The organism is Vibrio sp. VGrn 2 (assembly GCF_009361695.1).
GTDB lineage: Bacteria > Pseudomonadota > Gammaproteobacteria > Enterobacterales > Vibrionaceae > Vibrio > Vibrio diabolicus.
This window is the reverse complement of sequence record NZ_RBWD01000001.1, coordinates 346030-461372: the sequence shown is the minus strand read 5'-3', so window position 1 is coordinate 461372 and position 115343 is coordinate 346030. Positions and strand designations below refer to the sequence as shown.

The window sequence follows — 115343 nt, the reverse complement described above, 5'->3', positions numbered from 1 at the left end:
GTTATAAGCTCTCATTTTAACTTGGGGAGCGAGTGCTAAGAATGAAAAGAGCTTAAGGTAATCTAGGGCTGTATTGCAAAAAGATAATTAGTAACCGAACACAAAAAAAGAGGCTTATCGCCTCTTTTTATCGCTTTAAAACCTTTAGCGTCGACGACGTCCACGCGTCGGGTATTCTGCATCATCTGATGGCTGACCGCTTAGTGGTGGAATTTTCTCTTTTCCCGCCAGTTTTTTCTGTAGTGAAAGCATCAATTCCGCTTCAGCTTTTGGCAGTTCACACTCTTCAATGAGCTCATTGATATCTGCACCAAGCTGTACCATTTTAGAAGCTCGACTGTACAAGCGACCATCAGTATCAGCGTGCTCGAGTTCACGAATTCTCTCGTTTAGGTGCTGAATAATGTCTTGTTGTTCCGTTACTTTTTGTCCAAGACCAACGACAACCGAACGCACTTCGAGTAACTGCTTACTCAACTTTTGTACTTCTTTATCTACATGTCGAGACTGTGCTCGTTGCTGGTCTACTTGCTTTTGCAACCCCGAGCGAATGCGCAGTTGCAAAACAACCAACACCAACACGATAAAAGCGACGCCACCCGCAAGGAATGGAACAGATAAAAGAGTCTCTTCAGCCATCATTATTCAGCCCATTATAGGTGAGCCATCTCGTCCCATTCGTCATCCGTTAGGAGCTTGTTCAAATCCACGAGGATAAGAAGTTTGCCGTCACGGTTGCTCACACCTTGGATGAACTTCGCGCTTTCATCAGTACCGACAGAAGGCGTCGTGTCAATTTCAGAAGAACGTAGGTAAACCACTTCTGCCACACTATCTACCAAAATACCAATCACTTGACGCTCTGACTCGATCACAATAATACGAGTATTATCTGTAACTTCGCCTTCCATCAGGCCGAAACGTGAACGCGTGTCGATAACAGTAACCACGTTACCACGCAGGTTGATGATACCCAGAACATAATCTGGCGCACCTGGAACGGGTGCAATTTCAGTATAACGAAGTACTTCACGAACTTGCATTACGTTGATGCCGTACGTTTCTTCTTCTAGCTGGAACGTCACCCACTGAAGAACTTCGTCATTCGATGCATCTTTCTTCACTTCTACTTCAAAAGCTTGAGACATAGTTAATCCTCGTTAATGTCGTTCCCGACTTAAATCTAATTCAGTGATTTGACATCTAAACCGGCGTTTAGCATGTCAATGAGCGCCTGGACATGAATTAAGGCGCACATTTTTTCTTTTACCATGCCCGCTAGCCAAGGGCGTTTACCCGCCTGTTCACGCCAGCGAACCTTGTCGATATTGAGCGTTTCCGTCCCCATTAGTTGGTTACTGGCCAGCCCCCACATGCTCTCTCCAAGCATGACAACATATTGGTAATTATCTTTGTAACTGTCATCGCGAAGCTTATCTGCCATCACCCATTTCGCGGTATCGACGACATCAAACTGTTGTTCACGATTTGTTTGTAGCCCCAAATACCAGGCGGGCTTTCCTATCAAATGGTTAAGCTCGCTGATGCGATGAATACCACCTAACTCATCAAGCGGTACGGCAAACGTGACATCATTCACATCAAAGTAAAGCACTTGAAAATCTTCACTTCGCTTCGTGCTTTCCCAGTCAGTTGGTATTTCGGAACCTGTTTGTGCCTCGAGCTCGGTATCAACGTTCGATTCTATATTGACATCATGCTCAATCACCGATTGAGGTTCAACCAGTTCTGGCTGAGTTTCCTCAAAAACTGGCGCATCAATCACCCAGTCTTGTATCTCTTCAACTGTTTGTAACTCGGGCGCCTCACTAACGGTTTGTACGTCTGGCTCAGCCGCTTTTATTTCTGCTGCAATATCAATCGTATTTTGTTCAAGAATACTATCAATATCTAACTCGGCTACAGGGTTGCTTGCTTCAAGCTGACTTAATAACCTTTGCACATCTTCCAGATTTGGGGCTTCCAATTCTGGCGGGTACGCTTCTTGAAACTGGTAAGTTTCCGGCTCCGAGTATTGAAACTGCAATTCTGGCTCTGGCTCTGGCTCTGGCTCTGGCTCTGGCTCTGGCTCTGGCTCTGGCTCTGGCTCTGGCTCTGGCTCTGGCTCTGCAGATGATATTTCTTGAGCCAGCAAGTCAAGCTCTTCCTCAAGAGTCGTTGCTTCAGCCTCATCACCCAATAGCGCATTAAAGTAGTCATCAAGCGCTTGTTCACTGGAAAGCACGTCGTTACTGCTCATCGAACGCTAACCTCTCCAGGTAAATCAGTAACTGTTTATACGCAAACACACCACGACTACCAGATGCAAAATGTGATGCTGGCAAATGCTTTAAACTAGCATCACGGAACTTGGTATCAATCGGCACCGCAGAGGTCCATACTTGATTTGGGTAATCTTTCTTCAGTTGCATCAATGTCTGCAAAGACGCTTTGGTGCGCTTGTCATACATCGTTGGAACGATAGTCACTTTGAAACCACCCGGACGAGACTTTTGCATAATGGTTAACGTGCGCATCATGCGTTCCAAGCCTTTCATCGCCAAAAACTCGGTTTGAACGGGAATCAAAATTCGGTCACTGGCGGCCAGTGCGTTGACCATCATCACACCAAGAATTGGCGGGCAGTCAATCAACACATAATCATAGTCTTGTGAGACCGCTTGTAGAGCTCGTTTTAAGATCAGCCCCATCCCACTGCGATTCCCCATGACACGATCAAGCGTCGCAAGGGACATATGCGCGGGAATGATATCCATCCCTTCCAGTTTTGTCTCTAGGATTAACGGCCTCACCGTTTCACGAGAGAATGTCTTCAACTGGAATAAATCAAACAGGCTCGAAGTTACTGCGTCAGGATCATAACCAAGATAGGTAGTCAGTGATGCGTGAGGGTCAGTATCGACCATCAGTACGCGATGGCCTTTTTGACTCAGCAAACCCGCTAATGTCACTGTTGAGGTGGTTTTACCCACGCCACCTTTCTGGTTAGCTACACTCCAAACAATCATGATGAATCCTACGCTAGGCCAACTTCCACCAACATGCGTTCTGCAATGCGGTCAAGCGGTAAATCTTCTGAAGAAATGCCTGCTTTAGCAACAGCTTGGGGCATACCATAAACAACACAACTTTCTTCATCTTGAGCCCAAATAGTTGAGCCTGCAGACTTCAACATACGAGCGCCTTCACGACCGTCTGCACCCATGCCAGTCAGCACTAAAGAGAGTACTTTGTCACCGTATACTTTGGCTGCAGAACCAAAAGTCACATCCACACATGGTTTGTAGTTCATGCGGTCGCCGCCATCAATGATACGAAGACGAGCAGCCCCCGCTCGACCATCCACCATCATTTGCTTACCACCTGGAGCAAGGTATGCCACACCAGGCTGTAAGACATCACCGTCTTGGGCTTCTTTCACTTGAATCTTACACAAGGTATTCAAACGGCTAGCAAATGCAGCAGTAAAGGTTGCTGGCATATGTTGGATCAACACGATCGGATGCGGGTAGTTCATCGGTAAACGCGTCAGAATTTTTTGCAAAGCAACCGGACCACCAGTCGACGTGCCAATTGCGGTCAGTTGATACTTCTTACCAGAGGCTCGGAACTTTGCCGCAGCCGGTCGAGCAGGAGCTGGAGTCGCTGGCGAAGCCGTTCTTGAACCTAGTGGACGAGCTGCCGCATTGGTACTCGCAGCAGCGCGAGTGATTGGTCGACGCATAAAAGCGCGCTTCGAAGCAATCTGAATAACTCGTTGCTGAAGCAGTGACACCGCTTCTTCGCGGTTACGTGCGATGTCTTCAAACTTTTTCGGTAAGAAATCCAATGCGCCCGCATCAAGCGCATCAAGCGTGGCTTTCGCCCCGTCATGAGTCAGGGACGAAAACATTAGGATTGGCGTTGGAGCCGCTGCCATGATTTCACGCACAGCGGTAATGCCATCCATCACTGGCATTTCAATATCCATCGTGATGACGTCCGGTTTAAGAGATTTGGCTTTCTCAACCGCCTCTCTGCCATTTACCGCAACGTCAATCACTTCTAGGCGCGATTCTGAGTTGATGATTTCGCTCACGCGACGTCGAAAAAAACTCGAATCATCAACGACTAGTACTTTAATCGCCATCTTATTCCTTTTAATAACGTCAGCTTTGCTTAAAGGCGTGAAGCCGCAGCATATCGCTTAAGTAAATCAGGCACATCTAGAATTAATGCAATATGGCCATCGCTAGTGATTGTTGCACCAGCCATGCCCGGAGTGCCTTGCAATAGATTATCGAGTGGCTTAATAACCACTTCTTCTTGACCAATCAGCGTATCCACAACAAAACCAACGCGCTGGTTACCGAGCTGTACAATAACCACATGACCGTGACCAGTGCGCTCTTCGACGTTTTGTGATTTGGATGCTAACCAGTTCTGTAAATAAAATAGCGGGATAGATTTTTCACGCACAATGATCGTCAACTGACCATCTACCACGTTTGTGCGACTCAGATCCAAGTGGAAAATTTCGCTCACTGATGCCAGTGGCAGCGCAAACGGATGACCGCCAACACCAACCATTAGTGTTGGTAGGATCGCAAGCGTCAGTGGTACTTTGATGGTGATCTTAGTGCCCTTACCTAGCTCAGAATCGATATCGATTGAACCATTTAAGGTATTGATCGCCGTCTTAACCACATCCATGCCAACGCCACGGCCAGAGATGTCAGAAATTTTATCTTTACTTGAGAAACCTGGCGCAAAGATAAGGTTGAAGCACTCTTTGTCTGTTAAACGGGCCGCCGCATCTTCGTCCATCATGCCGCGCTTAACCGCGATACCACGCAGTTTGTTCGGGTCCATACCGCCGCCATCATCTACGATGGATAGCTCAATGTGATCCCCTTCTTGCGATGCAGACAAAATCACTTTACCTGTGCGTGATTTACCTGCTTTCACGCGATCGTCTGGCATTTCAACACCGTGGTCAACCGAGTTACGAACCAAGTGAATCAATGGATCGGCCAATGCTTCTACAAGGTTTTTATCGAGGTCGGTTTCTTCACCACGCATTTCCAGCACGATGTCTTTATTTAGGTTGCGCGCCAAGTCACGGACAACACGTGGAAAACGGCCAAATACTTTCTTGATTGGCTGCATACGCGTTTTCATTACCGCGCCTTGCAGATCCGCCGTTACGACATCAAGGTTGGCGACTGCTTTGGACATTTCTTCATTGTCGCTGTTCAAACCAAGACTTAATAGGCGATTTCGGACCAATACAAGCTCACCAACCATGTTCATGATGGTATCAAGCGTCGAGGTATCGACACGAACGGTTGCCTCAGCCTGAGGCTTTTTAACCGCTGGCGCTTTCGCCTCTTCTTTCACCGCGACAGGTTTAGATTCTGGTTTTGGTGCTGGAGCGGGAGTTGGCGCTGCTGGTGCTGGTGCTGGTGCTGGCTTAACCTCAGGCTCAGGTTTCGCAGGGCTTTCCTCTGCGTTTGCTGATGCCGGCTTCGTTGCCATATCCAGTTCTTCCAGCGTGGGACCTTTGCCCGCACCATGTAGCTCATCGAGTAACTTTTCGAACTCTTCGTCCGTCATTAAGTCACTGTCTTGATTTGATGAAGATGCCACTGGAGCGGAAGGCTCTGCCGCTTTAGGTGGCTCTACTGGTACGGATGCAGATGCTGCAGCCTCTGCCGCTGATGGACTTTTGCCAACACCGTGAAGTTCGTCAAGTAGACGTTCAAATTCATCATCAGTGATATCGCCACTTTCAACTGATGTCGCACTTGATTGAGGGGGCTCTGATGGCGTTGTTGGTGTCGCAGGTTCTGAAGCGCCTGGAGCTGAGCCTTTACCATGAAGCTCATCCAGCAGCTTTTCGAATTCGTCTTGGGTAATTTCATCAACAGAGCCGACACTTGACGCTGGCGCGGCAGGTTCTTCAATAACAGGCTCAGGAATGACAGGTTCAGGAGTAACCACTGGTTCTTCAACCACGGTTGCAGCGACTTCATCTTCTGATTCAGGTTTACATAGACGATGAAGTTCTTCAAGAAGGGCAGGATCCGCAGCTTCCAATGGCTCACGATCTTGAACAGCTTGGAACTGGGTATTGACCGTATCCAACGCTTTTAGCATCGTATCCATTAAGTTTTGCGTGACCGTGCGTTGGCCGTTTCGTAAAACGTCGAACACATTCTCCGCACCATGACAAGTATCGACTAGCTCTGCCAAAGACAGGAAGCCAGCACCGCCTTTTACGGTGTGAAACCCGCGGAAAATTGCATTAAGTAAGTCTTTGTCTTCTGGGTTATTTTCCAATTCAACCAACTGCTCAGAAAGCAGTTCGATAATTTCCCCAGCCTCAATGAGAAAGTCCTGAAGAATATCTTCGTCTAAATCGTAGCTCATACGTTACCTTTAAAATCCAAGACTGGACAACAAGTCATCGACTTCGTCCTGCGATGAAACCGCATCTTCTCTCAGTTCTGGATGAAGAATAGGGCCTTCAGCTTCGCTTGTTTGTGTATTCTTTTTATCTGCCGGTTCTGACAAAACTTGAATGTGTTCTTCAGGTTTATTTCCAGAGAATACGGTTAGGATTTCCACTAAGCGGCCTTCTACTTCACTTACCAACGTAATTACGCGGCGAATAATTTGGCCAGTTAGGTCTTGGAAGTCTTGCGCCATGAGAATTTCGGTCAATTGACCACGCAACTCAGTGCTGTCGCCTTCGACTTGAACTAATAGCTCGTCGATTCGGTGACAAAGTGCTTTGAATTCGCTTAATTCGATGCGCCCGTGCATGAGTTCATTCCATTGAGGACGAACTTTCTGAAGGCAATCATGCAGGTTGTCAGCGATAGGAAGGCAGCAGTCGACTGCATCCATCGTTTTGTTGGCTGCTAGCTCTGTCTTCTCGATCACATAATTAAGACGATCCCTTGCGTTAGGGATTTCGTCTTTCGCAATTTCGGTCATGCGCTGATCGAGACTGAACTGCTTGAGTGATTCGTGAAGGTCTCGAGTTAAGGCTCCAATTTCTTGCAGCATTGGATTCTCGGCACCTTCGTAGATCGAGGCAACAAGCATATTGGCTTGGTCTTGTTCCCCGTTTTCTAGCATTTGAACGAGTGACTTCGCCTGCTCTAGTGAGATCATTCTGAATAGACCCTTTTACGTTTAGTTCTTCTTATCACTTTAAAAACGCTAAACGAGTCATTTAATAGGTATTTAATAATTGGTATGAATGACTCGAATAACAAAGAGAAAAAGAGAGAGTTATAAACGCTCGAAAATTTTATCTAATTTTTCTTTTAATGTTGCAGCAGTAAATGGCTTAACAATGTAGCCGTTTACGCCTGCTTGAGCAGCTTCAATGATCTGCTCACGCTTCGCTTCAGCCGTGATCATTAGAACTGGCAAATGCTTAAGTTCTGCATCCGCGCGGATGTGTTTAAGCAAATCGATGCCTTGCATACCTGGCATGTTCCAGTCAGTTACAACAAAATCGAAGTCACCTTTTTTCAGCATTGGTAATGCGGTTAAACCATCGTCCGCTTCTTGAGTGTTATTGAAACCCAAGTCACGAAGCAGGTTTTTAACAATACGGCGCATTGTTGAGAAATCATCAACAATAAGGATCTTCATGTTTTTATTCAAAATTGCCTCCACTGAATCGTAAAATCAGTGTTTTTAGTCATTTTGTGTCCACGCACTGAGCTTGGTGCGCAAACGTTGCATCGCTTGACTCAGTATTTGACTTACGCGAGATTCGCTTACGCCTAACACATCGCCAATTTCTTTCAAATTGAGTTCTTCATCATAATAAAGCGAAAGTACCAAAGCTTCACGCTCTGGAATCTGTTTTATTGATTCAACCAGTGCTTTTCGAAATGATTCATCGGCAACCCCTTTGAATGGGTTACTGTCATCAGTTTCATCTGCAGGTGAAATCACATCATCAGAAACGCCTAAATCTTCAATACCGACTAATTTTGAGCAGTTGATATCGGTCAGAGCACTATGATATTGATCCAGTGTCATACCGAGATGCGTGGCTACTTCAGAATCAGTAGGATCTCTATTTAATTCGCCTTCCAGTTCCGCAATCGCTTGGTTAATCTCTCGATTATTTTTATGAACAGAACGCGGTACCCAATCGCCTTTGCGCATGTCATCTAACATTGCACCGCGAATACGGATACCTGCATAAGTTTCAAAGCTCGCACCTTTAGAACCATCATAATTCTGCTGAGCTTCGATAAGACCGATCATGCCGGCCTGAATTAAATCCTCTACCTGAACACTCGGCGGTAAACGGCCTAATAGGTGGTGAGCAATGCGCTTAACCAACACTGAGTAGCGCTCTATAAACGCTTGCTGGCTATTAAACTTGCCATGTTGGTCATAGGTTATCGCTTTATTCACCAAAAGGGTCCTCTGCGAATTCGGTACGATTTAGCAACCTTTCCACAAAAAATTCCAAGTGTCCACTTGGTGTTTTCGGTAGTGGCCACGTTAACGCTTTGTTTGCTAGTGAGCTGATAGCTAAAGCGGCAGGTGAGCGAGGGAACGCATCAACGACAATTTTTTGTCTTTTTACAGCCTGTCGTACTTTATCATCTAATGGAATACATGCTACGAGTTCAAGGCTGACATTCAAGAATCGCTCTGTGACTAGCGTCAACTTTGCAAACAATTCTCGCCCTTCACGGTAGCTTCTGACCATATTTGCTACAACTTTAAAGCGTTGGACCTGGTGTTCTTTACTTAACAGCTTAATTAACGCATATGCATCTGTGATTGAAGTTGGTTCATCACACACAACCACAACGACGTCTTGAGCTGCTCGCGAAAAACTGATTACCATGTCAGAAATGCCTGCGGCGGTATCTATCAGCAGGACGTCCATTTCGTCTTCAAGACTACCAAATGCTCGAATGAGTCCAGCATGTTGAGCGTGAGAAAGCTCAGTCATGCTCTGTGTGCCAGAAGTTGCAGGGATTATCTTTATACCATAAGGCCCTTCGACAATCGCATCTTTTAGCTCACATTCACCCGCTAAGACATGTCCTAGATTACGTTTTGCACGAATTCCGAGCATCACGTCCACATTGGCCAGACCTAAATCAGCGTCGAGAACCATCACCTTCTTGCCTTGGCGAGCCATACAAATCGCCAGACCCAGTGTTACGTTTGATTTCCCCACACCACCTTTGCCGCCAGTAACAGCAATCACTTTGGTCAACGATGGTTGTGTTAAGCGACGGAGGCCGCTTGCTTGATCGTGTATCATATTCTCAGTCATAGTAGTCCGCCGCCTTAGAGTCCTTCACTGTCACTGTTCCAAAAGTGAGGTTCGTTCTCTGTCGACTTCTCTAACAGTTCATTTGCTTTCGCAAGCATATATTTTGGTTGCGCTATCACAATGTCTTCTGGCACGCGCTGACCATTAGCTATGTAAGCCACTGGCATTGCGTTTTGAATCACTACACTGATGAATTCGCCTAGACTTAATGACTCATCAAGCTTCGTCATAATACAACCCGAAAGTGGTATGCGTCGGAAGTGATCCAGCGTTTCTTGTAGAACGCGACGTTGTGCGGTAGCTGGCAAAACAAGGTAGCTGTGAATCACTTCTCCGCTCTCTTGCATTAGAGTATCGAGCTGCTCAGAAAGCCTGACATCTCGTTGCCCCATCCCTGCCGTATCGACCAAAATCAGTCTTCTGTTTCTTAGCTGATATATAACATCGGCTAACTCGTTAGAATCTTTAGCAACTCTTACGGGACAACCCATGATTCTTCCGTAAATTGAGAGCTGCTCATGTGCACCTATGCGATATGTATCTGTTGTCACAAGGGCCACATTGTCGGCACCGTATTCCATGGCGGCACGTGCTGCGAGCTTCGCAACGGTGGTTGTTTTTCCCACCCCCGTCGGACCTAACAGTGCAACCACACCACCACGTTTTAAAATGTCCTGTTTAGGAATATTGATTTGATCCGCCACAAGCGACAACAACGCTTTCCACGCTCGCGCTGGTTTTGTATCTTCCGGGATATAGCACGCCATTTGGTCTGCTAACTCCGGAGAAACGCCCATACGCTCTAAACGCTTAATCAGCATTGCTCTGAGCGGCTCTCGACGTTCCACTTCCTGCCACATCAGGCCAGATACTTGATGCTCTAAAAGACGACGAATTGACGTCATCTCTTCGCGCATACTCTCCAGCTCATCTGCAGACTCTTCTCGCTCATCACTTGGACGGCGGCGATCATAGCGTGTCGGATCCAACTTCGGCGTTGGACGCTCAAATCGATTATCTTGTGCGATTAACTTCGCCAAAGGTGAATCTGGTTGATATGGCGCTGGCTTTTCTTGGTTGTAGCCGTCGCGATGCTTATTCTGGCGTTGCAATAAAGCAGAGAGCGAATCTTCATTTTCCGCCACATGATCGTCAGCATCTGCTGCACCACCACTATATTGCTTAAGCATGTTAGCGAATCGCTGCGTCATCGAGCCTGTTTTTTCGTTGTTACTGTTATTACTGTTCAGGCTAATTTTATCTTCATCTAAATGACGATCTTGATAACGATCTGCAGAAGACGATGACATTTGACGATGTTCGTTGTAGCGATTCGATTGAGAAGCACCGCGATTTTGTTGTGACGCTGCGCTTGCTTGAGACGGGTTAGATTCACTATCTATCGCCGCAACAATCGCCACCCCACCAGCCACTTTCTTGTTTGACATGATCACCGCTTCCGCGCCTAACTCCTCTTTCACTTGGAGCAGCGCCGTTCTCATGTCTTTGGCAAAAAATCGCTTTATTTTCAAACTATGAATCCATTAATGATGCGTGAGATCAGTTACCCACGGCTTGCACAATTCTGATCTGTTTTTCATCCGGGATTTCTTGGTAAGACAGTACCCGGAGATTAGGTATTGTGTTCTTCACAAATTTCGCCAACGTCGAGCGTAATACACCGGAAGTAAGCAGAACGGCTGGCTCGCCTTTCAATTCTTGTTCCTGTGTCGCTTGGCTTAGTGAAGACTGCAATCGTTCAGCGAGCCCCGGTTCAATCCCCGCGGATTCGCCTCCTGATGCTTGCATAGTTTGATGCAATATTTGTTCCAGTTCAGGTATCAAAGTAATCACTGGCAGCTCAGGCTCTATACCATTGATTTCTTGAACAATTAGGCGTTTAAGACTAATTCGAACTGCTGCCGTCAATATGTCAGCTTCTTGACTCTTACTTGAGTACTCAGCCAAAGTTTGAACAATCGTGCGAATATCGCGGATTGGAATGGCCTCGTTTAACAAGTTTTGTAGGACTTTCACCACCACACCTAATGGTAATTGGTCAGGAACAAAGTTCTCAACCAACTTAGGCGCGCTGCGTCCTAACATTTCTAATAAATTCTCTACTTCTTCATGACCAATCAACTGCGATGCGTTATTAGTCAATAACTGGCTCAGGTGCGTCGCTAATACTGTCGATGAGTCAACAACCGTATAACCTAACGCCTGAGCATGCTCACGCTGATCTTCGCGAATCCATACGGCTTCCAATCCAAATGCAGGGTCAATGGTTGGCTCGCCATCAATCATGCCATACACCTGACCTGGGTTAATCGCTAGCTCTTGATCCGGACGAATCTCAGCTTCGCCCACCGCAACCCCCATTAATGTGATTCGATAGCTGTTTGGCGTCAGTTCAAGGTTGTCACGTATGTGAACCGCAGGGATTAAGAACCCAAAATCTTGCGATAGCTTTTTACGCACACCTTTTACGCGCTCTAACAGTTCTCCGCCTTGGTCTCGGTCCACTAGCGGAATCAAGCGGTAACCCACTTCTAGGCCAATAATATCGACTGGCTGGACGTCGTCCCAAGAAAGCTCGCGTTGCGATGAAGGCTCTGCACCTTCGTCGGCTTTCGCTGGTAAAGCCGGTTCTTTCGCTTTCTGCTTTTGGCGTTTATCGATGAAATACGCCGCCGCGCCAGCCGCGACCGCCAGACTCAAAAACGCAAAGTGTGGCATGCCCGGTACGATGCCCATCACACCGAGAATAGCTGCGGTAATCATCAGTGCTTTTGGGTTGTCGAACATCTGGAAGACCAGCTGTTCACCCATGTCTTCATCGGTGTTTTGACGCGTCACCATCATCGCCGCTGCAATCGACAGCAATAGCGATGGAATCTGTGCAACTAGGCCGTCACCAATCGTCAGCAAAGTATAGATTTCAATTGCCTCACCGAAACCCAATCCATACTGCGCCATACCGATCGACAGACCGCCGATGATGTTGATAAACAGAATCAAAATACCGGCAATCGCGTCACCTTTTACGAACTTCGAGGCACCATCCATCGAGCCGTAGAAATCCGCTTCTTTGGTCACTTCAAAACGACGAACTCTTGCCTGTTCTTGGTCTATCAATCCAGCATTTAAGTCCGCATCAATCGCCATCTGCTTACCTGGCAACGCATCAAGGGTGAAGCGAGCACTTACCTCAGAGATACGACCCGCACCTTTGGTCACCACCATAAAGTTGATGATCATTAAGATAAGGAAAACCACTAAGCCGACCGCGTAGTTACCACCAATAACGACATTACCAAACGCTTCAATTACGTTACCTGCCGCGTTGCCGCCTTCGTGACCATGCAGTAAGACGACACGTGTCGAGGCAACGTTCAGCGCCAAACGCAACAAGGTCGCGATCAGCAGTACCGTCGGAAAAGCGGCGAAGTCCAACGGACGACGTGTGTAAACGGTCACTAACAACACCACCATCGACAACGCGATGTTAAAGGTGAAGAACATATCCAGCAAAAAGGCTGGAATAGGCAGCACCACCATCGCTAAGGTGGCCAAAACCATCACCGGCGCGCCAATAGCTGGCATTTCACGCTGAGGGATTCGTGGCAATTTATCTGCAAATGGCAGGCTTAACTTCATACTACGAGAGATCTCAATCGATTGAAGCGTCACGTTAGCTCTTACTATTAATACGCGACCGCTTTGGCCTAAAAGTTTAGGTATGGTTGATAATTAAGGCGTTTTAAGCAAGCTATGTACCATAATTAACGCCAAAATAATGACTAAACACTCAAGTAGAGCTTAATATCTGATTAAATTAGCCTTTTTAGAATTAGGCTTCTTTTAGCATTAGTGCCGGTGTTCTGGCGGGATTGGCAAATCGTAATCCTGAATTTTGGGGCGCTGACCACCTCGCTTTCGGTATTGCTTCAACTGGAATACAAATGCCAAAACCTGAGCCACCGCAGTAAACAATCCATCGGGGATCTCTTGTTCTAGCTCGGTAGTATGGTACAGCGCACGAGCAAGTGGCGGAGCAGGTACAATTGTGATGTCATGCTCTCGGGCGACTTCTCGAATCTTCATTGCCATGTGATCGGTGCCTTTAGCGATCACTACCGGCGCACGGTCTGTCTTCTGTTTATAACGAAGCGCAACCGAAAAGTGCTCTGGGTTGGTAACAATAACATCAGCCTGAGGAACATCTGCCATCATACGACGTTGAGCCGCTTCTCTTTGCAGCATACGAATACGTCCTTTGACCTCTGGCTTACCCTCGGTTTCTTTATATTCGTCTTTGACTTCTTGCTTGGTCATTTTTAACTGATCAGCGTGCTGCCAGATTTGAAATGGAATATCGATGGCAACCACGATCAACAGCGAACAGCTGATCAACAAAATAAAGTTCAGCAGAATATCTAAAGCATGGAAGATGTTTTGCGGATACACATCCATACTTAATTGAATCAGATCCGCCTGCGATGCTTGGATCAAATAGATCGCAACACCAGTAACCAAAACCACTTTGAGTATTGATTTGATCAACTCCACCCAGCTTTGCATTCCGACCATCCGCTTTAAACCGCTAAGCGGATTCATTTTCGACAGCTTTGGCATAGCGGCTTGAGCAGAAAAACTGATTCCTCCAACACCCGCAGCACCAATCATGGCGGCAGTAAACAACGTAGCTAGCACCAAAAATAGAGGGAACAACAAATCGGTCATCGCCCCTAAGGCAATGTCAAATAGCTTTGCCGTATCAAAAATCTCTTCTCGTTGAAGATCAAATAAACGGCTCATGATGGAAAACAATGAACGTGCTAACGCCTCGCCAAACCACATCAATGAAATGGCGCCAACGATCAGCACAGATGCTGATGCAAGCTCTTTAGATCGAGCGACCTGCCCCTTTTCTCTGGCTTGTTGTAACCGTCGGGGCGTGGCTTCTTCGGTGCGTTCCTGACCGTCTGATTCTGCCAATTCTTAGCACTCCAAGCGAATGAGTCGACAAATCTGCGCCTCACCCACCGTCCAGAACATTTCATAATGACTGTAAAGGCCAGCCAGTATGTACCAACACAGTAATAGACCCACCATCAACGCAAATGCAAAACCAAGCGAAAAGATATTTAACTGTGGTGCAGCACGGGTCATTACACCAAACGACAAGTTAATGGTAAGTAGTGCAATAATGCCAGATAGAGACATACTCAGTGCCGTTTGGAACATAATACCAAGCCAGCCTGCCATTTCACGGAAATCAACCGCGTTGAGCGAGCCGGAACCAATCGGCAAGGTTTTAAAGCTGAACACGACCAGTTGCAGCATTTTCAAGTGCCCATCGGTGGCAAGGAAAAACATTGTCGTCAAAAACATGAATAGCTGACCAAGCAATGGCGTGTTCTGACCATTTGCGGGATCAACCATAGAAGCGAAACCCAAACTTGACTGCATACCCAATATTTGTCCCAACAAGACAAAGGTTTGAATCATAAATTGAGTGACCATGCCCATCGCAATACCGATGATCATTTGCTCGGCAATGGTCATAAAACCCCGAAACGAGAGCAACTCAATGTCTTGAGGCACTGCAGGGATCGCCGGCATGACGGCAAAAGTGATGGCTAACCCGAGGTAAAGGCGGATTCGTGGTGAGACAAATCGAGCCCCAGTTACCGTCATCACCATCAGCATGGAAGAGATACGAACGTAGGGCCAGAAATAGTTTGCGATCCAATCTAAGACAACGCTAGTGGGGTACTCCATAGGCGCCTCTAATAAAGCACCTGAGGTAAGCGCTCAATCAAGCCATAGAAATATTCCATCAACATTTGCGTCATCCAGTGACCAAATAGCATTAGAGCCAAAAGCGTGACAATCAAACGCGGCAAGAAGCTCAATGTTTGTTCGTTGATGGAAGTCGCAGCTTGGAAAATCGCAACAATAAGGCCGATAAGCAAACTTGGGATGATAATGGCGCAGACCATGATAAGCACCATCCAAAGTGCTTCACGGAAAAGCTCGACAAACATTTCTGGTGTCATGTCTTATCCTCTATCTGCGCTTATCTAAAGGGCAAAACTGCCCGCGAGTGTCGAAAGTATCAAGTTCCAGCCATCGACCAATACAAACAGCATCAACTTGAACGGCAACGAAACAATCATTGGTGACAACATCATCATACCCATTGCCATCAGTACCGACGCTACCACGAGGTCAATAATCAAAAACGGCAAGAAGAGCATAAAACCAATTTGGAATGCAGTTTTTAACTCCGAGGTGATGAAAGCCGGAATCAACACCGCCATCGACACATCTTCTGGGTTCTCAACTTGCTCTCCTGACATGGTTACGAACGTCTCCAAATCTTTGATTCGGGTCTGTTTAAGCATGAACGCTTTCATTGGTGCTTGTGCAGCATCAAACGCTTCTCTTGCAGTGACTTGCTCATTCAAATAAGGCTGAACGGCTTTATCGTTGATTTCGTTCAGGACAGGAGACATAACAAAAAAGGTCAAAAAAAGCGCTATACCAATGATGACCTGATTAGACGGCGTTTGTTGCAAACCCATTGCCTGACGCAATATCGACATCACCACCACAATTCGAGTAAACGACGTCATTAGAATCACCATGGCAGGCAAGAAGCCAAGCATGGTCATTAACGCTAAAATTTGTAGCGTAACCGAGTAATCTTCACTGCCATCTGGGTTTGTGGTCATGGTAAACGCAGGGATTCCACCACCACTAGAAACGGACATAGCACGACTGGCGCCAGTATCACTTTGCATCGCCTGAACAGTGACGCTACCTCCATCGGCCAAGTTGTCAGGCAGAGCAGACTCCTCTGCCTCAGCAAACGAAAATGAAGAAAACAGCACGCCGACGAAAAGCAACAACGTGCTCAGGAGCAAACGAATCGGGTTACCCTTTGTCATGTTTTTTGATCAGTTGGCTAAATTGAGTCGCAAAAGCATTGGTCGCCAACTCTTCCTCTTTCAGTGGCTTATCTAACTTGGCTAACGTTTGGATTGATTGGCTGGTAATTCCAACCAAAAACTGCTCTTCACCCACTTGAACTACGGCGATTCTTTCTTTGGTGCCCACTGGCAACTGACTCACAATACGCAAGCCTTTTTGTTGTCCCATCGCCGGCACTTGCATACGTTTAAGTAGCCAAGCCAACAAAAGAATCACGCCGATCACAAGCACAAGCGAGCCCAGTGTCGTCGCAAGATCCAGATTATTTGGTGCGGCAGCAAATGCATAAGGAGCACTCAGCATTAAGCTCAGTGCTCCGGTGATTTGCTTCAATCGCGTTTTGATTGAGCAGCTCATCTTAACGTAGCTTCTTAATTCGTTCAGTTTGGCTGATCACATCCGTCAAACGGATACCAAACTTATCGTTCACGACCACGACTTCGCCATGCGCAATCAGTGTACCGTTGACTAATACGTCCAATGACTCGCCCGCTAGACGATCCAACTCAACAACCGAACCTTGGTTCAACTGCAATAAGTTCCGAATGCTGATTTGTGAACGACCGACTTCCATCGAAATCGTCACCGGAATATCCATGATGGTGTCGAGTTTACGGCGCTCATCTTCGGTAATTGGGCTTGAAGTGTCTTTTAGCTCTTCCAGTGGCGCGGCCAATACTTCATCTACGTCAACAGAAGGTGCAGACGGGTCTTCGCCAAGAGCGGCTGCCCATTCATCTGCTAGCTTTTGATCGTCACTTGGTTCCATTTTTCTATCCTGTGTTAAGCCTTATTTAATGCCAAAGCATGTCTGTTCAATAAGGTATCTTAATCGTCTATATCGTCTTCATTCTCAAGCTCAGACATGATGTCTTTACCTAAGAAAGCTAAATCTGTTTTGACTACATGTGGGCGCTCAATTTCCTCAGAAATTTGCACCGCTAATTTGTCTTCCGAACGGCCCATTTTTACGCGATAGGTCGGCAGGTCTTCCACAAACATTGTCGCATGTTCTGGCATTTCAATCGGGATGATGTCACCCGGTTGCAATTCCATGAGGTCACGCAAAGAGATGTCTTTTTCAAGCAAGTTAACGCGGAAGTTAACCGGACAATCCATAATCTCTTCACGTAATGCTGAGCTCCAACGGACGTCTGTCTCCATCTTGTCGGACTGAACACCTGCATCCAACAGTTCACGGATCGGCTCAACCATGGAGTAAGGCATAACGACATGAAAATCGCCGCCACCGCCGTCAACTTCTATATGGAATGAACTCACAACAATCACTTCTGTCGGGCTGACAATGTTAGCCATACTTGGGTTAACTTCAGAGTCGAGATATTCGAACTCCACCCCCATCACTGGCGACCACGCTTCTTTGTAGTCTTCAAATACAATCTTCAGCAGCAGCTGAATGATGCGGCGTTCCGTTGGGGTAAATTCGCGCCCTTCGATTTTGGCATGGAATCGACCATCCCCACCAAAGAAGTTTTCTACCAGAATAAAGACTAAGCGAGCCTCCATGGTGATCAACGCTGTACCTTTTAACGGACGAAAACGCACCATGTTCAAACTGGTTGGCACGTACAATGTGTTTTGGTATTCGCCAAACTTCATCATCTGCACGCCATTGATCGACACTTCTGCCGTTTTACGCAGCATATTAAACAGACTAATACGCATGTGTCGTGCAAAGCGCTCGTTGATAAGTTCGAGCGTCGGCATTCGACCACGTACAATCCTGTCTTGCGACGAGAAATCAAAATTGACGGCACCTTCGTTGTCGTTTTCTATCGGTTCATCGACGTCATCAACATCGTCAACCCCGTGCAATAGCGCATCAATTTCGTCTTGGCTTAATAGATCGGTCACGTTTTACCTATTGAATAACAAAATCTGTAAACAGTACTTTTTCAATCACTGGCTTACCGACCGCAGCGTTTAGCGCTGCTTTGATATCTTCGGAAGCACGATCGCGCAATTCCACTCGTCCCGTTGGAGAACGCAACTGATCAACCGTCGCCGAAGCAAACGTTGATAACAAAGAGCTCTCAATTAGTGGCGAATGGTACCGCGCCAACTCTTCATTCTCTGCGCCGCGAACCATTAACTGCGCTTTAATTTGTACCAGTCTGTCGCGACGGTCCCCAGTAACGTTAAATACAAATGCCTGAGGAAGATTCACGTAGGCAATGGGCGAGGCATCTGATGCCTTCGCTTGAACCTGTTGAGACGCTTCAGCCTGAGCTGGTTCATCAGAGCCCATGAGAAAGAACGCTGCTGCACCACCGCCAAGTAGCAATACCACAACAGCGATTATGATGATAAGTAACTTACCTTTTCCTTTCGGCGCATCGGCCCCTTGTAACTGTTCTTCTGCCATTGTTGTCTCTTATTGTTCTTTTAGGTTACCGAGATGCTTAAGGAAGTCGTTTGGTAACCTTGTATTATTGCCTTTAAACGGCCTGTTATGCGTAAAAACTAATTCCATCACGCTTTGAAGCCACATTCAAATCCAGATTGACGTCAGCATCAAAGCTCTCTTCTGATTGTCCAGAAAAACCGCTGCCTTGAGCACTTTGACCATGTTGCTCAGCAGTATACCTACCTTGCTGCTGCCCGCTGTTTTGTTGCTGAACAGAAGAATCAGCCAGTTGCATGCCCTGCTGCGCCAACATCTCTCTCAAGCGAGGAAGCGTCTGTTCAATGATGTCACGCGCTTGCGGGTTGTTCACCGTAAAATGCACATTAGCCACATCGTTGTTCATCGTCATACGAATTTGCATACGACCTAATTCTGGTGGATCAAGACGAATATCGAGGTTTTTTAGGTTCTTCGACATCATCATTTGCACTTTTTCCGCCACTTGCTCATTGGCCAACTCTTTGGTCAGTTGCAACGGAAGCTGAGCTTGCTGCGCGGCATCAATACGCGCTTGTTGCTGCACGTTTGTTCCTTGTTGACCCGCCATCGCCTGAAGCTGCCCCGCTAAACCATGTTGAAGTTCTGGTTTATCTTGCTTATCCGCTGTCGCTTTAAGTGCACCAGCAGTCAATGCGGCATTCACAACTTTCTGGTTAACCTCTCCGTCCTTTACGCCTTGAAGCGCTGTCGGCACATGAGTTGCGGCCAACGCTTCTGGCATCGGAGATACTGCGACTTTATCTGCACTCTGAACAGCTTGCGGCTGAGCTGATTGAGTCGCCAAATGAAGGGCTTGCTGAGACATCCCCATAGGTGTAGCCTGACGAGCCAAATGATGTTGTACTTGCTGCTCGGCAAGAACCTGTTTAACGTCAGTAGGAAGCGCAACAAACTGGGCAAGATCTTGCTCAGGAATATCGGCAATGACCGTCCCTTTTTTCAACCCTTCTATGATCTCTGTTTCTTGCTGAGTCAGTGGTTTTCCCTGCGCCAGTTTGGTATCTATGAGTTCGAGTTCATCCAAAGAAACACGCTGAAGCGCATCAATTTTAGAGCCATCCAAACCCACCTCCAGTGGCGATAGTTCATTGGCAACGTCACCACTGACCATGCCCTTCTCGGTTGGGTGACTGACTTGTTTAGCCAGACCTTGCCAAGTAGCAAACTCAGACGAGAGCTTATCGACATCGATAGGTTGACCATGCTTATCTAAAATTGGCTCTAAGCCTTGCCCGGCCATTGCCTGCACTTGTTCAAGCGATTGAGCTGATGGCATGTCATTCAAAGCAAGTTCATCAATGTCTGTTGTTTGCCCGTTGAACGAGTGTTCTAAACCCGCTCGTTGAGGCAAAACTTTGCCACTATCGATGGATGCATTATTCGCTTTCAAGGTTTGATTCGCTTGTTCAATACGACCAAGCAGCTGTTGTCCTTCACCCATCGCGCTTTTTGCGCCATTAGCAGCTGGAGGTATGTTAGAGAGTGAACCTACTTTCTCAGTGACATCAGCATCATTTTGCGAGTACGCGCCTTGTTTGGCTTCCAGTAGGCTTGCTTCATCACTTTGAATGGTGTTCGCATGCTCTGTCAGAGTGTCGCCAGAGCGGCTTTGCTCTTGATGGCTTTCTTGCGCCAACAACTCTTCGGCGTCGTTACTGCTCGCTTGAGCCACGTCTGTGACCACTTCTTGACTATCAGCTTTGCCAGACGAAAGCTTGTTAATCTCGGCACTATTTTGGTCTTCACCGTTTAGTGATTTCGTTGCTACTTTTTCTGATTTTTGTGAACCTGAAAACGCATCCGTCAAGGTTTCTAAAAATCCCTTGTTCTCCGCATTTTCTGTAGGTGCTTGTGCGGCAGAGTCAGACACTGAGGTCTTGCTCGTCGCAGACACATTGGACAAATTCACATTCATATAGAAATTCTCATTATCAGCAGCTTCGAGCGCTAGGCCGCTGCTAAATTGCACACGGTGGCAAATTTAGGTTATTGGGATGATCATCTACAAAGATATCTGCAAAAATTACGCCAATAACAAGCTCATTGCTGCAATGACAAAACGAGTGTTATAAGTGGAAGCAACATCAACTTTTAAACATTAAAAAGGCTTCGCTCGACGGCTGTAAAGCAACGTTGAAAACTCGTCCATTTGCTTTTGTTCCCGTTTGGCTTCCGCAAGCTGTTTCTCTTTCTCACGCTTTTCGATCATCCACTCATAGGATTTACGTTCTTTGCGTACTGTTAACCAGTATTCTTGACAGTTTTCTACCTGTTCTTTGAAATGACTTTCCGCTTGTTTCTGCTTAGATAACGTTTCGTCTAGCTGAGTGAGAAAGCGATTTAAATGCCCATATTCGCTTGCCGTTAAGCCTGCCTGCCCACGGTCGATAAGCTGTTGGCAATAATCAAGGCGATACTTTTCGATTTGCTCAACCTGACGGTAATAATCTTCAAGTTCAGAACGCGCTTTGTTCAGCGCAAGTACGGCCTGATCTTCACGCTCTTTAGTCTGCTCAAGTAGGAACTCCATCGCATTGTTCATGCGCTATCACCCGCCCAAAATGTTTCTAAGCATGTTGACGCACATATCGTATGGCACCGATTCTTTCATGCTCTGCTGTAAGTATTCGTCTAACTTTGGCTTCAATGTAAACGCGCCATCGATAGCAGGATCGGTGCCCGGCTTGTACGCCCCAATCGAGACCAAATCTTGGTTCTTGCGGCAAATCGACAAGACCTGACGTACCGCTTTCGACATCAGAACATGTTCTTCAGTGGTGATTTGCGGCATAACACGGCTAACCGACTTTTCGACGTCAATCGCAGGATAATGACCTGCATCCGCCATTTCACGGGACAGCACAATGTGACCATCAAGAATTGCCCGCGATGCATCCGCAATCGGGTCTTGTAAATCATCGCCCTCGGTCAACACGGTAAAGAACGCCGTAATTGAGCCTTGTTCGGCGCTTCCGTTACCCGCACGCTCAACCAAAGCAGGTAGCTTGGCGAACACAGAAGGCGGATAGCCTTTTGTCGCTGGCGGCTCACCAACAGAAAGGGCGATTTCACGCTGTGCTTGCGCAAAACGCGTCAAGGAATCCATCAATAACAGAACGTCCAAACCTTGATCGCGAAAGTACTCGGCAATGGTTAAGGCGGTTTGACAGCCTTTCAAACGCATCAATGGTGAAGCATCGGCAGGCGCAGCCACCACGACAGAGCGACGTCGTCCATCCTCACCTAAAATCTCTTCGATAAACTCTTTAACTTCGCGTCCACGCTCACCTATCAGACCGACCACAACAACTTGTGCGGTTGTACCTCGCGTCATCATGCCAAGCGTGACCGATTTACCCACACCAGAGCCGGCAAACAGACCGATACGCTGACCTTTACCTACCGTCAATAATCCGTTAATCGCTTTCAAGCCCACATCAAGTGGCTCTGAAATTGGCTTTCGAGCCAGCGGGTTGATTGGCTCAGCATTAAAAGAGGCGCGATGATCGGTATACAACGGGCCAAGTCCATCAAGCGGATTACCAACCCCGTCAATCACTCGACCAAGCAACTCCATGCCAACAGGCAAGCCAGCGTCACTGGTTAATGGCGTCACTCTAGCGCCAGGCAAAATGCCCGTAATTTGCTCGCTTGGCATCAAAAATAGGTTATCACCTGAAAAACCGACGACCTCGGCTTCCATCTGACCGGACATGGTTTCCACTAAGCATAAACTGCCAATTGGCGCGCGACAGCCTGTCGCTTCCAACGTTAACCCAACCACTCGAACCAGTTTGCCAGAGGCAACTGGGCGCGTCGTTAAGCCTTCAACTTTGTAGTTTCTTAAACGGTCAGCCAATGCTTGCATGGATTATTCACCCTCTTGATGACGGTTTGCACCACAAAAACTGTGCAACACGCTTTTGACGCGCTCTTCCATACGGTAGTTAATGCTTGACTCACCCGCTTCAATTTGGACGTCGCCTCGATTGAGTGATGGCTCAGCAACCAACGTCCAGTTGCGGCAATCAAGGTCTTCTTCGCCGTAGGCTGAACGAATAATCGCAACGTCTTCTGTATTCAGGTGCAAGGTAATAGGGTGACCTGATATTGGCAGCGCTTCAACCGACTGCTTAACCGTGTCTAAAATAATTTGAGGGTTGGTTTGTACTTCGACATGCACGACTTCTTTAACTAAACAGAGCACCATGTCCACCAGCTGCTTTTCAACCTGAGCATTCATTAGCTCTAACGGCTGAGCAAACTGGTTCGCTAAGTTCATAAAGGTTTCAACTTGCTGCTGAATATATTCTTGACCTGCGGTCACGCCTTCGGCTTTTCCAAGCTCCAGCCCTTCAGCATGGCCCGCTTGCAGGCCTTCTTCTTTGCCTTTGTCGTAACCTTGCTTAAAGCCGGCTTCTTGACCTTGATACAAACCTTCCTGATAAGCGCCTTGCTTGATCAGCTCTATCTGCTCTTCGGTTAGCTCAAGTGCTTGCTCTTCTTCTGGTTCTTCAAGATTCGGTACCCAACCCGGGTCATAGTTAAACGCGGTTTGTTTTGCTTGCTTGGCTTTGGGCTCACCGTAATCAGGCAACCCCCAACGTTGTGGTTCGATCATCGAACCATCTTCATCAGGACGGATAAATCCACGTTTTCTTTCGCCAGCCATGGGTTACCTATTATGTATTCGATTAAGAAGTGAGGGTGCTCCGCAATAGGATAATCGCGGAGCAATAGAGATTATAAGAACTCGTCCGCACCGCCAGACAACATGAGTTCGCCTGCATCGGCCATGCGACGAGCGATCGCCAGGATTTCTTTCTGTGCCGCTTCGACATCCGCCACGCGAACTGGCGGCATCGCTTCGATGTCATCACGCATCATCTCAGCCGCTCGTTTCGACATGTTCTTAAATACCTTCTCACGCAGAGAATCGTCGGCACCTTTAAGTGCTTTTTGCAACACGTCTTGTGGCACATCACGCAGCAATTTCTGAATACCTTGATCGTCCACTTCGACTAAGTTTTCGAAGACAAACATCAAGTCTTGAATTTGCGTCGCCATGTCTTCGTCTTGATCGCGAATCTGTTCCATCAACAAACCTTCAACGTTGTTGTCTAGATAGTTCATGATCTCCGCTGCCGCTTTCAGGCCGCCAATCTTGGCTGCTTGAGCGCCAGCTTGACCCGCGAACTGTTTCTCCATGATTTCGTTCAGCTCTGCCAGTGCCGATGGCTGAACTTCTTCAAGGTTGGCAATACGCATCATCAAATCCAAACGCACGCGCTCAGGGAACTGAGACAAAATCTCCGCGGATTGGTCTGCTTCTAAATAAGACAAGACGATGGTTTGGATCTGCGGGTGTTCGTTGACAATGATGCTCGCCACTTGTCGTGGGTCCATCCATTTCAGCGAATCCAAGCCTTTTGAACCCGTACCAAGTAGGATCTGGTCAACCAAGTTGTTGGCTTTGTCTTCACCAAGAGCCGCCACCAGCGCATTACGCATGAAGTCTTCGCTGCCCATGCCGATGTTGGTGTATTTCTGGATGTCCTCCAAAAACGCACGGTGAACGGCTGACACCTTGTCTTGGCTGAGATCTTTCGCCTTAGCCATCGCACTACCCACACGCTGGACCTGTTTTGGCTCTAGGTGACGAATAATGCCAGCGGCATCTTGTTCATTGAGGCTCAGTAGCAAAATTGCTGCTTTTTCTTCGCCAGTAATGGTTGAGACATCCAGCTCAACTGGCATTCCCGCGGCGTTGTCATCTTGAGGTACGATATCGTTAGCCATTGTCATTCATCCAGTTTTTCACTACTTGAGCAGCAAGTTCAGGTTCATTCGCAACCAGAGCGCGAACCGCTTTCAATACATCTTCATCTTTATGAAGGTTTGGCAAATCAATACTTGAACCAAACTCAAACAGTTCGCTGCTTTCAATGTCGCTGCCAATCAGGCTAGTTTCACCATCCGCGCCAATCGGCAAGCCGTCTGGTCCGTACATTTCGTCTTCGTCATCACTGGTAGGGTTAAGCAATTTCTTCATTGCTGGGCGAACCAGAACCAACACAACAACGATGATCACCAATGCACTTGCGAACCAACGAACCCAGTCACTGAAGTTAGGGTGCTCCCAAATTGGTGGTTCTTCCAGCTGTTCAGCCTCAGGCTCTGCAAACTTCACACTCAGTACATTCAACAAATCACCACGGCCTTGGTCAAAACCGACCGTACCAATTAAGACTTGGCGAATGGCATTGATTTCCGATTCGGACATAGGGGTATAGGTCACTTCTCCCGTATCTGGGTTGACCTGACGACGGTCCTTAATCGCAACAGAAACTGTCTGACGAGCAACCGTCCCTGTCTGCTTACGCTCATGGCTGATGGTGGTATCAAGCTCAAAGTTACGCGTGGATTCTTTACGCACCGAACCCTGTCCCATGACAGAACCGTCTTTCATCTGAGCCACATCTTGCGGAATAGAGGCATCCGCTGGAGGCTGATTACTTAACGCCCCCGGAATACCCGCTACCATATTGCCGTTATTGTAATCTTCTAATGCGTACTCACTGCGGGTTGCAGGGGTATTGGGATCAAAGCGTTTGCGAGTTTGTTCAACCGCGCTGAAATCCATTTGGATATCGACCTGCGCCGTGTAGTTGCCATAACCTAAAATAGGTAATAGCACTGAATCAATTTTTTCACGCAGCGCTTGTTCCTGGCTACGCTCTAATTCTTGCTCTTTGCGTCGCGCAGCAGAAGCAGGGTCTTGAGAGCCTGAACTGAGCAAACGACCATGCTGATCTGTGACGGTAATGCGGGAAGTTTTCATTCCCGGAACGGCACTCGCCACCATGTCGACGATAGAATCAACTTCTTGCTGTTTGAGGTTCGTACCAGTCGACAGTGTCAAAAATACGGACGCTGATGCTTCTTGGTTATGACGCACAAAAACACTGTGCTTTGGTAGCGCCAATAAGACTCGCGCTTTACGAACTTGCTTCATTTCCTCAATCGCTTGAGCCAACTGACGTTCTCGACTGAGTTTAAGGCGCTCTTGCTCTAAACGTTGTGATACGCCAAAGCCCATATCTTGCAGCAAAATATCATCGCCCGCCTCTGTGGCTTGGTTTACGCCCGAGCGAACCATGCCAAGTTTGATCGAGTTGTATTCGCTCGATTCAACAGAAATGGTATTACCATCAAGCTTGTAATTGATTTTTTGCTGGTCCAGATAATCCAAAACGGGGATCAACTCTTCGGTCTCATACGCTCCAAGCGGGCGCATCTCCGGCTCTTTGACCCAAAAGAACAGCATCACGATCAATGCAACACAGATGGAGATTGACAGCACAAGTACAACTTGACGAAGTAAATCAAGGTCACCCACTGCCATATCAAATTTTGACGCACTGCGCTCCTCTAGATCTGGATTTTGACTCTCCACATCTACGTCGGAACTTGCTACCAGTGCACCATCTGAGCCGCCTTCAGTGACGGTTAAATCTGTAGACTTGTCTGCCACACTTATTACCTAAATTACACTGGCATGTTCATGAGGTCTTTATACGCCTCAACGAGTTTATTGCGAATTTGAACCGTCGCATCAAAAGCGACACTAGACTTGTTACGAGCAATCATAACGTCAGAAAGGGAAACATCGGCATCACCACGATCAAAACGGGTTTGTAAGTCACCGGATGCTTTTTGAAGTGTGTTCACGTTATTGATGGCTTTAGTTAGGAGATCATTAAAATCTGCTCCAACTTTCGCCCCACTTGCAGTAGGAGCAGTATTGGTTGCTTCTACCATCATGGCGCGCATTTCTGCCTGAATACCATCAACTTTCATTAGCACCTCTAAGCCAAAAGATTGACTATTAACAAAACTGATTATTAACACAGCAATTAACGTGCCATAAGACATTAGTTAGCGGTTTGCTTACACTTTTTGTCTTATGGCGATTGCACATATTAATTTGGGATATCTATACCAGCATCACGCATTTTGGCAAGTTTGTAGCGCAAGGTTCGTGGGCTTATGCCCAGTTTCTCCGCCATTTCTTTGCGTCGGCCGTTACACTCCACCAAGGTTTCCAAAATAATGGCGTATTCTTGGTCACGCAGCTCGCTGCCCAAGCCCTCCCCGCCAGATACCGGACGGTTCACACTCTCAGGTTGAGCGACTGGCTTAACATTAGGTACAACCATCTCTGCATTTTGAACCACATGCTGCAAGCTGTTGGCATCTTGCCAATCCACCCCTTCTAGTAAGATGTGCTCAGCGTCGATATCACCATTCTCACTTAAGATAAGAGCTCGTTGCACCACGTTATCCAGCTCACGAACGTTACCTGGCCAAGGGTATTGCAGCAGTTTTTCTACCGCAACGGCTGAAAATTGAGGCACTGGCATCCCCATCTTGCTGCAATGACGCTCAGCAAGATGCTTGGCAAGTGGCGCAATATCGCCTTTGCGTTCGTTCAGTGCTGGCCACGCAATTGGGAACACATTCAGGCGGTAGTATAAATCTTCACGGAAGTTGCCTTCTGAGACGTACTGCTTGAGATCACGGTTACTGGTCGCCAGCACGCGTACATCCAGCTTGATGCTCTTACGACTGCCAAGGCGCTCCACTTCACGCTCTTGCAAAACACGTAATAGTTTCGCTTGCAGGTTTAAGTCCATTTCGCTGATTTCATCCAGCAAGATTGTGCCGCCTTGCGCTTGTTCAAACTTACCCGGACACGCTTGAACAGCGCCAGTGAACGCGCCTTTCTCATAACCAAATAGTGTCGCTTCCAGCATGTTATCTGGAATTGCCGCACAGTTGATCGCAACGAATGGACCATCTTTACGGTTTGATGCGTTGTGAATATAACGCGACATCACTTCTTTACCTGAGCCACTCGGACCTAGCACCATAACATTCGCATCTGTTCGTGCCACTTTATCGGCCAAAGCAAGTAGACGCAGACTTTTTTCATCTGCCACGACCGCGTCACCATTGTCATCGCTTTTGATCGGTGCATATCGACTGACCATATTTAGCAACACTTCTGGTGCAAATGGTTTCGCCATGTAGTCAATCGCGCCGTCTTTCATTGCCGACACGGCATCTTCAATGTTGGCGTACGCCGTCATTAACAGTACTGGTAAGTTAGGCCAATTCTGCTTGATATTTTTGAGCAGAGCCAACCCACCCATACCTGCCATTTGCACGTCAGAAACGACGATATCGACAGTATTCGATTTGAGTTTTAGTAGTGCGTCTTCCGCACAGTCAGCTTCTAACCACTCATACCCTGCCAGAGCCAGAGTATCCACTAGGGCTTCACGAAGACCTTCATCGTCTTCTACGATCAGCACTTTGCTTTGCGCCATTCTGATTCTCCAGTAATTGTTATTACCAGAAGCTGCTTACTGCGCTTCTGGTTGCACTCGCTCTAGCGGAATGCACATGGTAAAGCAGGCTCCATCACCCTGCTCTGAAATAAGTTCCAATCGACCGTCATGGGCACGGCAAACCATCTGAACAACAGCCAGCCCTAACCCGGTTCCTTGAGAACGCGTGGTAAAAAATGGCTCCATAATTTTGGCTTGTAGTTCTTCAGGTACACCCGGTCCGCTGTCTTGCACTGAAATGCGCAACTCGCCATTTACCGGGCGGAAAAAAATATCGACTTGCGACTCTTTACCAGACATCTGAATCGCATTCATGACAAGGTTGCTCAACGCGGATGCAATCGCATTCGCATTGCCTAGCAACTCAGTTTGTTCTTCTTCCACTTCTAGGCAGTAATCAATACCGTTATTTTTTAGCGCGGTTTCGACCATCGGCTGATATTCCGCCACCAACTGAGCAATCGTAAATGGCTTAATGACTTTATTATCACCACCTTTAGCAAAAAGCAGCATATCATTAACCTGCTTTTCCAAATCGTGCAGTCGATCCATTAATTTGGTTTGAAAGCGATCCCTTGTCGCTGGTGGAAGGTTTGGCGCTCCCAAATTGGATGCATATAGCATGGCGCTCGATAGCGGCGTTCTTACTTGATGAGCAAGTGACGCTACCATACGCCCTAACGACGACAAGCGTTGTAAATCACTCACACGAGCTTGAAGTAAGCGAGTTTCGGTTAAATCGGTAATCAGGATCAATTGACCTGTCGTAGAAGCCGAAATGGCTAATCGAACTTTACGACCATTCCGCAGGGAAACTTCGTGACCATCATCCTCACGAGGATCAAACACCGCCTGAATAATGTTGAACCATTTTTCATTAACCAGTGGAATCTCAAGAATTCGGTGCGCCTCTGGGTTTGCTTCACGCACTATGCCGAACGTGTCGAGCAGAATCACTCCGGCAGGCATCACATCAAGCACCTGCTTATAGCGCTCAACCTGATTTTCTACGGAATCTAAATGGGATTGGTTGGTGTTGTTATCCATTACTGCCTGTCGAAATATCGCCGCTAAAACTAAAATAGCTTGGTAAGCAATTAGCGTACCAAGCTATTTTTTATATTTATCATGACGTTAAGTCATCGACAATAAGTTGACACCCTCAGATAACGGTTTTTGGTGTCAGAAAAACGATGCTAAATAGCCCAAATGATTTAGATATCGTCTTAAATCTCAACGTTGCCTAGCGTTGTAAGTTGTACTTACGCATTTTTTCCACCAACGTTGTGCGTCGCATACCCAACATATCAGCGGCTCGTGCCACGACTCCACCTTGTGCTTCTAACGCTTGGCTGATCATATTAACTTCTAAATCAGCCAACAGCTCTTTCAGATTTACACCTTCAGGCGGCAGCGCTTGCGGAGCGTTCATGCTGTGGTCAAGATCGTCTTGATCATCAAAGCTAAAGTCTTCTGAGAAGATGTCTTGGAACACATCACGCTCTTGTTCTTCAACCGAAATAAACGGATTACTTTCTGGTTGGAACTCCGGGATATCACTGTAGCGATATTTGGTTGGTAAGTGGTTTACATCGACCAAGCTATTTGGGTACAGAATGATCATTCGCTCAACAAGGTTGGCTAACTCACGCACGTTCCCCGGCCAATTGTGCTCCATCAGTGAATTGATCGCACGAGGGGTAAAACAGATAGGCTGACCACCCTCCGCTTCCAGACGCGTCATCAATTCTTGCAGCAGCAATGGAATATCTTGTTTGCGCTCTTTCAGCGCAGGCATCTCGATTGGAAACACGTTCAAACGATAGAACAAGTCTTCTCGGAACGTGCCTTCTTCAATCATACTTTCTAGATTACGGTGTGTTGCCGCGACAACTCGAACATTGACCTTGATGGTGCTATTGCCACCCACGCGTTCGAAGCAGCGCTCTTGCAATACGCGAAGTAACTTCACTTGCATCGACATCGGCATATCGCCAATCTCATCAAGAAAGATCGTGCCACCGTCTGCGAGCTCAAATCGACCTTTACGCGCCGTTAACGCACCAGTAAACGCGCCTTTTTCGTGGCCAAACAATTCACTTTCTAGAAGCTCAGGCGGTATTGCACCACAGTTAATGGGCACAAAGGCACCACTGCTGTAGGACGAATGATAGTGAATGTTACGCGCAACGACTTCTTTACCAGTACCAGATTCACCCAAGATCAACACGTTTGCCTCAGTGTCTGAGACTTGCTCGATCAGGTGACGAACTTCTTGAATACCTCTGCTTTGACCAACTAAGCTGCGAAAAAGCGTGTTTTTTCGTGCACTGGCAACGACATTGACCCCTTTTCGACCCAGAAAATCTTTGCAGTGGCGTAACGCCTCACTAAGCTGTGGGTAATTAAGAGGTAGTTCTAGCTCACCTACAAAATTTGGAAGATCATCCACGGGCAACGGAAATCGGCCCATGACTAAAAGTGGGATGTGGTAGGCGCTGTTTAAATGAGAGATAACCGTATTCGCCGCTTGACCTGCTGGAATGTTACCAACAATACAGCACGACCATACGCTAGACCAATCAACATCGCTGAGCTGATCAGAACTGACCGCTTCGCAATTTTCTCCAACAAATTCCAATATATTGCTTAAATTTAAACGACTTGATGCGTCATCATCAATTACAAGCAGCTTTGCCAAACCTTGCATAAGTAAGAATGATTGCCTTTATTTTAGGTGCGTTGCGGCCAAACCTTGATTTGCGCAATTGGGTGCTAAAAGAAGGCAGAACCACCACACTCAATTTACGATAGACAAAATAGGAAAATCAGCAACAAAAAAAGCCATTAGGGCTACTAATGGCTTCTATTTTATTTGAATATAAAAATAAGGCAACCAAGCAATAAAGAGGTGTGAGCTTGATAGAAACTTTGCTACACAACTCGTTGCGCAATTGACAAATATATTCCTCTAATATCTTAACGCGTTGTTTTGGTTATTAAATACCGACTTCAGCTGCTGTAAGATTATGAAACTCTGTAGGGATTTGGTCCCAAGCGGATTTGATCTCACGGATAATGTCGATAACGTCGTCGATCAGTTGAGGATCATTTTGATGGTTAGCAGCTGAAATTTGCGTGATCATAAACTCATAGAGTGAATCTAAGTTTGAAGCAATATCACCACCGTCATCCATCGATAGACAGCTACGTAGCGCAATAATGATGTCTAGCGCTTTACCTAAACGCTCACCTTTTGCTGGAATGTTGCCTGCTTGCATGGCCGCTTTACCTTGAATAAGGCGCTCAATCGCACCAGCCATAAGCATTTGAATGACTTTGTGCGGAGAAGCCGCGCTTAGCTGGCTGTCGACTGATACCTTTTTGTATGCTTGCAAAGAACCGCGCATAGTAATCCTCTTTTAAATAAATTTTTTGTACTGCTGAAGCGAACGCTGGCCATAACGAAACTTATGAAGTTCTTTTCCGACCTTTGACGTTTCCGATTGCATCAGCTCGACAATTCTTTTGGTACGAGTAAGCAACGCTTGCCACTCTGCATCCTGCTTAACCAAAGGATTTTGATGAATAATTGGTAACAGGTTCTGCAATAACCGTTCCCTGATATCGACCAAGCGAAGAATTTCTTCAGTATTAAAGTCGACTTTTTCCAATTCTTGCGTAATTAGTTGATCTATATCACTAATATCTATGAGTTCCTTTTGCATTTATTAACCCAACGCACTCATTAAGGCACCTAACTGACCTTGCATTTTGCCAGTCGCATCTTGCATGGCGGTAAACTTCGCGTGAGTGCGCTTTTCTAGGCTTTCCATGCGGCGATCTAATGCCGCTTGATCATCACTCAAACGATAATTTTGTTCTGTAAGACTTTTTTCTCGAGTACGAATGCTGCCTGTAATGCCTGTAATACCATGAATCGCGTCTTCGACTCGTTTAGCAAAACCTGTGTTGCCACCGAAGAACTTTTCTAGCTCGTTGAAGTTGTTGTTCAACTGACGATCCAACATGTCATAGTTGATTTCTAAGGTACCTTGACGCGTGGTAGTAATGCCAAATTCAGTTAATGACTTTAGGTTTTCAGGCGCTTTATCAATTTGAGTGGAAAATACCGATTTTAATCGTGAGTCTGCGCTGCGTACGGTACTGTCACCCGACAACGGTCCTTTTTGACCAGTGACCGGATCCACACTCGCCAACGCTTGAGACGTTTGATAAAACGAGTTATACGCAGCCACAAAGTTTTCGATGTCGTTACGCACACTCTGACGATCGTATTCGACGCCAATTTCAGCAGGTGGCTTGTTCGGTTCTGATTTGCCTTTAAGTGTTAAATCAACACCTTCTATGGCATCTTCAATCACATTGTTGTGACTAGATAGCTTTGCTACTCCATCAAGCAGAACTTCTGAATCTTGCCCTGCTTGTACCTCTGTCATACCAAGGTATTCTTCAAAAGCAGATTGCGCTTTTGCGATTTTCGCTTCTGCTTCATCAATTTTTTCTAAACGTTCACGCTCTTGAGGATCCAGCTTAGCGCGATGAATTTGTTTCGCTTGCTCTTCGGTCAATTCACCACGTTCAACTTTTGCGTCTAGCGCTTGTTTTTCACTCGCAATTTTTTGCTCAATTTCAGCTTTTTCTTGCTCAAGAAGCTGCTTGGCCTCTTTCGTCGTAACGTAAGAGTCGGTTAATGTGCCTGATGCCGCATTACTCCAACCCGGTACATCTGGTGCCTTCTCTATTGCTTTCTCGTCGAGTTCGAGCTCTGGCTCTTCATAAGAATCCAGCAAAGTGCCTGACGCAGTTTCTGTCCACCCTGGAATTCGGTCTTCAGGGCGCAAACTTGCGCGTCGGTTGGCTTCATCAATCGCTTCCTGCCCAGCTTTAGCGGCTTCTGCACCCGCAGCAGAGATTGGCTCTTGGGAGCCATCATCTTGTCCATTTTCTGCCGCTTTTTGCTCTTCTGGAGGTAGAGGATTGCCGTTTGCATCCAGTTCTACTGGTTGCTCTGGGAATTGAAGAGGACCTAACACTTCTTCCGCCGCTGAACGAGCTTCTTCAAGCGCATTAACACGGTCTTCAAGTGTTTGATATTCGAAATACTTTAGAGGGTTGCCTTTGTCGGCCTCCACACTGACTCTGATTTGATGATCCTTACCAGAGAGATTTGAGGCAAGGATAAGGCGTGGTCCTTCAACGTCGTTAATGAGAGATGCTCGAACACCGGGGTTGTCTTTTGAGCCATTGATGCCGCGTACGACATCTGCGAGCTTGGAGCTCGAACGAACGTTCACGTTGAAGGTGTCATCACCAAGCGAAATCTGCAGCTTACCAGGGCCAAACTTTGCGTCTTCTGGCAGTACGTCAGAAGCGACTTTGTGGCTCTGGGCAAGCTGCAACACATCGATAGCATATTTGCCAGCGATAGCATCTGTAGTTGCAGTAGCAGATACGATATTGTCGTCTGTCGTTTCAACAGTACGAACGGCAAACGCTTTCTCTTGACGAAAGTTCGCCATGAGATTTTTCATCGTATCCAGTGATTCTCTGAGTCGCCCGTAGGCACTGATACTGGCATTAATTGTCGTGCGCTCGTTGTCAATGCGTTGCTGCTTTGGTACGCGTTCGGCATCCACAATTTTGCTGACCATGGAATTGATATCCATGCCGCCAGACATCCCCAAAGGGCCTAAACTCATCAAATCACCTCTAAAAACGACTTACACTTTTTCAGTCAACAACCCGCTGTTGGCTGTGTGCTCAGCTAGGCGACGCAATACCACTAGCATTTCTTCATCAGGAATTTGACGAATCACGTCGCCCGTTTTGGCTTCGTAAATCGTCACCACATCTCTCCCGGATTCCTCATCCACTCGAAACGCGACTCCTTTGTTTATGGACATCACAAACTCATTCATTTGCGCGACCAATTTTTCACGTTCTTCTTTGTTCAGCTCTTGACGGCTTTCTGCCATCTCGATCGCTGCTTGAACAGAGAAGTCGTATTCGGTGTCTTTCGCTTTTTGCTGCGAAACCTCACCATTTGAATTTGCTGGGCTAGACGTGCCTATATCATTGCCATTTTTATTTGCAAACTTTGTGCCACTTGGCGTGCCGTAAGGCTGGATGTTCGATGCGTAGGAGGATATATCCATTACAATCTCCCTTCCACCTTATGGGCTAACGATAGAACCTATCGCTTTGGTGCCCCAGCACTAAGGTGTTTACCTCAGGCTGGGTCAACCACTTAGCCCAACAAGCTTAGCGCTGCAGATGGAGACTGCTTCGCTTGAGCCAGGATTGAAGTACTTGCTTGCTGAAGAATTTGCGACTTAGTCATCGCAGTGGTTTCTTTCGCGTAATCAGTATCTTTAATACGGCTGTTAGACGCATTAACGTTCTCGTTAATGTTGTCTAGGTTGCTGATTGCGTGGTTGAAGCGGTTTTGGAAAGCACCAAGTGACGCACGTTGGCTGTCTACTGACTTCAGGGCACCGTCGATAACAGCCACAGCTTCTTGAGAGCCTGCTACTGTTGTTACGTCGATGTCTTTCACTGTTACGTCTTTCGGACCGCCAAAGCCGATCTCGTCCGCTAGGTTGCCAGAGAACTCAACATCACCTTGAACTTTTTGAGAAGAAGCAAATACTTGTAGCTTGCCATCTTCACCAACAGACGCTTTTACATCATCGTTTTGACCGTTGATGTACGTTGCTAGCTGCTCAATGTCGTCGCCTTGTTTTGCGCTGATCGATAGCTCTTTCTCTTCACCTTGTTTGTTGGTGTAGCTCATTTTGAACTCAGTTTTCTCACCAACAGTCCAAGATGCATCTTTACCCTCTTCTGCTGCGTAGCTCTTGCCACCCATTGCAGAAGTGTCTGAGCGCAAGCTACCCATAGACAGCATCACTGCTTCACCTGAGTCTGCACCGATTTGGAAAGATTGCGTACCGTATGTACCGTTCAGCAACTTGTTACCACCGAAAGAGGTAGTTTCAGCAATACGGTTTAGCTCGTCATTTAGCGCTGTTACTTCTTCTTGGATCGCAACACGTTCTGCTTTTGAGTTAGAACCGTTCGCAGATTGAAGCGATAGGTCACGCATACGTTGTAGGATGTTGGTAGATTCATTCATTGCACCTTCAGCAACCTGTGCAATAGAAATACCGTCGTTTGCGTTTTTCACCGCCATGTCTAGGCCACGGCTTTGTGCATTCAAGCGGTTTGAAATCTGTAGACCTGCAGCATCGTCTTTCGCGCTATTGATTTTATAACCCGAAGACAAACGCTCCATTGATTTTTGTTGACCGTCAGCTGCCTGGTTTAGGTAACGCTGTGCAGTCATCGCAGAAACGTTAGTATTAACGTTAATCGCCATAATTGATCTCCTTAAGGCTTTAGTGAATGTACCGTCGTGTCTCTCACCTCACTTAGGTACATCTCATTTCTCTCAGTCCCTTTAACGGCGACCGATGAATATCCTTTAGAAGAAATTTTCAATTTTTTGCGATTATTTTCTTTGGCTTACTGAAATGTGATGAAGCTCTAATGTCGTGATTCGCAGAAATCCTGAGTCTCCAAAAGACAGAAAAAAACCCAGCCGAAGCTGGGTTTACTCGCTCATCTCTCACCACGAGCCAATGAGGTTCTCGTCTTAGGTTTGAAATTAACCTAGCAGACTTAGCGCTGAGTTTGGCGCTTGTTTCGCTTGCGCAAGGATTGAGCTTGACGCTTGCGATAGAATTTGTGACTTGGTCATTTGAGTCGTTTCTTTCGCGAAGTCAGTATCTTTGATACGGCTCTTCGACGCGTTCACATTCTCGTTAATGTTGTCCAAGTTGCTGATTGCATGGTTGAAACGGTTCTGGAATGCACCCAGTTCTGCGCGGTGGCTGTCTACGTATTTCAGTGCCGCATCGATGATAGCCACAGATTCCTGTGCGCCACCAACTGAGGTTACGTCGATAGTATCTACCGTCACTTTTTTACCTTCGCCCAAACCTAGCTCGCCAGATAGGCCGCCTGAAAACTCGACTTCGCCTTCGACTTTGTTGTTGCCAGCAAAGATTTGCAGTTTACCGTCTTGGTCTACTGATGCTTTCACTAGGTCAGTTTGACCGTTAATGTAAGTCGCAAGCTCTTCGATATCGTCACCTGCTTTTGCGCTGATGTTGATTTCTTGCTCTTGACCGTAGCTGTCCGTTAGGTTGATTTTTAGGTCGTTCTTACCTTCAGCAACGTTCCAGTCTTTACCTTTACCACTTTCAGCTTGGTAGCTCACACCGCCCATCATTTTGTTGTCTGAACGCATGTCTTTTAGCTCAAGCATCACGGCTTCACCGTTATCCGCACCGATTTGGAACGATTTCGCCCCGTGTGTGCCGTTTAGTAGCTTGTTACCACCGAAAGACGTGGTTTCTGCGATACGGTTTAGTTCGTCGTTTAGCGCGGTCACTTCTTCTTGAATCGCCACACGCTCTGATTTCGAGTTTGAGCCGTTTGCTGATTGTAGAGACAAGTCACGCATACGTTGAAGAATGTTAGTGGTCTCATTCATTGCACCTTCAGCGGTTTGTGCAATTGAGATACCGTCGTTCGCGTTGCGAACCGCCACATCCAAACCACGGCTTTGTACGTTCAAACGGTTCGAAATTTGTAGACCCGCAGCGTCATCTTTTGCGCTGTTGATTTTGAAACCCGAAGACAAACGCTCCATAGAAGTTTGTTGAGCTGAGTTTGCGTTGTTTAGGTAACGCTGAGCGGTCATCGCTGATACGTTAGTGTTTACATTCACTGCCATGGTGATTTCTCCAATTGATTTTCCGGTATAGCGGTTTCCGACGTCTCGGAAAACCAAGTAGTTCTCTCAAAGTTACTTTTATTAACGGCGCTCAAACTGATTTCTTTAGGGAATTTTTTGGATTTTTTTGGAAAAAGTTCATTTGGAGAAGGAATCGTGATGAAGCAGATAAAAAAGCAAAAAAACGTCAAATTTTCGCTAAAGCTTCTTTTCGAGTTGTCGATACAGGCAGGTTTTGCGTTAAATTCGAGCGAGGTCGATCATTAGCCAAGTAAGGTTAATGCTAGGTTTGGCGCTTGTTTTGCTTGTGCAAGAATAGAAGTACTGACCTGCTGCAAGATCTGCTGCTTCACCATTTGCGTGGTTTCTTTCGCGTAGTCAGTGTCTTGGATACGACTGTTGGAAGCGGCTAAATTTTCGTGGATGTTATCGAGATTATTGATCGCGTGATTAAAGCGGTTTTGATACGCGCCTAACTCAGCACGATGGCTATCAACGTACTTCATCGCAGTATCTAGGACGGCCACGGCTTGTTGCGCACCACCGACAGACGTAATGTCGATGTTATCAACCGCATCGTAACCTTTTAGCTGTAACCCCAGCTCACTCGCTAAGTCACCTGAAAACGATAAAGTGCCTGAAGTTTCTTCTCCAGCCATAAATAGCTGTAACTGACCTTCTTCATTCACCGATGCCGTGACTTTGTCAGTTTGACCATTGATATAAGTCGCAAGCTCTTCGATATCATCGCCAGCTTTGGCATTAATTTGAATGGTTTCCGTCTCACCAAAACGATTCGTAAATGACATACTAAGATCATTCGCACCGTCTTTTACTTTCCAATCAGAGCTTGCACGTCCGTTTGCAATGTAACTAAAGCCGCCCATATCAATGCCATCACTGCGCATCGACTTTAATTCAACTTGCACAGCTTCACCTGACGCTGCACCGATTTGAAATGCCGACTTACCAAAGCTGCCATTGAGCAGTTTACGCCCACCAAAGGAGGTCGTTTCGGCAATGCGGTTTAGCTCATCGTTAAGTGCCGTCACTTCTTCTTGCAGTGCAGTGCGTTCCGCTTTGCTGTTTGAACCATTGGCTGACTGTAGCGACAAATCACGCATACGTTGCATGATGTTAGTCACTTCATTCATCGCCCCTTCAGCGGTTTGCATTATAGAAATGCCGTCGTTCGCGTTACGTACCGCGACATCCAAACCGCGCATTTGCGATTGCAGACGGTTGGAGATTTGCAGACCTGCCGCGTCATCTTTTGCGCTGTTAATACGCTTCCCTGAAGACAAACGCTCCATGGATTGGTTCAGCATGTCAGTTGCACTGGTCAAATGACGTTGTGCGACAAGTGCTGCAACATTGGTATTAACGGTGATCGCCACGAATAAAGAGTCCTAAAATTAAGGCTTTGAGTACTTATCGACCAAGTAACAGAAAAGTTTAGTGTTTTTTGAAAAGAGATTGGAATAGAAATAGAAAACAAAAGCCCTCCAATTGGAGGGCTTAAGAAATAAAGTCTGAGAACTTACTTGATGGCTAGCTCTGCGAGCATTTCTTGTGAAGGAGCGAAGAAGTACGCACCAGTTACCGCTTTTGTGAAACGAAGCATTTGGTCTGTTTTACCATCTGTCACGCCGTACATACTTTCTAGCATCACTTTAATGTTATGAAGTGTATTACAGTAAGAGATAAACAGCAGGCCATGAGGCCCTGTTACCGTCCCGTATGGCAAGCTATGACGAACAATCTTGAGACCTTTTCCTTCTTCTTTAATATCAACGCGACCAACGTGTGATGCAGCAGGAACGTCTTCTAGCTCGATAGAATCTGGTTTGGTACGACCAATCACTTTTTCTTGCGCTTTGACATTCAAGCGATTCCAAGCGGCAAGGTTATGTTCGAAGCGTTGAGCCATGACATAACTACCTCCAGCAAATGGGCCCGCTTTTACTAGAGCCACATCAGCGCGAGCCTCCCCTTTCGGGTTTTCTGTCCCATCAATAAAGTCTGTCATATCACGAGCATCAAGGTAACGGTACCCATACGTTTCGTCCACAATGGTGACATCTTCTGCCGTCTCTTCTAGAAACTTACGCAGAACATAAAAGTGCAAGTCGTGACGAGTAGAGTGACAGTGAATCAGCACATCAACATCCGTTGCAGGCGCTGCGATGTCCCCTTCGCCAAGTTGAGTAAAATCAATAAGCTCTTCTGGCGCGTCTACATTGAGGTGTTGCCAAAACGATTTTGTGAATGCGATAGAAAGGGTCAGCGCCGCGCCTGGCTGGGTAATATTTAACTCTTCCACTAACTTTGGTAGTGCTTTCAGCTTATCCAATACGTTTTCACGGTTTTGGTTCACTTTAAGTTGAGTGTACAGTGCAAATGGCCCTGCTTCTGGCACGATCGCCGTTTGAGCTTGTGACATTGAGGTTTCCTCTATACTTTGCCCCGGTGTGGGAAGTTATTGTTTTTAATTCTTCGAAGGCTGCTCTTCATTGCGCTCCAATTGTGGCACATGAAAACAGTCTTTTACCCATCTTCCATTTAGAAGATAGATCATAAACCAAGCTAATAAGGTAATGGTAAGGGCGTTTGCCCAGTTGAATACACCATGTTCCAGATACACATGATACATGGTCTGAGCCAGTTGGATACCGCACAAGATCAAAGTGATCTCTCGACCATAGCGAGTAATTCTGTTTACCCATCCTCTATCGGGGTGACGGAGCCCCATCAACCACATGAGAAGCAGGCTTGGAATGCCCATAGCCAAACCCAAATACAGCGTACTTGAGTCTGGATAAACAATAGCGAGTAGCTTACTGCCACTATCACGACTTACGCCTGCCATCGCAAACACAACCCATGAACGTACAAGAAACATCCATCCAAACCATAAAATAATCGGCGCTTTTAAAAATCCATGGGCGTCATATTGGTCAAACGAGTAGCGCACAACATCTTCTTCTTAATGTGATAAAACGCCACTTTAACCTATCATTTCAGAGTTGCAAGCCAGCAAAGATGAGAACTAAAGTTCATTTCATCATCTTACACAGGTAAACTAAACAAAGATTTACAATGACGTTGATGAGAAACATGAAAAAAAGAACTCCAGCTACCCCAGCGCCTTCTCAAGAAACTCAAGCCGAAGCGATGAGAATTGCCAAATCCACACAGAAACCGGGGCAAACCAAAGAGCAAACCAAGCTGATCGCTCAAGGTATCGAAAAAGGCATCGCTCAATATAAGAAGCAGCAAAAAGAGCGCAATCGTCAAGCCGATAAAGCAAAGAAAAAACAGCAACGTGAAAAGCAACGTCAGCATGAAGAAGCTATCGAACAAGACAACATCACCAACGATGCGCCAAACTATGCATCAAGCAAACTGCCTTGGATACTGCTCGCTCTGAGCTGGATTGGCTTTGCTGCTTACATAGTATTGGGGAAATAGCTGATGAGACGCCTGTTACTTGGACTTTTTGTCGTACTTCTCTCTGGTTGCACGATGCCTTCTCACCTTACTCATGCTCAAAGCCAAGATGTTCATATTCGCATTGACGCTCAGTTCAACCCTGATCGATGCGAATACAAAGGCGAAGTCACCGGAAGCGAGGGTCATTGGTATAACTACATTTTTATGACTAATGACGCGATGATGCAAGGCGCGATGAATGATTTAAAAAACAATGCAGCGGCTATCGATGCGGATACCGTTTTTATGGTCTCCCCACAAGATTTTATCACCTCATTTAGCGTGCTGGGCTCCGCTTACCGCTGCAATGGATGACGCCTGAATATGAAAAAAGCCAGCAATTGCTGGCTTATGCACGAAATCCAAGACTGCTAGCGATATCTCTCTCCCGCTCTAGAACCCATTGGCTATCAAAAGGCCCCCAATCTGAAAGTTGATAATAGCCGTCATTATGACGTCGGCCATCTTGAACGAATATGAGTTCAATGCCGATCCCAGGTAACGCCTTGAGTACATCTTGAATTGTACGACGAGGCCACCCCGTTTTTTCGATCAACTTTGGCACATTCGGCCTTTCTAGGTTTTCCACCAACAAGGCCAAATATAGCCGCCTTGCAAAAACAGGACTCAATTCCATTGACACCTCCTAAAATTGTGCTGATTCATTATTTCGTTTTTGCTCAGCGAGATGTTGCGTTTGATCAATAACTCGACTTTTCCATTTGATTTAGACGATTTTTTATTCGATTTATAGTGCATTCATCGTAAATAAGTTACGTAACATCAGTTATCTCAATCTATCTGAAAATATTTTCCACCGCATTTTGTCAGTTTGATTGCTTCTTGATAGGATGCTATAGCAGCCCAAATCACTTAAGTGCGTCTTAACCGCGCCAGTGAAAAATAGAACAAAGAAAAAAGGAAACACTATGTCGATTACCATGTTTGGTATTCCCAACTGCGATACGATCAAAAAAGCCAAAAAATGGTTAGAAGCTGAGGATATTACTTACGACTTCCATGACTACCGTAAGCAAGGCGTTGATGTAGCTATGGTAAGCGAATTTTGTCGCGCTTTAGGTTGGGAACAGGTGCTCAACAAACGTGGCACGACCTACCGCCAACTGACACAAGAACAGAAAGACACGCTTAACGAAGAAAACGCGATCGCTCTTTTGGTAGAAAATCCGGCGATGATCAAGCGCCCAATTTTAAAAGTGAATGATCAACTTCATATCGGTTTTAAAGCTGATCAATACGCTACCATTTTCAACTCTTAAATAAAGGAATACTCAAGGATGACAGACAGTCCAGTATTGGCACTTGCTAAAGATCTGATCAGTAGACAATCTGTAACGCCGGAAGACGCAGGTTGTCAGGATTTGATGATCGAGCGCTTAAAAGCACTCGGGTTTGAAATTGAAGTGATGGTATTTGAAGACACCACGAACTTCTGGGCTCGCCGTGGTTCAGAAGCGCCACTATTTGCGTTCGCTGGCCACACCGATGTGGTACCTGCTGGCAAACTGGAGCACTGGGATACACATCCGTTTGAACCAACTATTATTGATGGTTACCTACACGGTCGCGGTGCAGCGGACATGAAAGGGTCGCTAGCTGCTATGGTCGTTGCTGTCGAACGCTTCATTGCAGAAAACCCAGACCACAAAGGCTCAATCGGCTTTCTAATTACGTCGGATGAAGAAGGACCATTTATCAATGGTACCGTTCGTGTTGTAGAAACGTTGATGGCACGTGGCGAAAATATCGACATGTGTATCGTCGGTGAACCATCCAGTACCGAAGTAGTTGGCGATGTGGTGAAAAATGGACGTCGCGGCTCTATTACGGGCGATTTGACGATAAAAGGAACACAAGGCCACGTGGCCTATCCTCATCTAGCCAATAACCCAGTGCACGAGTCTCTACTCGCGATTCATGAACTCGCGACGACAGAGTGGGACAAAGGAAATGATTATTTCCCACCAACCAGCTTCCAGATCCCGAACGTATCGGCTGGCACTGGTGCGTCTAACGTCATTCCTGGCGAGTTCCATGTTCAGTTCAACCTACGTTTTAGTACTGAGCTTAACAATGACGCAATTGTTCAGCGTGTTACCGAAACACTAGACAAGCATGAGCTGGACTACGAACTAAAATGGACATTCAACGGCGACCCATTCCTGACCGATACGGGCGCACTGCTAGACGCGGTTGTAGCTGCTGTGGCCGAAGTCAATGATACGAAGCCAGCGCTACTTACAACTGGCGGTACGTCTGATGGTCGCTTTATCGCTCGAATGGGTGGTCAAGTCGTAGAGTTAGGCCCTGTTAACGCTACGATTCATAAAGTGAACGAATGCGTGAAAGTGGACGATCTAGAAAAGTTGACTGACATGTACGAGAACACGTTGAAACACCTGTTAGCGAAGTAATCAGCGAGAACACCATGACACCAGAGCAACTCACCGGCACCACAGATTCTCATCTGCAATCCACTTTAGTGGGTCAAAAAGCGTTTCTACTCCATCCTGAAGTGGCTGACGATCTGCTAAAGATGATCAAAGCGGCAACAGAAGCAGGTTTTAAAATGGAAATCGCCAGTGGTTTTCGTGACTTCAACCGCCAAAAAGCGATCTGGAACGGGAAGTTTTCTGGTGAGTTGCCAGTTCTCGACGTCAACTCCCGCCCTTTAAACAAAGCAGAGTTAAATGACGAAGAGAAGTTGATGGCCATTTTGCGCTGGTCGGCACTGCCTGGAGGAAGTCGTCATCATTGGGGTTGTGATTTTGATGTCTATGCGCGCAATTTATTGCCTACTGACACCAAACTCAAGCTGGAACCTTGGGAGTACATTGAAGGCCACCAGCAAGCGTTCTACCAATGGTTAAAAGCCAACCTTGGTCGATTCGGCTTCTTCTTCCCTTATCAGCAAGATTTAGGTGGCGTTTCGATTGAGCCTTGGCACATTAGCCACCGCACTGTCGGGCAACAGTGCCTCGAGCAGTTGACGCTTGATGTACTCAGAAGCCAGTTGATTCAGCAAAATCAGACCGACAACATTGCAGGGATTGACGTCATACTGAATAATTTGGATAACGTCGTTGCCAAATTTATTCACAATATCACGCCGCCGGAGGCTCTATGATAGAAATACTCACCAACCCTTGGGTCATTATCATTGTAGTGTTGAGCGTGGTCATTGGTAACATTGCCGCACTCAAATACACCGCAAAAATGAAGTTTGGTCAGATGGATAAAAGCCGTAAGAACGATTTAGATAAGCTGAACACGTTGGATAAACAGCGCTCCGCTGACGAGGAGAGCAACAAAGACGAGCCTCGTTAGTTAAACACCTACTTTATCTCGACACACCGAATATAAGCATCAAAAAAGGGACCACTAGGTCCCTTTTCAATTATTGTGTAAACGTATCGCGTTAAGTTCGCTTTGGTTACTGCTTCACCGTCGCAGCCAATACAGGCGCTAGTGATTTCAAAAACTCTTCTTCTACTGGCTTACCAGAGGAATCCGTAATATTGATAGACGTACGGTTGCCTAAATCACCAAGTAAGAATGTGTACTTACCAGCGTCTAACTCCACTGGTTTAACGCCGATATCGTTCCAGAATTCATCATCCGGAGACGCATATTTCGCTGTGATTGTGCCCTGAGACTGGCTACGCTCTTCAATCTTAAAGCCCATCTTAGGTAGAATATTAGGCAAACGTTGCCAAAGCATGTTGTATTGCGCACGCGCGACAATCACAGGAAGCCCGCTGCGGTCTTTACCCATTGTAATTGGGATCTGTTTAACCAACTCTTGCGCTTTACGTTGTGCTTCTTCACGTACTTCTTGATCGTAGCGAGCGGTTACCAAGTTAGTCATGAACACATTGTAGCGCTCACGGTTGGTCGCCGTTACTTCTTTCACTTGATTGCCTTCACGCCAGTCAATAAGACTCACTTTAAAGCCGTGTCGACCATTAGCTTCAGCACGTACGATCTCATATCGGCTACCAATTTCCAGCTCTTCGTCTGGCGAATCCCACGTCACCCAACCCGTCTCGATACGAGAATCTGTTTGGCTTTCAACCGGAATCTCGTTGGCCGCAACCATGTTTTGTACGGTTTGCCAAACCTTGTCTAGTTCATCTTTACGAAGTAGCCAAAGTGTCACTTCACCATCACTACTGCGGTCCAGACGTGCACCAGGAATAAGCTCTAGGACTTGTTGAGGTGGACGAATGTCGACATCTTTACCTACACCACCAGCGTAGTTACCCTGAGGGATCTCATAGTTCGGGTAAAACTGTGGCTGTGCGCCTTGTGGGACATTCCACTCACCCAAATTGGGGGAGTTCAAATACTCGAAGTCATCTTTTGCTTGACGACGTTGATTGGCACCACCTGAACAGGCAGTCAATACGAATACAGCTAATGAACTTAACACTAACTGGCTTGAAAGCTTCATCTATACTCCTAAAACACCGAGGGCGCTTTGGCCCCCAGTATGAACTTCAATCCTAGTAACTCAATCTTAATAGCTCAATTTTAATAAATACCGGCGTCGGTTAACGCCTGTTCAACGATCGGCTGCGATTTTTCAGAAAGTGTGGTTAAAGGAAGACGCAAACCACCTTCTTCAATCAAACCAAGCTTTTGCGCTGCCCATTTTACTGGGATAGGGCTTGCTTCAATGAAAAGGTTTTTGTGTAGAGTCATCAAGCGTTGGTTAATCGCTTCTGCTTCTTCATACTTACCTTCACTTGCCAAATGGAACATGTCTGCCATGTCTTTAGCTGCAATATTGTTTGTTACCGAGATAACACCATTGCCGCCAAGTTTCACAAAATCGAGACCCGTCGCATCATCGCCACTTAGTAAGATAAAATCTTCGCCACAAAGTTCACGGTGAATTGCAATTCGGTCCAAATCGCCCGTTGCATCTTTTAAAGCCACGATATTATCAAGCTTTGACAAGCGTGCCACTGTTTCTGGCTGCATATCAACAGCAGTACGGCCTGGTACGTTGTATAAAATTAGAGGCACATCACTCGCTTCAGCAATTGCCTTGTAGTGCAAGAACAAACCTTCTTGAGTTGGTTTGTTGTAATACGGTGTCACACTCAGGAAGCCAGCAATACCAGAATCAGCCAGTAATTTGCTAAATGTTACTGCCTCGTGGGTTGCATTTGCACCCGTGCCAGCAATCACAGGGATGCGACCGTCGGCAAACTCAACAGTTTTATTAACGACCTTTACATGCTCTTCAATGGTCAGTGTCGCTGACTCACCTGTTGTGCCTACTGCCACAATACCGTCTGTACCCGCTTCAACGTGGTACTCTACTAGCTTTTGCAGACTGTCAAAGTCTACTTCGCCATCTGCTTTGAATGGCGTAATCAGCGCTACGATACTTCCTGAAAACATGTTTATCTCCCTCATTTAACTCTTTCTGCATGGTACTGTAATGCGATTGAAAAACACAAGAGCGTAAACTCGCTTACAAAGTACAAATGAATGAATAATTATCAGTTGTTAGAGGTCTAGCAACTTAATTGCTCTATTTGGTTTGATTAGCGGCAATATTGATAATCGTATTGGGCTTTCGAGTGACTTTAGAATCTATCAGTGATTTGGAAAATACTGAAGTGCACAAGCCAGGAAAATATACTCTTGGGTCGTGCTCACTAAGTCAGACCTGAGTGAATAAAAAGACCAAACAACACGCAAGCACATCATGCAAACGTTTTATTCCCTCAACTCCCTCGTTTACTGCTTGCCTTCGATCGTTCACCTCGAGAGCCAACCTGCTTTTTTGTAAACTAAAAAAAGAACTGACTCGATATTTCTCCGCAATATCTGTGCTAACATCTCTCTATTGAAGAAAGGACAAGAAGCTCATTTATGAAGCAACATCTGGTACTTACAGCAGTTGGAACGGACCGTCCAGGCATTTGTAACCAAGTCGTACACCTCGTTACTCAAGCCGGTTGTAACATAGTCGATAGCCGTATCGCTATCTTTGGAAGTGAATTTACGCTAATCATGCTCCTAACTGGGAACGCCAGCAGTGTGACTCGAGTAGAAACGCAATTGCCCCTACTTGGCCAAGAGCATGATCTGATTACGATTATGAAGCGTACGTCGGCGCACGAATTGCTCGACAACAGCTACACAATGGAAGTGTTTATTGAGTCTGAAGACCGCCCAGGTCTGACTGAAAAGTTTACTAAGTTCTTCGCGGATCAACAGATTGGTTTGGACTCTCTTAGCGCCCAAACTATCAGTAAGTCGAAAATTCAACTTGATGCCGACCAATTCCACATTGCGATTACCGCATCAGTAAGTGCGGATTGTAACTTAATGCAATTACAAGAAGATTTCGATGAACTTTGTCAGTCGCTCAACGTACAAGGTTCTCTGAATTTCATTAAAAACACACTATAAAGTAAAGGAAATCACCATGAATACGCTGACAGCAGGCTCGCCAGCGCCAGCCTTCTCTTTGCTCGACCAAGACGGAAATACCGTTTCTCTTGAAGACTTTAAAGGCAAGAAAGTACTTTTCTATTTTTACCCTAAGGCGATGACTCCGGGTTGTACTACACAAGCAAAAGGTCTTCGTGACATCAAAGCTGAACTCGATGCACACAACGTGGTGGTACTTGGCGTAAGCATCGACCCTGTAAAACGCCTAGGCAAATTCATCGAGCGTGATGATTTAAACTTCACCCTACTTTCTGACGAAGATCATGCCATTGCAGACCAATTTGGCGTTTGGGGCGAAAAGAAATTCATGGGTAAAGTATACGATGGTCTTCACCGCATTAGCTTCCTGATCAATGAAGAAGGCGTAATTGAACACGTGTTCAACAAGTTCAAAACCAAAGATCACCACGAAGTCGTATTAAATTACCTGAACGAAAACGCATAAGCGCGATCCGTTCTCAAATAACAAAAAGCCCAGCAAACTGCTGGGCTTTCTTTTGAGCATTGTACTTTGGTAACGCCTACTCTTGTTCGACTGGTTCGTTTTCTTCCGTACTTGGTAAGGCATGCCATACGGCTTTAACTAGTGTCGCCAACGGAATGGCGAAGAATACGCCCCAAAAACCCCACAAGCCACCGAAGACTAACACTGCCACAATGATGGCAACTGGGTGTAGATTTACCGCCTCGGAAAACAGAACAGGAACCAACACATTACCATCCAGCGCTTGGATAATACCGTAAGCAAGCAGCAACCAATAAAACGGAGGCGCAAGACCCCATTGGAACAGACCAACGATGGCGACAGGCACAGTTACAGCTGCCGCGCCGATATAAGGAATTAACACAGATAGACCGACAGCTACGGCAAGCAGCGCCGAATAGCGAAGATCTAAAATGGCAAAAGTCACGTAGCTCACGCCACCCACGATTAAAATCTCGAGCACTTTACCGCGAATGTAATTAGAGATCTGCTCGTTCATTTCATGCCAAACTTTATTCGCGAGTTTACGGTTTTTCGGCAAAACACCACTCGCGATTCTTAGCATCTCTTCTTTGTCTTTCAGTAAGAAGAAGATAAGTAGTGGCACTAAAATCAGGTATACCGCTAGCGTCGCAATACTGACTAATGACGCAAGTGAGCCTTTTACTACACTCTCACCAAGTCCCAACGCTTGGTTTTTGGCATTTGTCACCACGGTTTCTACAATTTCTAAGTTTGCTAACTCAGGATGACGTTCTGGTAGCGTGACAATAAACTTTTGTAACCCGTTGTACATGTTTGGAATATCGTTAATTAGATTACCGACCTGAGTCCAAATCGTCGGAACCAAACCAAACAAAGCGATCAACATCAATCCGACGAACATTAAGATCACGATGATGACCGACAAAGTGCGCGGCACGCCCATGCGACACATTTTTACGACTGGCCATTCAAGTAAATAAGCCAAAACGATCGCGACAAGCAATGGCGCAATCAAATGCCCAAAGAAGTAAATGGTGATAAAACCAAACAGCAAGATCGCGACGAGACTTACTGCATGAGGGTCTGAGAAACGTCGTTTATACCAACGACTAACCATTTCAAACATCTTATGCGGATTCCTTATTGAATACAGTCAATGTGTAGTGCTCTGATGTAGATTGGCAATCAACTGAGTACCCTTGGGCACTGAGATAGTTCACAATGTCTCGTTTAGAGCTGTTATCCACCACTTGAATAACAAGTTGATGATACTGCTGCGTTTCTCCTTGAAAGACTTCAGCAGCGTGACGCTTTGCAAGTAACAGTGCCATAGGGCAACGTTGTTCACGCAAATCAAGTAACATGGATTCCATTGTATTGCTCTGCACTTATGATAGGGTTGTATTGTAACGGCTTTTTGAGCTGGTGCTAGCACTTCTGACATGATTTAACCACATGCTGAAATGACTCGGATATAAAATAATTTACGAAACCAATTCATTTATTTCCGGTCTTATTGCTAGCTTATATCCTCGCGGATAACCAAAACGCATGTGGCGCTGTTGAGAGGTTCTCAGCCTCTAACCACATGCTTATGTATTTTGGAGAACCTTTTAAACGTATGTTAAAACGCACTCGCTCGCTAGTTTGCTTATGTCTTGCTGCTGCAATCAGTTCGCCGACAACTTATGCCAATAGCATTGACTTGCCAGACATTGGCACGGCTGCTGGTGGCACGCTCTCAATAGACCAAGAGTTGATTTACGGCGACGCCTATATGCGTATGCTCAGAGCCAGTAAACCTATCGTTAATGATCCTGTTATCAATGAGTATATTGACGCTCTCGGGCACAGATTAGTAGCAAATGCGAACGATGTAAAAACGCCGTTTCACTTCTTTATGATTCGCGACCGCAATATTAACGCGTTCGCGTTTTTTGGTGGTTACGTAGCGTTGCACTCTGGGTTGTTTCTTCATGCACGTTCAGAAAGCGAGTTAGCCTCTGTTGTTGCTCACGAGATTGCGCACGTCACACAACGCCACCTTGCGCGCAGCATGGAAGAGCAAGCACGTCGCTCTCCGGCCACATTAGCTGCACTCGCTGGCGCATTACTGCTTTCGATTGCCTCACCAGAAGCGGGGATGGCTGCAATTACGGCGGCAACCGCAGGTAACATGCAAAGCCAAATCAACTACACTCGCGCGAATGAAAAAGAAGCGGATCGCTTTGGTATTTCAACACTGGCAAAAGCTGGTTTTGATGTTCAAGCAATGCCACGTTTTTTTGGCCGTCTTGCAGATGAATATCGTTATGCGAGTAAACCGCCGCCAATGCTACTGACTCACCCACTACCTGAAGATCGAATTACTGATAGCCGTGCACGAGCAAGGACCTATCCACCAATGCGAGTTGTGCCTTCGATAGACTATCACCTAGCGCGTGCGCGCATTGTGGCTCGTTACGCTGGCATTGATGGACAAGCTGCTTTGGGCTGGTTTGAGCGAACTCAAAAGAAAGCCTCTGCGGACATCACACCTGCTTTTGACTATGGGCGAGCACTCGTACATTTAGACAGCAAACGCTTGTCTCAAGCGGAACCTATTTTGAAAAAGTTGCTGGAGCAGGACCCAAGTAACCCGTTCTACCTGGATGCTATGACGGATTTATATATCGAGAAGAAGCAGCCAGAAAAAGCAACCGATATGCTCCGTAAAGCGTTATCTCGGAACCCTCAAAATAAAGTATTGACCATTAACTATGCCAATGCGCTACTTGAGGACAATAAAAACGATCAAGCCACGCGAGTTCTTCAAAGATACACTCATGATTATCCTGAAGATACAAATGGCTGGCACCTAATATCGAAGAGCTACCACGCGCTAGGACGTAGTGATGAAGAGTTGGCTGCGCGAGCGGAAATTTTGGCGTTGCGAGCAAACTGGAATAAAGCGATTCAATATTATAGTGAAGCAAGTAAAATGGCCAAGTTGGGCAGCTTAGAGCAAGCTCGATACGATGCCCGTATTGACCAACTTATGATCCAAAGAGATCGATTCATGGCATTACAATAACGAAATGGAGAAAACCATGTCAGTCGTGATTTATCACAACCCTCGTTGCTCAAAGAGCCGTCAAACACTTGAACTGCTTGAGCAAAATGGTGTTACACCGGAAGTCGTCAAATACCTAGACACACCACTTAACGTAGATGAGCTAAAAGCGCTGTACGCACAACTTGGCTTTTCATCTGTACGTGAAATGATGCGCACCAAAGAAAGCGAATACAAAGAACTTGGCCTAGGCGAAGACTCTGTTAGCGATGAGCAATTGTTCGAAGCAATGGCGAAAAATCCAAAATTATTTGAGCGTCCGGTGGTAGTTGCCAACGGCAAAGCGAAAATTGGTCGACCACCAGAGCAAGTGTTGGATATTCTATAAATGGATTGCCAGATCCTTATTTTGTATTTCAGCCGTCACGGCTCGACAAAACAACTGGCAAGACAGATAGCAAGAGGAGTCGAATCGACTCCTCAATGCCAAGCAATTTTGCGTACAGTTGAAGAATTGTCACCTCACTCACACTCCCCTTCTGATCCAATTGTTACTCTAGAGGAACTGAAAACGTGCGACGGTCTAGCGTTTGGCAGTCCCGTCTGGTTTGGCAACATGGCTGCGCCTTTAAAGCACTTCTGGGATCAGACTACATCTTTATGGGTCAGTGGTGACTTAATCGATAAGCCAGCTTGTGTCTTTACCTCTTCCTCTTCGATGCATGGCGGTCAAGAAACAACGTTACAAAGCATGATGACCCCTTTGTTGCATCACGGGATGATGGTTTTGGGCATTCCTTATGCCGAACCAGAGCTACACACTACGCAGTCCGGAGGCACTCCGTATGGCGCCAGCAGTGTAGGCCATGAGGCAACCCTCAGCAGTGAAGAGATTCGTCTGGCACAACAATTAGGCAAAAGGCTGGCAACTGCAGCGTTAAAACTAAAAGTCTGTTAGTAAAATCAAGGATAGTTAATCGATGTCTGACTCTTTAGACCAAACACCACTCGGTACACAGGCTAAAACCTATCGTTACCTGGCTTTATTTGGCAACTTAGCCTTATTGGCCTGGGTCGCTATTTGGCAGCTTGCGTTGTCCCCTCACCCTCACCTCAGCAGCACAACACTTGCTATTGCTTGGTGTATTCCGCTATTACTTCCGTTGCCTGGTATTTTGGCCGGCAAGCCTTACACTCATGCTTGGGCTAACTTTGTTCTTATGCTGTATTTCTTGCATGCGCTGACCATTCTTTATGTGGATGGCGGAGAACGTTGGCTTGCGGCAGTAGAGTTGCTCCTGACTTCACTCGGTTTCGCTGGCAATATTTTGTTTGCTAGAGCGAGAGGCAAAGAGCTAGGTCTTAAGTTGAAGCGCCTCTCTCAAGTAGAAAAAGAAGAAAAAGCGAAATTCAATAAATAACGCCAATCGCAATCAATCACTGAGCATTGGTTCGAATACGAATTTAGAAAACAAAAAGAGTCGCTATTGCGACTCTTTTTTACGCTTACCACATTGGTGTTTGATCCTTGCGCTTTACGCCTGGAAAGCTATCAATGCGATTACGATGCCGAGCGCCACTCGTAGATCAAGTCATACTGTTCTCGGACAGGCTTCACAATCATCGGCTGAATTGGTTGCGTTTCGTCCTTTGCTTCCGCTGCGATATCCGCATGCACTTCAGACTGCACTTTTTCTACCATAGCTGTATCTTTCGCTTCATTCATCGGAGCAATTGGCTCTGCTTCTTGAGTTAAAGCTGGGGCATCAACTTCACCTAAAGGATCTTCAAAAACCATTAATTGAGAAATAGAAGAAGCTTCTTTCTCAAAAGCTTGTTGAGATGCCAAAAGATGGATGTTGAGCGTCAGCTCATCACCTTGGACACGCTTAATTTCCGTACCCGCAACCGAATTAAGTTGTTTTAACGCATTCTCTAAACGGAAGAAGTCCGTGGCAGACGTTACATTAAGGACTTTCACCGCCAACGCTTTTGAAGATTTTCCAGATACTACCACTGCGCTCTTACTCGCGTAGTAGTCAGCGATGCCATCAACCATCTCAGCAATGGCATTGGCGCCTGATGCGGAACCGTTACGCGGAGAGCGCTGTGCTTCAACAATTCTCATTGGTGATTGATCGTATAACGTCCAGCGAATTTGTTCACCTTGAGCGCGCACAACTAAAACAGCATCCGCTGGGTATCGCTGGCTGGCTTGGCCAATAGGCTCAATAAAGCCGCCCCAAAGATCAGAAACATTCACACCAGTTACATCATCAAAATCACCAACCGGGATCGTGATCGGCAAGCCTCTCGATTTCGCAGCACTGCGAAGTGCTACAACGTTTGAAGAGTCGGAATGCTCCCAAGCAATATTACGATCGTAGCCCTGCTCTTCCACCATCCAAACCAAAATATTGGCGCGATTTGGCGACCAAGATGGCAATTGTGCTTGTGTTAAAAGCGAGCTGATTTGGTCGCTGTTAAACAACATTTTTAAGCTCGCTTTTCCATCAACCTGCCCATAACTCAGTTGGGAAATGTAACGCGCACTTGAACCAAGTGCCTTTTTAATCACTGGATTGCTTAAAGAGGATTGAGAACCGGTCGCTCGAACAATCACATCCTGCATACCTTGTTGACGAGCCAGAGACTCACCGTCGTTCTGCTCACTGTCGATAACCACTTCGGCACGATAGATATCCACCTGAGTTAATGCATATACTGGTAGGGACAACCAACCTATCAGTAAGAGAGCTAAATAGCGCATAGTTTTTATAATCCTCTGAACAAGAACCCGAATAATAAGCAACTATCAAATCTTGAGCAAGGTAAGTACTGAGTAAATTGTCTGTATTATGACCAGCTTTGTTAACTCGGGTCTCAACGAGCACTCTAATGTTGTTTTTCATAATAAACTCATTGCTTATCCAGCTATCTCAACGAGTTAGACAGTTCATTTTTCTTCGTCACGCAAGACTCGTAAAAGAGACCAATTTGCAAGCAACTAACTCTCAAAAATGCTATTTATGGGAAAGATTCAATCGAAAGTTTGATCCATGCAACGTTGCAAACGATTGCAGGATGATAGTATTCGCCGGATTTGTCTGCGTATCTTGAAAATAGGGAATTATTATGAAAAACGCGTTACAAGGCGCTCAAATGCTCTTTGTCGCTTTTGGTGCTTTGGTGCTTGTGCCGCTGCTAACTGGCCTTGATCCAAATGTCGCCCTCTTTGGTGCCGGTGTCGGTACTCTCCTCTTCCAATTAATGACTAAACGTTCTGTTCCCATCTTCCTTGCCTCTTCTTTTGCGTTTATTGCTCCTATTATGTTCGGTATCCAAACTTGGGGTATCGGCGCAACGATGGGCGGCTTAATGGCAGCGGGCCTGGTTTATGTGGCTCTAGGGGCGATGATCAAAGTGCGTGGTGTTGGATTTATCCATAAAATTCTCCCGCCTGTTGTCGTTGGTCCTGTGATCATGGTGATTGGTCTTGGCCTTGCTCCAACAGCAGTGAACATGGCGGTAGGTAAAACCGGTGATGGTGCTGCACAGCTTGTTAATGGTGATGCTGCGATCATCATCTCGGCGGTCTCACTGCTCACAACCATTGTACTAAGCGTGTTTGCAAAAGGCTTCTTGAAGCTCGTTCCTATTGTTGGTGGTATTCTTGCTGGTTACTCTGTTTCTCTATTCTACGGGGTGGTTGATTTCACTCCTGTAACACAAGCGGCTTGGCTAGCTATGCCAAACTTCACCGCGCCAGAGTTCAACATAAACGCAATCTTGTTCATGATTCCTGTCGCTATCGCACCTGCGGTAGAGCACGTAGGTGACATGCTTGCTATCTCAAACGTTACAGGTAAAAACTACCTGAAAAAACCTGGCCTTCATCGCACAATCGCAGGTGACGGGGTGGCAACTATCGCAGCCTCGATGGTGGGTGCTCCACCAAACACCACTTACAGTGAAGTTACAGGAGCGGTAATGCTAACCAAAGCATTTAACCCTGTGATCATGACTTGGGCTGCGATCACTGCAATCGTACTTGCATTGGTAGGTAAGCTAGGCGCGGTTCTTCAAACGATTCCAGTACCTGTCATGGGCGGTATCATGATTCTGCTGTTCGGCTCTATCGCCACGGTAGGCCTTAATACACTGATCAAGAATAACGTTGATTTACATAAGTCTCGTAACCTAGTGATCGTTGCCGTAACACTTGTATTTGGTATTGGCGGTATGGCTTTCGGTATTGGCGAGTTCAGCCTACAAGGTGTGAGCCTATGCGGTATCGTGGCAATTATTCTTAACCTTGTGCTACCAAACGATTTAGGTGAAAACCACGTTGTAGATAACGCACAAATGGAAGAAGAGAACGCGAAATAGTGCGTCTGCGCTGCTTTACTGAGGGCGCATTTTATTCTTCTCGTATTATAGATATAAAAAAGGCTTGGTTTTCACCAAGCCTTTGTTTTTTCTGTTCAGTCGTAGTAATACATTAAAGAATTACTTAGTACCGAAGATCTTATCACCTGCATCACCTAGACCCGGTACGATGTAGCCTTTGTCATTTAGCTTCTCATCGATTGCCGCAGTGTATAGCTCCACATCTGGGTGTGCTTTTTCTAGCGCTTCAATACCTTCTGGTGCAGCAACAAGTACTAACACTTTGATTTGGTTACAACCTTTCTCTTTTAGAAGATCAATCGTAGCAATCATAGAACCACCCGTTGCAAGCATTGGGTCAACAACAAGCGCAATACGCTCATCGATGTTAGAAGCAAGCTTGTTGAAGTAAGGAACTGGCTCAAGTGTTTCTTCATCACGGTAAATACCAACAACACTGATACGTGCGCTTGGCATGTGCTCAAGAACACCGTCCATCATGCCTAGACCTGCACGTAGGATTGGTACTACGGTTACTTTTTTACCTTTAATTTGGTCTACTTCTACCGGACCGTTCCAACCATCAATGGTCACTTTTTCTGTTTCAAAGTCTGACGTTGCTTCGTAAGTAAGTAGGCTACCGACCTCAGTCGCTAACTCACGAAAACGTTTTGTGCTGATGTCACCTTCTCTCATTAGACCAATTTTATGTTTTACTAGAGGGTGCTTTACTTCAACAACTTTCATGTCCATCTCCGGCTATAGTTGGCAATATTTAAACAAACCTTCAGATTATACATGATTTTTACAGGGATATCAGGATAAATCACTAAAGAAAAAAACAGACGCAAACGTTTGCTATCTATGTTTAAGCACTGTTAGAATAGCGCCGTTTTCATATCCAACTTAATACCGAGGACTTCCCTGTGAGTGGTAACAACTCTTCTCTTAGCTATAAAGACGCTGGTGTAGATATTGATGCAGGCAACGCGCTTGTGGATCGTATTAAGGGTGCGGTAAAACGTACTCGTCGCCCTGAAGTTATGGGTGGTATCGGTGGTTTTGGCGCGCTATGCGAATTGCCAACCAAATACAAACAACCTGTACTGGTTTCTGGTACTGATGGCGTAGGTACTAAGCTTCGCCTAGCACTGGATATGAACAAGCACGACACTATCGGCATCGACCTTGTTGCGATGTGTGTAAATGATCTTATCGTGCAAGGCGCAGAGCCACTGTTCTTCCTAGATTATTACGCAACAGGCAAGCTAGACGTTGATACCGCAGCGGATGTTGTTTCAGGTATCGCGGAAGGCTGTATTCAAGCAGGTTGCGCCCTAATTGGTGGCGAAACTGCCGAGATGCCTGGCATGTATGAAGGCGAAGACTACGACGTAGCTGGTTTCTGTGTTGGCGTAGTAGAAAAAGAAGACGTGATTGACGGCACGAAAGTCGCTGCTGGTGATGCACTTATCGCTGTTGGCTCAAGCGGCCCACACTCAAACGGTTACTCCCTTATCCGTAAAATCCTAGAAGTATCAGGTGCAGATAAGAACGAAGAACTAGCAGGTCGCACTATCGGTGAGCACCTACTAGAACCAACTAAGATTTACATCAAATCAGCACTTAAGATGATTGAGAAACACGACATCCATGCGATTTCTCATATCACTGGTGGTGGTTTCTGGGAAAACATCCCACGTGTGCTGCCTGAAGGCACAAAAGCAGTTATCGATGGTAACAGCTGGGAATGGCCAGTGATCTTCAAGTGGCTACAAGAGAAAGGCAACGTCGACACACACGAAATGTACCGTACATTCAACTGTGGTGTGGGTCTAATCGTCGCACTACCTAAAGACCAAGCGGAAGCCGCGGTTGCTCTTCTTCAAGAAGAAGGTGAAAACGCATGGGTGATTGGTCAAATCGCGCAAGCTGAAGCGAATGAAGAGCAAGTTGAAATCCAATAATTTGCAAATCGAGCTCACAAGATAAAAAGAATGAGGACACTAGATGACTAGGTCCTCATTTTGCTATCTAGAACAATAAAAACCATTCTATTAGTAGGTAGTTTAGAAGCTACATAACTCTAACCTACAATACCAAGGCACTCTCGACATCATGAAAAACCATACCCTAAAAAACATTGTGGTCCTCATCTCGGGTAACGGAAGTAACCTGCAAGCTATCTTGGAAGCTTGCGAAAACAGCATGCCAAACGCACGAGTGGCAGCCGTGTTCTCTAACAAAGCAGATGCTTTTGGTTTAGAACGTGCAAAAAAATTTGATGTAGACGGTCACTTTGTCGACCCTAAAGCATTCGACTCGCGTGAAAGCTTTGATGCAGAGCTAATGAGTCAAATCGATGAATACCAACCAGACGTGATTATTCTGGCGGGCTACATGCGTATTCTGAGCAGCGAGTTTGTTTCTCATTACATGGGTAAGATGATCAATATCCACCCTTCTCTTCTACCAAAATATCCTGGGCTACACACACACCAGAGAGCAATAGATGCTGGCGACAAAGAACATGGTACGAGTGTGCACTTTGTAACGGAAGAGCTTGATGGTGGCCCTGTCATACTGCAAGCAAAAGTTCCTGTGTTCGAAGACGATGATGCTAGTGTACTTGCAGCGCGTGTTCAGGCTCAGGAACACCGAATATACCCTATGGTGGCGAAGTGGTTAGTAGATGAGCGCTTGATCATGAAGGATGGTAAAGCCTATTTAGATGGCGCAGAGCTTGGCACACACGGCTACGCCTCCGATGAGTAGTCCTGAATACCAAACTCCAAACACAAAAGAGCAGCCTGAGAGCTGCCTTTTGTTATTTTGAAACATATAAAACTGATTCAAGAAAACCGTAGTGAGACTAGAAACCTAAAACCCAACATTCTAAAAAATCCCATAACCACTTGAGTAACACGACACTCGGAAAGTAGATTCTGAATCTGGTTCGTTCCTCACCGTTCAGAATGACGTGGTGTTTTATGAGAAATTTCTATCAGTTCCATCTTTCCGGCAAGCCTTAGCGAGACTAGGAGGCTAGGAGGCTAGGAGGCTAGAAAGTATGAGAGTTCACCAGTATCCGCCCTCGGTTTAAACGCATAAAAATAAAGCTCGCGATTAAGCGAGCTTTACGAGTTGTTCCGAATGAACCGCTATTCTAACGGCTCAGTTGGCGCCTGATTGCCCGGTTTCGCCGCTGCAAACGGCACATTCACCAGTTCAGAGGCATTGTTTTTCACAAGTTCACCTAGGTGAAACAAGCCGTATTCGCCAGGCTTCATCCGCTGCCAAGCTTCATTGCCCGTTAAAGGTTGAGTCGCGATCACAGACACAATGTCATGTGGCGTTGTTTCTTCTTGGAAGTTAATTTCCACATCTTCATCAAGCAAAGCGGCTTTTCCAAACGGTGCGCGTCTTGTGATCCAATACAAATGATTGGTGCAATACGTCATTACATACTCACCATCACTCAGAAGCATGTTAAATACACCCTTCTCTCTTAGCTCATCACAACATTTAGCAACATATAAGAATACCGACTCCATATCCTTTGGCGGCTCAGGATATCGATCTTCCATTTGCTTCAACAACCAGCAAAATGCCAGTTCGCTATCTGTCTCGCCGACAGGTCGGTGTCGACCCGTATGTAAGTCTTGATAGCCTGAGAGCTGACCGTTGTGCGCAAACGTCCAATACCTACCCCATAACTCACGTGTAAAGGGATGAGTATTTTCTAAATTAACACCACCACGATTCGCCTGTCGGATATGACTAACGACAGCACGACTCTTGATAGGATAATTTTGCACTAACTCTGCAATTTGCGACTCACAACTTGGCTTGGGATCTTTGAAAGTTCGAAAACCTTTCCCTTCGTAGAAGGTAATTCCCCATCCGTCACGGTGTGGGCCAGTTCGACCTCCACGCTGCATGAGCCCGGTAAAACTGAAACAAATATCCGTCGGAACATTAGCGCTCATACCGAGCAATTCACACATGATTAAAAAAACTCCCTAACAACACAGCTCGAGAAGGTGGCTGTGAAACGACTATTCCATCTCTTTTTCAATCAACTGAATGATGATATGAATAATCTTAATATGAATTTCCTGAATGCGGTCCGCATAACCAAAGTGTGGCACGCGGATTTCAATATCGGCAAGCCCTGCCATTTTGCCACCATCTTTGCCTGTTAGCGCAATCGTCTTCATGCCTTTCGCTTGCGCCGCTTCAATCGCTTTCAGGATGTTACCTGAGTTACCTGAAGTCGACAGACCAAACAGTACGTCACCTTTTCGGCCTACCGCTTCTACATAACGGGAAAACACGAAGTCATAACCAAAGTCATTACTCACGCAAGAAAGGTGGCTTGGATCTGAAATAGCAATACCAGCATAGCCAGGACGGTTTTCTCGGTAACGGCCTGTTAACTCTTCGGCAAAGTGCATCGAATCACAGTGAGAACCACCGTTACCACATGACAGTACTTTACCATCTTGCTTGAATGAGTCAGCAATCATTTTCGCCGCTGCTTCGATTTGCGCAATGTTATGGTCATCGCTTAAAAATTTGTTGAGCACTTCAGCAGCTTCGTTTAATTCACTTCTAATCAGATCATGGTACATAAGACGTTCTCTTTATTATTTCGGCTTCAGTCAGTCCTAGATTCACTGAGCAAATTGTTCTGATACCAGTTTGATATCGGACATTTCATAAACCTGAACTCGGGTTTGATTACTCTGAGTTTACCCACAAACGAGAATTAGTGTCGATAGTGAACCAACAGATTTAGATTGGTGATGGTAATAAACTTGTCAACTTGCTCATGAAACCATCACTCAAATCGCAACTTTAGAACTTTAACTCTACTTAGATCACTTTTTATCCAATCTTATGTTTTACATCTCCTTAATATTTTGATTACACTTAAACCAACTGGTTAGACCTCTTACCTAACATACAGACGTACAACACTTATAAAGTCTGAAAAGGAAAATACATATGGACATCTTGCTCTCAATCATCACGATGACGGTCGTGTTAGGCATTACGCTCTACCACCGCATGTCTCTCGTGAAATCTATTAGTTTACTCACAGCAGCTATGTTAGCGCTCACAGCAACAGGCGCGGTTGGCGTTACTGGTTGGACGATTTACGTTCTTGCTGCCGCCGTATTAGCGGTTCCTGGCGTACGTCAGTCTTTGATAAGCCGCAAAGCATTAGCGCTTTTCAAGAAAGTGCTGCCAGCTATGTCTCAAACCGAAAAAGAAGCGTTAGACGCAGGTACCGTCTGGTGGGAAGCCGAGCTATTTAAAGGCAAACCAGAGTGGCAAAAGCTTCACGCAATTCAAGCACCTAAATTAAGTGCAGAAGAACAAGCCTTTTTAGACGGTCCTGTGAATGAAGTGTGTGCCATGGTGAGCGATTTCCAAGTGACTCACGAACTCGCGGACTTACCGCCAGAAGTATGGCAATACCTGAAAGATCACAAATTCTTTGCCATGATCATTAAGAAAAAGTACGGTGGTCTTGAGTTCTCAGCATACGCGCAATCACTAGTACTACAAAAACTAACGGGTGTTTCTGGCGTTCTATCGTCTACCGTTGGTGTTCCTAACTCTTTGGGTCCTGGTGAGCTACTGCAACACTACGGTACTGAAGATCAGAAAAACCATTACTTACCGCGCCTAGCTGAAGGTAAGGAAATCCCTTGTTTCGCCCTAACAAGTCCAGAAGCGGGCTCTGACGCTGGCTCTATTCCAGATTACGGTGTGGTCTGTAAAGGCGAATGGGAAGGAAAAGAAGTACTGGGTATGCGCCTGACTTGGAACAAGCGCTACATCACCCTAGCGCCAGTCGCAACGGTACTAGGCTTAGCATTTAAACTTCGCGATCCTGAAGGTTTGCTAGGCGACAAAGAAGATCTTGGCATCACTTGTGCGCTTATCCCAACTGATGTCAAAGGTGTTGAAATTGGTAACCGACACTTCCCGCTCAATGTGCCATTCCAAAATGGTCCAACGCGCGGTAAAGACATCTTTGTTCCTATCGATTTCATCATCGGTGGTGAAAAAATGGCGGGCCAAGGTTGGCGTATGCTGGTTGAGTGTCTATCGGTTGGTCGTGGTATCACGCTACCTTCAAACTCAACAGGTGGCATCAAAACTGCGGCAATGGCAACGGGCGCTTACTCACGCATTCGTCGTCAGTTCAAACAACCTATCGGTCACATGGAAGGCGTAGAAGAGCCATTAGCTCGTCTGGGTGGTAACGCTTACGTAATGGATGCGGCAAGCAACTTAACCGTGGCAGGTATCGACTTAGGTGAAAAGCCATCAGTAATCTCAGCTATCGTGAAGTACCACTGTACTCATCGCGGTCAGCAAAGCATCATCGACGCAATGGACATCGTAGGCGGTAAAGGTATCTGTATGGGACCTTCTAACTTCCTAGCGCGTGGTTACCAAGGTGCGCCAATCGCGGTAACGGTTGAGGGTGCAAACATCCTAACTCGTTCAATGATCATCTTTGGTCAAGGTGCGATTCGCTGTCACCCTTACGTTCTTGAAGAAATGAACGCAGCGTACTCTGATGCCAGTGACTCTGTAGAGAAGTTTGATAAAGCGCTTGCTGGTCACGTGAGCTTTACAATGAGTAACCTCGTGCGCAGTATCTGGTTTGGTTTAAGTGACGGTCTGGGTTCTTCATCACCAACCAAAGATGCGACAAAACGTTACTACCAACAATTGAACCGTTACAGTGCAAACCTTGCTCTGCTATCGGATATCTCAATGGCAGTGCTAGGTGGCTCTTTGAAGCGTAAAGAGCGTCTATCAGCGCGTCTTGGTGACATTCTAAGCCAGCTATATTTGAGCTCTGCGACGTTGAAACGTTTTGAGCAAGATGGCCGCCCAGTCGAAGATTTACCATTAGTACACTGGGGTCTACAAGACAGTTTGAAACAAGCGGAAGTGGCGGTAGACGAATTCTTAGCAAACTTCCCGAACAAAGTGATTGGTCGTGCACTGCGCGTGTTAATCATGCCATTCGGTCGTGTACGCAAAGCGCCAAGTGATAAGCTAGACAGCAAAGTGGCGCGCATTCTACAAACGCCAAGTGCAACACGTTCACGCATTGGTCGCGGTCAATACCTTGAACCAACCGAGCACAACGCAGCAGGTAAGATTGAGCTTGCACTATCAGTCATTCTTCAAGCTGAACCTGTGTTTGACAAAGTATGTAAAGCGCAAGGTAAGCGTCGCCCATTCTTACGTTTGGATATAATTGCTCAGGAAGGGCTAGAGCAAGGCTTTATCACGCAAGAAGAAGCTGATCTACTCAGAGAAGCAGAACAGCATCGTCTAGATACAATCAACGTTGACGATTTTGAGCCGGAACTGCTTGCCGCAAAGCCGCTATACCCTCAGATGGATAGCGTTGCCTAACTTTCTAATCTGAAACCACAAACGGGAGTGACAACTCCCGTTTTTTATTGCTACCAGAATAGCCTTCATAACACCTCACACCACGAAGAACCTCTGCGCAAGCGCAATAAAATCCACGCACTCCGACCCTTCCCCCGATTTCCAGTGATAACTAACTCACAGACGTTCCAAGCAAGCGGTGTATACTTTTAAGTAACTCACTCACATATATGGTAAATCCGTTGGCTAAAATATTATTCGCACAGTGGTTCCCTGGACTTGTTCAGCTTAAGCATTATCAAAAAGAATGGTTTGTTAACGACTTTAGAGCCGCCTTTTCTGTTGTCGCGGTTGCCCTGCCAGTTGCCATAGCTTATGCACAGCTAACCGGTGTATCTGCAATTGTCGGTCTGTACTCGTGTGTACTGCCAATGTTGGTATACGCCATGATGGGCACATCTCGACAACTCATTGTCGGACCCGATGCAGCAACCTGTGCAGTGATTGCCGCCGTTGTTACGCCGCTTGCCGCGGGTGATCCTACAAAGCATTGGCAGTTAGTCATGACCATGACAGCGATGACTGGTATTTGGTGTGTACTGGCAAGTCGTTTCAAGTTAGGGGTGTTTGCAGACTTCCTTTCTCGCCCGATTCTTTTGGGTCTACTCAACGGTGTCGCTCTCACGATTATCGTTGGTCAGTTTGCCAAAGTGGTCGGTTTGAAATACGAACAACGTTATTTGCTGGAACGCTTATGGGAGGCTCCACAACGATTAACCGAGCTTCATTGGCCTACCGTAACTCTGAGTATCGTGACGGTTGTCGTTTATTTACTCACCAAGCGCTACCGACCAACTTGGCCTGCTGCCATGCTGGCAATACTCGTGACTACCGCGTCAGTTTGGTTTTTCCATTTACAAGAGATGAGCGTATCCGTGGTTGGACTCACTCAAGGTGGTTTCCCTCAGTTTCAAACGCCGGAGTTTGAGCTAGGTGAAGTTCGTGAGCTAGTGGTCCCGGCGCTCAACCTTGCGATTGTCAGCTTTGTTAGCATGATGCTCACCGCGCGCAGTTTCGCCGCTAAAAACGGTTATGATATTGATGCAAATAAAGAGTTTCAGGCGTTGGGCTTTGCCAACATTGCCTCAGCGTTTTCGCAAGGTTTCGCGATAAGCGGCGCTGACTCACGCACAGCGGTAAATGATGCAAATGGCGGTAAATCTCAATTAGTTTCGATTGTCGCCGCAATCACCATTGCCATTATTGCGGTATTTATTTATGAGCCTTTACAGTTTATTCCCATCGCATCACTTGGTGTCGTGTTGATCATCGCATCCTTGTCGTTGCTCGATCTCAAAGCCATTTGGAAATTAAAATCTCGTGACAAAGATGCGTTCTATCTAGCAATCATCACTTTTATTTCTGTTTTGATCGTAGGCGTAATACCGGGGATCACTTTAGCGGTACTGCTAGGGCTATTTCAATTTTTACGTATTGTCATGCGGCCGAGTGATCAGCTACTTGGCTTGGATGAAAAAGGCACCATTCGGACCATCGACGACTCAGGAAAAGCTTCGCCTATTCCTGGAATGGTGATTTACCGCTTTAACTCACCGCTGACTTACTTCAATGCTCCTTACTTTAAACGTAGAGTGTTAGAGCAGGCAGAGCATCACAAAGACGCAAGTTGCGTTGTCATCGACGCCGTGTCGAGCTTTACTCACTTGGATCTCAGTGTGATGGCAACACTGGCAGATATTCACAATACTTTGAAAAAGAGAGGCGTACGCTTAATCCTCGCAGGAAGGAAACGACGTCTTCGTCAATGGTGTGAGCTTACGGGTATCAGCACCAGTGAAGGAGGCATCTTACTGCGAGCTGATATGTACCTTGCCATTAAACTTAGTGGCTGTTACATCAGTGCTGTGGGTGAGGGACAAATTCCTACTGTTCAAAAAGAGCCTGATTTAGAGCAGCCACCCAAACCAATTCCAGAAGTGGCTTAAATGGAAATTTAATATAGAAAACAGGAAATTAAACTCCTGTTTTCTATTGCTTATTTGCACAGCTGAATACGTGTTACACCTTCGGCTTAAACTTTTTTGTCATCCCTTGGCTTTTAGGAGCCACCAGCCTATAACCAAGCTTTTCGTAAAAGACCGGCTCATCAGCAATCATAGAAACGTAAGAGCCTTCAAGTGCAACAGAAGAAAGATAACCGTCGATGTATTCCATGACTTTTCTACCTAAACCGTTACCTTGATAATCAGAATCAACGGCAACGTCGACAATTTCGAAGTTACACGCCCCGTCACCAACAACCCGACCCATTGCAATGAGCTTTCCTTCATCCCGGACAGATACGCCATACAACGAATTGGGTAGACCAATTTCAGCAGCTTTCAACGATTTGGGTGATAGCCCGGCTTTGACGCGCATATCACAGTATTCTTTCGGGCTTGGCACATGCTCTTCATATCTTATTGTCATTATGTACGACTCCTTTGTATCATCTTGGAGCTTACACAACCAAACTGTATAAATAAACAGTTAAACATTGGAAAGATATTCCCGCTAAGCACACAAAGTATCGGGTCTGGAAAAGAAGCTACCGACAACTCTGACGCCATAATAGATATAAGTTGCTCTGAAGCTAGACATTCCTTTTTCTAAACATATTTCTCTCAGCAACATATCCGCATGCTTTCGAGCACTTTGAGGCAACACCTCTTCCCTCATGAGTTGGTAAAGAGCATCATGCACTAAAGAAGCTTTCATAATGTTTTTTGTGTCTAACGCTGGCCCACTCGCTCCATCCCATGCATAGCCCTTTTTAATCGTTAACACGCCTTGTTTGGACAAACTAAGAAAAGGGCTGTCATACACCTGACTCACTGAAATGCGAGTCTCAATCTTTTCTTCAGAATGGAGAGTGTATTTGTACTTCTGACGCTTTTTGTATTTCATAACCTAACCGCCTAACTAACTTGAGTGGGAGGAACGGGGATAACTCTCAAATTAGAGTTTCTCAGAGAGTTTTTTCAAGTAGGACTTTGCAAGATCATGGTTATCTCTGCTCAACCACTTAATACAATCAAAGAGTTCCCAAATCAGGCCTTGATCACCACTGGTATAAACTGGGAAACCTTCATGTTTTGGCGCAGGTTCATCAGTAACCATGCCAGCAGTCACATCAGCTTTATCAAATAAAACCTTAAATGGCTTAGAAAGTTTGAAAGGCTCACAGAGATCTAAACAATGAATCTCCGCACTGGTTAGGTCATTAAAAATATATTTTTTGAAGCACGCATTTCCGTTGTGTTCCCCCTCAAGACGATAAAAAATGTCTTTATTTACTTCAAAGTGGGTAAAGCAAGGCGCTGAGGCTTTATGGAAGTTGTTTTGAGTAAAGACAACAACATCAGCGTCCGAAATACGGTCACCTTTTCCTGATGACAATGAACCAAGCAATACCGCAGCAACAACGTCTTTTTCAGAATAAAAGGCATCATAAGCAGACTCAACCAATGCCTTTTGTAGTGGTAAATGCTCTAGTTCTAACGCTCCAATTGTCATAACTCACTCCGTCGATACGCACTAAAATCAAGTCGAAACGTAAAGAGTATCATGCGAGCTTTATTATGATTAATCAACGTTAAATCATGGTGTTACTTTAAAATAAAATGATTAATGACCATGAGAAACATCAAATTCTGCCTCAAAGTTAAACTGAAAAAAAAACGGAGCCGATTGGCTCCGTTTCTAGGTTTACGTGTTACTACTATTTCTTTGGCACTTCTAACTGCATCTCTGGCATGGCATCGCGCTTCGCTTTAATTTTGCGCCAGACTATCCATGCAATGATCACAATCAGCAGCATTATCACGTTACCCACCGCGATAATAATCATGCTGCGCTTACGCTCAGCCTCCCGCTCAGCGATAATTTGCTTTTCCATTTCAATACGGCGCTGCTCGGCTAATTCAGCTTCTTTTGCAATTCGAGCGGCTTCTAGATCAACGTCATCAACAACACTGAAGGTTTGCTCTGGAATAGGAAACACTAGTGGACGTTGAGTCGCAAAATCAGTGGCAAAGATCTCGCCGCGCCATGCGTATTTACCAAGCTCAGCGTCGTTATTGAGGTTCAGCGTGGTTCTCATTCCATCTTTAGAAACCTGGCCTTGGCTGTAGCTAACAAAGCCATCGGGTGCATCTTGTTCCACCGTGACTGCGATTGAGCCTGGCGCGATCATACCTTGCTCACCACTCACCACCAATTGGTGTGGTTTGTCAGGATTGCGCGCCTGAATAAAAGTACGAGAAATTGGGTTCGGATAAACCAAGATGACTTGCTCTTGCGCTCGTAAGAATACGCCATTACCAGAGGTGATTCGCGCACGGTACTTACCGGGCTCAACGTCTATTGGTAGTTGGACAGTGAACACACCATCCCCTGCTTTTTCATCCAAGCCGCGGCCATCATCAGCAAACTCACCCACAACCATCGGCACTGGACGTGCTTCTTTGATCAACTCATCTTCATTTTCGACAAACTTGGTAAATGTCACGCGTAGATTCACGCGGTCAAGGAAGTCGCGCAGTATAAGAGGTTTGTCGTCGGAGGTTAGGCGAGCTGTAAACTTAAGCGCTTCCCCATTATATAATCGGTTTGGGAACACATCCGTGCTGAGCTTTAAGTGAGAAATTAAGCGGATGTTATTTTTAGGAGTGACTTTCCCCACAGCCTGCCATGGGCCTGGCATAGGGTTGTCAACGGAGATAATATCGAGTGAGGCTTCTTGGTACCAACGTACATTGTCGTAGGCGTCCCAAGCATAGTACTTTTTACCGTCAGGGCGGACTAAAACAACTGGCTGAGAACTTTGCTCACGATAAACTAAAAAAGTGATCTGCTCGATGGTTGGATCCACTCGAAAGCGATTGTCTAACAAAGACATAGCAGATTCACTCGATGCACTCGAGAGACTACTCCATATCGCTAAAAACGCGACCAACAAAGCCCTCAGCATAGCTTCTCCTATTGATGCCAAATACAGTCGTTCACCAACTCTAATCTTTTTTGGTGAGCTTCTAGTTCATCGGCACTTGCGCGCAAAACCTTTAGCGCTTTTCTTCCTTCAATACGGCGAATGGTTTCTACCCCACCCTCTTGTTTATTCGCGTTAAATTCTAGACTCGTTTGACCACCCGTCATAAAGAGGTAAACGTCGGCTAGAATCTCCGCATCGAGCAAAGCTCCGTGGAGTGTACGGTGCGAGTTATCAATACCGTAGCGTTCACATAAGATATCAAGGTTGTTTCGCTTGCCAGGGAAGATTTTCTTCGCCATAGCAAGGGTATCGGTCACCTTGCAGTAGTCGTCCGTTTTGCCGATGTTAGGATCGAGCATGCCAAACTCGTAATCCATAAAGCCCGTATCGAAGGGCGCATTGTGGGCAACAAGTTCGGCGCCTTTAATAAACTCAAGAAACTCTTGGTGCACGCTCGCGTATTCCGGCTTATCAACCAAGAATTCATCCGTAATACCGTGAACTTCAACCGCTTCTGGTTGGATTTCACGATCGGGTTTTAAATAAACGTGGAAGTGACGACCAGTCAGCTTACGGTTGATGATCTCCACGGCACCGATTTCAATAATGCGGTGTCCCATGTAGTGAGGACCACCCTCGCGGTTCATACCTGTGGTTTCGGTATCGAGAACGACAATGCGGTTATATTCAGAATTGCTGCTGGTATTCATAAGGTTATGTATGTCAGACTATGCTTTATTAAATGTTTCGGCTAATAGTACCAAAAAATATGACCAAACACGTTGAGATTTTCACTGACGGTTCTTGTTTAGGTAACCCAGGACCCGGTGGTTACGGCATTGTATTGCGTTACAAAGACGTAGAAAAGACGCTTTCCAAAGGCTACACGTTAACCACCAACAACCGCATGGAAATGTTGGCGGCTGTCGTCGCGCTGCAGACGTTAAAACAACCTTGCAAAGTCACTTTAACGACTGACAGTCAATATGTGCGCCAAGGTATTACTCAGTGGATCCATAACTGGAAGAAGCGTGGTTGGAAAACAGCGGATAAAAAACCCGTTAAGAATGCCGATTTATGGCAAGCTCTAGACAAAGAAACCGCACGCCATCAAGTTGAATGGCATTGGGTAAAAGGCCACGCGGGCCATCGTGAGAACGAAATTTGTGATGAGCTAGCCCGTACCGCCGCAGAAAACCCAACCGAGGAAGATACTGGTTACCAACCCTCTTAACGAGATTCTTTCCTCATAGTATTGCCCTCTCGATTCATCACCCCTAGTGGTGTGAGCTTTTTCTTCAAACGCCAATGCGGTTTGATAGGCTTGAGAGGGTATGTTCGTTTCCGTGCCACAATGTAATACAAACTCCCTGCAGGTGACGCCCAATCACCGAGACTGTTTTCCAACCATGTCCACATCGTACGGTAACGCTTCATCGGAAACAGCGCGTAACGATCGCAATGAATCACTTGATAATTAAGTAACCCTAACCAGTCGTTGATGCGGTTCGACGTAAACATTCGTCCACTCCAAGGCAAATTATGTTTACGCCATGGAAGCAAACTCGCTAATCCAGTCAAACTTAGTGGGTTAAATCCAGTGATTATCAAATAACCATCATCCATCATCACTCTATCGACTTCCCGTAGCAAACGGTGTGGATCGCTTGCATAGTCGAGCTGATGAGCGAGTATCACAACATCAAAGCTTTTTTCCAAAAAGGGCAATTCGTAACCATCTGCAATCACATTATGCAACGGGTTCTGGATATCTACGTTGACTTGGTGTTGAATGTTACAATTACAGCTGGTTAGCTCACAGCTCAACCCGCCCAGTTTGAGCATATGGTAGCCGAAGAGTTTCGGGCACCATTCATCAAGTCGGGTCTGGATTGACTCAAGCACCCACGGACCGTTGTTCATTGCTGACCAAGTCGACGGGTGTGGTATAGTTTTGTTGCTGAGTGCTGGTTTCATTAACCACCTGACTAAAATGGGTGACGGAGAACGAATCGTGTTAGAGATCAAAAGCATACCCGCATTTAATGATAATTACATCTGGCTGATACAAAATAGCGATAAACGTTGCGCAGTCGTTGATCCGGGCGATGCGAAGCCAGTGTTAGAATACTTGCAGGCTAACGAATTAACTTTAGAAGCGATTTTAATTACGCACCACCACAACGATCACATTGGTGGCGTTCCAGACTTAGTGCGTGCCTTTCCTGAAGTCGCCGTTGTGGGCCCGAAATCTGAACCAATTCCAACCCTAACCACCCCCATGGAAGAAGGCGACAAACTGGAGTTATTTGGCGAAATCTTTTTGGTGCTAGGTTTACCAGGCCATACCTTAGGTCATATCGGTTACGTTGGAGACGGAAAACTGTTTTGCGGTGACGTGTTGTTTTCCGCAGGCTGCGGTCGTATTTTTGAAGGTACGCCAGAGCAAATGTTTGAGTCACTAAACAAGCTAACGTCTCTACCAGAAGAAACTCAAGTCTTCTGCGCGCATGAATACACCGCGAGTAACGTGGCGTTTGCTTTAGCGGTTGAGCCTGATAATGAGCAGCTCCGTCAATATCGCGATGATGTAAACCGACTGCGAGCCCTTAACATTCCGACACTTCCAACAACAATACGCAAAGAAAAGTGGATTAATCCGTTCTTGCGAACCACCAATCCTGACGTGGTTCAATCTGTTGCTAGTCGCATTAAAAATAGCGATCCATGCTCGGTTTTTACTGCTTTGCGTGAGTGGAAGAACGAATTTTAACCATTTTCTGCTTGTAAGTTTGCAAGACCCCAGTATTATCAGGGGCTGATTTTTCGAGAAGCGCCACTGGCGCTTCTCTTACGTTTGGGGTTGATATAAATCTATTTGAATTTCTCCCCATTGCATAATTTAGAAGCTCTTTGCCTCTATTAATTAGTTAGTGTTTAAAAGATGTCTATTATCTTGCGACTGCCACGCACATTGTGTTGCGCGACAGGCAGGTGAAGATAAAAAGGCCCTAAATAGGCTGAATCCATGCGTTTGAAGTATACCTGGGCGTTGGCGTTGTTATTATCTGGCTGTCAATTGACTCAGTCAGACTCAACGTCTTCTACACCAGAAACCAATAAATCTGAGCAGACTGCAAAACAAAATGCAGCGAAGGCTCAACCGGGCAACACATCGTCTTTAGCAAAAAAATCCGCTAACGACGCGCCTAAAGTTCTTTCCCCTCAGGAACAAGAAGATGTATGGCAACGTATCGCCATGCAACTTGAAATGGATATCCCAAACCATAAGAAAGTGGACTACTACCGTACGTGGTATCTAAAGCACCCGAATCACCTTTACACGGTGTCTAAGCGTGCGACTCCTTTTCTATACATGATCACAAAACGTATCGAAGAGCGTGGACTTCCAATGGAGCTTGCTTTGCTTCCTGTGGTGGAAAGCTCATTCGATGCCTTTGCCTACTCACACGGTAGTGCAGCTGGATTGTGGCAATTTGTCCCTGGCACCGGAAAGATGATGGGACTAGAGCAAAACTACTGGTATGACGGTCGCCGAGATGTGGCAGCAGCAACGGATGCCGCGCTGGACTACCTTGTACAACTAAACGAGCGTTTTGATGGTAGCTGGGAGCATGCAATTGCCGCTTACAATAGTGGTGGTGGCCGTGTTTCTAGCGCAATTCGTAAGAATAAAAAGCTCGGTAAACCTATCGATTTCTTCTCATTGGACTTACCAAAAGAGACCAGCAGTTACGTGCCTAAGCTGCTAGCCTTGGCTGACGTCATCGCAAACCAAGACAAGTACGGACTTAATATTCCTGCGATTCCAAACAAACCTGTTCTAACGCTTGTCGATCCGAAAGAACAGCTTGATCTGGCCATTGCAGCAGATTATGCCGGCATTGGTGTGAAAGAGTTACAAAGTTACAACCCTGCATACAACCAATGGTCGACTGCGCCTGAAGGTCCGCATCAACTTTTGATTCCGGTAGAGAAAAAAGAGACTTTTCTCACTAAGGTGGAGAAAAACCGTGGTAAAGGGATGAAGGTCGCTCGCTACAAGGTGAAGTCTGGTGACTCTTTAAGTGTGCTAGCTAATAAATACGGCACAACCACAAAAGTGATTCGACGTGCAAACGGCCTGTCGAATAACAATATTCGTATTGGTCAATACCTACTGATTCCGACGTCAACAAAAGACGATGCGAAATACGCACTAACGGCACAAAATCGATTAAGCAAGACTCAATCACGTGCTCGTGGACAACTCAAGCTCACTCATGTCGTTCAGTCTGGAGAAAGTTTGTGGTCAATCGCACGTGAAAATAAAGTGTCGTATAAATCGTTAGCAAAATGGAATGGCATGGGCCCTAAAGATCCATTGCGTGTGGGTCAAAAGCTCGTGATTTGGAAGGACTCAGACAAAGGTGCTGTGATCCGTACCGTTTTCTACAACGTTCGCTCCGGTGACACCATTAGCGGCATTGCAAGCAAGTTCAAAGTAAAAACAAACGACATCGTAAAATGGAACTCGCTACACAAGAAAAAATACTTACAACCAGGTCAAAAACTTAAGTTGTACGTTGACGTAACGAAGGTAAGTGTATGAACCCATCAAGCAACCCACTTGTGATGCTGTTGGACATTTTTCGTTCTCCAACATCTTGCTTTCTAGCGCTTTACCAACGCGGCGGATGGGGATGGCAGCCGTTCATCTTCTTGATGCTTAGTCCGTTTTTATTCTGGGGCGCTTACTTTTCGAATGTCGATTTCACGTGGCTTAGTGACCAACTAGCCGCGCAGTTTCAACAAATCGACCCAAAGCAGATTGAGCTATTAGAGCCAAACACGCTAATGGCCAGTGCGATCATCAATGATGTATTCAACCGCTTTGCCACCTTACTGTTGCTTGCGCTTTGGTTCTTTCTTGCAACGAAGGCAAGCAAGCAACAATATGGTTACTGGAAGTGGTTTGCCGCATCGTGTGCTATCTTATTCCCAGCAGTATTGGGCGATATCGCTAGCTATGCGAGCCTGTTACTCAAGCATGGCAAAGTGATGACTTACGCAGCAGATTTAAACAGCCTCAATGGTCTATTAAAACTGCCGCTTACCAGCGAGTGGTCTCAGTTCGCTAGCTCATTGCCTTTGCTTCTACCTTGGTACATTGTACTCGGCTACGGTGTTGTGCTTACTTGGACTGAGTTTGAACGTGGGCAAGCCTTGGTGATTGCAAGCCTGCCATGGGTATTCTTCTACGTTATTTGGGCGCTTTATATTGTAGTGACCTAAGCTAGTCATCTAACGTAAATGACAGTAACAATGGGTTATGATCGGAAGCGTCGCTCTGCGGCGCTTTCGCGTATTTGAGGGTCAGCCCTCGGTAAAATACGTGATCCAACGGTAATCCCGTTATAAATTGGACTCGATGATCAGGCGAGAACGTCACTTCTTGCAAGTCCGCGGCTTTTAAGGCCTGTCGCATCGCATTAACGCGAGATTCACTCCAACTATTGAAGTCTCCAGCGAATAGGATCGGCCCTGTATGATGCTTTAAAAGCATTTCAAGAGCCGTTAACTGAGAGACATACTCTTGCGTGCCAACCGTGAAGTTAATTGCATGTACATTCACCACAGCGAGTCTCTCGCCATTGCTTAATTGATATTGGCTGTATAGTGCAGACTTGGGTAAACGCAGCCAAGGCTCTTTAGACGTATAAGCACAGGCTTTTTCTGGTTGCCCTTGAGCGATACTAATCACACCCGCACCGCTGCCCAGCGCCTTAAAGGCACTCACTTGGTTGCTGACCCAGTTGCCATCCACCAACCATTGCTTAAAAGATGGTGTCATGCTGGCTTCTTGCAATAACAGCATCTGCTTATCAGCAGAGAATTCATTGAGTGCGCTTTGCCAATTAGTCCGGTTCTGTTTGTAGATGTTCCAGACAAGTACATTGATTTCACCGCCCTGATCCAGAGCTTTTGAGCCGCTAAATTCGATACACCTAATATCCTGCGTCAACTCTGAACCTGTTTGAGTAATGATTTGCGGCTGATCTGGTACGGTGAAAATAACCTGGAAGCCGACCAATACCGCCATAATAAGAAAAGCTAACGCCAGAAAAAAACGCTTAAACATACGACAAACCTGAATATACACACCCTAAAACTGGAACAACCAACCTCGGGTTATTGGATTTCACTGAAAGTAAAAAACAAAAAAGGAGCCACTTGGCTCCCTTTTAGCATAATAAATACGAGACAGGTAACAAGAAACCTTAGATCGCGTCTTCGTCTTCTTCACCAGTACGGATACGAACCACACGCTCAACATCAGTCACAAAGATTTTACCATCACCAATTTTGCCGGTTTGCGCGGTTTCAATGATCGTCTCTACGCATTTATCAGCCACATCTTCCGTTACAACGATTTCGAGCTTCACTTTAGGCAGAAAGTCCACCATGTACTCTGCACCACGGTAAAGCTCGGTGTGACCTTTTTGGCGACCAAAGCCTTTCACTTCAGAGACGGTCATCCCTGTAATGCCAACTTCAGCTAGCGCTTCTCGAACATCATCCAATTTAAATGGCTTGATAATCGCTTCAATTTTTTTCATGTTCATCCCTTAAGCTTCAATCGATTGCGCTTATTATCGTTTAGCGTTTCGCAACATTCAATGTTTGTCTATGATCCACCAACGAAAATCCAGATTGAGCAAATTAACATAGCGAATATCGTGAGTTGATAAAACCCCAGTAAGGACTGCTCAATGCCCAATCGTCCAAGCTTTTTCAGACGCCCGTTTACTTCAAACTTGCGTAGTAAGCCGCTAGATTAGCGATGTCTTCATCAGACAACAGTGAAGCTTGAGCTTGCATAACAGCAGCAAGACCACCTGTTCGCTCTTTGTTTTTATAGGCTTTAATTGAACTGATAATATATTGCTCATTTTGCCCTTTCAGGTTTGGGTAACCCGGAATGACAGCAATACCGTCGGCGCCATGACATGCTGCGCATACTCCTGCCTTTGCTTGACCTGCTGTGGCATCTCCCGCTGCTAGAGCCTGCCCACAGAATATGGTTAGCGCCACCATTGCGCCCATGATTGTTTTCTTCATTGCTTCACCTAATCAATTATTATTTAAGGATTTTTATATTTTATAATCGACATTGTGGCATGAATTTTCATTACCTGCGCCAAATAAGTTCACAATCTTGACCATTAAACGCCTGATCAACGAACAGATCTGCTACAGCAACGACTCGGTCTTGGTACATCAAAATCGGAATTTGACGACGCAGCCAGCTTGGTACATTGTATTCTTGGAACAACTTCTTCAGTTTTCGACTGTGATTACGCGTGGTTGGATGCGCTGATAAGCCTTCCGGATTGAAGGTCACGCGAAGCAACTCTGGCTGACTCGGAAGCGCAATCGTTGCGTTGCTAGAACTCGTCGTTAAGATCAGCTCCCCTAGCCGCTCTGGAAGCGATAAAACGGTATCGACTTGAATCGTACTTTGCCACTCAGTGACGTCAGCGATTTCCGTTACCCAATAGAGACGATTTCGAAAACGGCGCACTTCACCTTGTTTAAGTTGTAGTTTGGGGTTGGCATCTTGCTGAGCTAATGCGACTTCATTCCAGATAAGATTGAGTTGTACCTGAGTCGGCATACTAGTATTAAGCTTAGCCAGCCACATACGAATCAAGCGCGCACGCGCTAATTCACTGTGCTTAGCCAGTTCTTCAATACTCAAACTTAGATCCGTTTGTAAAGCGCGTTCAAACACCGCGCTCAATAGTTCATCCAATAGCGCTTCTTGTTGAGCACATAAGCTTGCACTGCGCTGAACCGCTTGATGGATACTAGGCCAGCGACCAGACAATTCAGGGATAACACAATGACGAAGAAAGTTACGATCATAACGAGTATCTTGGTTGCTTTCGTCTTCCACCCACTCCAAACCTAATTTAGTAGCCGCGTCTTCGATGGTCTTCCGCTTGATAGTAAGCAATGGTCGAACTAGGGACCCACTAGAAAACGGCATACTCTCCGCCATCGAAGATAACCCTTTTGGCCCGCTGCCTCGCTTAAGAGCAAGGAGAAAAGTCTCTAGTTGATCATCAGCATGTTGGCCGGTCAACAGTATATCGCCTTCTTGAACGTACTTAGTTAAGGCTTGATAGCGAGCTTCACGAGCAAGAAGTTCAATACTTTCACCATTGCTGATGTCTAAGCTCACTCGCTCAATCGAGCATGATATCCCCACTTGTTTTGCCCACAGTAGGCATTTATCAGCCCAATCATCGGCATTCGAGCTCAAACCATGGTGCACATATACGGCGTGGCACTCTATCGAATGCGCTTGTTGATAGCGACTGAGTAATTCGAGTAAAAGACGTGAATCCACTCCTCCGCTAAACGCCAAGACAACCTTAGTGCCTGATTGATAGTAGCGGCCGAGAACTTGAGCAAAATGCGGGTAAAGCGATTCCATAAGCGATCCGATAGGTACAAAAAAGGGCAGGACTCTCATCCAACCCTTTCTATTTTAACTGTTATCACTTGAGATATCAGCTAACGCTTAATTGCAATCACCGAAATTAACAGTAACCGTAGCTCATTAGGCGCTGGTAACGACGTTCACGTAGCGTCTCTTCATCCAATTGTTCTAGATCTTCTAGCTGACGAAGTAGTGTCGCTTTCATATTCGCTGCCATTTGAACATGATCGCGATGAGCGCCGCCTAGTGGCTCTTCAATGATTTCGTCGATCAGTTCAAGCTCTTTAAGACGAGGAGCAGTTAGACCCATCGCTTCTGCCGCTTGCGGCGCTTTGTCAGAATCACGCCATAGGATTGAAGCACAACCTTCAGGAGAGATTACTGAGTATGTAGAGTACTGAAGCATGTTCACGTAGTCGCCTACACCAATTGCTAGTGCGCCGCCTGAACCACCTTCACCAACAACGTTACAGATTACTGGCACTTTAAGACCAGACATCACTTTTAGGTTTTTCGCGATAGCTTCAGATTGACCACGCTCTTCTGCACCCACACCTGGGTACGCGCCAGCCGTATCGATAAATGTGATGATCGGCATGTTGAAACGCTCAGCCATTTCCATCAAACGTAGCGCTTTACGGTAACCTTCTGGTTTTGGCATACCAAAGTTACGTTTCACTTTCTCTTTGGTTTCACGACCTTTTTGATGACCGATGATCATCACAGGACGGCCTTCAAGGCGAGCCATACCACCCACAATCGCTTTGTCGTCTGCAAACGCGCGGTCACCCGCTAATTCATCAAACTCCTCAAAAGCGTGTTGGATGTAATCCAGCGTGTAAGGACGTAGTGGGTGACGAGCCAGTTGAGCTGTTTCCCATGCGCCTAGGTCGCTGAAGGTTTTTTTCTTCAGCTCTAAGCTTTTCTTCTCAAGCTGTTCGATTTCTTTATCCAGGTCAATCGCAGAATCACCACCGTGACGAGAGACATCACGTAGTGCTTCAATTTTCGCTTCTAGTTCTGCAATTGGCTTTTCAAATTCAAGAAAGTTTAGGCTCATCTATGAATCCTTGTTTACTCAGCGTCTAACATATTGCGCTGAATTTTTAGTTAAATTCGAGTTCTACCTGGCTTTTGCCAAGTAACTGTTTTAAATCGTCGAGTAATGTATCACTTGGCGTTACTCGCCACTCGGTGCCCAATGTTAACCGCGCTCTGGCGTCGGCACGCTGGTAGTATACATTGACGGGTACGGTTCCGGCTTTGTGCGGTTCTAAAATACGGCTGAACTGCTCAAAAAACTGATCGTTGATCTGAGTTGCATCTATCGATACCGACAAACCACGAGCGTATTTCTCGCGCGCACTGCCGAGATCCATAACTTCACGCGCCGACATTTTAAGGCCACCGTTGAAGTCATCAAAGCTGACCTGTCCAGAAACGACCAAAATTCTGTCTTTTTCGAGAAGTTCAGCGTATCGATCCAGTGCATCTGAGAACAACATCACTTCCATACGACCACTTCGGTCATCCAGTGTCATAATGCCAATTCGTGTACCACGCTTGGTCGTCATTACACGAGCGGCAATAACCAGGCCGGCCACCGTGACAGATTGGTCGCGACGCGTAGGTGTTGCGTCTTTTAGTCGACAACTGGTGTATTTGTTTAGTTCCTTTACGTAGGCGTTAATTGGGTGCCCTGTCAAATATAGACCTAGGGTATCACGCTCGCCCTCTAACCACACTTTTTCTGGCCAAGGCGGAACCTGCGTATACTTATGCTCTACTTCTTCAGGCGCATCCGTTAGCACACCAAACATATCCGTTTGACCAAACGCCTCAGCTTGGTGATGTTGACTTGCTGCTTTTACCGCATCATTGAGTGACGCCATCATCGCCGCGCGGTGTGGGCCTAGTCGATCCAACGCGCCCGCGTAAATCAGCTTCTCTATCACTCGTTTATTGACGCGTTTTAGATCAACTCGAGCACAGAAATCAAATAGGTCTTTAAAGTGACCACCTTTATTTCTCGCCTCAAGAATCGCATCGATAGGACCTTCACCTACCCCTTTTATCGCACCAATACCGTAAACAATTGCGCCATTTTCATCAACATTAAAGCGATATAGGCCAGAGTTGATGTCTGGTGGCAACACGGTGAGCTTCATACGGAAACACTCATCGACCAAGCCAACGACTTTTTCCGTGTTATCCATATCGGCTGTCATTACCGCAGCCATAAATTCGGCAGGATAATGTGTTTTCAGCCAAAGAGTCTGATAAGAAACCAATGCATAAGCAGCAGAGTGTGATTTGTTAAAGCCATAACCGGCGAACTTCTCTACCAAGTCGAAGATTTTCATCGCCAACTCGCCATCGATACCGTTCTTTATCGCACCTTCTTCAAAGATAGCACGTTGTTTTGCCATCTCTTCTGGCTTTTTCTTACCCATTGCACGGCGGAGCATGTCCGCCCCACCTAGCGTGTAACCCGCTAAGATCTGCGCAATCTGCATTACCTGCTCTTGGTACAGGATGATGCCGTAGGTTGGATCAAGCGTCTCTTTTAGCGACTCGTGTTGCCACTTTTCATCTGGATAAGAGATCGCTTCTCGACCATGTTTACGGTCGATAAAGTTATCTACCATGCCCGATTGCAAAGGACCCGGACGGAAGAGTGCTACCAATGCGATAATGTCTTCGAAACAGTCTGGCTGAAGTCGCTTGATCAGCTCTTTCATGCCTCGAGATTCAAGCTGGAATACTGCTGTCGTTTCAGAGTTTTGCAACAAACGGAAAGAGGCAGGGTCTTCTAACGGTATGGATTCAATTTGAACCGGTTCTTTACCTTCTCGCTCTAGACGTGGGTTAATCAGCCCTAACGCCCAGTCAATAATGGTTAAGGTACGTAAACCCAAGAAGTCAAACTTAACTAGGCCAGCGGTCTCAACATCGTTTTTATCAAATTGAGTAACCGGGAAGTGACCTTCAGCGTCTGCATAAATTGGCGCAAAATCGGTAATTGTTGTAGGTGAAATTACAACACCACCAGCGTGTTTACCGGCGTTTCGCGTACAGCCTTCCAAAATATGACACATGTCGATGAGTTCTTTAACTTCCTCATCGGCCTCATACAATTCAGGTAGTGCAGGTTCAGCTTTAAACGCCTTATCTAGCGTCATGCCTGGATCGGGCGGGATCAGCTTTGAAATACGATCAACAAAACCAAATGGATGACCCAATACGCGGCCAACGTCACGGATTACCGCTTTTGCCGCCATGGTACCAAACGTGATGATCTGAGACACCGCGTCACGACCGTACATTTCCGCAACGTGGTCAATAACTTGGTCACGTTTATCCATACAGAAGTCGACGTCGAAATCGGGCATCGAAACACGTTCTGGGTTCAAGAAACGTTCGAACAGCAAGTCGTATTCTAGTGGATCCAGATCGGTGATTTTTAGTGCGTAAGCCACCAAAGAGCCGGCACCTGAACCACGTCCAGGACCTACAGGAATTCCATTATCTTTTGACCACTGGATGAATTCCATTACGATCAAGAAGTAACCAGGGAATCCCATTTGGTTGATAACATCTAGCTCTATCTGAAGACGTTCATCATATTCAGGGCGGCGACGTTTCCTCTCTTCCTCATCTGGAAATAGGAACTCTAAACGCTCTTCCAAGCCCTCTCGGGATTTCATGACTAAGAACTCAGTCTCTTTCATCCCTTCAGTTGGGAAGGCTGGTAGGAAGTACTCCCCTAAGCGCACAGTCACGTTACAACGCTTCGCTATCTCGACACTGTTTTCTAACGCTTCAGGAATATCAGCAAACAACTCGCACATTTCTTCTTCTGTACGAAGATATTGCTGCGGACTGTAGTTTTTTGGCCTGCGCGGATCTTCTAATGTGTAACCATCGTGAATCGCTACGCGTATTTCATGAGCATCAAATAGGTCTGGACTCAGGAATACAACTTCATTGGTCGCCACTACTGGCAAGTCTTGCTGCTCTGCCAATTCAACCGCAAAGTGAAGATAAGTTTCTTCATCTGGACGACCGGTACGAAGTAACTCAAGATAAAAGCGATCTGGAAAATGCTGTTTATAAAAATCAACACACCCTTGCACTATTTGACGGTTGCCTTTCAAAAGGCCGCGACCAATTTCCCCGCTTTTACCGCCGGATAATACAATCAGGCCTTCAGACATTTCAGCCAACCAGGCTTTATCAATCACAGGGTGGTGTTGAACATGTCCACGTAAGTACGCTTTTGATATCAATAACGTCAGGTTCTTATAACCCACATTATCCGCCGCAAGCAAAGTCACTTGAGTCAGCTCTTCACCAAACTCGTCCGACTGCATTTTAAAGTCAGCACCGATGATCGGTTTAACACCACTGCTATGTGCCGTACCGTAAAACTTCACCAAACCACATAGGTTGGTAAAGTCGGTCAACGCCATTGCGGGCATACCGAGTTCAGCAACTTTCTTTACGATTGGCGGAACTTTGTTGAGGCCATCCACCATCGAGAAGTCACTATGAACACGCAGGTGGATGAATTTGGGATCTGACATTAACAGGTACCGTGTAACTCTATTTTGTTGGGGATTCTAACCTAAAGAGGTTGGGTTTATAACACCAATTAGATCGTTTGATTATTCTATGCCTAAAGCTTTTTTTACTGGCTTGAAACTCTTGCGGTGTTCACTGATCACTCCGTATTGCTCAATCGCTTCAAAGTGCGCTTTAGTTGGATAACCTTTGTGATTCGCGAAGCCAAATTGTGGATGAAGTTTATCCAACTCTTCCATCTCTTGGTCACGCACGACTTTGGCAATAATGGAAGCCGCACTGATTTCGGCAACGCGTAGATCGCCTTTTACTACAGCTTGAGCATCCATTGGCAGCTCTGGACAACGGTTACCATCAATCAACACCAAATCAGGTTGAACCTTTAACCCCGCCACTGCACGCTGCATCGCAACCATAGTCGCCTGCAAAATATTCAGTTGATCGATTTCTTCAGGAGAACAGCGCCCGACCGCCCAAGCCAATGCTTTTTCTTTAATTTCAGGAAGCAGCGCCATGCGTTTCTTTTCGGTCAATTTTTTCGAATCGTTCAAACCTTCAATAGGATTGTTAGGATCAAGGATAACCGCAGCGGTGACGACGTCTCCCACCAAAGGGCCACGTCCTACCTCGTCGACTCCGGCCACAAACTGATAACCTTGTGGATATTCAAACGGAGGGAGTTCAACTTTGGTTTTGGTCGCTTTTGGTTTAACAGCCATGATAAATCTCTATTTTTCAATCAGTTTTAGAACCGCGTTTGCGGCTTGTTGGTCCGCATCTTTACGAATCCAATGATGCATTTCCGTAAACTTATCTAACATCAGTTTATTGTCGCTTTCCAATAAGCGAGAAACCTCAGTAAACAAATTGTCTGGTGTGCATTCATCTTGTAGATATTCTTTGACGAGCTCATCATCCGCCAAGATATTCGGCAATGACACATACTTCGTTTTCAATAAACATTTAGCCAAGAAAGCGGTAAATGCATTCACACGATAACCCACCACCATTGGACGCTTGAGAAGCATACACTCCAACGCTACAGTACCAGAGGCCAGCATCACGGCATCGGATGCGGTGATGACGTTGCGTGCGGTGTCATCAACTAACTTGAAGTCCAACTCTGGTGCGAGCTCTTTCCATGCTTGTTCAAACTGCTCACGGCGTTTTTGATTAACAAGTGCGACAACAAACCCCAGTTCTGGAAATTTTTTATGAAGTAACTTGCAGGTTTCAATAAATGGCTCAGAGAGCATTTTTAACTCGCTACCACGACTGCCTGGCAGGACAGCAAGCCACTTTTTATCTTGTTCTAAACCAAGCAACTCACGTGCAGGCGCTTGTTCTGATTCAAGTGGGATGGAATCAGCCAAGGTATGACCAATGAACTCGCAAGGTACATTAAATTTGTCGTAGAACGCTTTCTCAAACGGAAGAAATGCTAGCACCAAGTTCGTTGCCGCTTCTATTTTAAAGATTCGCTTCTGACGCCAAGCCCAAACAGACGGACTCACGTAATGAACGGTTTTAATGCCCGCTTGCTTGAGGTCAAGTTCCAGACGTAAGTTGAAGTCAGGAGCATCGATCCCGATGAAAACATCAGGCGGATTCTGAGTAAAATACTGAACGAGCTCAGCTTTCACTTTAAGAAGTCTCGGTAAGCGGCCTAAAACCTCGACTAACCCCATCACCGCAAGCTCTTCCATATCAAACAGAGACTCGCAACCTTGGGCTATCATTTTCGGGCCGCCAATGCCTACGAACTCTGCGTCTGGATATTGCTGCTTTACTGCTTTGATAAAGCCTTCACCTAGCGTATCGCCAGACAATTCTCCGGCAATGATGCCAATACGTAATGGTCTTTCCATATCTACTTCGCTATTTTTCCTGTGCGCTATGGATAACGGTTTGCCTTATCCATAAAACACAAAAAGATCGTAACCTCAAATTCGGTCACGATCTTTTTATTTATTGGTTCATTCGCCAATTAACGAATAATGCCACGTTCCGTCGTTTCCAGAATATCTGAGAAACGCTTCACAGCCGGCCACTCTTGAGCCATTTCAGCCAGAATAGGCTTCACTTCTTCTAGCGTCTTACCTGAACGATAGATTTCTTTATACGCTTTTTGCAGCGCACGAATCTCTGGTTTCTCAAAGCCGTTACGCTTCAAGCCAACAAGGTTCAAGCCGAAAGGAGTCGCGTGGTTACCTTGCGCGAGTACGTAAGCTGGGACATCTTGCACCACTGCTGAGCAGCCGCCAATGTACGCGTAGGCGCCCACTGTACAAAACGGATGAATCGCAGACAGTGCCATCACACCGGCATAATCTTCAACAGTAACGTGACCACCAAGAATCGAGTTATTACCGATATGAGTATGGTTACCAATAACAACATCGTGCGCAATGTGTGCATTCACACATAATAAGTTGTCATCACCAATGATCGTGGTTGCTTTGTCTTGCACTGTGCCGCGGTGAACTTGGACCGCTTCACGAATGACGTTACGATCACCGATAACCACAGTTGTGTCTTCACCACTATATTTTTTGTCTTGGTTTTCTTCGCCAATGACAGCATGAGGGAAAATACGGTTATCTTTGCCAATAGTCGTATGGCCTTTGATCACAACGTGAGACATCACTTCTGTGCCTTCACCAATTTCAACCGTAGAGGTGATGTACGTAAAAGGACCTACTGTTACGTTAGCACCAATTTTGGCGCCCTCTTCTACCACCGCTGCCGGGTGGATTTTAGCGGTTTCATGAATCATATTAAAACTCTCGACGAGCACACTTCAGTTCTGCAGAACATACCACTTCGCCGTCAACTTTTGCTACACCGCTAAATGCAGCAATGCCGCGACGTTCTTTCAGAAATTCTACCTCAATAACCAATTGGTCGCCCGGAACCACTGGTTTACGGAATTTCGCGCCGTCTACGCTTGCAAAGTAGTACAGTTCATTTTCTGTTGGTGCACCAAATGATTTAAATGCAAGTAAGCCTGTTGCCTGAGCCATTGCTTCTAAAATCAAAACACCTGGGAATACTGGTAGTTGAGGAAAGTGACCTGTGAACTGAGGTTCGTTAACCGACACGTTTTTAATCGCGTGAAGGTACTTCTCTTCTTGGAAGTCTATCACTCGGTCGATCAATAAGAATGGGTAGCGATGAGGTAGTAGCTCTTGAATTTCAGAGATGTTCATCGTTTTCTTTTCAGTAGTCAAAGTCGTCTTCCTATATCAATTTTTTGCCGCCAAGATGGCAAACGTGGCAACAGGTCGTAAAGCCGAATCGCTTTGCAATATACTAGCAAAATACGCACCATCTTGGAGTTAAATCTACTTAGAGCGCGTCATTATAGAAGAAAAAGACCCGCATTTCGCGAGTCTTCGTACAGAATATGGAACTAGAGCCTGTTAGCTTTCACGTTAAATACAGAGCGAAAGATAACTTGTTCTAAATTTCTTCTTTCTGTTCCAGCTGTTTTTCAACCGCTTTCAGGCGCTTATTCATCTCATCAATACGGTGAACTCGAGTTGCAGTTTTACGCCACTCTCTGTTCGTTTGTAGTGGAATACCTGATGAGTAAAGGCCTTTTTCTTCGATACTGCGCATTACCATGCCCATACCTGTAATCGCCACACCATCTGCGATAGTGATATGGCCATTCAGAACAGACGCGCCGCCAATCTGGCAGTACTTACCAATTTTTGTACTGCCCGCGACAATAGTACCACCAGGCATCACGGTACCATATCCGATCTGCACGTTGTGCGCGATTTGAAGTTGGTTATCCAGAATGACATTGTCTTCAATGATAGTATCTTCGAGTGCACCGCGGTCAATCGTAGTACAAGCACCAATCTCAACGCGGTTACCGATACGCACTGAACCAAGCTGAGGAATTTTAATCCACTCGCCTTTGTCATTCGCATAACCGAAGCCATCAGAGCCAATGACGGTGCCCGATTGAACAAGACAGTCATCACCCAATGACACTTCATGATAGATAGTGACATTAGCCCAAAGCTTGGTGTTATTCCCTAGCTTGGCGTTCTTACCGATAAAACAACCAGCGCCAACGCTTACGTTGTCGCCGAGTTCCACGCCCGTTTCAATCACGGCGTTAGCGCCGATCGTAACGTTCTCACCCATCTTAACGTCAGCGGCAATCACAGCACTTGGTGCAATATCGTCTGCCGGTTTTGGTGTGGTATCCATCGCTTGGACCACACGAGCAAATGCGACATAAGGGTCCGAAACCACTAGCGCGTTTCCAACGCATTGCTCTTTATGCTCAGCCTTTACCATAACAACGGTAGCTTGGCACTCAGAAAGGTGTTTTGCGTATTTTGGGTTAGACAAGAAGGTTACATCACCTTCTTGTGCTTTATCCATTGGGGCAACACGGCTTACAACGAGAGACTCGTCACCAAACAGCTCACCCCCGGTAATTGTCGCCAATTCGGCTAATGTTAATGTCTTCATAACTTCTTATTTTAGAGCTTTAATTACGTCTTCAGAGATATTGTATTCTGGCTTGCCGTACTGCAAAGCAGAGATATCAATCACAAGATCGTAACCATTTTTGTCTGCGACTTTCTTAACTGCATCTTGAATCGTTTTGAAAAGCTTCGCTTTTTCTTCAGCTTCACGACGCGCACTTGCTTTTTCAAGTGCTTGTGCTTTCACTTTGTACTCGCTGTCTAGCTTCGCGATATCGATACGTAGCTTTTCAACTTCGTCTTGACCCAAAAGCTCGCCGTCACGTTGTAGCTTCTCAATCTTTGTTTTAGCTTGTGCTTGGATTGACTTCAGTTCATCAGCTTTGCTTTTGAAGTCTTTCTGCATTTTTTGTAGTACAACTTCACGTTGAGGAAGAGCTTGAAAAACTTGAGCTGTATTTACGTAAGCAATTTTCTGTGCAGCTTCTGCCGCATTTGCAAACATTGAAGAGCTCAGTACAAGAAGGCCAATCCCAGCCGCTTTGATCATTTTATTCAAAATATTTTCCTCTTTAGAAAGTTCTACCGATAGTGAATGTGAAGAACTCTTCATCATCGCCATCAAATTTCTTAATTGGTTTCGCTAGTGAGAATACTAGTGGCCCCATTGGAGACATCCACTGCAACGCCGCACCGTAAGAAGAGCGGTAGTTGGTTGGATCTGAGTAATCGTAGTAGTAACGGTCACCATATTCCGCACCTGAATCGCGGTAGTCAAACTCCGTATCCCAAACACTTGCCATATCAAAGAAGATACTGGTACGAATTTGGTTTTGTACTTCTTCTGACGCAAATGGTGTTGGGACAATCAACTCAACACTTGCTAGCGCTACAGCGTTACCACCAACAGAGTCATCTGTTGCTGTATCTGCACCATTGTTTGAGCCTGATGTATCACGGTAAACCGCTTTAGGGCCAACAGAGTTTGAACCAAAACCACGAAGCGACGTAAAGCCACCTGCGTAGTAGTTTTCATAGAATGGGAACAAGTTATCGTTACCATCTGTTTGGCCGTAACCATTGCCGTAACCTAAGCGACCACGGAACAAGAGGGTAAACTCGTGCTTCTTAGTCAATGGCACATACTGGCGAACATCGTACTGCATTTTGAAGTATTGAACGTCAGAGCCAGGTACGGTCATTTTATAAAACGCACGTTGGTGGTTACCTGCCGTTGGGAAGTAACCACGGTTTAAGTTATTACGCGTCCAAGAGATATTGAAATCGAAGTCGTTCGTGTTCAACGCTCCACTAGAATCAATGTTGTCTGCTTGTGCTCGTAAGAACTGCTCTACCTGCAAGTAAGGCGATAAGTTACCGATCTTGTTGTGCGTATAACCGACACCGAATTCAAAACGGTTCAGCTCATCGAATGGGAAGCCCCACGTTAAGCTCGCACCATAGCTTTCGTTGGTATAGTCAACGATATTGGCTTCTTTCGCTTCAAATTCGTTGTAGAAGACCTTACCACCTAAGCTAACACCGTCTAAGTTCCAGTACGGGTCTCGGTAATCTAGACTGATGTTTTTCTGGTAGTCATTCATCATCGCGTTGATACCAACACGGTTACCGCTACCAATAAAGTTATCTTGTTGCAGACCTACTTGGAAGCTCACGCCTGATTCGGTACCGTAGCCAACACCGAAGTTAACGCTACCAGAGTTCGCTTCTTTGACTGAGTAAACTAGATCGACTTGATCATCACTACCTGGCACTCGAACGGTTTGTACTTCAACGTTTTCAAAGTAGCCCAAACGGTTTAGACGAGTTTTACCCGTTTCAATCGATTTCGAGTTTAACCAACTGCCTTCCATCTGACGCATTTCACGACGAAGTACTTCATCTTTGGTTGAGTTGTTACCCGTGAAGCGGATATCACGAACGTAAATTCGGTTACCTGGATCGACGTTAACGACCAAAGAAACTTCTTGATTCTCATCGTCAAACTCAGGAATGGTATTCACTTGAGGATAAGCGTAGCCGGACTCACCAAGCACACGTTTAATACCCTCTTCCATTGAAGTGACCAACGAGCCGTTGTACGTCTCATTGTCTTCAAATGGTACAAGTCGTTCGAACGTCGCTTCCTCACCAATCAAATCACCACGGAACTTTACGTCCTTGACGGTATAAACCTCTCCCTCTTCTAAGCCAAGAGTAATGTATACCCCTTTCTTGTCAGGAGAGATTGCAACTTGTGTCGAATCAACGTTAAATTTTAAGTAACCGCGGTCCAGATAGAATGATTTGAGCGCTTCAATATCACCTGCAAGCACTTGTTTTTGGTACTTTTCGTCAGACAGGAAATTCCACCACGGCACATCAACATTCAAGTTAAAACGAGAAAGAAGGTCCTCATCGCTGAAAACTTCATTGCCGATAAAATTGATTTGCTGAATTTTTGCCGACACGCCTTCAGTAAAGACAAACTTTAGGTCAGAACGGTTACGTGGCAGTGGAGTCACCACAGCTTTTACTGTGGCGTTGTATTTACCTACGCTGTAGTAAAAGTCTTCTAAGCCTTTTTCAATGTTGCTTAGCGTGGTGCGGTCAAGCGCTTCGCCTTCACGAACGCCAGATGCGTTCAGGTTTTCTTGTAGCTGCTCGTCCTTGATTGCTTTGTTACCAGAAAATGAGATGCTGGCAATGGTAGGACGCTCTTTGACTTGAACCATCAGAACGCCGCCGTCACGTAACACTTTCACATCTTCAAAGTTACCAGATGCATACAGTGCACGGATAATCTCTGCAACATCGCCTTGGCCAATGGTATCACCGACACGTACAGGCATTTTCAACAACGCAGCACCCAGTGCTACACGCTGCAATCCATCGATTTCAATATCTTGAACTACGAAGTTCTCTGCTCCATTTGCAGATACACTGGTCGCCAGTAAACTTGCAAATAGAATTCGCTTAATCGCCATACTTGTTCTAATTATTCCTTGCTACTGCTTTTGTCTCTGAACTATCACAGACGAGTAAAATCATTAAATAGCGCTAACGCCATGAGCGAGAAGATGATCGCACCACCAATTCTAAAGCCCATTTCCTGCACTCTCTCAGGAACGGGGCGTCGAATGACTGCTTCAATTGCAAAAAACAACAAATGACCGCCATCCAACATTGGTAAAGGAACGAGATTAATAATACCTAGGTTAACACTAATTAGAGCGAGAAAACCTAAAAAGTAGACCAAGCCATAATCAGCCGTCGCACCTGCGCCTTTGGCTATTGATATTGGACCACTCAGATTATTCAGACCAACGTCACCAACAATCAGTTTCTTAAGCATGCTGATTGTCAAGCCAATGACTTGGCCGGTTTTGTCTACCGCCTTACCTACTGACTCGAATACACCAAACTGAAGGTCGAAGCGATAACTTTCTGGCCATTCTGCGACTTTAGGTGCAATACCTGCAAAACCAACGACTTCTTTGTTAGCTAGCTCACGGCTACCAGGCGTCAGCGTTAATGTTTGCTCATAGCCCTGACGCAATACCGTTAATTCAATCGGTATATCAGGATTAGAGCGAACCGCTTCAACAACCTGCTTCCACTCCGTGACGCGTTGTTCATCAATAGCGACAATCTCATCACCTGGAAGCACACCTGCTTTTTCCGCCGCTCCACCTTGCGAAACCTGTTCGATAACGCGATACACCTCCGGTGTATACGGCGCAAAACCCAAGGACTGCATCGCAGACTGAGTTTCAGGGTCGAACTCCCATTCGCGCAGATCGAGCGTTTTCGTTACTTCTGAACCAACTTCATTCGCTGACGTCAGTGTTACTGTCATCAAATCATCGCCAATATGAGAAATCAATCCCATATTTACCGATTCCCAATCCGGAGTTTTGATACCAGATATCGATTTAAGTTCCATTCCTGATTCAATTCCGGCTTCTGCGACGATCGAATTGGGCGTAACTTCACCAATTACTGGCTTAACTGCTGGGATACCAATAAGAAATACGAGCCAATAGGCGAAAATTGCGAAAAGGAAGTTAAAGATAGGGCCTGCCGCAACAATAGAGGTTCGCTTCCATAGCGGCTTCTTATCAAACGCTAAGTGCTTCTCATGTTCTGGCACCTCATCAACACGGCTATCAACCATTTTTACATAGCCGCCGAGAGGGATCATTGAGATGCTGTACTCCGTTCCGTCTTTGCCTACCTTACTCCAGATAGACTTGCCGAAACCGATTGAAAACTTTTCAACTTTCACGCCGCAACGGCGAGCAACCCAAAAGTGCCCAAACTCGTGCACAGCGACAAGAATGCCCAGTGCGACGATAAAAGAAATGAGATTCCACAATATACCAGTCATCAGCTACGCTCGCGTATGGTTTCTAGGGCAATAGTTCGTGCCATTCTATCTAGCTCTAACAAGCTTTCCAAGCTATTCGCATTCTCAGCTTTGCAGCTTGCATTGATTTTATTCAACACAGACTCATTGATGCGAGCGATATCCGTAAAACCCAGGCTGTTATTTAAAAATGCATCAACAGCGACTTCATTCGCTGCATTCAGTGCCGTTGTTGCATGTTGACCTTCATAACAAGCGTCAATTGCTAGTTTTAAACATGGGTAACGAGCAAAATCAGGTTGCAAAAACGTCAATTCGCCAATTTGCGTGAAGTCTAGTGGCTTAACCCCAGCTTCAACTCTTGATGGGTATGACATAGTCAGTGCAATAGGGGTCGCCATATCCGGCTCACCCATTTGTGCCAAAACCGAACCATCGCGGTATTGAACCATTGAATGAATAACAGACTGCGGATGAATAATAACCTTTAGCTGCTCGCGAGCCGCATTAAACAACCATTTAGCTTCGATATACTCCAAGCCTTTGTTCATCATCGTGGCTGAGTCAACGGAAATCTTTGGTCCCATCGACCAGTTTGGATGGGCGATCGCCTGTTCAGGAGTCACCTTTTCCAGTTCTGCGATGTCAGTGTAACGGAAAGGACCACCAGAACCAGTCAGCAAAATATGAGAAATGCCATGTTCTTGTAAATTACAACGACCTAAATTGGTTTGTACTTGCTGTGGTAAGCATTGGAAAATAGCATTGTGTTCACTATCGACGGGAAGTAGCTCCGCACCAAACTCTTCTACGGCATCAATAAATAACTGGCCTGACATTACCAGCGCTTCTTTATTTGCCAACAAGACTCGCTTACCAGCTTTCACAGCAGCCATGGTAGGCAGTAGACCAGCCGCTCCGACAATAGCAGCCATCACACTGTCAACTTCGTCCAATGAAGCAATATGGCATAGAGCATCCACACCACCTAATACTTCGGTGTTTGGAGAAACCAAATGTAACTCAGATTGGAGTTGAACCGCTGCGGCTTTGTCCGCCATGACCGCGTATTTAGGTTGCCACTGACGACATAGCCCGATCATCTTTTCAACGTTGGTGCTTGCCGCTAAGGCAACGACAGAAAACAGCTCTGGGTTTTGTTCGACCACTTTAAGCGTGCTTGCACCAATGGATCCAGTAGCACCAAGAATCGTTAACTTTTGCATGTTGTAAGACCGTTAGAAAGCTCAGGAGCGACAATGCCGCTCCTGATAAATTAGAATACGTAGTAAAGAAGAGCAAAAACTGGGAATGCTGCGGTTAGGCTGTCAATACGATCGAGCACACCGCCATGTCCTGGGATAATGTTGCTGCTGTCTTTAATGCCTGAGACACGCTTGAACATACTTTCCACCAGATCGCCGAGCACTGATATAACAACAGTAACCAACGTAATCAACACCATATGGACAGGACTGGTGAACTGAATATCGAACCAATCAGCAAATGCCCACGCCACGATCAATGCCGTGATAATGCCGCCAATAAGCCCTTCAATGGTTTTATTCGGACTGACATGTGGCGCCATTTTACGTTTGCCTAAGCTTTTGCCTGCAAAGTAAGCACCGCTATCTGCAGCCCATACCAAGAAACAAACGTATAACACGAGCTTTGCTCCGTGGTATGGATCTACCGTAATGTCATGAGCTCTAAGAATAACTACACTCCAAAGGAATGGAATTAATGTCAGAAAACCAAACACATGGCGTAAAACAAAATTATTTTGCCAAGATTTCGTTGTTTTGGGATAAGTAATCGCCATTAAGCTAGCAATAATCCACCAAACAAAACCAAGGCCCAGCACAACATAATGAGGCGTTGCTAAATGGTTGAGGCTATGTGCGTCAGGCGAAATATATAGAAAACTAAGTCCGGTAACAATGACTGCCGGAACGAGGGCAGCAAAGCGAGAGTTGCTTCCTGTAAATTGAGTCCACTCCCAAAAACCTAATAGGGTAATTGCAGTTAAAGCGGCAATAAAGCCCATTAGGGGTAATTTAAAAATGCCTAAAATAACCAGGGGAGCTAAAATTAGTGCTGTTATTATTCTCTGTTTCAAACTAACTAGTCCTTATTGAGCTGCCATCAATGCCTTTATTTGTTCACCTGTACAGCCAAAACGACGTTCTCGATTGATAAACCAAGTTACAGCTTCAACTAAGCTGTCTTCGTCGAATTCCGGCCAATACTCGGGTGTAAAGTACATTTCTGCATAAGCCATTTGCCACAACATAAAGTTGCTGATGCGACACTCTCCACTGGTACGAATCAAAAGATCCACTTCAGGTAAGTCTGCCATGGTCAAATGCTCAGTGATTAGCTGCTCATTGATATCCTCTACACGAATCTCACCGTTACGTGCTTTTAACGCTAACGTTTTGGCCGCTTCTGTGATGTCCCACTTACCGCCATAATTGGCTGCAATGTTGATCACCATCCCCGTGTTACCTGCCGTTAGATTTTCAGCTTCTACAATCTTCTTTTGTAGACGCTCACTAAATCGACTGGTATCACCGATCACGCGCAACCGTAAATTATTTTTGTGTAGTTTTTTTACTTCACTAGACAGGACCGTGATAAACAGTTCCATCAAAAGACCCACTTCTTCCTCCGGACGACGCCAGTTTTCACTACTAAAAGCAAATAGCGTCATGGCTTTAATGCCAAGCTTTGAAGCAGCAGCCACGGTCTTACGAACGGCATTAACGCCTTTTTTGTGACCAAATACGCGAGGTTTTCCTTTGGACTTAGCCCAACGGCCATTACCGTCCATAATGATGGCAATATGCTTAGGAAGGGAATCAGAGAAGGCTTGAGAATTTTGCATAGGGAGTTAATTGAGTTCCATCAGTTGGATAGACTAACATAAAAAAACGCTGAGCTGTGAGCACAGCGTTTTCCAACAGTGATGTGTGTGGGAGTATTAAACTTCCATCAACTCTTTTTCTTTTGCAGCAAGAACTTCATCGATCTTCTTAACTGCAACGTCAGTTAGTTTTTGAATTTCGTCTTGTGCTTTACGATCTTCATCTTCAGAGATTTCTTTATCTTTTAGAAGCGCTTTAAGATCGTTGTTTGCGTCACGACGGATGTTACGAACAGCAACACGACCACCTTCAGCTTCACCACGAACGATCTTAACTAGGTCTTTACGACGCTCTTCCGTTAGTGGTGGAAGTGGAACACGGATGATAGTACCAGCAGACATAGGATTTAGACCAAGATCAGACGTCATGATCGCTTTTTCTACTTTCGGAGTCAGCTCTTTATCGAAAACCGTGATTGCAAGTGTACGTGCATCTTCAGCAATAACGTTTGCTACTTGGTTTAGAGGTGTTGCTGCACCGTAGTATTCTACAGAAATACCAGATAGTAGGCTTGGGTGTGCACGACCTGTACGAATTTTAGAAAGGTTGTTCTTAAGCGCTTCAACGCTTTTATCCATGCGCTCTTGCGCGTCTTTTTTGATTTCGTTAATCACAGTTTCACCTTAAAAATGTCATCTTTCCTGAAGAAAGCCTAAAACGGTTGAGCAAAGCAAACGCCACCCTAACGCTTTGGGTGGCACCTTGGGACAAGCTTATTCGTTGATTAGCGTGCCTTCTGCTTCGCCCATAACCACGCGACGTAGTGCGCCTGGCTTGTTCATGTTAAATACGCGGATTGGCATTTTGTGGTCACGAGCTAGCGTAAACGCCGCCAAGTCCATCACTTTCAGCTCTTTATCCAGAACTTCTGCGTAAGATAGCTTATCATACAGCTCTGCGTCTGGGTTTGCTACAGGGTCAGCAGTAAATACACCATCAACTTTCGTCGCTTTTAGTACAACATCCGCTTCGATTTCAATACCACGTAGGCAAGCAGCAGAATCCGTTGTAAAGAACGGGTTACCCGTACCAGCAGAGAAGATGACAACACGGCCTTGGCGAAGCTCACGGATCGCATCAGCCCAATTATAGTCGTCACATACGCCTTTTAGAGGGATGGCAGACATAACGCGCGCATTCACGTATGCGCGGTGAAGAGCATCGCGCATCGCTAGGCCATTCATTACTGTAGCAAGCATACCCATGTGGTCACCAACTACGCGGTTCATACCAGCTTCAGCAAGGCCTGCACCACGGAACAAGTTACCGCCACCGATAACTACACCAACCTGAACACCCAGTTCAACCAGTTCTTTAACTTCTTGTGCCATGCGATCAAGGACCGCAGGATCAATACCAAAACCGTCTTCACCTTGAAGAGCTTCACCACTCAGTTTTAATAGAATACGTTGATACGCTGGTTTAGGGTTCGTAGTCATGGAGTTTACCTTCCAAAGAGAGTTGTTGATTAACAGTCATGAATAGACACAAATTCAGTTATGGCTATTCATCACGGCTAATCGTTCACTGCTCATAAAAAGACCGCAGCCAAGGCTACGGTCTAATCTTTATACAGTCTCTAAGGATTAACCTTTTTGAGCTGCAGCAACTTCTTCAGCGAAGCTCATTTCTTCTTTCTTCTCGATACCTTCACCTACTTCTAGGCGAACGAATGTAGAAACTGAAGCGCCTTTTTCTTTCAGCATTTCACCTACAGTTTTCTTAGGTTCCATGATGAAAGTTTGACCTGTTAGAGAGATCTCGCCAGTGAATTTCTTCATGCGGCCAACAACCATCTTCTCAGCGATTTCAGCAGGCTTGCCTTCGTTCATTGCGATTTCAACTTGAACCGCTTTCTCTTTTTCTACTACGTCAGCTGGTACGTCTTCTGGGTTAACGAACTCAGGCTTAGAAGCAGCAACGTGCATTGCAACGTGCTTAAGAGTTTCTGCGTCGCCTTCACCAGCAACAACAACACCGATTTTCTCACCGTGACGGTAAGAAGCAATTGCAGTGCCTTGAACGTATTCTACGCGACGGATAGTGATGTTTTCACCGATTTTAGCTACAAGAGCTACACGTGCGTCTTCGAATTGTGCTTGTAGCTCTTCAACAGTCGCTTTTGAAGCTAGAGCTGCAGCTGCAACTTCTTCTGCGAATGCAGTGAAGTTACCGTCTTTAGCAACGAAGTCAGTTTGGCAGTTAACTTCAAGAAGAACAGCAACGCCGTTTTCTTCTTTGATGATGATTGCGCCTTCAGCTGCAACGTTACCAGCTTTCTTAGCTGCTTTCGCTGCGCCAGATTTACGCATGTTTTCAATTGCTAGTTCGATGTCAGCGTTTGCTTCTACAAGCGCTTTCTTACATTCCATCATGCCAGCGCCAGTACGCTCGCGAAGTTCTTTAACTAGAGCAGCAGTTACAGTTGCCATTCTGTATTCCTCGTTTGATTCGAAATAAGGTAAAAAACAGGGGCCTAACATTGTCGGCCCCCATTGCTAACTATAACTTAGTTTATGCTACACAAAGGTTTCACATAGACCAAGTGTGACACAGAGCCGCTATTATTCAGCTTCTACGAAACCGTCTTTTTCGGCAACTGCAGCTACGTCTTTGTTACGACCTTCAGATACTGCTGAAGCAGCAGCGTTCAGGTATAGCTGTACAGCGCGGATCGCGTCGTCGTTACCTGGGATTACGTAGTCAACGCCGTCTGGGTTAGAGTTAGTATCTACCACAGCGTATACTGGAATACCTAGGTTGTTAGCTTCTTTAATTGCAATGTGTTCGTGATCAGCGTCGATTACGAATAGAGCGTCTGGTAGGCCGCCCATGTCTTTGATACCACCAAGAGATTTCTCTAGCTTCTCCATTTCGCGAGTACGCATTAGAGCTTCTTTCTTAGTTAGTTTGTCAAAAGTACCGTCTTGAGATTGAGTCTCTAGATCTTTTAGACGCTTGATAGACTGACGAACTGTTTTGTAGTTTGTAAGCATACCGCCTAACCAGCGGTTGTTTACGTAAAACTGGTTGCTTGCGATTGCAGCTTCTTTAACAGCTTCAGATGCAGCGCGCTTAGTACCTACGAATAGAACTTTACCTTTCTTCTCGCCAACTTTAGCTAGTTCAGCTAGAGCGTCGTTGAACATTGGTACAGTTTTTTCTAGGTTGATGATATGAACTTTGTTACGAGCGCCAAAGATGAATGGCTTCATTTTTGGGTTCCAGTAACGAGTCTGGTGACCGAAGTGAACACCAGCTTTTAGCATATCGCGCATTGATACAGTTGCCATTTTAAATTCCTCTATGGGGTTAGGCCTCCACATTCCCCATAACTCCGACCAAGCTTCTGCTCAGCACCCCGGAATATGTGACGGAATGTGTGTGATTTAAAGATAAAAGGTTATTCGGATGAAGCTTGCTTCGCCGCTTAGCTTTGCTAAACGAAGAGAACAGTCCTCTATTCCGGCGCGCTTTATACCATATTTTAGCTCACTGTGGCTAGTAAAAATTATTTCTTCACCGTGACACTTTCTCCTATTTATAAGCAAATTTATAAGCAAAACTTTAAACATACGATCGAATTAAGAATGATGCATATTCCTATCTAACTTGGGTTAACGCCCCGATGTCTGATAGAATGCGGCCATTCGCACGTTTACGTGCTTAGGAATAAGTAGAGAAAGCCAATGTCAATCAAGATTAAAACTGCTGAAGAAATAGAACGCATGCGCATTGCGGGCAAGCTGGCCGCAGAGATTCTAGAAATGATCGAACCTCACATCAAAGTTGGTGTGACGACAGAAGAGTTGAACAAAATCTGTCATGAGTACGCTCTAGAAAAAGGCGCATACTCTGCTCCGCTTGATTACCATGGTTTCCCTAAGTCGATTTGTACTTCAATCAACCATATCGTATGCCACGGTATTCCAGCAGAAAAAGACGAAATCGGTAGCAACGGTCAAATGAAGCCAGCGGTACTAAAAGATGGCGACATCTTAAACGTTGATATTACCGTAATCGTTCCAAATGACGAAAATGCGGATCTGAGCGTGCGTCCTCAAGGTTACCATGGTGACACTTCTAAGATGTTCCTAGTCGGTGATGTTTCACCTGCAAACAAACGTCTGTGCATGGTAGCTCAAGAAGCACTGTATGTTGGTATGCGTACCGTTAAGCCAGGTTCAACGGTTGGTGACATCGGTACAGCTATCGAGAAATACATCAAAGAGAACAACAAAAACAACCCTCGCAACAAGTTTTCTATTGTGAAAGACTTCTGTGGCCACGGTATCGGCGATGAGTTCCATGAAGAACCACAAGTGGTTCATTACAAGAACAAAGACCGCCGCGTACTAAAAGAAGGCATGTGCTTTACTATTGAGCCGATGATTAACGCAGGTAAATTTGGTTGCTCTGTTGACGCTCAAGACGATTGGACCGTTTACACAGGCGACGGCAAGAACTCTGCGCAATGGGAACATACCATTGTTGTAACAAAAGAAGGTTGTGAAGTACTGACGCTTCGTAGCGACGATACGATTCCTCGCCTAATGAAAAACGCGTAAAGCTGACGACCACTCGTTGTTTACTATATCCCTGCTTCGGCGGGGATATTTTTTATCTGCCACAAATTTGTTAGATTGTAACTAGATTAGCTTGCACGGATGGCAAATATGACACTTCAGTCCCCTCTTACCTTTTCCGATGAACAAATCAATATCGGAGAGCTCAAACAAGAGTTAGAGAAATTTAGCTCCGATCAAAACCAAGAGTTTCTCAATCATCATCCGGTAACAAGCTTGGTTTTAGCCAGGGCAGAATACATGGATCTGCTTCTGAATCGTTTGTGGCAACATTTTGGCTTCAAAGATATTTACAACATTTCTCTAGTTGCCGTGGGTGGCTATGGGCGTGGCGAGCTGCATCCGCTCTCCGATATCGATATTTTGATTCTGTCGAACAATAAGCTGCCGACCGCACTAGAAGCAAAAATCAGCGAATTCATTACGCTGTTGTGGGATTTAAAACTCGAGGTCGGACACGCTGTTCGCACCGTTAACGAATGTGCGGAAATTGGTAAAGCCGATCTGACCGTCGCGACAAACCTTCAAGAAGCGCGTCTACTGTGTGGCAGCGAGGATACCTTTCAGGCAGTGAAGAAAGTCGTGTTATCAGACTCCTTTTGGCCAAGTGAAACGTTTTATCGCGCTAAAATTCAAGAGCAGCGAGAACGCCATGCCCGTTACCACGATACGACCTACAACTTAGAACCAGACATTAAGTCGACCCCTGGCGGGCTGCGCGATATTCATACATTAAGCTGGGTCGCCCGGCGTCACTTTGGTGCCACGTCATTGCTGGAAATGAGCCGATATGGATTTTTAACTGACGCAGAATACCGAGAATTGGTTGAATGTCAGGACTTCCTTTGGCGAGTGCGTTTCGCTCTGCACATGGAGCTTCGCCGCTATGACAACCGCTTAACCTTTGCCCATCAAGCACAAGTTGCGGAAAATCTAGGCTACGTCGGTGAAGGCAACCGAGGCGTAGAAATGATGATGAAAGAGTTCTATCGCACACTTCGTCGTGTGGCAGAGCTCAATAAAATGCTACTCAAACTTTTTGATCAAGCGATCATTAATGGTGGTGCGACAGAAAGTGCCGAGATTCTCGATGCCGACTTCCAACGTCGTGGCTCTTTGATTGAAGCGCGGAAACCCGCATTGTTTCAAGCTCGCCCAGAAACTATTCTGGATATGTTCTTACATATCGCGAACGACTCAACCATTGAAGGGGTGAGCCCACCAACACTACGTCAGCTGCGCACCGCGCGCCGTCGACTCAACAAATTTTTGCACACCATTCCTGCTGCGCGTGAAAAGTTCATGGCGTTATGTCGTCACCCTAATGCTCTGCATAAAGCATTCAGCCTGATGCACAGATTGGGGGTTATGGCGGCCTATTTACCGCAATGGAGCCAAATTGTTGGTCAAATGCAGTTTGACTTATTCCACGCCTACACGGTTGATGAGCACAGTATTCGCTTACTGAAACACATTAATACCTTTAGTGACCCAGACAATCATGCGAAGCACCCTATTTGTTGTGACGTCTACCCACGGATGCAAAAGAAAGAGCTGCTGATTATTGCCGCTATTTTCCACGATATCGGTAAAGGACGTGGCGGCGATCACTCTGTTATAGGCGAAGGTGAGGCTTACGACTTCTGTATTGAGCATGGCTTATCAAAGCCCGAGGCCAAACTTGTCGCTTGGTTGGTAAGGCATCATCTATTAATGTCCGTCACCGCACAGCGCCGAGACATTTATGATCCCGATGTGATTACCGAATTTGCCAAAAAAGTCAGAGACGAAGAATCTCTCGATTATCTTGTGTGCCTGACAGTTGCAGATATTTGTGCAACCAACCCAGAACTTTGGAATGCTTGGAAACGAACCTTACTGGCAGAGCTTTATTACTCCACACAACGTGCTTTACGTAGAGGGTTAGAGAATCCTGTCGATGTGCGTGAGCGAATTCGCCACAATCAACAAATGGCCTCCGCAATGCTACGTAAAGAGGGCTTTGCCGCGCGCGAAATTGAAGTATTGTGGCAGCGCTTTAAAGCTGACTATTTCCTTCGTCATACTCATACGCAAATCGCGTGGCACTGCGAACACTTACTTCGCATGGAAGATCCAACTAAGCCCTTGGTCTTGATCAGCAAAAAAGCCACTCGCGGCGGCACTGAGGTGTTTGTATATACGAAAGACCAGCCAGCTTTATTTGCGACGGTCGTGGCGGAGTTAGATAGGCGTAATTTTAATGTACACGACGCGCAAATCATGACCAGCAAAGATGGGCACGTGATTGATACCTTTATGGTTCTCGATCAACATGGCGAAGCGATTGATGAGTCTCGTCATGCCGCGGTGATTAAGCACCTCACCCATGTACTAGAGGCGGGCCGACCAACCAAGATTAAAACACGCCGTACTCCGAACAAACTTCAGCACTTTAATGTGAAAACCAAAGTCGACTTCTTACCAACCAAAGGTAAAAAGCACACTTTAATGGAGTTTGTCGCGCTAGACACACCAGGATTGTTGGCCAAAGTAGGCCGTACGTTTGCTGATTTAAATATCAACCTTCATGGTGCAAAAATCACCACCATTGGTGAGCGAGCAGAAGACTTGTTTATTTTAACCAGTGATGCAGGGGGAAGATTAAGTGAAGAACAGCAAGATGAGCTAAGGGAGAGATTGATCGAAAAGTTATCTGATGAGGTCGCTGCTTAGATCAAACCTGCCAATCTTTTCGGTTCAGGGCGAGAGCGATCTTGCCCACAAGTTAAGCATTTTGGCTAAATATCAGCTATCTAGCTCATACATAGGCTGCTACAGTTATATCAATATCAATTCGATGTAATAGAGGTAGCCTATGTATCCCCACCTCACTGGTTTGGGTATTCACGACCCTAAGCAGATTGAACGTTATTCCCTACGCCAAGAAGCACACAAAGACGTACTCAAGATCTATTTCCACAAGCAAAAAGGCGAGCTGTTCGCCAAAAGCGTTAAATTCAAATACCCGCGCCAAATCAAAAATGTTCTTGTGGACAGTGGCAGTCACAAATATAAAGAAGTAACGGAAATCAACCGTAACCTCACATTAGTCATTGATGAACTGAATAAAATCACTAAACCAACGAAACAACCTGAGGTTGATGTCAAAGAGAAAATTCTCTCAGACCTTCGTCATTTAGAAAAAGTCGTTTCGAGCAAGATCGCAGAGATCGAAGCGGATCTCGAAAAACTAAAGTAAAACGTTAAGTCTTAAATATTAAAAAAGGGTTAGCATTGATGCTAACCCTTTTTATTTGTACTCAATCATTATCTAGATCTAACTAATCCCATTATCGGTTGATCATTGATTCATCCCACTCAAATCGAGTAAACAATTGCTGCCAAGTCTCATCAATATTGGCCGTCATGACAATCTCTTGATCGGTAAATGGGTGGACAAACCGTAACTCTGAAGAGTGCAGTAGCAAGCGGTGAGCATCAAACTCTGTGCGATAAAGCTTGTTGTGCTTGCCGTCTCCGTGCGTTGTATCACCCACAATAGGATGACGTAGATGCGCCATATGACGACGAAGTTGGTGCTTACGCCCCGTTTTAGGTTTCATCTCAACTAAGCAATAACGCGTTGTAGGAAATTTACCCGTCGAATAGGGAACTTCCACTTTAGCCAACGGTTTATATTCCGTCACCGCTTCTTGCGCTTCTTTTTCTTGTGAAGCGAACTTATCAGCAATCTTGTCTAACTCGACTTTGAGTGCGTAATCCAAGACGCCCTCTTCCTCAATCCAACCGCGTACTATCGCGTGGTATGTCTTTTCCATTTTATGTTCAGCAAACATCGGCATGACTTGTGATGCTACTTCACTCGACAACGCAAACACGAGCACACCAGATGTTGGACGATCCAGACGATGCAATGGGAACACATGCTGACCAATTTGGTCGCGCAAAGTTTGCATGACAAACTGAGTTTCGTGTTTATCTAACCAACTGCGATGCACTAACATGCCTGCTGGCTTGTTGACCGCTACAAAATATTCATCCTGATAAACGATCTCCAGCTCAACTGGTTCTGAAGATCGCGCTATTTCTTGTTCTAGCATTCGTTTACTTACACAGTTCGTCAATGGTTCGGATTGTAACAAGCAGCTCTGCGAACTGCGGTTCCTGCTTCCACGCTTCTGAAAAATAGGGCTCGAGAGAAAACCCTCTTGGCAATGGTTGGTTGTTTTCCACTAGCACGTGCATTCTGTCTATAAAGATCCACTGCAACCACTCATGAGGATGCAGTGTATCAATCGCAAATGGCTCCACGCTTTGTAAAGCTTGCTCTGAAGGCCTAGTGTGTTGCCACAACTTATGTTCTTTGAGCTGCGCTTCAAGTTGGTGAAGTAAGTCGACCAATTGAGTATTTGTTACCATTAATTCTATCTCGAACCTTGAATTAGCCGAGAATGATACCATTTCTTGTGAAAAGAACGTTAGGACGTCGTATTTAATGGAAAACATTCAAACCCTCACTCAACTGTTGAACAACAGCCGCTGTGATTATCAAATCTTCGATCTTGGTCGTCGTATCAAAACCATCGCTAAGAAAGAGTTTGCCGATGTAGAAAAAGGTCAAGCACCGTACCCATTCCCAATGCAGCGTAAAGCACACCTTGCCATCGCTTATTGGAATGAACAAAAGCAACCTTGGATTTGGTTTCTAAAGTTTGAATTGGACGAGCGCGGCTTGTTAAAGCAAGCGGATATCGGCAATTTCATTAAATACGTAGTGGAAGCCATGGGAACACGCCTCAATGATGATATCACTGAAGAGCAACAGCAAAAGCTGTCTAATAACCCATATACGTTCAAACCTTCCGAAGACAAAATGGCCGTGTTCCATAGCCAGGTCCGCGCGAACCTCGATCTTCCTACCAGCCAATATTACGAGCACACTCAGCATTACTTTTCAGGTGGTTTAGGCTGGGATAATTGGCAAACCGTAGGTCTGCAAGGGATCACCGACATGGCCGCTCGTTTGGACAAAGAGCAAAACGGGGTAATGATACGCAAAGCGTTGAACCACCTACCGAATGAGCCACTTTATGCTCTGTTGGGTGCGCTTGAGCATGTAGAGTTACAAGAGCGTTTAGCAGAACGTATCGCGGAAAAAGCACAACAAGAAATCGCAAGTAGCGAGCCTGATCTCTTCCTACTTTCAGCGCTTATCCGAGCTTTGGCTGGCGCACCAATAGCCATTGCCTCTCCAGTGTTAGAAGCGATATTACAAAGCCCTCGTTTAAGCCATCAGGAAGTACTGATTGGCGTGGCTGGCCGAGCTTGGCACTTACTAGCCAATGAAAAGGTAGCAGAACAGTTTTTGCTGCGTTTAGCTCAAACCGGTAATCAAGCCCTATTTAATCAGTTATTTGCCGATTTAGTGATGCTACCAGAGTTAAGAATGGTGCTATTGCCCTTGCTACATTCTAATCCATCTGAAGAACTAGCAAACGCGCTAGTAAGCTTACAACAAGCAACAAAGGGATAATAAAGGTTCAGGGATGATTGGTGATCTTTTAGCAATTTTAGGGCTATGCTTTTTCTGTTATCTGTTTTGGCAACAACGTCGTCAAGCCGAACTCGCAAAAGTGGCAATCACGCGTAAATGTGAGCAATTGGATCTCCAATTAATCAGCATCGCCTTTGGTGCCCATAAACTAAAAACGCCAGACGGAGTCTGGCGTTGGCATACGGTGTATCAATTTGAGTTTTCATCGCTTGGTGACGATTGTTACCAAGGAGAGCTAACTATGGTCGGTTTCAGGCCGCAGAACTTTCACCTACCACCGCATCGCTTGTAAATTCCATTTCAAAGTAAGGACCATATAGATCCTTACTTTCTTTTGTTTCAACAAATCCCAGTTTTTTCAGCACCGCCATAGAAGCTTGATGGTTGCTATTCACGTTAGCTTTCACCTTATGTAGCCCCAGCTCACGGCACGCCTTTGGGAAAAACGCTTTTAGAGCTTCTGTCGCTAACCCTTTACCCCAATAAGATTTATCAAAAATAAACCCTAACTCAGGCTCGGAATCGAGATGGGAAATGAACACGTGCCCCATATAGTCACGACTGGTACTTTCTAGCACCGCCATACTATAAATATTTTCATCATCCAGTATTTTCTCAAACATCTGTTTGGCAGACGCGACAGTATACGGACCGTTCATTTCAGCACGGTTTTTCGCACAGCAATTCAGCATGACGAACTCTAGTTGCAACGACTCATTGTAGGGTAGAAGAAGCATTCTTCTGGTTACTATGGCCACATCTGTTCCTTGATTACAACAAACTTTGTTTATCCGCAGATCACAAACTCGATGAGCTTGAACTTGAATATGCTCAATAACTGCGGGGCATAACACCTTGTAGAGAAGCCGAAAGTTAAACCAACTGATTGGAAAGGATATTGATCTGGATTGTTTTTTATTAAGTGTTATTAGGAATTTATAAATTTTGTGATATTGATATACCCAAGTCACCTCGAGGTGCTTAATTCAACGAGAACGATTGGGTATCTTTTTATATAAGAAAGACCCCGACACATAAGTATCGGGGTCATGGTCTTACTCGCAGCAGTCCGGCTACTAAAAGTGCTCCATGCATCATCCATAATAGTGGCTGATTCCGTCAGCTTATTCCTTACGTCGCCGTCCTAGCGGTGTCCTTATCATCCTGATAGCTAACATTCCCCCGTTAGCACACATCACTTGTTCCTTGAGCGGTGTCCGTTGCATCTTCCTGACGCTGTCCATAACCTCTATCCTAGAGGGGTCCATTGTCTATCCTTAGTCATCAACATCCTATTGATGATAGTGTCCTTACAATGTCCTACGCTCCATGCTTGATTAATCATCCTGACCAACCAAATCGTCTTCCTGACGATAACCAAATCCTTGGTGCTTTCCTGTTCCATGTCTGCTTCCTGCTGACAACTCTCAATTTACGCCTTTCCTAAAAATTGACAATCTATACTAGATAAATATTTATACCCCATATTGGTTAAATAGTTGTTAAATCGTTATTTATCAATAACTTGATGTTTATAATTTCTATTTTTCCGCTCACGAAATCGTTTTCTCTCACAACCCATGTAAGAGATCTCTCACACCACACATTCCAAATTGCTATTCGCCAAATTAGGGGACTCAACGTATGATGATAGATATATCGTTGTTAAGGATTAAAAATGTTAACTCAAGACGTTACTAAAGAATTAGAAGCGGTAATGGAACAACTGCAACAACAAGGAAAAGAACCAACCGTAGCGTTAGTGAAAGCACGCTTGAAAACGCCCGTCCCAATGCCTGCATTAATCACCGCAATAAAAAGTTGGAAAAGTGCTCAGCGTGTTCCCAAGGTTGAAGTCGCAGCGCAAGCGCATACCGATAATGATCGTCTTGCAGCGCTAGAAAGCACGGTGAAAAAACTAGTCGCTCGCATTGAAGAGCTAGAAGCCAAGCTAAGTGAGAAGTCATCATGAAGTTATGGGTAGATGCAGACGCGTGTCCGAAAGTCATCCGCGAAACCATTGTGCGTGCCGCCGAACGCACGGGGATTGAATGTACGTTTGTCGCCAACCACGTTGTCCCGGTGCCCAAAAGAGACAACATCCACTCGCTGCAAGTTCCAGCTGGATTTGACATCGCTGACAACGAAATCGTTAAGCGTGTGGAGGCCAACGATTTGGTGATCACATCAGATATTCCGCTTGCAGATGAGGTCATCTCTAAAGGCGCTCAAGCCCTCAGTTCACGTGGCGATCTTTATACAAAAGATACTATCAAAGCTCGTCTAAATATCCGCGACTTCATGGAAACCATGCGCTCAAGCGGAATTCAGACTGGTGGTCCCGCTGCGCTTTCCCAAACCGATCGCCGCGAATTTGCGAACCATTTAGATCGTATTTTGGCTAAATTTAGGAAGTAATCCTCACTCTATTCATATTGAGCCAGCAAATCAAAGCCTGGCTCATTCCTGAAAATTCATTTTCAGCATTGCACCCAAAGCGTGCTCTTACTCCCATTTGTTTTGTTCTGTTTATTTTTCATCTCGCTCGCCATAGCTTCAATATGCAACGTGGTTTATTTTGAACGACGTTTTTAATAAATGTATAGAGAATAATGGGCTTTAACATCGTTTCTAGTGGAAGCTATCTGCCAACGAATCAATGGTCAGATCGAGAGATGGATCGCTTCCTAAAATTGGCGCCAGGGACCTGCCGAAATAAATTCGACGTTGAATATCGTCATGTAGCCAATACAAAAGAGACCGCTATTTACATGGCGGTGCAGGCGATAGAGCAGTGTTTAGGAAACATACATACCTTGGGCTCCATTGATCTCCTTATCTACGCCAGCGGCACTCACCATCAGTCTCTGCCCTACGACGCCTCAGCGGTTCTCGCCGCGTTAGACGCTCCAACATGGCTAGAAAGCTTTGATTTGAACAGCACCTGTTTATCATTTCTCTCTGCGCTTGATCTTGCTCAGAGTCTATTCTTCGCAAAACGGTACCGTCGGATTCTCATTGTCACCAGCGAACTCGCTACTGGCATCACACTGAATCGAAATTTTACGCTAAAACCAGAAGTTGCAACCCTATTCGCCGACGGTGCCGCCGCATTTTTGCTCGAAGAACACAACGGTGATGGATTGCTCACCAGTCACTTTGAAACGCATCATACCGGGTATTCATTTTGTCAAATTAAGGGCGGAGGTAGTCATGTCAACCCTCATACCTCAGAGCATCAAGCCTATTTAAAAAGCTGCCAGTTTGAGATGGAGGGCAAAGCACTGTTTAAACATGTGCGTAAAACCTTACCGGCGTTTCTAAAAAAAGGCTTTGACGCCTCTCCGGTAACACTCAGCGATATTGATTATTTTCTTCCGCATCAAGCCAGTGCGCACGGATTAAAAAAACTGCCATCACTCACCGGGTTACCAACCGAGAAAACAGTTAATCACTTTTCGACTTTGGGAAACCAAGTCGCCGCCTCACTCCCAATTAACTTACACTGGCTGCGTAATCAGCCAGAAACAGCAGGAAAACATGTGTTATTAGCTGGCACCGCCGCAGGGTTGTCACTAGGGATGGGAGTGCTAAAACTATGAAGATATTAGTCACTGGTGGCAGTGGGATGTTGGGTAGCGCAATTCTAAGAATGTTTCACCAGCAGCATGAACTGCATTTTACAGCACGAAACACAGTCATCGCTAAACAACTCGCCGAGCAATTCGATGTTATCCCACATATAGTCGATTTAAGAGACCACTCAGCAGTTCATGCGGTATGCCACGGCATGGATGCAATCATCCATTGTGCCGCTCTCTCAAGCCCATGGGGCAAGTGGGAAGCGTTTTATCAAGCCAATGTAGATGCCACCAAAAACCTCGTCAGTGCGGCTAATTCGCATCAAATCTCGCGCTTTATCCATATTTCCTCCACCAGCGTCTATTTTGACCATCAAGACCGTTGGAATATTAGAGAAACCGACGCCATTGCTTCACACTGGTGTAATGATTACGCACACACCAAATACCTATCTGAACTTGAAGCCATAAAAGGCCAAAGCAAAGCGATCATTTTAAGACCGCGTGGCATTTTTGGTCCCAACGATCGCGCGATTATCCCAAGAGTGCTTAAGGCGATAAAAAACAACACTCTGCTTCTGCCATCGGGTAGAAACCCAGTGGTTGATCTAACTTATGTCGACAACGTTGCCCATGCGGCGATGCTCGCTTGCACTCAGGCAGACCGGCTTCAGCATGGTGATGTCTTCAATATTTCCAACAACGAACCAATGCCAATTGAGACTGTTCTACAAGCTTTATGTGTGGGGTTGAACCTAAAAGTAACGTTACAATCATTACCATACGGTGTGGTATCACCATTATTAAAGCTCAGTGAGCAAATACGAAGGCGCTTACCACATCAGCCAGAGCCAAGGCTCACTTCATACAGCGCAGGATTGTTTAACTATCATCAAACTCTGGATATCAGCAAGGCGATAAAAAAACTGAATTACCAACCGCTTTTTTCAATTCAAGAAGGAATACAGCAGTATGCAAACTGGTCTAAAAATAAAAATCTTTGAGGCTGGACACTGCGTACACCCAGGCTTTGTTGTCAAACCAGGCTCTGGTATCAAGCCTAGAGCATTTCCGGCAGCCGTTGCGTTAATTCAACACCCGACACAAGGCAACATCCTGTTTGATACGGGATATCACGAGCACTTTTTTAGCGCGACTCGTCCCTTCCCTGAACGTTTTTATGCTTGGACAACACCTTGCCGCTATCAACAAGAACATGGGATTGTTGCGCAGTTAGCAAAAGAAAATCTCAAACCTCATGATATTGAGCATTTAGTGCTCTCCCACTTTCACGCTGATCACATTGCCGCCGTGTCTGAGTTTTCTCACTCTCAATTGCATTGCCAACAAAAAGGGGTAGATGCGATTACTAAAAGTGGTCGAATTGGAGGCGTAAGAAAAGGATACCTAAAAGCTCTACTTCCTCCACAACTTGAATCTAACTTATTCATTCATCATGATTTTTCTGTACCAATCAGCCAAATTCTTCCTCAGTGCCAAGGTGTTAATTTGCTCTGTAAAGACATGTTCGACGACGGATTCATTTATATGGTTAGCTTGCCAGGCCATGCTGCGGGTCAAGTGGGCCTATTAGTTAAAAGAGAGCAAGGTTGGCTGTTCTTACTTGCCGATGCATGCTGGTTAATCGAGAGCTTGAGTGAAAATATCGATCAGCATTGGCTGGCGAACATGCTTTGCGATGATACAAAAGCCTATAAAAACACCCTCTCCGAGTTGAGAAGTTGCTACCAACAAGCCCACCACGTTGTTCGCTTCGTACCTTCACATTGTCAGGAAACTATCCAGCAGCTAATCAAAGAAGGATGGATTAAGTGAGAACGCTTATCTCAGAATTCTGGCGAACCCGCTACCGCCCTTTCGGCTCAAGGGAACAAGTCGAAACATGGCAGCAACAACACTTAACGCAACACTTGGATTGGGTATGCCGTCATTCACCGTATTACCGCTCTTTTCAGGGTGCACCACTCAGTGATTTCCCTATCATGAATAAGCAAATCATGATGGAGAACCTTTCAGAGTTAAATACGAAGGGCTTAGATGCTGAACAGTTAATGCAGCAGGCACTCAAAGCAGAGCAGTCACGCAACTTTGCCGCTTCGAAAGTTGGCGATGTTACGGTTGGGCTTTCTTCGGGCACATCAGGCATGCGCGGGCTGTTTCTTGCTGACAAGCAGGAAACACAACTGTGGGCCGGCAATATATTGGCTCGCCTTTTGCCCAACCTATGGCAAAAGCACCGAATTGCACTAGCCTTGCGAGCCAACAGCCCACTGTATAAATCCGTCGCGAAAGGGCCTGTCACATTCTTTTATGCCGATTTAACCAAACCTTACCAAGAATGGATAAAAGAGCTGGATGAGTTCCAACCCACGCTTTTGGTTGGTAGTGCGCAAGCTCTTCAGCTCTGCGCCCAGTTCAGCGGTCAATTTGGTCAACCCGCAATTCAACCACAACGGATCATTTCTGGGGCAGAGGTTCTAACCGAGAGTGACCGTCACTATATTTCTCAACGGTTCGACAGCGAACTCCATGAAGTCTATCAATGTACTGAAGGTTTTCTTGCATGTACTGATCAGCATGGACAAATGCGCTGGAATCAAGATGTTGTTTACATCGAAAAACACTGGCTGAATACCGAACGTACTCACTACAGCCCCATCATCACCGATTTTCGTCGTAAAACTCAGCCAATTATTCGTTATCAGCTCGACGATATTATTGAGAATAAACAGGATAATGGCGTATTTGAACCTCTTGGAGCGATTGCCGGACGATGTGGTGATCGCCTCACGCTAAACGCAAACCACGTCCCAGTGACGGTGTTACCAGATCTCATCTACCACGCTATAACACTATCTGCCCAAGGTCGCGTGGATTACCGAATCACCCAAACAGGGTCACAAACCATTCAAATTGAAGCGGATGTTCACCACCATAGGGTTATACATCAAGCCTTGATAAAGTTGTTTGACCAATTACGGCTTGATCCTGTCAGATTTAGTTACCGCCCTGCGCCTATTTGGACGCCAATGAATAAACAACGACGTGTGGTGAACATATGCGGGTCTTAATCACCGGAGCCCGGGCACCAGTTGCACTAGAGTGGGCAACCATGTGTATGCATCATGGACATGAAGTAATTCTCACCGATTCGCTAAAAAAGCCTCTGGGATCATTTTTGCGAGGCATCGAGTCTTATATACCCACCGCTTCACCTCGATTTGCATTTCCCACCTATCAACAGCAGCTCCTAAAAATCATTACTCAGATGCGTATTGATATGGTGATACCCACTTGTGAAGAAGTGTATTACTTGGCTCATTTTGCCAAACAATGCCCAGAAGTAGATTTTTTTCTGCCCAATGTGGCGCTGCTCAATGCCCTGCACAACAAGTTGACCGTCTTTGAACAGCTTCAAGGTTTGCCAGAAATTACACTTCCAAAAACTCGTTTGGTCACTGATAAAAGTGAGATTGGAATTAATAAGAGAACCGTTCTAAAGCCAGTTTACTCTCGGTTTGGCGGGCAAGTAATAAGAGATGTGACAACTCAGTCTATTTCTGCCGCCACGATATCACACCTTTTCCCTTGGGTTCAGCAACAAAAAATCCATGGGACTCCGGTGTGTAACTATGCGATTTTTGAACATGGTGACCTTAAAGCACACCAAGCTTATGTGTCGAAATACTGTGTAAACGGATCGGCCGCCAGTGCTTTTCAGCCGATCTCATGCGATCGACTAGATACATTTATCGCCGCTTTTGGTAAACGTCATACTTATCATGGGCAAGTGTCGTTTGACTTCATCCAATCACAAAATGAACTCTACGTGATTGAGTGTAACCCAAGAGCCACCAGTGGTTTGCACCTACTCTCGTCTCGATGCAATCAACTGCTTCCTAATATGGAGTTTACCAGTCCTTCCAAACAGCGATTGCATCATTTAGGGCCAATAACACTCATCGCTGAAGGTGGGTTATCCCTGTTCAAGGCTCGAACTTGGCAAGATTGGTGGTCTGGAGTGAATGTTATGCAACAGCATAACTTACCGGTCGGGAGCCAAATCCGGAGTGTGTTTGAATTACTCCGGTTAGCTAGGCAGAACAAGGCAAAATGGAGCGCCGCTTCTACCGTTGATATTGAGTGGAATGGAGAGGCGTTGAGATCATGACGCTTTCCTCTCAAGAATGGCATAAAACCTTTATCACTCTTATGCAGTCGAATCCTATTGATGAATGCACAGCAAGCTTCGGTTGCTACTATATCGATGATGTTGCCATTCCCTACTCCGTAACACCAAAAATACCAAACAACTGTTATGCCGTGTCCCCTATGACACTGCTTAGTGGCTACGCCGAAGAAGAGCTTCACAAAGTCAAAAATGTGGCTGTTCGATGGGTATGTAAGCTACTTATTAATATGACTAAACCAATCTTATCATTAGCTGGATTGGATCAAGTCCAAACGCTCAACAATCAGTGCTTGTCCACCAATATGTATAGCGAACAATGGGAATCCTTAAACCTTGATGAACTGCGTCGCGTGGCACTCGATCAATACCCCACCTTTCCCTTGGTGCTTCGCTCCCTCAACCAACTTCAGCACTCACACTTAATTCAGCGATTAGAACAGCAACAATGGCAAAGCTTAGTAACGCGACAAGTGTATTTACTTGAGGATTGGCAAGCCTTCAGCTTCAACCGAGATTTAACGAAAGACTTCAAGCTGTTTAATGATAAAGATTGGCAGTTTAAGCCACTGGCTACTGATGAAGAGTTTCAGCGTGCCAAAGCGTTATATGACATGCTTTACCTTGATAAATACAGCCGGAATAACATCCAGTTTTCAACCCAATATTTAAAACAGGCTAACCAGAATAACTTAGTGCATTTAGTGGGACTATTTTATCAAGAAGAGATGCTGGCTACGTTAGGCATAGTAGAAATTGATAACGACATGACTTGCCCAATTTTTGGCTACGATACCAATAAGCCGCAGAGTTTTGCGCTGTATAGAAGAATATCTGCTTATACCATCCGCCACGCAATGATATGCCAGCGTCGCTTTAATATGAGCTCAGGGGCTCCAGCTTTTAAACGCAACAGAAAAGCCCGGCCAGAAATTGAATTTAGCTATGTTTATATTGCGCACTTACCTTGGTACAAACGCATAATTTGGAAAAGCTTGTGCTGGCTCACTCAGCACTTTTATCGCCCTTTGTTGATGCGTTTTCAGCTATAAATCGACATCTATAATCAGGCAAGCCTGCGTGCACAGTCTCAATCGATAAAAAAGCCTGCGACGTTCGCAGGCTTTTTATAATGGAGCTGTGTGAGGTAACCGTTTTTTACGGTGTGTAGTATGTTGCTGCGCCAGGGCCTACTGGTAAACCAAATACGAATACCCACAGATAGAACAACACACTCCAACCTACAATGAAGCAGATTGAGTAAGGTAGCATGGTCGCGATCAGCGTACCGATACCTAAGTTCTTCATGTAACGAGTTGCTACCGCTAGGATCAAACCAAAGTAGCTCATCATTGGAGTAATGATGTTTGTCGTCGAGTCACCAATTCGGTAAGCAGCCTGAATCGTTTCCGGTGCATAACCAACAAGCATCAACATAGGAACAAAAATCGGTGCCGTCACTGCCCACTGTGCCGATGCCGAACCAATCATTAGGTTGATAAAGCCACACATGAGGATGAAGGCAAAGAACAACATTGGGCCAGTTAAGCCAATTTCTTGCAAGAAGCTAGCGCCAGCAACTGCGAATACCTGACCGAAGTTAGTCCATTTAAAGAAAGCAACGAACTGAGCAGCAAAGAAAACTAATACAATGTACATGCCCATAGAAGACATCGATTTCGCCATTGCATCAATCACATCGCGATCCGTCTTCATCGTGCCAACAACTTTACCAAACACAAAGCCTGGGATAGCAAAGAACACAAAGATGAATGCCACGATACTTTTCAGGAATGGAGAGCCTGCAATTGTACCTGCATCAGAACGTAAGATGCCGTCTGCTGGAACAACCGTCCAAGCAAGCAACGCAGAAACAACCAGTACAGCAACACCTGCTAGTTTTAGGCCTTTCTTCTCAATGTCTGTCAAGCCGCCCATTTTGTCGTTAGACAAATCTTCTGAGGCTTCTTCTTCACTGTATTTGCCAAGCTTTGGCTCAACAATTTTTTCAGTAACAAACGCACCAGTGATTGCAATGAAGAACGTCGAAACAAACATGAAGTACCAGTTAACTTCTGGACCAACAGTGTAAGTTGGGTCAATCATTTGCGCTGCAGTTTCAGTAATACCTGACAGTAGCGGGTCAACCGTACCGATAAGTAGGTTTGCTGAATAACCACCAGATACACCAGCGAATGCCGCAGCAAGGCCTGCAAGTGGGTGACGACCTAGAGAATGGAACAGCATTGCTGCCAGTGGAATAAGTACCACATACCCCAGCTCTGATGCCGTATTTGAAATGATACCAGCGAAAACAACAGTCACTGTTACCATGCGTTGAGATGCGCCCATGACCAAGCCACGCATAGCTGCAGATAGCAAACCAGAGTACTCAGCAATAGCAACACCCAACATCGCAACCAAAACCGTGCCTAAAGGCGCAAAGCCAACAAAGTTTTTCACTAAATTGGTAACGATAAGTTCGAGTCCATCAGCGTTAAGTAAGCTGACGACATGAATCATGCCATCTGCGGCACGACCTTTTGCGCCCTCAGGACGAGGGTCTACAACGGAAACTTCGAAGTATCCTGCAATGCCCGACATCACCAGAATGGCTAAACAGAAAATGGCAAATAGTGTGATCGGGTGAGGTAATAAGTTCCCCAAATATTCGACAGTATCCAAAAAGCGCGTAAACAGCGGCTTCTTAGGCGAGTTTTGTTTAATTGAATCAGATGAACTCATCTGTTCCCTCCTTGTTTTTATTCCTGTGCAAATGTGACAAAAATGTCAAAAAAGCGAGCGAAGGGTACTTGAGTAGAAGGTTAAAGAAAAGCCCTAAATGTTACAAACTGTGACCATTAGAGAGTTTTATAACCAATAATGAACAAAAACGTAGATATTTCATCCATGTAAAACAATTAAGTCAAAATTATCAATTAAACAAAACCATAAGCCAGAAATATGCAGAACGATTACTTCTGCACTGCTTTAAACCTCGGATTCGCCTTACAAATGACATATAGACGCCCTCTTCGTTTTACGATCTGGCAATCCGGATGACGACTTTTTGCACTTTTTAATGATTTGACTACCTTCATGATTTATTCCTTTTCACTCTTAAATTGACCAAAACGACGGTTGAAGTTCGCAATACGACCTTCTGTTTGAACCACTCGCTGTTTACCGGTGTAGTACGGATGGGAGGCTGACGACACATCTAACGTAAAGTAAGGGTAGGTTTTGCCATCTTTCCATTCGATGGTTCTCTCTGTTTTCAACGTAGAACCAACAACGAAGTATTCATCTACGCTGGTGTCGTGGAACACCACTGGACGATATTCAGGGTGGATTCCTGGTTTCATAATACTTTTCCTCTTAATTAAGGTGTTATGTTATAACATTTTAATTAATAATCATTATCAACAAGAAAAGCAAGAGAAATTTGTGATACTTTTCATCTCAATGAATTCTTAAAGATGTCCACCATGTATTCCATTGAACCCATCGGCGTCATTGAGACACCGTACAAAGAAAAGTTTGCAGTACCGCGCCAGCCTCGCTTAGTACCAACAGCGAAAGCACGCGTAAAACTGTTAGGTGCAGCGAATAGCCCCGAAGCAGTACGCGGGCTAGAACAGTTCTCTCACGTTTGGCTGTTATTTTTGTTTGATCAGAATTTGGGAGCAGGTTGGAAGCCAACCGTCCGTCCGCCACGACTAGGCGGCAATGAACGAATAGGTGTCTTTGCCTCACGCTCGACTTTCCGCCCAAACGGAATCGGAATGTCAGCCGTTGAAGTGAAAGGAGTCACTAAGCAAGGCGATCAAATCTATCTTGATTTAGGCAGCGTTGATCTCGTTGATGGGACACCGATTGTAGATATTAAGCCTTATATCCCCTATTCGGATTCTATTTCGGAAGCACAAGGCGGATACGCAGACCAAGAGCCAGAAAAGTCACAAGTCACCTTTTCTGCTCAAGCATTAGCAACGATAGAAAATCGATCCGATACTGACTATGTAAGATCAGTCATTGAACAAGTTCTGGCACAAGATCCTCGTCCTGCATACAAGAAAAGCAAGCCGGACCACAAAGAATATGCGGTAAATTTGTTCGACTTGAACGTAAAGTTCACAGCAACAAGCAACTTAATAACGGTTACCGCTATTGAAAGCTTTTGACAAACGCAATTGGCTGATATTATAGACGGCTAATAAATTTCCCTTTCGGGAACTCCCATACTCCAGCTTATTCAAGCTTGAGTATCTAACTTAAATAAACGGATAAATTTAATGCGTACCAGTAATTATCTTCTTTCTACTCTGAAGGAGACTCCAAACGACGCAGAAGTAGTGAGCCACCAGCTCATGCTACGTGCAGGTATGATCCGTAAGCTGGCTTCAGGTCTATACACCTGGCTACCTACTGGTCTACGTGTACTGCGTAAAGTCGAAAACATCGTTCGTCAAGAAATCGACAATGCAGGCGCAGTCGAAACTTTGATGCCCGTTGTTCAGCCGTTTGAACTATGGGAAGAGACAGGCCGCAGCGAAAAGATGGGTCCTGAGCTACTTCGCTTTACTGACCGTCATGTTCGTCCGTTTGTACTTAGCCCAACCGCTGAAGAAGTGATCACTAGCCTTGTTCGCAATGAAGTGAGCTCTTACAAACAGCTTCCGCTAAACCTGTACCAAATCCAAACCAAATTCCGTGACGAACGTCGTCCACGCTTCGGTGTAATGCGTTCTCGTGAATTCTCAATGATGGATGCGTACAGCTTTGACATTGATAAAGACGGCCTACAAAAGTCATACGACGCAATGCACGATGCTTACTGCAAAGCATTCGATCGCATGGGTCTGGATTACCGTCCTGTACTAGCAGATAGCGGTGCTATCGGTGGTAGCGGCTCTCAAGAGTTCCACGTACTGGCTGAAAGTGGCGAAGACATCATCGCATTCTCTACCGAGTCAGATTACGCGGCAAACATCGAAAAAGCAGAAGCACTAGCTCCAGCCTCTGAAGCAGCGGCACCAACGCAAGAAATGACGTTGGTAGATACGCCGAACGCAAAAACAATCGCTGAATTGGTTGAACAGTTCGAGCTGCCAATTGAAAAAACAGTGAAAACTTTGTTTGTGAAAGCGTCTGACGAAGTTGATGCACCAATCATCGCGCTTATCA

The 115343-nt window shown here is 45.7% G+C and carries 117 protein-coding genes (1 of these 117 running past the window's edge); 36 read left to right on the top strand and 81 right to left on the bottom strand.

The genetic code is table 11. From position 1 onward, the window contains the following. Positions 1 to 144 precede the first annotated feature (144 nt). From D8S93_RS02235 to D8S93_RS02040, 39 genes are all read right to left on the bottom strand, one after another. Entirely contained in the window at positions 145 to 639 is a 495-nt protein-coding gene (locus D8S93_RS02235) for a DUF2802 domain-containing protein (RefSeq protein ID WP_046875563.1), read from the bottom strand. A 14-nt stretch (positions 640 to 653) separates the two neighbouring features. Then, positions 654 to 1148 (bottom strand): chemotaxis protein CheW, encoded by a 495-nt coding sequence (locus D8S93_RS02230; protein ID WP_005380507.1) that lies wholly within the window; start codon positions 1146 to 1148, stop codon positions 654 to 656. A 35-nt stretch (positions 1149 to 1183) separates the two neighbouring features. Next, positions 1184 to 2260 (bottom strand): chemotaxis protein CheW, encoded by a 1077-nt coding sequence (locus tag D8S93_RS02225; RefSeq protein WP_152811801.1) that lies wholly within the window; start codon positions 2258 to 2260, stop codon positions 1184 to 1186. Then, entirely contained in the window at positions 2250 to 3029 is a 780-nt protein-coding gene (locus D8S93_RS02220; protein ID WP_006741712.1) for a ParA family protein, read from the bottom strand. Before D8S93_RS02220 ends, D8S93_RS02225 begins: the two co-directional genes overlap by 11 nt. Before the next feature lie 8 nt (positions 3030 to 3037). Beyond that, positions 3038 to 4150 carry a protein-glutamate methylesterase/protein-glutamine glutaminase gene (locus D8S93_RS02215; protein ID WP_109169796.1) on the bottom strand — a complete coding sequence of 371 codons (1113 nt, stop codon included), beginning with the start codon at positions 4148 to 4150 and terminating at the stop codon, positions 3038 to 3040. A gap of 29 nt (positions 4151 to 4179) precedes the next feature. Continuing rightward, positions 4180 to 6432, bottom strand: coding sequence for a chemotaxis protein CheA (locus D8S93_RS02210; protein WP_152811800.1), 2253 nt, complete (start codon positions 6430 to 6432; stop codon positions 4180 to 4182). A gap of 9 nt (positions 6433 to 6441) precedes the next feature. Further along, on the bottom strand, positions 6442 to 7182 hold the full coding sequence (locus D8S93_RS02205; RefSeq protein WP_152811799.1) for a protein phosphatase CheZ: 741 nt from the start codon (positions 7180 to 7182) through the stop codon (positions 6442 to 6444). 120 nt (positions 7183 to 7302) lie between these two features. Next, positions 7303 to 7671 (bottom strand): chemotaxis response regulator CheY, encoded by a 369-nt coding sequence (cheY, locus tag D8S93_RS02200; protein ID WP_017635949.1) that lies wholly within the window; start codon positions 7669 to 7671, stop codon positions 7303 to 7305. Between the two features lie 45 nt (positions 7672 to 7716). Next, positions 7717 to 8451, bottom strand: a complete 735-nt coding sequence (locus D8S93_RS02195; protein WP_006741708.1) for an RNA polymerase sigma factor FliA — start codon at positions 8449 to 8451, stop codon at positions 7717 to 7719. Further along, positions 8444 to 9331 carry a MinD/ParA family protein gene (locus D8S93_RS02190; protein WP_005380498.1) on the bottom strand — a complete coding sequence of 296 codons (888 nt, stop codon included), beginning with the start codon at positions 9329 to 9331 and terminating at the stop codon, positions 8444 to 8446. The genes D8S93_RS02195 and D8S93_RS02190 overlap by 8 nt, the downstream gene beginning before the upstream one ends. Positions 9332 to 9345: 14 nt before the next feature. After that, positions 9346 to 10863 (bottom strand): flagellar biosynthesis protein FlhF, encoded by a 1518-nt coding sequence (gene flhF / locus D8S93_RS02185; RefSeq protein WP_012841533.1) that lies wholly within the window; start codon positions 10861 to 10863, stop codon positions 9346 to 9348. Positions 10864 to 10891: 28 nt separating this feature from the next. Continuing rightward, positions 10892 to 12991 carry a flagellar biosynthesis protein FlhA gene (gene flhA / locus D8S93_RS02180; RefSeq protein ID WP_041853026.1) on the bottom strand — a complete coding sequence of 700 codons (2100 nt, stop codon included), beginning with the start codon at positions 12989 to 12991 and terminating at the stop codon, positions 10892 to 10894. A 210-nt stretch (positions 12992 to 13201) separates the two neighbouring features. After that, positions 13202 to 14332, bottom strand: a complete 1131-nt coding sequence (gene flhB / locus D8S93_RS02175) for a flagellar biosynthesis protein FlhB (RefSeq protein ID WP_006741705.1) — start codon at positions 14330 to 14332, stop codon at positions 13202 to 13204. Between the two features lie 3 nt (positions 14333 to 14335). Next, entirely contained in the window at positions 14336 to 15118 is a 783-nt protein-coding gene (fliR, locus tag D8S93_RS02170; RefSeq protein ID WP_005384463.1) for a flagellar biosynthetic protein FliR, read from the bottom strand. An 8-nt stretch (positions 15119 to 15126) separates the two neighbouring features. Beyond that, positions 15127 to 15396, bottom strand: coding sequence for a flagellar biosynthesis protein FliQ (fliQ, locus tag D8S93_RS02165; protein ID WP_012841532.1), 270 nt, complete (start codon positions 15394 to 15396; stop codon positions 15127 to 15129). 24 nt (positions 15397 to 15420) lie between these two features. Then, entirely contained in the window at positions 15421 to 16290 is an 870-nt protein-coding gene (fliP, locus tag D8S93_RS02160) for a flagellar type III secretion system pore protein FliP (protein WP_152811797.1), read from the bottom strand. Then, positions 16277 to 16690 (bottom strand): flagellar biosynthetic protein FliO, encoded by a 414-nt coding sequence (gene fliO, locus D8S93_RS02155; RefSeq protein ID WP_152811796.1) that lies wholly within the window; start codon positions 16688 to 16690, stop codon positions 16277 to 16279. Before fliO ends, fliP begins: the two co-directional genes overlap by 14 nt. A 1-nt stretch (position 16691) precedes the next feature. Further along, positions 16692 to 17102 (bottom strand): flagellar motor switch protein FliN, encoded by a 411-nt coding sequence (gene fliN / locus D8S93_RS02150; RefSeq protein WP_012841530.1) that lies wholly within the window; start codon positions 17100 to 17102, stop codon positions 16692 to 16694. A 59-nt stretch (positions 17103 to 17161) separates the two neighbouring features. Continuing rightward, positions 17162 to 18208, bottom strand: coding sequence for a flagellar motor switch protein FliM (fliM, locus tag D8S93_RS02145; protein WP_006741703.1), 1047 nt, complete (start codon positions 18206 to 18208; stop codon positions 17162 to 17164). 7 nt (positions 18209 to 18215) lie between these two features. Continuing rightward, positions 18216 to 18719 (bottom strand): flagellar basal body-associated protein FliL, encoded by a 504-nt coding sequence (gene fliL, locus D8S93_RS02140; protein WP_012841529.1) that lies wholly within the window; start codon positions 18717 to 18719, stop codon positions 18216 to 18218. Positions 18720 to 18804: 85 nt separating this feature from the next. Further along, the gene (locus tag D8S93_RS02135; protein ID WP_152811795.1) at positions 18805 to 20676 is read right to left on the bottom strand and encodes a flagellar hook-length control protein FliK; all 1872 of its coding nucleotides are present in this window, start codon (positions 20674 to 20676) and stop codon (positions 18805 to 18807) included. Between the two features lie 183 nt (positions 20677 to 20859). Continuing rightward, a complete protein-coding gene (gene fliJ, locus D8S93_RS02130) occupies positions 20860 to 21303 on the bottom strand; it encodes a flagellar export protein FliJ (RefSeq protein WP_012841527.1) in 444 nt (147 codons plus the stop codon). A gap of 6 nt (positions 21304 to 21309) precedes the next feature. Then, the gene (fliI, locus tag D8S93_RS02125; RefSeq protein ID WP_006741701.1) at positions 21310 to 22629 is read right to left on the bottom strand and encodes a flagellar protein export ATPase FliI; all 1320 of its coding nucleotides are present in this window, start codon (positions 22627 to 22629) and stop codon (positions 21310 to 21312) included. 3 nt (positions 22630 to 22632) lie between these two features. Beyond that, a complete protein-coding gene (fliH, locus tag D8S93_RS02120; RefSeq protein WP_152811794.1) occupies positions 22633 to 23433 on the bottom strand; it encodes a flagellar assembly protein FliH in 801 nt (266 codons plus the stop codon). 71 nt (positions 23434 to 23504) lie between these two features. Beyond that, entirely contained in the window at positions 23505 to 24560 is a 1056-nt protein-coding gene (gene fliG / locus D8S93_RS02115; protein ID WP_012841526.1) for a flagellar motor switch protein FliG, read from the bottom strand. After that, positions 24553 to 26295 carry a flagellar basal-body MS-ring/collar protein FliF gene (gene fliF / locus D8S93_RS02110; RefSeq protein ID WP_006741698.1) on the bottom strand — a complete coding sequence of 581 codons (1743 nt, stop codon included), beginning with the start codon at positions 26293 to 26295 and terminating at the stop codon, positions 24553 to 24555. The genes fliG and fliF overlap by 8 nt, the downstream gene beginning before the upstream one ends. Before the next feature lie 14 nt (positions 26296 to 26309). Further along, positions 26310 to 26621: a flagellar hook-basal body complex protein FliE gene (fliE, locus tag D8S93_RS02105; protein ID WP_012841525.1), complete on the bottom strand. Its 312-nt coding sequence runs from the start codon at positions 26619 to 26621 to the stop codon at positions 26310 to 26312. Positions 26622 to 26743: 122 nt separating this feature from the next. Beyond that, positions 26744 to 28153, bottom strand: coding sequence for a sigma-54-dependent transcriptional regulator (locus tag D8S93_RS02100; RefSeq protein ID WP_046875536.1), 1410 nt, complete (start codon positions 28151 to 28153; stop codon positions 26744 to 26746). Between the two features lie 36 nt (positions 28154 to 28189). Further along, positions 28190 to 29221, bottom strand: coding sequence for a sensor histidine kinase (locus D8S93_RS02095; RefSeq protein ID WP_006741696.1), 1032 nt, complete (start codon positions 29219 to 29221; stop codon positions 28190 to 28192). A gap of 196 nt (positions 29222 to 29417) precedes the next feature. Next, complete coding sequence (locus D8S93_RS02090; protein WP_006741695.1) at positions 29418 to 30884, bottom strand: sigma-54 dependent transcriptional regulator; 1467 nt, start codon at positions 30882 to 30884, stop codon at positions 29418 to 29420. Between the two features lie 289 nt (positions 30885 to 31173). Continuing rightward, positions 31174 to 31584: a flagellar export chaperone FliS gene (fliS, locus tag D8S93_RS02085; RefSeq protein WP_012841524.1), complete on the bottom strand. Its 411-nt coding sequence runs from the start codon at positions 31582 to 31584 to the stop codon at positions 31174 to 31176. Between the two features lie 12 nt (positions 31585 to 31596). Further along, the gene (locus D8S93_RS02080) at positions 31597 to 31902 is read right to left on the bottom strand and encodes a flagellar protein FliT (protein WP_152811792.1); all 306 of its coding nucleotides are present in this window, start codon (positions 31900 to 31902) and stop codon (positions 31597 to 31599) included. 3 nt (positions 31903 to 31905) lie between these two features. Then, positions 31906 to 33897 (bottom strand): flagellar filament capping protein FliD, encoded by a 1992-nt coding sequence (gene fliD, locus D8S93_RS02075; protein WP_006741694.1) that lies wholly within the window; start codon positions 33895 to 33897, stop codon positions 31906 to 31908. A gap of 21 nt (positions 33898 to 33918) precedes the next feature. Next, complete coding sequence (flaG, locus tag D8S93_RS02070) at positions 33919 to 34353, bottom strand: flagellar protein FlaG (RefSeq protein WP_054868346.1); 435 nt, start codon at positions 34351 to 34353, stop codon at positions 33919 to 33921. 92 nt (positions 34354 to 34445) lie between these two features. Next, entirely contained in the window at positions 34446 to 35576 is a 1131-nt protein-coding gene (locus tag D8S93_RS02065; RefSeq protein ID WP_006741693.1) for a flagellin, read from the bottom strand. Positions 35577 to 35864: 288 nt separating this feature from the next. Then, complete coding sequence (locus tag D8S93_RS02060) at positions 35865 to 36998, bottom strand: flagellin (RefSeq protein WP_005393103.1); 1134 nt, start codon at positions 36996 to 36998, stop codon at positions 35865 to 35867. A gap of 263 nt (positions 36999 to 37261) precedes the next feature. Next, positions 37262 to 38395, bottom strand: coding sequence for a flagellin (locus tag D8S93_RS02050; RefSeq protein WP_046875529.1), 1134 nt, complete (start codon positions 38393 to 38395; stop codon positions 37262 to 37264). Positions 38396 to 38538: 143 nt separating this feature from the next. After that, positions 38539 to 39441, bottom strand: coding sequence for a Dyp-type peroxidase (locus D8S93_RS02045; protein ID WP_152811790.1), 903 nt, complete (start codon positions 39439 to 39441; stop codon positions 38539 to 38541). Between the two features lie 45 nt (positions 39442 to 39486). Next, a complete protein-coding gene (locus tag D8S93_RS02040; protein ID WP_012841521.1) occupies positions 39487 to 39972 on the bottom strand; it encodes a DUF2919 domain-containing protein in 486 nt (161 codons plus the stop codon). A gap of 143 nt (positions 39973 to 40115) precedes the next feature. Here D8S93_RS02040 and D8S93_RS02035 point away from each other — a divergent pair, with 143 nt between their 5' ends. Both D8S93_RS02035 and D8S93_RS02030 read left to right on the top strand, forming a co-directional pair. Then, a complete protein-coding gene (locus D8S93_RS02035; protein ID WP_139060392.1) occupies positions 40116 to 40469 on the top strand; it encodes a DUF2956 domain-containing protein in 354 nt (117 codons plus the stop codon). A 3-nt stretch (positions 40470 to 40472) separates the two neighbouring features. Continuing rightward, complete coding sequence (locus D8S93_RS02030) at positions 40473 to 40805, top strand: DUF4156 domain-containing protein (protein ID WP_081441201.1); 333 nt, start codon at positions 40473 to 40475, stop codon at positions 40803 to 40805. Positions 40806 to 40839: 34 nt separating this feature from the next. Here D8S93_RS02030 and D8S93_RS02025 read toward each other — a convergent pair whose 3' ends face one another. After that, the gene (locus D8S93_RS02025; protein WP_005380433.1) at positions 40840 to 41127 is read right to left on the bottom strand and encodes a winged helix-turn-helix domain-containing protein; all 288 of its coding nucleotides are present in this window, start codon (positions 41125 to 41127) and stop codon (positions 40840 to 40842) included. Positions 41128 to 41419: 292 nt separating this feature from the next. Between D8S93_RS02025 and D8S93_RS02020 the strand changes: the two genes are divergently transcribed. From D8S93_RS02020 to D8S93_RS02005, 4 genes are read left to right on the top strand one after another with little or no spacing between them, the layout of a single operon-like run. After that, on the top strand, positions 41420 to 41770 hold the full coding sequence (locus D8S93_RS02020) for an ArsC family reductase (protein WP_048625863.1): 351 nt from the start codon (positions 41420 to 41422) through the stop codon (positions 41768 to 41770). Between the two features lie 18 nt (positions 41771 to 41788). Continuing rightward, on the top strand, positions 41789 to 42925 hold the full coding sequence (dapE, locus tag D8S93_RS02015) for a succinyl-diaminopimelate desuccinylase (RefSeq protein WP_152811788.1): 1137 nt from the start codon (positions 41789 to 41791) through the stop codon (positions 42923 to 42925). Positions 42926 to 42939: 14 nt separating this feature from the next. Next, the gene (locus D8S93_RS02010) at positions 42940 to 43638 is read left to right on the top strand and encodes a M15 family metallopeptidase (RefSeq protein WP_048625865.1); all 699 of its coding nucleotides are present in this window, start codon (positions 42940 to 42942) and stop codon (positions 43636 to 43638) included. Continuing rightward, positions 43635 to 43838 carry a DUF2897 family protein gene (locus tag D8S93_RS02005; protein ID WP_012841517.1) on the top strand — a complete coding sequence of 68 codons (204 nt, stop codon included), beginning with the start codon at positions 43635 to 43637 and terminating at the stop codon, positions 43836 to 43838. Before D8S93_RS02010 ends, D8S93_RS02005 begins: the two co-directional genes overlap by 4 nt. 106 nt (positions 43839 to 43944) lie before the next feature. On the opposite strand, the gene bamC is transcribed toward D8S93_RS02005, so the two are convergent. Beyond that, positions 43945 to 44964, bottom strand: coding sequence for an outer membrane protein assembly factor BamC (gene bamC / locus D8S93_RS02000; protein WP_006741687.1), 1020 nt, complete (start codon positions 44962 to 44964; stop codon positions 43945 to 43947). Between the two features lie 80 nt (positions 44965 to 45044). After that, positions 45045 to 45923, bottom strand: coding sequence for a 4-hydroxy-tetrahydrodipicolinate synthase (dapA, locus tag D8S93_RS01995; RefSeq protein WP_012841516.1), 879 nt, complete (start codon positions 45921 to 45923; stop codon positions 45045 to 45047). A 477-nt stretch (positions 45924 to 46400) separates the two neighbouring features. On the opposite strand from dapA, the gene D8S93_RS01990 reads away from it, so the two are divergent. Together D8S93_RS01990 and bcp are read left to right on the top strand one after the other, a co-directional pair. After that, positions 46401 to 46943, top strand: coding sequence for a glycine cleavage system protein R (locus D8S93_RS01990; RefSeq protein ID WP_012841515.1), 543 nt, complete (start codon positions 46401 to 46403; stop codon positions 46941 to 46943). 16 nt (positions 46944 to 46959) lie between these two features. After that, on the top strand, positions 46960 to 47430 hold the full coding sequence (bcp, locus tag D8S93_RS01985) for a thioredoxin-dependent thiol peroxidase (protein WP_152811786.1): 471 nt from the start codon (positions 46960 to 46962) through the stop codon (positions 47428 to 47430). A 76-nt stretch (positions 47431 to 47506) separates the two neighbouring features. Here the strand turns inward: bcp and D8S93_RS01980 are convergent, their stop codons facing one another. Beyond that, positions 47507 to 48580, bottom strand: a complete 1074-nt coding sequence (locus D8S93_RS01980) for an AI-2E family transporter (protein ID WP_006741685.1) — start codon at positions 48578 to 48580, stop codon at positions 47507 to 47509. A gap of 1 nt (position 48581) precedes the next feature. Beyond that, complete coding sequence (locus D8S93_RS01975) at positions 48582 to 48818, bottom strand: sulfurtransferase TusA family protein (RefSeq protein WP_046875522.1); 237 nt, start codon at positions 48816 to 48818, stop codon at positions 48582 to 48584. A gap of 257 nt (positions 48819 to 49075) precedes the next feature. Between D8S93_RS01975 and D8S93_RS01970 the strand changes: the two genes are divergently transcribed. From D8S93_RS01970 to D8S93_RS01960, 4 genes are read left to right on the top strand one after another with little or no spacing between them, the layout of a single operon-like run. Further along, positions 49076 to 50527, top strand: a complete 1452-nt coding sequence (locus D8S93_RS01970; RefSeq protein WP_046875521.1) for a tetratricopeptide repeat protein — start codon at positions 49076 to 49078, stop codon at positions 50525 to 50527. 16 nt (positions 50528 to 50543) lie between these two features. Beyond that, on the top strand, positions 50544 to 50894 hold the full coding sequence (arsC, locus tag D8S93_RS24800; RefSeq protein ID WP_005380410.1) for an arsenate reductase (glutaredoxin): 351 nt from the start codon (positions 50544 to 50546) through the stop codon (positions 50892 to 50894). After that, positions 50895 to 51464: an NAD(P)H:quinone oxidoreductase gene (gene wrbA, locus D8S93_RS24795; RefSeq protein WP_012841512.1), complete on the top strand. Its 570-nt coding sequence runs from the start codon at positions 50895 to 50897 to the stop codon at positions 51462 to 51464. A 22-nt stretch (positions 51465 to 51486) separates the two neighbouring features. After that, a complete protein-coding gene (locus tag D8S93_RS01960; RefSeq protein WP_012841511.1) occupies positions 51487 to 51927 on the top strand; it encodes a DUF2069 domain-containing protein in 441 nt (146 codons plus the stop codon). Positions 51928 to 52067: 140 nt separating this feature from the next. Here the strand turns inward: D8S93_RS01960 and D8S93_RS01955 are convergent, their stop codons facing one another. Then, on the bottom strand, positions 52068 to 53276 hold the full coding sequence (locus tag D8S93_RS01955) for a DUF2066 domain-containing protein (protein ID WP_152811784.1): 1209 nt from the start codon (positions 53274 to 53276) through the stop codon (positions 52068 to 52070). A 365-nt stretch (positions 53277 to 53641) separates the two neighbouring features. On the opposite strand from D8S93_RS01955, the gene D8S93_RS01950 reads away from it, so the two are divergent. Beyond that, positions 53642 to 54895: a uracil-xanthine permease family protein gene (locus D8S93_RS01950; RefSeq protein ID WP_047008859.1), complete on the top strand. Its 1254-nt coding sequence runs from the start codon at positions 53642 to 53644 to the stop codon at positions 54893 to 54895. Between the two features lie 120 nt (positions 54896 to 55015). Here D8S93_RS01950 and upp read toward each other — a convergent pair whose 3' ends face one another. Continuing rightward, a complete protein-coding gene (gene upp / locus D8S93_RS01945; protein WP_041852906.1) occupies positions 55016 to 55642 on the bottom strand; it encodes a uracil phosphoribosyltransferase in 627 nt (208 codons plus the stop codon). A 179-nt stretch (positions 55643 to 55821) separates the two neighbouring features. Here upp and purM point away from each other — a divergent pair, with 179 nt between their 5' ends. Next, positions 55822 to 56862 carry a phosphoribosylformylglycinamidine cyclo-ligase gene (purM, locus tag D8S93_RS01940; protein WP_048625871.1) on the top strand — a complete coding sequence of 347 codons (1041 nt, stop codon included), beginning with the start codon at positions 55822 to 55824 and terminating at the stop codon, positions 56860 to 56862. Positions 56863 to 57013: 151 nt separating this feature from the next. Further along, positions 57014 to 57670 (top strand): phosphoribosylglycinamide formyltransferase, encoded by a 657-nt coding sequence (gene purN / locus D8S93_RS01935; RefSeq protein WP_152811782.1) that lies wholly within the window; start codon positions 57014 to 57016, stop codon positions 57668 to 57670. Between the two features lie 386 nt (positions 57671 to 58056). On the opposite strand, the gene D8S93_RS01930 is transcribed toward purN, so the two are convergent. After that, a complete protein-coding gene (locus D8S93_RS01930; RefSeq protein WP_006741678.1) occupies positions 58057 to 58902 on the bottom strand; it encodes a class II glutamine amidotransferase in 846 nt (281 codons plus the stop codon). 51 nt (positions 58903 to 58953) lie between these two features. After that, positions 58954 to 59529 carry a D-sedoheptulose 7-phosphate isomerase gene (gene lpcA, locus D8S93_RS01925; RefSeq protein WP_005380392.1) on the bottom strand — a complete coding sequence of 192 codons (576 nt, stop codon included), beginning with the start codon at positions 59527 to 59529 and terminating at the stop codon, positions 58954 to 58956. A 376-nt stretch (positions 59530 to 59905) separates the two neighbouring features. Between lpcA and fadE the strand changes: the two genes are divergently transcribed. After that, positions 59906 to 62350 carry an acyl-CoA dehydrogenase FadE gene (gene fadE, locus D8S93_RS01920; protein ID WP_152811780.1) on the top strand — a complete coding sequence of 815 codons (2445 nt, stop codon included), beginning with the start codon at positions 59906 to 59908 and terminating at the stop codon, positions 62348 to 62350. Between the two features lie 209 nt (positions 62351 to 62559). Then, the gene (locus D8S93_RS01915) at positions 62560 to 64335 is read left to right on the top strand and encodes a SulP family inorganic anion transporter (protein ID WP_152811778.1); all 1776 of its coding nucleotides are present in this window, start codon (positions 62560 to 62562) and stop codon (positions 64333 to 64335) included. Between the two features lie 73 nt (positions 64336 to 64408). On the opposite strand, the gene D8S93_RS01910 is transcribed toward D8S93_RS01915, so the two are convergent. From D8S93_RS01910 to dnaQ, 5 genes are all read right to left on the bottom strand, one after another. Further along, positions 64409 to 64819, bottom strand: coding sequence for a GNAT family N-acetyltransferase (locus D8S93_RS01910; protein ID WP_114323537.1), 411 nt, complete (start codon positions 64817 to 64819; stop codon positions 64409 to 64411). Positions 64820 to 64903: 84 nt separating this feature from the next. Continuing rightward, positions 64904 to 65296 (bottom strand): DUF1353 domain-containing protein, encoded by a 393-nt coding sequence (locus D8S93_RS01905; RefSeq protein WP_152811776.1) that lies wholly within the window; start codon positions 65294 to 65296, stop codon positions 64904 to 64906. Positions 65297 to 65347: 51 nt separating this feature from the next. Beyond that, complete coding sequence (locus D8S93_RS01900; RefSeq protein ID WP_152811774.1) at positions 65348 to 65905, bottom strand: hypothetical protein; 558 nt, start codon at positions 65903 to 65905, stop codon at positions 65348 to 65350. 205 nt (positions 65906 to 66110) lie between these two features. Continuing rightward, positions 66111 to 67361 (bottom strand): TIGR03503 family protein, encoded by a 1251-nt coding sequence (locus D8S93_RS01895; RefSeq protein WP_152811772.1) that lies wholly within the window; start codon positions 67359 to 67361, stop codon positions 66111 to 66113. An 8-nt stretch (positions 67362 to 67369) separates the two neighbouring features. Further along, positions 67370 to 68092 (bottom strand): DNA polymerase III subunit epsilon, encoded by a 723-nt coding sequence (dnaQ, locus tag D8S93_RS01890; protein WP_005380385.1) that lies wholly within the window; start codon positions 68090 to 68092, stop codon positions 67370 to 67372. Positions 68093 to 68151: 59 nt separating this feature from the next. Between dnaQ and rnhA the strand changes: the two genes are divergently transcribed. Next, positions 68152 to 68616 carry a ribonuclease HI gene (gene rnhA, locus D8S93_RS01885; protein ID WP_012841509.1) on the top strand — a complete coding sequence of 155 codons (465 nt, stop codon included), beginning with the start codon at positions 68152 to 68154 and terminating at the stop codon, positions 68614 to 68616. Here the strand turns inward: rnhA and D8S93_RS01880 are convergent. After that, on the bottom strand, positions 68613 to 69359 hold the full coding sequence (locus D8S93_RS01880; RefSeq protein WP_012841508.1) for a class I SAM-dependent methyltransferase: 747 nt from the start codon (positions 69357 to 69359) through the stop codon (positions 68613 to 68615). The two genes, rnhA and D8S93_RS01880, sit on opposite strands and share 4 nt — an antisense overlap. Before the next feature lie 37 nt (positions 69360 to 69396). Between D8S93_RS01880 and gloB the strand changes: the two genes are divergently transcribed. The 3 genes from gloB to D8S93_RS01865 all read left to right on the top strand — a co-directional run bounded on the left by gloB (position 69397) and on the right by D8S93_RS01865 (position 72677). Then, the gene (gene gloB / locus D8S93_RS01875) at positions 69397 to 70155 is read left to right on the top strand and encodes a hydroxyacylglutathione hydrolase (protein ID WP_006741673.1); all 759 of its coding nucleotides are present in this window, start codon (positions 69397 to 69399) and stop codon (positions 70153 to 70155) included. A 255-nt stretch (positions 70156 to 70410) separates the two neighbouring features. Beyond that, complete coding sequence (locus D8S93_RS01870; RefSeq protein WP_104969700.1) at positions 70411 to 71994, top strand: LysM peptidoglycan-binding domain-containing protein; 1584 nt, start codon at positions 70411 to 70413, stop codon at positions 71992 to 71994. Continuing rightward, positions 71991 to 72677, top strand: a complete 687-nt coding sequence (locus D8S93_RS01865) for a YIP1 family protein (protein WP_152811770.1) — start codon at positions 71991 to 71993, stop codon at positions 72675 to 72677. The genes D8S93_RS01870 and D8S93_RS01865 overlap by 4 nt, the downstream gene beginning before the upstream one ends. A 1-nt stretch (position 72678) precedes the next feature. On the opposite strand, the gene D8S93_RS01860 is transcribed toward D8S93_RS01865, so the two are convergent. The 21 genes from D8S93_RS01860 to rpsB all read right to left on the bottom strand — a co-directional run bounded on the left by D8S93_RS01860 (position 72679) and on the right by rpsB (position 95515). Then, the gene (locus tag D8S93_RS01860) at positions 72679 to 73524 is read right to left on the bottom strand and encodes an endonuclease/exonuclease/phosphatase family protein (protein ID WP_152811768.1); all 846 of its coding nucleotides are present in this window, start codon (positions 73522 to 73524) and stop codon (positions 72679 to 72681) included. A gap of 139 nt (positions 73525 to 73663) precedes the next feature. Further along, complete coding sequence (glnB, locus tag D8S93_RS01855) at positions 73664 to 74002, bottom strand: nitrogen regulatory protein P-II (protein WP_005436810.1); 339 nt, start codon at positions 74000 to 74002, stop codon at positions 73664 to 73666. 187 nt (positions 74003 to 74189) lie between these two features. Further along, positions 74190 to 74504: a c-type cytochrome gene (locus D8S93_RS01850; RefSeq protein WP_152811766.1), complete on the bottom strand. Its 315-nt coding sequence runs from the start codon at positions 74502 to 74504 to the stop codon at positions 74190 to 74192. Between the two features lie 70 nt (positions 74505 to 74574). Next, positions 74575 to 75885, bottom strand: coding sequence for a tRNA lysidine(34) synthetase TilS (gene tilS, locus D8S93_RS01845; protein ID WP_152811763.1), 1311 nt, complete (start codon positions 75883 to 75885; stop codon positions 74575 to 74577). Positions 75886 to 75991: 106 nt separating this feature from the next. Beyond that, positions 75992 to 76951 (bottom strand): acetyl-CoA carboxylase carboxyl transferase subunit alpha, encoded by a 960-nt coding sequence (accA, locus tag D8S93_RS01840; protein ID WP_005380365.1) that lies wholly within the window; start codon positions 76949 to 76951, stop codon positions 75992 to 75994. A 46-nt stretch (positions 76952 to 76997) separates the two neighbouring features. Beyond that, the gene (dnaE, locus tag D8S93_RS01835; protein WP_047008875.1) at positions 76998 to 80477 is read right to left on the bottom strand and encodes a DNA polymerase III subunit alpha; all 3480 of its coding nucleotides are present in this window, start codon (positions 80475 to 80477) and stop codon (positions 76998 to 77000) included. A gap of 81 nt (positions 80478 to 80558) precedes the next feature. After that, complete coding sequence (rnhB, locus tag D8S93_RS01830; protein ID WP_152811761.1) at positions 80559 to 81194, bottom strand: ribonuclease HII; 636 nt, start codon at positions 81192 to 81194, stop codon at positions 80559 to 80561. Positions 81195 to 81203: 9 nt separating this feature from the next. Next, a complete protein-coding gene (lpxB, locus tag D8S93_RS01825) occupies positions 81204 to 82343 on the bottom strand; it encodes a lipid-A-disaccharide synthase (RefSeq protein WP_152811759.1) in 1140 nt (379 codons plus the stop codon). 119 nt (positions 82344 to 82462) lie between these two features. After that, positions 82463 to 83251: an acyl-ACP--UDP-N-acetylglucosamine O-acyltransferase gene (lpxA, locus tag D8S93_RS01820; protein WP_145473568.1), complete on the bottom strand. Its 789-nt coding sequence runs from the start codon at positions 83249 to 83251 to the stop codon at positions 82463 to 82465. A 1-nt stretch (position 83252) separates the two neighbouring features. Continuing rightward, entirely contained in the window at positions 83253 to 83705 is a 453-nt protein-coding gene (gene fabZ / locus D8S93_RS01815) for a 3-hydroxyacyl-ACP dehydratase FabZ (RefSeq protein ID WP_005380349.1), read from the bottom strand. A gap of 232 nt (positions 83706 to 83937) precedes the next feature. Continuing rightward, a complete protein-coding gene (gene lpxD, locus D8S93_RS01810) occupies positions 83938 to 84969 on the bottom strand; it encodes a UDP-3-O-(3-hydroxymyristoyl)glucosamine N-acyltransferase (RefSeq protein ID WP_065645509.1) in 1032 nt (343 codons plus the stop codon). A gap of 6 nt (positions 84970 to 84975) precedes the next feature. Beyond that, positions 84976 to 85485 carry an OmpH family outer membrane protein gene (locus D8S93_RS01805; RefSeq protein WP_005391804.1) on the bottom strand — a complete coding sequence of 170 codons (510 nt, stop codon included), beginning with the start codon at positions 85483 to 85485 and terminating at the stop codon, positions 84976 to 84978. A 13-nt stretch (positions 85486 to 85498) separates the two neighbouring features. Beyond that, positions 85499 to 87913 carry an outer membrane protein assembly factor BamA gene (gene bamA, locus D8S93_RS01800; protein WP_006741664.1) on the bottom strand — a complete coding sequence of 805 codons (2415 nt, stop codon included), beginning with the start codon at positions 87911 to 87913 and terminating at the stop codon, positions 85499 to 85501. A gap of 44 nt (positions 87914 to 87957) precedes the next feature. Beyond that, a complete protein-coding gene (rseP, locus tag D8S93_RS01795; protein ID WP_152811757.1) occupies positions 87958 to 89316 on the bottom strand; it encodes a sigma E protease regulator RseP in 1359 nt (452 codons plus the stop codon). Then, positions 89316 to 90521, bottom strand: coding sequence for a 1-deoxy-D-xylulose-5-phosphate reductoisomerase (ispC, locus tag D8S93_RS01790; protein ID WP_150919267.1), 1206 nt, complete (start codon positions 90519 to 90521; stop codon positions 89316 to 89318). The genes rseP and ispC overlap by 1 nt, the downstream gene beginning before the upstream one ends. Positions 90522 to 90571: 50 nt before the next feature. Next, the gene (locus tag D8S93_RS01785) at positions 90572 to 91414 is read right to left on the bottom strand and encodes a phosphatidate cytidylyltransferase (RefSeq protein WP_046875500.1); all 843 of its coding nucleotides are present in this window, start codon (positions 91412 to 91414) and stop codon (positions 90572 to 90574) included. A 12-nt stretch (positions 91415 to 91426) separates the two neighbouring features. After that, positions 91427 to 92182, bottom strand: a complete 756-nt coding sequence (locus D8S93_RS01780) for an isoprenyl transferase (protein WP_006741661.1) — start codon at positions 92180 to 92182, stop codon at positions 91427 to 91429. Between the two features lie 96 nt (positions 92183 to 92278). Beyond that, entirely contained in the window at positions 92279 to 92836 is a 558-nt protein-coding gene (gene frr / locus D8S93_RS01775) for a ribosome recycling factor (protein WP_005380330.1), read from the bottom strand. Between the two features lie 99 nt (positions 92837 to 92935). Beyond that, on the bottom strand, positions 92936 to 93661 hold the full coding sequence (gene pyrH / locus D8S93_RS01770) for a UMP kinase (protein ID WP_005380329.1): 726 nt from the start codon (positions 93659 to 93661) through the stop codon (positions 92936 to 92938). Positions 93662 to 93808: 147 nt separating this feature from the next. Next, the gene (gene tsf, locus D8S93_RS01765) at positions 93809 to 94654 is read right to left on the bottom strand and encodes a translation elongation factor Ts (protein ID WP_152811755.1); all 846 of its coding nucleotides are present in this window, start codon (positions 94652 to 94654) and stop codon (positions 93809 to 93811) included. Positions 94655 to 94786: 132 nt separating this feature from the next. Next, positions 94787 to 95515: a 30S ribosomal protein S2 gene (gene rpsB, locus D8S93_RS01760; RefSeq protein WP_012841501.1), complete on the bottom strand. Its 729-nt coding sequence runs from the start codon at positions 95513 to 95515 to the stop codon at positions 94787 to 94789. 396 nt (positions 95516 to 95911) lie between these two features. Here rpsB and map point away from each other — a divergent pair, with 396 nt between their 5' ends. From map to D8S93_RS01740, 3 genes are all read left to right on the top strand, one after another. After that, on the top strand, positions 95912 to 96790 hold the full coding sequence (gene map / locus D8S93_RS01750; RefSeq protein ID WP_005380326.1) for a type I methionyl aminopeptidase: 879 nt from the start codon (positions 95912 to 95914) through the stop codon (positions 96788 to 96790). 108 nt (positions 96791 to 96898) lie between these two features. Further along, positions 96899 to 99523: a bifunctional uridylyltransferase/uridylyl-removing protein GlnD gene (gene glnD, locus D8S93_RS01745; RefSeq protein WP_152811752.1), complete on the top strand. Its 2625-nt coding sequence runs from the start codon at positions 96899 to 96901 to the stop codon at positions 99521 to 99523. A gap of 142 nt (positions 99524 to 99665) precedes the next feature. After that, positions 99666 to 100049 (top strand): DUF3461 family protein, encoded by a 384-nt coding sequence (locus tag D8S93_RS01740; protein ID WP_005380322.1) that lies wholly within the window; start codon positions 99666 to 99668, stop codon positions 100047 to 100049. A 91-nt stretch (positions 100050 to 100140) separates the two neighbouring features. On the opposite strand, the gene truC is transcribed toward D8S93_RS01740, so the two are convergent. Together truC and D8S93_RS01730 are read right to left on the bottom strand one after the other, a co-directional pair. After that, positions 100141 to 100911, bottom strand: coding sequence for a tRNA pseudouridine(65) synthase TruC (gene truC / locus D8S93_RS01735; RefSeq protein WP_048625889.1), 771 nt, complete (start codon positions 100909 to 100911; stop codon positions 100141 to 100143). 4 nt (positions 100912 to 100915) lie between these two features. After that, positions 100916 to 101230, bottom strand: coding sequence for a YqcC family protein (locus D8S93_RS01730; protein ID WP_053809822.1), 315 nt, complete (start codon positions 101228 to 101230; stop codon positions 100916 to 100918). Positions 101231 to 101306: 76 nt separating this feature from the next. On the opposite strand from D8S93_RS01730, the gene D8S93_RS01725 reads away from it, so the two are divergent. After that, the gene (locus D8S93_RS01725) at positions 101307 to 102344 is read left to right on the top strand and encodes a DUF3549 family protein (protein WP_152811750.1); all 1038 of its coding nucleotides are present in this window, start codon (positions 101307 to 101309) and stop codon (positions 102342 to 102344) included. A gap of 13 nt (positions 102345 to 102357) precedes the next feature. Then, positions 102358 to 102657 carry a DUF3301 domain-containing protein gene (locus tag D8S93_RS01720; RefSeq protein ID WP_012841498.1) on the top strand — a complete coding sequence of 100 codons (300 nt, stop codon included), beginning with the start codon at positions 102358 to 102360 and terminating at the stop codon, positions 102655 to 102657. On the opposite strand, the gene D8S93_RS01715 is transcribed toward D8S93_RS01720, so the two are convergent. Further along, entirely contained in the window at positions 102617 to 103102 is a 486-nt protein-coding gene (locus D8S93_RS01715) for a GNAT family N-acetyltransferase (protein WP_080936742.1), read from the bottom strand. The genes D8S93_RS01720 and D8S93_RS01715 overlap by 41 nt on opposite strands. Positions 103103 to 104043: 941 nt before the next feature. On the opposite strand from D8S93_RS01715, the gene D8S93_RS01710 reads away from it, so the two are divergent. The 8 genes from D8S93_RS01710 (at position 104044) to D8S93_RS01675 (ending at position 111208) form a co-directional block, all read left to right on the top strand. Beyond that, the gene (locus D8S93_RS01710) at positions 104044 to 104337 is read left to right on the top strand and encodes a hypothetical protein (RefSeq protein WP_012841496.1); all 294 of its coding nucleotides are present in this window, start codon (positions 104044 to 104046) and stop codon (positions 104335 to 104337) included. After that, entirely contained in the window at positions 104334 to 104783 is a 450-nt protein-coding gene (locus tag D8S93_RS01705) for a YaiI/YqxD family protein (protein ID WP_152811748.1), read from the top strand. Before D8S93_RS01710 ends, D8S93_RS01705 begins: the two co-directional genes overlap by 4 nt. Positions 104784 to 104977: 194 nt before the next feature. Beyond that, complete coding sequence (locus D8S93_RS01700; protein WP_193387717.1) at positions 104978 to 105967, top strand: ketoacyl-ACP synthase III; 990 nt, start codon at positions 104978 to 104980, stop codon at positions 105965 to 105967. Beyond that, entirely contained in the window at positions 105964 to 106950 is a 987-nt protein-coding gene (locus D8S93_RS01695) for an NAD-dependent epimerase/dehydratase family protein (protein WP_152811746.1), read from the top strand. Before D8S93_RS01700 ends, D8S93_RS01695 begins: the two co-directional genes overlap by 4 nt. After that, complete coding sequence (locus D8S93_RS01690) at positions 106919 to 107782, top strand: MBL fold metallo-hydrolase (protein ID WP_152811744.1); 864 nt, start codon at positions 106919 to 106921, stop codon at positions 107780 to 107782. Before D8S93_RS01695 ends, D8S93_RS01690 begins: the two co-directional genes overlap by 32 nt. After that, positions 107779 to 109038 (top strand): F390 synthetase-related protein, encoded by a 1260-nt coding sequence (locus D8S93_RS01685; RefSeq protein ID WP_319802948.1) that lies wholly within the window; start codon positions 107779 to 107781, stop codon positions 109036 to 109038. The genes D8S93_RS01690 and D8S93_RS01685 overlap by 4 nt, the downstream gene beginning before the upstream one ends. Beyond that, positions 109026 to 110138: an ATP-grasp domain-containing protein gene (locus D8S93_RS01680; RefSeq protein WP_152811742.1), complete on the top strand. Its 1113-nt coding sequence runs from the start codon at positions 109026 to 109028 to the stop codon at positions 110136 to 110138. The genes D8S93_RS01685 and D8S93_RS01680 overlap by 13 nt, the downstream gene beginning before the upstream one ends. Next, positions 110135 to 111208: a hypothetical protein gene (locus tag D8S93_RS01675; protein WP_152811740.1), complete on the top strand. Its 1074-nt coding sequence runs from the start codon at positions 110135 to 110137 to the stop codon at positions 111206 to 111208. The genes D8S93_RS01680 and D8S93_RS01675 overlap by 4 nt, the downstream gene beginning before the upstream one ends. A 106-nt stretch (positions 111209 to 111314) precedes the next feature. On the opposite strand, the gene D8S93_RS01670 is transcribed toward D8S93_RS01675, so the two are convergent. The 3 genes from D8S93_RS01670 to D8S93_RS01660 all read right to left on the bottom strand — a co-directional run bounded on the left by D8S93_RS01670 (position 111315) and on the right by D8S93_RS01660 (position 113521). Next, the gene (locus D8S93_RS01670) at positions 111315 to 112901 is read right to left on the bottom strand and encodes an AbgT family transporter (protein WP_006742541.1); all 1587 of its coding nucleotides are present in this window, start codon (positions 112899 to 112901) and stop codon (positions 111315 to 111317) included. 230 nt (positions 112902 to 113131) lie between these two features. Next, a complete protein-coding gene (gene ykgO / locus D8S93_RS01665; protein WP_009844388.1) occupies positions 113132 to 113257 on the bottom strand; it encodes a type B 50S ribosomal protein L36 in 126 nt (41 codons plus the stop codon). A 3-nt stretch (positions 113258 to 113260) separates the two neighbouring features. Next, positions 113261 to 113521 carry a type B 50S ribosomal protein L31 gene (locus tag D8S93_RS01660; RefSeq protein ID WP_012841491.1) on the bottom strand — a complete coding sequence of 87 codons (261 nt, stop codon included), beginning with the start codon at positions 113519 to 113521 and terminating at the stop codon, positions 113261 to 113263. A 123-nt stretch (positions 113522 to 113644) separates the two neighbouring features. Between D8S93_RS01660 and tsaA the strand changes: the two genes are divergently transcribed. Beyond that, entirely contained in the window at positions 113645 to 114340 is a 696-nt protein-coding gene (gene tsaA, locus D8S93_RS01655) for a tRNA (N6-threonylcarbamoyladenosine(37)-N6)-methyltransferase TrmO (RefSeq protein WP_152811738.1), read from the top strand. 111 nt (positions 114341 to 114451) lie between these two features. Beyond that, positions 114452 to 115343, top strand: partial view of a proline--tRNA ligase gene (locus D8S93_RS01650; protein ID WP_152811736.1) — the 5' portion only. Its footprint extends 824 nt past the window's final position; only the first 892 of its 1716 coding nucleotides appear in the window; the start codon lies at positions 114452 to 114454; the stop codon falls past the right edge of the window.

What these genes read in the sequence shown, in the direction of transcription:
- D8S93_RS02235 (WP_046875563.1), bottom strand. Translation starts at nt 639, where the DNA reads ATGGCTGAAGAGACTCTTTTATCTGTTCCATTCCTTGCGGGTGGCGTC.
- D8S93_RS02230 (WP_005380507.1), bottom strand. Translation starts at nt 1,148, where the DNA reads ATGTCTCAAGCTTTTGAAGTAGAAGTGAAGAAAGATGCATCGAATGAC.
- D8S93_RS02225 (WP_152811801.1), bottom strand. Translation starts at nt 2,260, where the DNA reads ATGAGCAGTAACGACGTGCTTTCCAGTGAACAAGCGCTTGATGACTAC.
- D8S93_RS02220 (WP_006741712.1), bottom strand. Translation starts at nt 3,029, where the DNA reads ATGATTGTTTGGAGTGTAGCTAACCAGAAAGGTGGCGTGGGTAAAACC.
- D8S93_RS02215 (WP_109169796.1), bottom strand. Translation starts at nt 4,150, where the DNA reads ATGGCGATTAAAGTACTAGTCGTTGATGATTCGAGTTTTTTTCGACGT.
- D8S93_RS02210 (WP_152811800.1), bottom strand. Translation starts at nt 6,432, where the DNA reads ATGAGCTACGATTTAGACGAAGATATTCTTCAGGACTTTCTCATTGAG.
- D8S93_RS02205 (WP_152811799.1), bottom strand. Translation starts at nt 7,182, where the DNA reads ATGATCTCACTAGAGCAGGCGAAGTCACTCGTTCAAATGCTAGAAAAC.
- cheY (WP_017635949.1), bottom strand. Translation starts at nt 7,671, where the DNA reads ATGAAGATCCTTATTGTTGATGATTTCTCAACAATGCGCCGTATTGTT.
- D8S93_RS02190 (WP_005380498.1), bottom strand. Translation starts at nt 9,331, where the DNA reads ATGACTGAGAATATGATACACGATCAAGCAAGCGGCCTCCGTCGCTTA.
- flhA (WP_041853026.1), bottom strand. Translation starts at nt 12,991, where the DNA reads ATGAAGTTAAGCCTGCCATTTGCAGATAAATTGCCACGAATCCCTCAG.
- fliR (WP_005384463.1), bottom strand. Translation starts at nt 15,118, where the DNA reads ATGGAGTACCCCACTAGCGTTGTCTTAGATTGGATCGCAAACTATTTC.
- fliQ (WP_012841532.1), bottom strand. Translation starts at nt 15,396, where the DNA reads ATGACACCAGAAATGTTTGTCGAGCTTTTCCGTGAAGCACTTTGGATG.
- fliP (WP_152811797.1), bottom strand. Translation starts at nt 16,290, where the DNA reads ATGACAAAGGGTAACCCGATTCGTTTGCTCCTGAGCACGTTGTTGCTT.
- fliO (WP_152811796.1), bottom strand. Translation starts at nt 16,690, where the DNA reads ATGAGCTGCTCAATCAAAACGCGATTGAAGCAAATCACCGGAGCACTG.
- fliN (WP_012841530.1), bottom strand. Translation starts at nt 17,102, where the DNA reads ATGGAACCAAGTGACGATCAAAAGCTAGCAGATGAATGGGCAGCCGCT.
- fliL (WP_012841529.1), bottom strand. Translation starts at nt 18,719, where the DNA reads ATGGCAGAAGAACAGTTACAAGGGGCCGATGCGCCGAAAGGAAAAGGT.
- D8S93_RS02135 (WP_152811795.1), bottom strand. Translation starts at nt 20,676, where the DNA reads ATGAATGTGAATTTGTCCAATGTGTCTGCGACGAGCAAGACCTCAGTG.
- fliJ (WP_012841527.1), bottom strand. Translation starts at nt 21,303, where the DNA reads ATGAACAATGCGATGGAGTTCCTACTTGAGCAGACTAAAGAGCGTGAA.
- fliI (WP_006741701.1), bottom strand. Translation starts at nt 22,629, where the DNA reads ATGCAAGCATTGGCTGACCGTTTAAGAAACTACAAAGTTGAAGGCTTA.
- fliH (WP_152811794.1), bottom strand. Translation starts at nt 23,433, where the DNA reads ATGGCTGGCGAAAGAAAACGTGGATTTATCCGTCCTGATGAAGATGGT.
- fliG (WP_012841526.1), bottom strand. Translation starts at nt 24,560, where the DNA reads ATGGCTAACGATATCGTACCTCAAGATGACAACGCCGCGGGAATGCCA.
- fliE (WP_012841525.1), bottom strand. Translation starts at nt 26,621, where the DNA reads ATGAAAGTTGATGGTATTCAGGCAGAAATGCGCGCCATGATGGTAGAA.
- D8S93_RS02100 (WP_046875536.1), bottom strand. Translation starts at nt 28,153, where the DNA reads ATGGCGCAAAGCAAAGTGCTGATCGTAGAAGACGATGAAGGTCTTCGT.
- D8S93_RS02095 (WP_006741696.1), bottom strand. Translation starts at nt 29,221, where the DNA reads ATGGATAACAACACCAACCAATCCCATTTAGATTCCGTAGAAAATCAG.
- D8S93_RS02090 (WP_006741695.1), bottom strand. Translation starts at nt 30,884, where the DNA reads ATGCAAGGTTTGGCAAAGCTGCTTGTAATTGATGATGACGCATCAAGT.
- fliS (WP_012841524.1), bottom strand. Translation starts at nt 31,584, where the DNA reads ATGCGCGGTTCTTTGCAAGCATACAAAAAGGTATCAGTCGACAGCCAG.
- D8S93_RS02080 (WP_152811792.1), bottom strand. Translation starts at nt 31,902, where the DNA reads ATGCAAAAGGAACTCATAGATATTAGTGATATAGATCAACTAATTACG.
- fliD (WP_006741694.1), bottom strand. Translation starts at nt 33,897, where the DNA reads ATGAGTTTAGGCCCTTTGGGGATGTCTGGCGGCATGGATATCAATTCC.
- flaG (WP_054868346.1), bottom strand. Translation starts at nt 34,353, where the DNA reads ATGGATATATCCTCCTACGCATCGAACATCCAGCCTTACGGCACGCCA.
- D8S93_RS02065 (WP_006741693.1), bottom strand. Translation starts at nt 35,576, where the DNA reads ATGGCGATTAACGTTAATACTAACGTTTCTGCGATGACTGCACAGCGT.
- D8S93_RS02060 (WP_005393103.1), bottom strand. Translation starts at nt 36,998, where the DNA reads ATGGCAGTGAATGTAAACACTAACGTATCAGCGATGACCGCTCAGCGT.
- D8S93_RS02045 (WP_152811790.1), bottom strand. Translation starts at nt 39,441, where the DNA reads ATGTCACAAGCTCAAACGGCGATCGTGCCAGAAGCAGGGCCATTTGCA.
- D8S93_RS02035 (WP_139060392.1), top strand. Translation starts at nt 40,116, where the DNA reads ATGAAAAAAAGAACTCCAGCTACCCCAGCGCCTTCTCAAGAAACTCAA.
- D8S93_RS02030 (WP_081441201.1), top strand. Translation starts at nt 40,473, where the DNA reads ATGAGACGCCTGTTACTTGGACTTTTTGTCGTACTTCTCTCTGGTTGC.
- D8S93_RS02025 (WP_005380433.1), bottom strand. Translation starts at nt 41,127, where the DNA reads ATGGAATTGAGTCCTGTTTTTGCAAGGCGGCTATATTTGGCCTTGTTG.
- D8S93_RS02020 (WP_048625863.1), top strand. Translation starts at nt 41,420, where the DNA reads ATGTCGATTACCATGTTTGGTATTCCCAACTGCGATACGATCAAAAAA.
- dapE (WP_152811788.1), top strand. Translation starts at nt 41,789, where the DNA reads ATGACAGACAGTCCAGTATTGGCACTTGCTAAAGATCTGATCAGTAGA.
- D8S93_RS02010 (WP_048625865.1), top strand. Translation starts at nt 42,940, where the DNA reads ATGACACCAGAGCAACTCACCGGCACCACAGATTCTCATCTGCAATCC.
- D8S93_RS02005 (WP_012841517.1), top strand. Translation starts at nt 43,635, where the DNA reads ATGATAGAAATACTCACCAACCCTTGGGTCATTATCATTGTAGTGTTG.
- bamC (WP_006741687.1), bottom strand. Translation starts at nt 44,964, where the DNA reads ATGAAGCTTTCAAGCCAGTTAGTGTTAAGTTCATTAGCTGTATTCGTA.
- dapA (WP_012841516.1), bottom strand. Translation starts at nt 45,923, where the DNA reads ATGTTTTCAGGAAGTATCGTAGCGCTGATTACGCCATTCAAAGCAGAT.
- D8S93_RS01990 (WP_012841515.1), top strand. Translation starts at nt 46,401, where the DNA reads ATGAAGCAACATCTGGTACTTACAGCAGTTGGAACGGACCGTCCAGGC.
- bcp (WP_152811786.1), top strand. Translation starts at nt 46,960, where the DNA reads ATGAATACGCTGACAGCAGGCTCGCCAGCGCCAGCCTTCTCTTTGCTC.
- D8S93_RS01980 (WP_006741685.1), bottom strand. Translation starts at nt 48,580, where the DNA reads ATGTTTGAAATGGTTAGTCGTTGGTATAAACGACGTTTCTCAGACCCT.
- D8S93_RS01975 (WP_046875522.1), bottom strand. Translation starts at nt 48,818, where the DNA reads ATGTTACTTGATTTGCGTGAACAACGTTGCCCTATGGCACTGTTACTT.
- D8S93_RS01970 (WP_046875521.1), top strand. Translation starts at nt 49,076, where the DNA reads ATGTTAAAACGCACTCGCTCGCTAGTTTGCTTATGTCTTGCTGCTGCA.
- arsC (WP_005380410.1), top strand. Translation starts at nt 50,544, where the DNA reads ATGTCAGTCGTGATTTATCACAACCCTCGTTGCTCAAAGAGCCGTCAA.
- wrbA (WP_012841512.1), top strand. Translation starts at nt 50,895, where the DNA reads ATGGATTGCCAGATCCTTATTTTGTATTTCAGCCGTCACGGCTCGACA.
- D8S93_RS01960 (WP_012841511.1), top strand. Translation starts at nt 51,487, where the DNA reads ATGTCTGACTCTTTAGACCAAACACCACTCGGTACACAGGCTAAAACC.
- D8S93_RS01955 (WP_152811784.1), bottom strand. Translation starts at nt 53,276, where the DNA reads ATGCGCTATTTAGCTCTCTTACTGATAGGTTGGTTGTCCCTACCAGTA.
- D8S93_RS01950 (WP_047008859.1), top strand. Translation starts at nt 53,642, where the DNA reads ATGAAAAACGCGTTACAAGGCGCTCAAATGCTCTTTGTCGCTTTTGGT.
- upp (WP_041852906.1), bottom strand. Translation starts at nt 55,642, where the DNA reads ATGAAAGTTGTTGAAGTAAAGCACCCTCTAGTAAAACATAAAATTGGT.
- purN (WP_152811782.1), top strand. Translation starts at nt 57,014, where the DNA reads ATGAAAAACCATACCCTAAAAAACATTGTGGTCCTCATCTCGGGTAAC.
- D8S93_RS01930 (WP_006741678.1), bottom strand. Translation starts at nt 58,902, where the DNA reads ATGTGTGAATTGCTCGGTATGAGCGCTAATGTTCCGACGGATATTTGT.
- lpcA (WP_005380392.1), bottom strand. Translation starts at nt 59,529, where the DNA reads ATGTACCATGATCTGATTAGAAGTGAATTAAACGAAGCTGCTGAAGTG.
- fadE (WP_152811780.1), top strand. Translation starts at nt 59,906, where the DNA reads ATGGACATCTTGCTCTCAATCATCACGATGACGGTCGTGTTAGGCATT.
- D8S93_RS01915 (WP_152811778.1), top strand. Translation starts at nt 62,560, where the DNA reads ATGGTAAATCCGTTGGCTAAAATATTATTCGCACAGTGGTTCCCTGGA.
- D8S93_RS01910 (WP_114323537.1), bottom strand. Translation starts at nt 64,819, where the DNA reads ATGACAATAAGATATGAAGAGCATGTGCCAAGCCCGAAAGAATACTGT.
- D8S93_RS01905 (WP_152811776.1), bottom strand. Translation starts at nt 65,296, where the DNA reads ATGAAATACAAAAAGCGTCAGAAGTACAAATACACTCTCCATTCTGAA.
- D8S93_RS01900 (WP_152811774.1), bottom strand. Translation starts at nt 65,905, where the DNA reads ATGACAATTGGAGCGTTAGAACTAGAGCATTTACCACTACAAAAGGCA.
- D8S93_RS01895 (WP_152811772.1), bottom strand. Translation starts at nt 67,361, where the DNA reads ATGCTGAGGGCTTTGTTGGTCGCGTTTTTAGCGATATGGAGTAGTCTC.
- dnaQ (WP_005380385.1), bottom strand. Translation starts at nt 68,092, where the DNA reads ATGAATACCAGCAGCAATTCTGAATATAACCGCATTGTCGTTCTCGAT.
- rnhA (WP_012841509.1), top strand. Translation starts at nt 68,152, where the DNA reads ATGACCAAACACGTTGAGATTTTCACTGACGGTTCTTGTTTAGGTAAC.
- D8S93_RS01880 (WP_012841508.1), bottom strand. Translation starts at nt 69,359, where the DNA reads ATGAAACCAGCACTCAGCAACAAAACTATACCACACCCGTCGACTTGG.
- D8S93_RS01870 (WP_104969700.1), top strand. Translation starts at nt 70,411, where the DNA reads ATGCGTTTGAAGTATACCTGGGCGTTGGCGTTGTTATTATCTGGCTGT.
- D8S93_RS01865 (WP_152811770.1), top strand. Translation starts at nt 71,991, where the DNA reads ATGAACCCATCAAGCAACCCACTTGTGATGCTGTTGGACATTTTTCGT.
- D8S93_RS01860 (WP_152811768.1), bottom strand. Translation starts at nt 73,524, where the DNA reads ATGTTTAAGCGTTTTTTTCTGGCGTTAGCTTTTCTTATTATGGCGGTA.
- glnB (WP_005436810.1), bottom strand. Translation starts at nt 74,002, where the DNA reads ATGAAAAAAATTGAAGCGATTATCAAGCCATTTAAATTGGATGATGTT.
- D8S93_RS01850 (WP_152811766.1), bottom strand. Translation starts at nt 74,504, where the DNA reads ATGAAGAAAACAATCATGGGCGCAATGGTGGCGCTAACCATATTCTGT.
- tilS (WP_152811763.1), bottom strand. Translation starts at nt 75,885, where the DNA reads ATGGAATCGCTTTACCCGCATTTTGCTCAAGTTCTCGGCCGCTACTAT.
- accA (WP_005380365.1), bottom strand. Translation starts at nt 76,951, where the DNA reads ATGAGCCTAAACTTTCTTGAATTTGAAAAGCCAATTGCAGAACTAGAA.
- dnaE (WP_047008875.1), bottom strand. Translation starts at nt 80,477, where the DNA reads ATGTCAGATCCCAAATTCATCCACCTGCGTGTTCATAGTGACTTCTCG.
- rnhB (WP_152811761.1), bottom strand. Translation starts at nt 81,194, where the DNA reads ATGGCTGTTAAACCAAAAGCGACCAAAACCAAAGTTGAACTCCCTCCG.
- lpxB (WP_152811759.1), bottom strand. Translation starts at nt 82,343, where the DNA reads ATGGAAAGACCATTACGTATTGGCATCATTGCCGGAGAATTGTCTGGC.
- lpxA (WP_145473568.1), bottom strand. Translation starts at nt 83,251, where the DNA reads ATGATTCATGAAACCGCTAAAATCCACCCGGCAGCGGTGGTAGAAGAG.
- lpxD (WP_065645509.1), bottom strand. Translation starts at nt 84,969, where the DNA reads ATGAAGACATTAACATTAGCCGAATTGGCGACAATTACCGGGGGTGAG.
- bamA (WP_006741664.1), bottom strand. Translation starts at nt 87,913, where the DNA reads ATGGCGATTAAGCGAATTCTATTTGCAAGTTTACTGGCGACCAGTGTA.
- rseP (WP_152811757.1), bottom strand. Translation starts at nt 89,316, where the DNA reads ATGACTGGTATATTGTGGAATCTCATTTCTTTTATCGTCGCACTGGGC.
- ispC (WP_150919267.1), bottom strand. Translation starts at nt 90,521, where the DNA reads ATGCAAAAGTTAACGATTCTTGGTGCTACTGGATCCATTGGTGCAAGC.
- D8S93_RS01780 (WP_006741661.1), bottom strand. Translation starts at nt 92,182, where the DNA reads ATGCAAAATTCTCAAGCCTTCTCTGATTCCCTTCCTAAGCATATTGCC.
- pyrH (WP_005380329.1), bottom strand. Translation starts at nt 93,661, where the DNA reads ATGACTACGAACCCTAAACCAGCGTATCAACGTATTCTATTAAAACTG.
- tsf (WP_152811755.1), bottom strand. Translation starts at nt 94,654, where the DNA reads ATGGCAACTGTAACTGCTGCTCTAGTTAAAGAACTTCGCGAGCGTACT.
- rpsB (WP_012841501.1), bottom strand. Translation starts at nt 95,515, where the DNA reads ATGGCAACTGTATCAATGCGCGATATGCTAAAAGCTGGTGTTCACTTC.
- map (WP_005380326.1), top strand. Translation starts at nt 95,912, where the DNA reads ATGTCAATCAAGATTAAAACTGCTGAAGAAATAGAACGCATGCGCATT.
- glnD (WP_152811752.1), top strand. Translation starts at nt 96,899, where the DNA reads ATGACACTTCAGTCCCCTCTTACCTTTTCCGATGAACAAATCAATATC.
- D8S93_RS01740 (WP_005380322.1), top strand. Translation starts at nt 99,666, where the DNA reads ATGTATCCCCACCTCACTGGTTTGGGTATTCACGACCCTAAGCAGATT.
- truC (WP_048625889.1), bottom strand. Translation starts at nt 100,911, where the DNA reads ATGCTAGAACAAGAAATAGCGCGATCTTCAGAACCAGTTGAGCTGGAG.
- D8S93_RS01730 (WP_053809822.1), bottom strand. Translation starts at nt 101,230, where the DNA reads ATGGTAACAAATACTCAATTGGTCGACTTACTTCACCAACTTGAAGCG.
- D8S93_RS01725 (WP_152811750.1), top strand. Translation starts at nt 101,307, where the DNA reads ATGGAAAACATTCAAACCCTCACTCAACTGTTGAACAACAGCCGCTGT.
- D8S93_RS01720 (WP_012841498.1), top strand. Translation starts at nt 102,358, where the DNA reads ATGATTGGTGATCTTTTAGCAATTTTAGGGCTATGCTTTTTCTGTTAT.
- D8S93_RS01715 (WP_080936742.1), bottom strand. Translation starts at nt 103,102, where the DNA reads ATGCTTCTTCTACCCTACAATGAGTCGTTGCAACTAGAGTTCGTCATG.
- D8S93_RS01710 (WP_012841496.1), top strand. Translation starts at nt 104,044, where the DNA reads ATGTTAACTCAAGACGTTACTAAAGAATTAGAAGCGGTAATGGAACAA.
- D8S93_RS01705 (WP_152811748.1), top strand. Translation starts at nt 104,334, where the DNA reads ATGAAGTTATGGGTAGATGCAGACGCGTGTCCGAAAGTCATCCGCGAA.
- D8S93_RS01700 (WP_193387717.1), top strand. Translation starts at nt 104,978, where the DNA reads ATGGGCTTTAACATCGTTTCTAGTGGAAGCTATCTGCCAACGAATCAA.
- D8S93_RS01695 (WP_152811746.1), top strand. Translation starts at nt 105,964, where the DNA reads ATGAAGATATTAGTCACTGGTGGCAGTGGGATGTTGGGTAGCGCAATT.
- D8S93_RS01690 (WP_152811744.1), top strand. Translation starts at nt 106,919, where the DNA reads ATGCAAACTGGTCTAAAAATAAAAATCTTTGAGGCTGGACACTGCGTA.
- D8S93_RS01680 (WP_152811742.1), top strand. Translation starts at nt 109,026, where the DNA reads ATGCGGGTCTTAATCACCGGAGCCCGGGCACCAGTTGCACTAGAGTGG.
- D8S93_RS01675 (WP_152811740.1), top strand. Translation starts at nt 110,135, where the DNA reads ATGACGCTTTCCTCTCAAGAATGGCATAAAACCTTTATCACTCTTATG.
- D8S93_RS01670 (WP_006742541.1), bottom strand. Translation starts at nt 112,901, where the DNA reads ATGAGTTCATCTGATTCAATTAAACAAAACTCGCCTAAGAAGCCGCTG.
- ykgO (WP_009844388.1), bottom strand. Translation starts at nt 113,257, where the DNA reads ATGAAGGTAGTCAAATCATTAAAAAGTGCAAAAAGTCGTCATCCGGAT.
- D8S93_RS01660 (WP_012841491.1), bottom strand. Translation starts at nt 113,521, where the DNA reads ATGAAACCAGGAATCCACCCTGAATATCGTCCAGTGGTGTTCCACGAC.
- tsaA (WP_152811738.1), top strand. Translation starts at nt 113,645, where the DNA reads ATGTATTCCATTGAACCCATCGGCGTCATTGAGACACCGTACAAAGAA.